This is a genomic window from Streptomyces sp. NPDC002276, assembly GCF_053891435.1.
In genome coordinates this window covers 166,016-278,329 of the sequence record NZ_JBSFCQ010000005.1, presented here as the reverse complement: position 1 = coordinate 278,329, position 112,314 = coordinate 166,016, and the positions used below count along the sequence as shown (strand labels likewise).

Genomic DNA, 112,314 nt, shown 5'->3' with positions numbered 1-112,314 from the left:
ACGGCATCGACATGCAGGAGATCTACCTGGGCCTCAGCCCGCATCCCGATCCGGCCCGCCTGCGCCACCTGCGTTCGTACTCCGAGTCCCGCGGACTGCGGGTCCTCAGCTCCTGGTTCTACGCCGACACACTGGGCCTGGCGGGGCTCTACTCGCCCGAGGCCGCGGTCGCGCACATAGGCCGCTACCTCGCCATCGGGGCGTCCCTCGGCAGCCGCTACATCGTGCTCCAGAACGGCGAACCGGCACCGGGGACCGACCCGTCCACCGCCCGCGACACGCTCCTTCGGGTCTACGAGGGGATCGCGCCGCTGGCCGAACGCGCCGGAGTCGTCATCGGCTTCGAAGCGGCCCGCTCGTTCTCCACGTTCAACTCCCCCCAGGGCGCCCTCGCCCTGGTCAAGGATTTCGGCTCACCGTGGATCACGGTGACCCCGGACTTCGAAGCCTGGCGCCGCCCCACCGACGGAATGCCGATCGTCTACGTCGAGAACCCGGGCGCCACGCAGCAAGAGCCGCTCCCCATCGAGGTGTTCAGGGACTGCCTGCCGTACGCCCCCTTCGTCCACGGCAAGTTCCTTGAGTTCGACGAGAACGGAACCGACCCGAACTACCCGGTCGACGAACTCATGGCGGCCGTCCGTGAGGTCGGGCTGGAGCACGACTTCCTTGTGGAGTACGAGGGTTGGCTCCCCGAGGTGCATCCCGAACGGGACGGCGAGACCGAGGTCCGCAAGGGCGTGGCGCTGCTGCGCTCCCACCTCGGGACCTCGTCGGCCGTTCTGGCGGGAGAGGGAGCGAAGTAATGCGGATCGGTTGTCACGGGCTCGTATGGACGGGTGTCTTCGATGCCAAGGGCATTCGATCGGCGACCGAGAGCACACGGGCCGCGGGCTTCGACCTCATCGAGTACCCGCTCATGTCCCCATCGACTTTCGACGCCCGTGAAGCGAGGCGGGCCCTCGACGACTGTGGCCTGGCAGGGACGGGCTCCCTCGGTCTGGGACCCGAGACGGACGTGGCGAGCGAGGACCTCGCGCGGGTCAGGGCCGGTCGTGATCTGCTCTTCCAAGCGGTCGACCGTGTAGCGGAGTTCGGCGGGAGTCACCTCTGCGGCGTGCTGCAATCGGCGATGCGGAAGTACGGCGCGCCGGCGACTCCCGCGGCCGTCGACAACAGCGCCAAGGTGCTCTCCGAGGTAGTGGACCGGGGACGGGCATCCGGCGTTTCGGTCTCGGTCGAGGTCGTGAACCGATACGAGTCGAACGTCTTCAACACCGGCAGAGGAGCCCTGGAGTACATCGCGCACTCGGGCGCCGATCTGGGGGTTCATCTCGACACGTATCACATGAACATCGAGGAATCGTCGATGTTCGAACCGGTTCTCGACGTCGGCGATCGCCTGCGCTACGTCCACATCGGTGAGAGCCATCGCGGATATCTCGGCACCGGAAGCGTCGACTTCAAGACGTTCTTCCACGCACTGCACCGAACCGCGTACGACGGTCCCGTCGTGTTCGAGTCCTTCTCCTCAGCGGTCGTCGAGCCGACCCTGACGTCCGCGCTGGGTATCTGGCGCAACCTCTGGGACGACGGAGCCGATCTCGGGGCCCACGCCAACTCGTTCATCCGAGGTGCGGTGACCGCCGCCAGGACCATCTCTCTTCATTGAAGGTTCCGGCCGGTACGGGAGGAACACACCACCATGCCGCCGGTCCGCCGAACCGGGCATCCGCGGCGACGCGGGCGCAGCCGTTCGGCCCGACCGGGGGCGGGGCCGGGGATCGGACGGCAGATCGGGTAAGGGCTCCGGCCGCATACTGGACGACATGGCACGCGAGCAGCGGAACGGCGACGGCAGCGGGCTGGGGTTCTTCCTTCGTGCCCGCCGGAGCCGGGTGGCGCCCGAGGACGTCGGCCTGGCCACGGGCGCGGGGCTGCGGCGTACGCCCGGGCTGCGGCGTGAGGAGCTGGCCACGCTGGCCGGGGTCAGCGTCGACTACTACGCGCGCCTGGAGCGGGGTCAGGAGACCAACCCCAGTCCGGCCGTGGTCGATGCCCTCGCTCGTGCCCTCCGGCTGGACGCGCACGAGCATCAGCATCTGCGCGATCTCACCGAGCGCGTCGATCGGAGGCCGGAGCCGGAGCCTTCTGTCACATCCGTGCGTCCCGACATCGAGCTGATGCTGGAGAGCCTGCGCCCCAACCCCGCGTACGTGATCAGCCGCACGATGGACATCCTCGCCGGCAACCCCGCCTCGGTCCGCCTGTTCGCGGGGACGGAGGACTGGCCGGCCGGGCGGCGCAACGCGCTGCGCTACCTCTTCCTGGACCCGCACGCATCGAAGCTGTTCGCGGACTGGGACGAGCAGGTCCGCACCTGCGTCGGCCGTATCCGCGCCCTGGCCGGCACCGCACCCGACACCCCCGGCCTGGCCGCCCTCATCGACGAACTCACCCTGGAAAGCCCGGAGTTCGTGCACCGCTGGACGGACTACGACGTGCAGCCGCACCCGCGCGGCGAGAAGACCTTCCACCACCCGGAGGTCGGCGACCTCACCCTCGGCTACCAGTCCATGCAACTCGACGGCACCCCGGGCCACCGCCTCGTCGTGTTCTTCGCCGAACCCGGCACCCCCGACCACGGGAAACTGCTCCTCCTCGACGGCACGGCCACCGAGCCCGCAGCGCAGCCCGCCGAGGAGAAACAGGACTGACGCCCACCGGTCACGGCCTGGTCAGGGCTTGATCAGGGCTTGATCAGGACCTTCAGTGCCTCGCGGTCGGCCATCGCGCGATACGCGTCGGGGGTGTCGTCCAGTCCGACCGTGCGGTCGAAGACCCGGCCCGGTTCGATCGTGCCCTCCAGGATGTCCGGCAGCAGTTCCTCCATGTAGGCGCGGGCCGGGGCAACACCGCCCGTGATGGTGACGTTCTTCGCGAAGTCCATGAAGCCGAAGGGGATCTCGCCGTACTGCGGCACACCGACCCGGCTGATCGCGCCGCCGGGCCGGACCACGCCGAGGCCCGTCTCGAAGGCCGACAGCGCGCCGACGCACTCCAGTACGGCGTGGGTGCCCATGCCGCCGGTCAACTCCCGTACGCGGGCGATGCCTTCTTCGCCGCGTTCGGCGACGACCTCGGTGGCGCCGAACTCGACCCCCAGGTCGGTGCGGTCCTTGTGCCGCCCCATCAGAATGATCCGCTCGGCACCGAGCCGCCTGGCGGCCAGCACGGCGGACAGCCCGACCGCGCCATCACCGATCACCGTCACGGTCGTACGAGGACCGACGCCCGCCTTGACCGCGCTGTGGTGGCCGGTGCACAGCACGTCGGAGAGGGACAGCAAGGAGGGCAACAGGGCGGAGTCCTCGGCCACCGGCAGCTTGACCAGCGTGCCCTGGGCCTGCGGCACACGGACCACCTCGCCCTGGCCCCCGTCGACACCGTTCGGGCCCCACTGGCCGCCGTGCGGACAGACCGTGTGGAGGCCTTCCTTGCAGAAGACGCAGGTGTTGTCCGCCCACAGGAAGGGCGCGACCACCAGGTCACCGGCCTTCACCCCGGACACCTCGGAGCCGGTCTCCTCGACGACGCCGAGAAACTCGTGCCCCATGCGCCGGCCCTGCTCCGTGACCGGCATGGAGGCGTACGGCCACAGGTCGCTGCCGCAGACACAGGCCAGGACCACCCGGACGATCGCGTCGGTGGGGTTCTGGATCCCCGGGTCCGGGACGTCCTCCACACGGACGTCGCCGGCGCCGTACATCACCGTCGCTCGCATAGGAATCTTTCCGATCTTGCTTGAATCGAGGGGGAGTTGACGGAGCGGTGGCTCCGCAGCCGCCGTGGTGCCCGCCTTGGGTCAGCACCCGGGCGGCCTCCTGTCAGGCGTCGTCCCGGTTTTCGACGATGTCCTTGAGCCGGCTGATCGCGCTCATCGCGCTGGGCCATCCGGCGTAGCAGGCCAGGTGGGTGAGGGCCTCGACCAGTTCGTCGCTCGTGGGGCATTCGGGTCAGAGGTTGATCAGTTGGGTCATCTCCGTTTCGAGGCGGTCACCCGCGGCCGGGGTGAGTCGGTCGAGCTTGTCGAGCTGGTCGGCGGTCAGCTCCACCCCGTCCGCTGCGGTGTTCTCCTCGACGCGGGAGACGCGCTTGGTGCCCGGTATGGGGGCGATGTCGTCGCCCTGCGCCAGCAGCCAGGCCAGGGCCACCTGCGCCGGGGTGGCACCCGCCTCGGCGGCCACCGCCTCGACCTCGTCGACGAGGGCCAGGTTGCGCCGGAGGTTCTCCTCGGTGAAGCGCGGGTTGGTCAGGCGCCGGTCGGTGGCGTCGAACTGGTCGGTGGAGCGGATCTTGCCGGTCAGGAAGCCGCGGCCGATCGGCGCCCACGGGACGAGGCCGATGCCGAGTTCCCGCAGCAGGGGCAGGATCTCCGCCTCGATGTCCCGCGTCCACAGGGAGTACTCCGTCTGTAGTGCGGCGACGGGATGGACGGCGTGGGCGCGGCGGATCGTGCCGGGGCCGGCCTCGGACAGTCCGATGTGGCGGATCTTGCCCTGGGCGACCAGCTCGGCGAGGGCGCCCACCGTTTCCTCGATCGGTGTGTTCGGGTCGACCCGGTGCTGGTAGTACAGGTCGATGTGGTCGGTGCCGAGCCTCCGGAGGGAGCCCTCGACCGCGGCGCGCACGTTCGCCGGACTGCTGTCAGCGGTGCCGCGCACGCCGCCGTCGTCGCCGTCGGCGGTGTGCGAGACCAGGCCGAACTTCGTCGCCAGGACGACCTGGTCCCGGCGGCCCCGGACGGCCCGGCCGACCAGCTCCTCGTTGACGTAGGGCCCGTAGATCTCGGCCGTGTCGATGAGGGTGACGCCCAGATCGAGGGCGCGGTGGACGGTACGGACGGACTCGGCGTCGTCCGTGCCGTGGCCGGTGTAGACGCCGCTCATCCCCATCGCGCCCAGGCCGATCCGGGAAACGTCCAGAGTGCCCAGCCTGATGTGCTTCACGGTTACCGACTCCTTCGCTGGCGGAACGCGACGCTCGCGGACGCTTTCGTGATCCGTTCAGAAACGGAGATCCGCTCCGTGATTCAGTCTGCCCGCCCGCTGCTCCGGGTGGCAGGCCGCGTCGTGCCGGGCAGTGGCGTTCCGTGCTGTGACAGGGCACCCCACGCGGCCGCCGCGCAGGTCACAGGCCCGGCAGACTGGACGGCATGACACGTGAGCAGCAGCAGCCTGCCGGTGGTGGCACCGAGCTGGGGCGATACCTGCGGGCCCGCCGGGCCCAGGTGTCACCCGCCGAGGCGGGCCTGGCCCCCGGCGCCGGACTGCGCCGCACACCGGGGCTGCGCCGCGAAGAACTGGCCACCCTGGCCGGGGTCAGCATCGACTACTACGCCCGGCTGGAGCGCGGCAAGGAGACCCGCCCCAGCCCGTCGGTCGTCGACGCCCTGGCCCGCGTCCTCCTGCTGACCGAGGACGAACACGAGCACCTGCGCACCCTCGCCGTCCGGGCCGCCCGGACGGCGCCCGAACCTCCCGTCGCGCCCAGCAGGACCGTGCGGCCCGCCGTCGCTCCGATGCTGGAGAGCCTTCGTCCCGGCCCCGCGTACGTCGCGAGCCGCACCAATGACCTGCTGGCCTGGAACCCCGGCGGGCTGGCGTTGTTCGCGGGCATCGAGGACTGGCCGGTCAAGCAGCGCAACCTCGCCCGCTACGCCTTCCTCCACCCCGCCGCGCGCGAGCTCTTCGACGACTGGGAGCACACCCTGCGCGGCTGCGTCGCCCGCCTGCGCGCCCTGGCCGGCACCGACCCCGACGCGCCCGACCTGGCCGCGCTCGTCGGTGAACTCCTGCTCAAGAGCCCGGAGTTCGCCCGCCTGTGGGAGCGCTACGAGATCAAGGCGCACGCGTTCGGCCGCAAGACCTACCACCACCCCACCGTCGGGACCTTCACACTCGGCTACCAGGCCATGCAGATGGAGGGCACCCCCGGTCATCGCCTGGTCACCTATCACGCCGCGCCCGGGACCCCCGCCCATGACGCGCTCGTCCTCCTGGACCTCACCGCGCCCAAGCCCGCCGCGCGCGAGACCCGATCGCCCCAAGCCACCGCACCGGACGAATCACCCTCTCCTTCGCCCGAGCAGTGAGGACGTTGCCGCCGCTCAGAAGACACCCGAGCGGCGCACGCCTCGTCTACAGGTGCTTTCCGAAGAACGCGGTGAGCCTGTCGGCGACTTGAGGGACGTACTTGGGGTTCCAGTACAGGTCGATGTGGCTGGCGCCGTCGACGACGAAGAGTTCCTTGGGCTCCTGCGCCCGCTCGATCGCGCCCTGGCTCATGTAGAGCGTGTCGGCCTCGGAGCCGGCGATCAGCAGCAGTGGACGCGGAGAGATCAACTCGATCCCCTCGAACGGGAAGAACGCCATCTGCTGACTGAGGCTGGACAGAGCGAACGTGCCCATGAACCGGGGGTTGGGGTCGATCTCGGAGTAGTACCTGTAGCCCTCCAGGTACATGGCCGGGATGGTGGAGAGGTCGTTCATGTCGAACTTGGGGTTGTCGGCGATCAGGGAGAACATCTCGACCTCCCCGCCGGCCGCCTCACGCGTACGGGCCTGGGCCGAGCGCTTGAGCAGGTCGGTGCGGTACTCCGCCGACTGCGCGCCGAGGGGGCCGACGCCGTCGCGTCGCGCGGAGCCGATGTTGAAGGTGCTCACGCCGGCGACGGCCTTGATCCGCAGCTCCGTCTGCGACACGTTGACCGTGTAGCCGCCGCCCGCGCAGACGCCGAGGGCGCCGATGCGCTCCGGGTCGACGTCCGCGTGGTTGGACAGGAAGTCCACCGCACACCGGATGTCCTCGACCCGCACGGCCGGGAACTCCGAGAAGTGCGGCTCGCCGCCGCTCTCGCCCTGGTACGAGGCGTCGAAGACGAGGGTGACGAAGCCCTGTTCGGCCAGCAGCTTCGCGTAGGTGGTGGGGACCTGCTCCTTGACGGCGCCGAAGGGGTGGGTCACGACGATCGCGGGGTACTTCGTGCCCTGCTCGAAGCCGGTGGGCTTGAACAGGTCGCCGACCACCGTGTTGCCCTTGTTGGTAAAGGTCACTCGGTCCATTTTCAGGTCCTTTTCGTTCCAGGTCTTCTTTGTCGCGCGTGAGGCGGCCGACCGAGCGAGGGGTTCCCGGGCACGCACGCGCCCATGCCCCGGTCCGACCCCAGTCACCCGTACGTCTCCGCGCCTGCCTCGGGGAGACCGACGGACGGCTCGCGACGGGTGCTGCCGGTACGAGAACAGCCTCGTCGCCGCGGCCTGCGAGTGGCAGGCCCCGCTGTGACGTGGAGTGCCGGTCCGTGGTGTGACAGGGCACCCCACATGCCTGCCGCGCAGGTCAGCGGGTGCGCGCGGTGCCGGAAGGGTGGCGTGAGCGCATGGCGCCCGACTCGGCGAAGAACATCGGCACGCGGTGACCGGGCGTGCCCTCCCGTTCCATGGAAGCGGCCATCATCGTGCCGATCTCCTTCGAGGCTTCGACCCTTCGGACGTCACACGAATCGCCGGACAGAACCCGGCCGTATCAGGCGGAGGAACGCTCCACGAGTCTCGGGCTGATCGTCTCGGAGCCGAACTCGGGCTCCTTGCCCGTCAGTCCGGCCACGATCACCTCGGCCCGGCGACGGCTCACCTCGTGCAGGGCAAACGAGACGGTGGTGAGCGGCGGAGCCGCCAGACGGGCGGTAGGAACGTCGTCGACGCCGATGACGGCGAGGTCCGCGGGAGCGGCGAGGCCGTGCTCGCGCATGCCCGCCAGGACCGCTATCGCCGTCTCGTCGTTGAAGGCGCAGACCGCGGTGACGGACCGCGCCGTCCACTCGGTCACCGCTTGGGCCGCGGCGGAGACCTCAAGGTTCGTACTCGCGAAGACGGGCGGGGCCGTCCCAGCCTCGGCACAGGCGGCGGTCACACCTTGCAGGCGGTCCTCCGCCATCGTGCGCAGTCCGCGGTTCGCCGGCATCGCGTAGCCGATACGCCGGTGTCCGCGGCCGATCAGATACTCGGCCTGCATGCGGCCGATCGCCCGCATCGAATGGGAGTCGTCCAGCTGGGACGGGAACACGAACTCGGCTCCCGCGCTGTAGAGGGCCCGGACGGTGTCCGCGTCGAACGACTCGAAGCCGACCACCGCCGAGGCGTTGACGGCGGCGCACACATCCGAAAGCGGTCGCCCCCGCGCTCCCGAAAGGTGGGTGACCAGGGTCAGGCCGTGTTCCACCAGGGCGGCCGCGAGTTCCTCGACGAATCGGCTGGGGCCCGCGCCCATGGGCATGTCCGGGACCGAGAGCAGGACAATCTCACTGCGTCCGGCGGCGAGGGCGCGCGCGGAGGAGTGCGGGTGATATTCGAGAGTCCGGGCCGCTTCGAGGACGCGGCGCCTGGTCTCCTCCGGGATTGTCTGGCCCGGTTTGCGGTTGAGGACGAAACTCACGGTCGTCCGGGAAACGCCGGCGACGCGAGCGACGTCAGCGCTGGTGGCGCGCTTGGCGGGTCGGTCCATGGCCCTCTCGCAACGATCGTGCCGGTCTTGTTGACGTTGCACCATGGTACGTCTGACCTGACGCGCGTTAGTCACGGCGCTGGCGAGGGGGCCACCAACTGGGGACCCGGCCGCTTTCGCCGGGTGACGGTCCGTCCCGCGGACTTGTCGACCGGCACATTTGTTCACCGATTCGTCACCTTTTCTCCACCGCACGCACAGGAACCGCACAGGAGGGGAGTTACGCTCGGCGCGGGGCCGGTTCACGCGCATTTGGCCAGATATGCAGGTTGCCCGAGCGCCGAGCACCCCCGAGGCCAAGGGGAAGGTGAGGGAAACGTGACCGGCGTGATCTCGGAAGCCGGCAACCTGCCCGCGGCCGTCACCAGTTTCGTGGGACGGCGGCGCGACATCGGCCGAGTCCGGAGCCTGCTCGGTTCGGCGCGGCTGCTGACGCTCACGGGCTTGGGGGGCGTGGGCAAGACGCGGCTGGCGATGGAGGTGGCGGCCGCGTCGAGGAAGGCCTTCCCGGACGGAACGTGGCTGGTCGACCTGGCGCCCGTGCGTGATCCTTCGGCGGTGGCCGGCGCCGCGGCGACAGCGGTGGGAGTCGCGGACCTCGGCGCCCGGCCCGTGCTCGACCAACTGGCGGAGCGCATGGCCGGGCGGCGGGCACTGATCGTCCTGGACAACTGTGAGCATCTCGTCGACGCCTGCGCCGAGTTGGCGGACAGCCTGCTTTCGGCCGCGGCCGGGCTGCGCATCCTGGCGACGAGTCGCCAGACGCTGGGCATCGCGGGAGAGCACGTCTTCACCGTGTCGCCGCTGTCCGTTCCCGACGAGGCGGTCGAGCTCCTGCGCGACCGCACCACCGCCGTACGGCCGGAGTTCCGGGTCACCGACGCGAACTCGGCCGCGGTCATCCAGTTGTGCGACGACCTGGACGGACTGCCGCTCGCCATCGAACTCGCCGCTTCCCGGCTCCGCACCCTGACCGTCGAGCAGACGGTGGACCGGCTCAAGGACCGGTTCACTCTCCTCACCGGTGGCAGCCGGACCGCGCGACCGCAGCAGCGCACGTTGCGCGCGCTGGTCGACTGGAGCTACGAACTGTGTTCTCCGGGCGAGCAGTTGCTGTGGAACCGGCTGTCGGTCTTCGTCGGTGGATTCGGCCTCGACGCGGCCGAGCACATCGGCGCCGGAGGTACGGTCGCCCCGCACGAGGTAGTGGACCTGCTCGACCGGCTCGTAGCCCAGTCCGTGGTCCTGACCACCGAACACGAGGGGCTCCCCCGCTACCGGATGCTGGAGACCATCCGCCAGTACGGCCGGGAGCGACTCGTCGAGACCGGCGACGAGCAGCGCGTGTCGCGGCGGCACCGCGACTTCTACCTGGCCCTGGCCACGCGCATCGCCGACAGCTGGTACGGCCCCGGCCAGGAGGAGGCGCTGGCCCGGCTCCGCGCCGAACACCCGAACCTGCTGATGGCACTTGACCGCGCCGACGACCCGCAGGCCACGCTCGAACTGACCGCGGCGCTGCGCTTCCACTGGTGCACCGGCGGTTTCCTCGGCGAAGGACGGAGACGGTTCGACCGGGCGCTCGCCGCCGCGCCGGAACCCACCCTCGCCCGTGCCCGCGCACTCTGGGCGGCGGCATGGGTGGCGCTGCTCCAGGGCGATCACCCGACGGCCGACGGCTGGCTGGCCGAGGGCGGCCGACTGGGCGAGCGGCTGGGCGACGCGGTGGTGAGCGCGCACGTCATGTGTCTGAAGGGCTCATCGGCGTCGTTTCAGGGGCGGGTTCAGGAGGCCATCGAACTGCATGAGCGCGCCGTCGCCGCTCGGGTGGCGGTGGACGGGAGCGCCGAAGCGGTCTTCGTGCTCTTCCAACTGGCCGTCGTTCTGACCCAGTTGAAGGACCCTCGCGCAACGGAGGTCGGCAGGAGGGCAGTTGCGGTCTCGGAAGCCCACGGCGAGCGATGGGGGCGCGCCCACGCACTGTGGGCGCTGGCCTACGCGGCCTGGATCCGCGGCGACCAGGAGTCCGCGCTGCCACTGGCTCTGGAAGGCCTCAGGATCGAGCGGGGCTTCAGCGACTCCCTCAGCGCCGCACTCATGCTGGAGACGCTCGCCTGGATCACCGCGTCCCATGGCGAACACGAGCGCGCGGGTCAACTCCTGGGAGCCGTGCGCGGCTTGTGGCGGGACATCGGCACGGACATCCCCGCGTTCGGTCCGCTGATGGCCGGGCATCACGAACAGTGCGCGGAAAGCGTGAGAGCGGCCCTGGGCCTCGCGGCGTACGAGCGGGCCCTCGCGGCCGGCAGCCGTTACGGCGGCCCTGTCCGGGCCATCGACCACGCCCTGGGTACGGACGCCGCACCGGCGGACGCGACAACGGCCGCCGGTCCGCTGACGCGTCGGGAGCGGGAGGTCGCCGCGCTGGTGGCCAGGGGCATGAGCAATCAGCAGATCGCCGCCGAGCTCGTCCTCTCCTCACGCACGATCGACGGGTACGTCGACAACATCCGGGCCAAGCTCGACTTCCGCTCCCGCGCCCAGATCGCGAGCTGGTGGGCGGCGAACCGCACAGCGAGTTCCTAGAAACCCGTAGAAACACCCTGGTCCGGGGTCGGGCCCGAACGCGATTCTTGTCGGCAGGACGTCACGTCCCCACGACCGAGGGATCCGGTCGGCAGCGACCGCTGCCGGCGGACGGAACGATCCCTCCCTCCTGCTGAGCGCCCGATACAGAGCGGAGCCGGGCGCGCTTCCTCCCTCCCACCACATCACGAGCCCCCGCGGGCTGCCTCGCCCTGCCCTCCGGAAGGTTCCGGCGCGGTCCGCGGGCCTCGAAAGGAAACCATGCGAAGAATCAACGCGGCCGCCCTCGCCGGGGCCTCCCTGGCCCTGGTCGCCGGGCTGGTGACCACCGCCGCGCCGGCCCAGGCCGAGATCACCGACGGCCTGGTGCTGGACTACAAGTTGAACGAGACGTCCGGCACGGTCGTGCACGACTCCTCCGGGCAAGGACACGACGGCACGGTCAACGGCACCGCGGGCTGGACCGGCGCCGACGGACTCGCCTTCAACGGCTCCGACACGTACATCAAGGTGCCGGACGACATCATGTCTGGGCTCGATTCGATCAGCGTCGACTTCGACGTGTGGATCGACCGGACGATGGCCAAGCCCTACTTCCTGTACGGCTTCGGCAACTCCAGCGGCACCAGCGGGAACGGCTACCTGTTCTCCACCGGCAACCAGTTCCGCACCGGCGTCACCACGAGCGACTTCCACTCCGAGCAGCAGACCCGGCCGGGCTCCTCGTACCAGCTGCTGCGCGGCATGTGGAAGCACGTGACGTACACGCAGACCGGCACCACCGGGATCCTGTACGAGAACGGCGTGGAGAAGGCCCGCAACACCAACGTCACGATCACCCCGGGCTCGATCGGCGGCGGTACGACGACCGCGGACTACATCGGCCGCTCGCTGTACGCGAACGACCTGTACTTCAAGGGCCGGATGCGGGACTTCCGCGTCTACGACCGGGCCCTGTCCGACACCGAGGTGCGGACCATCGCCACCGGCGGCGAGGACCAGTGGGCGCAGGCGCAGGCCCTGGCCACCGCCAACGGCGCGCTGACGGCGTACGACGACACCACCGGACCCGTCGTCGTCTTCCCGTCGGACTACACCGGCGACATGGACAACCTGCAACCCCCGGCGGACTGGACCGACGAGTTCGGCCGGACCCCCGCCGCGTGGCCCCACCCCACCACGGTGAAGAGCCAGTTGTTCACCCTCGACCAGGTCAACGCCATCCGGGACGCGGCCTACACGGCCACCCACCCCGACGACGACACCGGCTACCAGCTGGGCGTCCACTACGACGGCGTGCACGACCGGGTCGTGGTGCAGACCGACGCCCCGTCATCGGTAACCGACGCGCTGACCGCCGCCTACCCCGGCCGGCTCGTCATCGAGGCGTACACCGCGCCCGACCTCGCGGCACCGCACTGCACCCCGGAGCAGCGGACGGCGGGCATCATGCCGGCCACGACCGCCGCGTCCACGACGAACGTCGCCGACTCCGCGACGAAGTTGCAGTGGCAGCAGGTCCAGGCGCTCGCCGAGTACAACTGCGCGTTGGCCGCGTTCGACGACAACGCCGTCGGCGCGAAGATCGTTTTCCCGTCGGACCACACCGGCGACATCAACAGCCTCCAGAAGCCGCCGGGTTGGACCTCCGAGTACGGCGACGTACCGACCGACTGGCCCGTGCCCACCACCGCGAAGAGCTCGCTCTTCACGCTCGATCGGATCAACGCCATCGAGGACTGGGTCGTCCAGCAGGTGCCCGACGACACCACCGACTACGGCGTGTACGTCCACTACGACGGCGCACGCGACCGGGTCGTGGCGCAGACCAACGCGCCCTCGTCGGTCACGGATCCGTGGGTGGCCGCCTATCCGGGCGAGCTCGTGATCGACAACGTCTCGTAGCCCGGATTCCCCTCCCCCATCGATCCGCTCACGAAGAGGACTCACACCATGTCCCACTCCGACACGACGGTGGCCCCCGAGCCCGCCGTACCCGACGAGAACGCCGCCACCCCCGGGAAGAGAGCCATGACCAGAGGGATCCTCCGCCGACTCCGTCTGCCGGCCGCCTGCGCGGCACTGGTCGCCGGGGCGGTCCTGCTGTCCGGCCTGTCCGACGGAACCCCGGCCGGGAACGCGACGAGCGGGCAGGCGCACAGCGTCCGCCTCGACTCCCACAACGTCCGTACCGCCGCCAGCGGGACCCCCGTCTTCTACTACAACGGGAACAGGTGGGACTACTTCGGATTCCTCAACGCGATCAAGGAGAATCTGAACGCCTACAACAACACGGTGCCGGGAACGTCGAGCACCGTGAACCACACCCCGCGCTCGGACAGCGGATTCTTCGACGTCATCGTCATCGACTCGCACAACAACGCGCTCCAGATGAAGTTCCGCCGCTCCGACCTGTACCTCGTCGGCTGGTTCACGCAGGCCCACACCTACAACTACATCGGCCCGGCCGGCGAGGCGGGAATCCCGCCCGGCTACACAGGTGCTCCCGCGAACGGGCAGGGCGGCAGCTGGCAGCTCACCAACTCGCCGTCCTACGGCTCGCTGGAGAAGATGGCGGGCACCAATCGCGGCCAGATCTCCTTCAGCGAACCGGCCACGGGAGCCGCCGCCGCGAATCTCCGGTCGGCGGGCCACCGCGAGCTCATGGCGCAGGGCATTCTCTACTTCACCCAGTTCATCTCCGAAGCCGTGCGCTTCCGCGGCATCTCGGACACGATCGGCTGGGACGCGTACGGCGACCGCTCGCAGGACAACCATCTGTACCGCACCCGCATCGACGCGCATTTCCTCGACCAGGAAACCCAGTGGGGACAGGACAGCCAGCGGTTCAACTGGATGCTGTCGGCCAGACAGAACGACAGCTGGAACAACCACTTCCAGGGGTGGTACATGAACACCGCCGGCCGACCCACACGGATCGACATGATCACCGCGGCGGACTACGCCCGCGTACTGGCCATGGCCCTGGGATACCCCGGCAACAGCTGACCGCTGCCGACGACCGTCATCACCTCACCATCGCGAGCAGGCCCGGCCGTGACGGCCGGGCCTGCTCGGCGGACCTCCACCGCCGAGTTCCAGGGCTTCGGTTTCGCCGACGACGTGATCCGCGAGGCGCCGCGCCCGCAGGACGGCGTCCTGGTGGACGTCAGGTCCTGACGGGACGGGTGTCCCGGTCCCGGCGAAAGGGGACGTCTACCGAACCGTCAGCGCGGCGAAGGCCTCGTCCAGTAGGTCGACGAGGTCCAGATGGCCTTCGGACGCCGTCCAGTGGTCGAGCGCGGTGTTGAGGCACTCCAGTGCGGCACCGGCCTTGACCGACAGGGACAGTGGCGTGCGCGCGGGGCCGGGCGGTGCGGTGCGTTCGGCGAGGGCCCGGGCCAGGGCGACGCGCCAGCCGTTCTGTTTCTCCCACTGCCTCGCGCACAGGGCGGGGGTGCCCGCGACGAGCCGGGCGGATGCGAGCGCCGTGACCGGGGACTGCTGGTAGGGCTCGGTCACAGTGTCCAGCGCGCGCCTCAGTGCCGTCCAGTCGTCCTCGTCGGCGGGCCGGGCACGCAGGGCTTCGGCGACCTGGACGCCCTGGGTGTCGATCGCGCCGAGGACAGCGTCCTCCTTCGTGTCGAAGTACCGCAGGAACGTGCTCCGCGACACCCCCGCCGCCGCGGCGAGGTCGCTGACGGTCACGTTGTCGAAGCCGTCGCGGCGGAACAAGTCGAAAGCCACCTGGGCGAGTTCGGCCCGTACGGCGGCCCGCGCGATGTCCCGCGTGGGCGTACGCACTTCTCCCCTCACCTCACCCCGCCTCTCGTGTTCAGCCGTTCCTGGTGAGTACCGCGGTACGTCGGGACCAGGTTCCTTCGACGGCGGCGCCGAGCAGGAACGCGGCGACGTCGGCGCGGGAGATCCTGGGCACGCCGGGGAGACGGTCGAGCCGCTCCAGGTCGATGGCCCGGACCGCCGTGACCGGCTTGTTGGTGAGCAGCACCGGGTAGACGAGTGTCCAGTCCAGGTCCGAGTTGGTGAGGATCCGCTCGCCTGCGGCCTTGTCCGCGAAGGTCGTCCGGCCGCCCTTGTACATGAACCGGAGGATTCCGGAAGCCTTGGCCAGCGAGTCTCCGACGCCGAACGCGGACATGATCAGTACCCGTTTGGTGCCGCTGTCCTGGGCGGCCTGGACGAGCGCCCGCGTGCTGTCGGTGATCAGGTTCGCGGGGTTCTTGGCCTTGCCGATGCCGAGGGTGCTCACCACCGCGTCCACGCCCTTCATGGCCTCGGCCAGCGCGTCGGCGTCGCGGACGTCCCCGGCGACCGCGGTCACCCTCGCCCGGGGGGTGAACCTGGCGGGGTCGCGCACGAACGCGACCACCTCGTGTCCGGCGGCGGTCGCCGCGTCGATGAACAGGCCACCGGTCGTGCCGGAGGCACCGAGGAGGAGGAATCTCATGTCAGTCGTTCCCTTCAGAAGCCTCAACGGGCTTTCGTCCGCTGGTCGGTCGAGGATGTGGTGTCGGTCGAGTCGGCGCCGCCGGTGGCGTCAACGCCCCACCTCGGCCGCGGACTTGGCCTCCGCCCACGCCTTGAGGGGCTGGTTCATCCGCTCGAAGTTCTCCAGCGTCCGGCTGATGACGCCGCTCATCACCGGTATCAGCAGCCCCGAGAAACGCTCGTCCTGGACCACCCGCGTCCCGCCGTCGTACGGCTGGAGGGTGAAGCCGTGGTCACCGCCGAAGAGGCCCGGGACGGGAAGTCCGCCGGCCCAGCGGAGTTCGACGCCCTCCGTCACGGTCGTCACCCGCGCCTTGAAGTTGACCGGTCGTCCCTTGGCGGGCTGCGTCCGGACGGCCAGCGTGGCCCCGACGTAGACCTCGCCCGACAGCGCGCGAATGTACGGATTCCACTCCGGATACCGGGCGAAGTCGGTCAGGACATCCCACACCAGCTCGGGACTCGCGCCGATATGGACGGACGTACTGATCTCTCGCATGCGCCGCTCCTTTCACGAACCTGAAATCCAACTGAGCCATACAATGTCAAGTATGAACCTCAGTGTCAAGTTCGCGCCTTGGGTTCTGCATGGAGGATGAGATGTCATGACGATCGTGTTCCGGGTCCCCGTCGGCGGGGCCGAGCGAGTGGCGTTCGCCTATTCACCGGCGATGGAAGCCGTGCTGAGCCTCCACGTGCTCGTCGAGCCCAGGCACCACCCGGTCCAGCACGGCTGGGTACGGGCGATGCGCGGACTGTCCCCCGCGTTGAAGCGGGAGATCGACGTGTTCGCGTACACGGTGCGCTCGTACTTCCCCGAGTTCCTCTTCCCGCGGCCCACCGGTGGGCTGCCGGACTTCGCGGGCGAACTCGCCGCGTTGCGAACCCTGGATCCGGATCTGGTCCGGCTGGAGTTCGCGGTCCCTCTGCTCACGCCCTGGCCCGGCGACGCCCAGGGCAGGGACCCGCGGATCCTGGACGGGCCGGAGGCCCGGACCCGGCTGCGGGAACTGGCACTGCGGGAGAGCGGCGACGAGGCGCTCGCCGTGATGCTCGTGGACGACCCGCACGCACTGCTGGAGCGGTTCCTCGGCATGCTGGAGCGCTACTGGCGGGAGGCGTTCGAGGACGAATGGGCTCGGATCGAACCCGATCTGGCCGCCGGTGTCAGCGAGGCCGGTCACCAGATCGAACAGCGCGGTCTCTACGGCATGCTCCGCGGCCTGTGGCCAGAGGTGCGCAGCGACCCCCGCACCGAGAGCTTCTGGCTGGAGCGCCCGCACGGCCACGAGGTCCTCATCGGCCCGGACGACACGTTCGTGCTCGCTCCCAGCACCTACGTCTGGCCGCACGTACGCGTCAACTGCGACGGCCCCTGGCCGCTCGGACTCGTCTTCCCCGTCTCGTCCATCGCCAGGGAGGCCCGCCCGAGGATTCCGCCCGCACAACTCGTCGGCATCCTCCGGGCGCTCGCCGACGACACCCGGTTGCGCGCCCTGCGGCTGATCGCCGAACGCCCGCGCAGCACCCAGGAGTTGGCTCCGCTGGTCGGCATCAGCGAGGCGGCTCTGTCCAAACACCTGCGCGTCATGGCCGACGCGGGACTGCTGGAGCGCCGACGCGAGGGCTATTACGTCCTCTACCGGCTCGCTCCCGGGCGACTGGCGGGCCTCGGCCCCAGTCTGGACGACTTCCTGCACAGCGATGAACACAGCGACGAACACCGCCACGGACGCGGCGATTAGCTCTCTGCCTAATAAGTAGTTCGCGGGTGGCAGGGATCCCACAGTGGTGGCATGTCACTGCTGAAGGACCGCGACTTCCTGCTCCTTTTCGCCGGTCAGGGCGTCTCGCGCTTCGGCGACGGTCTGTACACCGCCGCGACCGCCTGGCTGGCCTGGTCCCTGACGAAGGACCCGGCCGCCGTGGCTCTGGTGAGCGTCTCCGCGTTCGCGCCGGCGTTCGTGGCCACGTTCGTCGTCGCTTCCTACGCCGACCGCCACGACCGCCGCAAGCTGATGATCGCCAGCGATCTGGCCCGGCTGGCCGTGGTCGCGGGAGCCGTGGCGCTGTTGTCCTTCGGGCTGCTGAACCTGCCCCTGCTCATGGCGACGACGGCGCTGCTCGCCCTGATCGGCGCCCCGTTCGCGCCGGCCCGCAACGCCATCGTCACGCAACTCGTGCCGGTCGACCGCCTCCAGCAGGCCAACGGGCTGCTACAGGTGGCCTTCAGAGCCGCGTTCTTCATCGGCCCGCTGATGCTCGCGCCTCTGTTGGCCCACGGTTCGCTCCGACTGGTCCTGGTGGTCGACGGACTCACCTTCGTGGTCTCGGCGGGCGCGGTGGCGGCCATCCGCGTGGAACGCCCGACGTGGACCGGCGCTCAGGCGGGGCTGTGGTCCGACCTCGGGGCCGGTCTGAAGGCCGTACGAGCCGCTCCCGATGTGCTGGTGGTCATCGTGACCTTCGTACTCGCGCTCGCCCTGGCCAACGGTTTCCTGACGGTCGGACTGGTCACCGTCGTAGGACAGGGCGGCCGGTACGGCCTGCTGCTGGGGATCTCCGGGGTGGCCGAAGTGATCGGGGCGCTGTTGCTGGCCCGCCTGCCCATCCGCAGGCTCGCGCTCGCGGCGGTGCTCGCCTGGGCCGTGCTCGGAATCTTCCGTGCTCCGCTGGGGGCCGTCACCTCCACCACGGTGGCCGCCGTTCTCCTGGCCGCCACCGGCATGGCTTCGGCGCTCACCGACATCCCACTGATCGCGCTCGTGCAACAGCGGGTTCCGGCCCACCACTTGGCCAAGGCACTGGGCCTGTGGGAGGCCGGGGTCGCCGGCGCCCTGGCGGTCTCGCCCCTCGTGGCCTCGACCGCGATCACCCTGGCCGGCGCGAAGGACGCCTTTCTGCTCTCCGGCGCCGCGCTCGTGATGCTCGCGGTGACCGCGGCCCTCGTCCTCGCGCGCGTCAGCCCGGGGCGGCCGGGAGAGGGGCCACCGTTCGCTGGATGTTCAGCAGATCCCTCGCTCCGGCCAACTCGACCCCGAAGGCGAGGTGTTCGGACTCCAGATCGCCGCCGAACTCATTGCCAAGTCCTGATCCGGGCTGTGGGAGACCGGTGATGCCCGCGGTGAGAGAACGAGGGGCCGCGTCCGACACCTCGACGCAGACGGTCCGCTCGCCGGTGACGGTCACACCCCAGTGCACGGTCCGGGCGCCGTAGCGGGGGCCCGCGTCGAACGCGCCTCCGGGGACACCGACGGTGTTGGTCAGCGTGATGTCCGAGCGCAGGTTCTCGAACGGCATCTGGCGGTGGGAGTCGAAGGTGCCCGTCCGCATCCGGCCGTGCCGGTAGACGTTGCCGCTGGAGAGGCCCTCCAGGTTGAGCCCGTGGAAGTAGGCGCCCGCCACGACCGGGACCGAGAAGTCCTCGATGAGGAAGTTCTCGATGAGGTTGTCGTGGGACTGCACCCGGCAGATGACGAAGTGGTGACTGGCCCGGCCCCGGTTCGAAATGCCCGACAGGGTGCACGACTTGGCGCTGGTCATGGCGAACGCGCAGTCTGCGTTGGCCACTCGGATGTTCGTGGCCCAGCAGTCGTGGACGGCCTGGAAGCAGACTCCGTTGGACCCCGGGTTGAGGTTGTGCGCGGTCTGGGGCAGGAGTGCGTTCTCGATGGTCAGGTTCTCGACACCGCTGTCGTGCACGGTCGGCCCCAAGGACCGCAGCCGGGCGGGGGTCTCCCGGTGAACGGTGATCCGGAGGGGCTGCTCGATCCTGACCGTGCGCGACGTGAGCACCTCCGTCACGACGACCGGCCACTGCCAGGTCCGATAGCCGAGGAGGGCCCGCGCCGCGGTGTCCCAGTCGTACGTCGTCGCACCCGTGACGTCCCCCGCCATCTCCCGCAGCAGGCGGTGGTCGCGGACGTTGTCGACCTCGACGAGCACCATCTCGCCGGGGGTGAGCTGTGAGCTGTCGTCGACGAGGAGTACGTCCGATCCCCGGGCGGCGGGCTCCAGCGAGGTCAACACCGGCCCGGCGAGCCATTGTTCGGTACCGGGCGCGGCGGTCCAGTTCGCGGCCTTCGACTCGGCGAAGCGCTCGCGTGCCACGAAGAACACCTGGCCGCCGGTCCACGACCAGATGCTCTGGGGGCCCGCGTAGGCCCGCCCGATGCTCTGCTCCAGCGGCCGGGAGAAGTACAGGGTGGTCCGGTCGGTGCCCGCGCCGCGCAGCACGACGTGCGAGTCGTGCACGAACAGTGGGTTGTCCAGGACGTAGCGTCCGGCTTCGAGCTTCAGAACGCCTCCGCCGCGTGCTCCCAGCTCGTCAAGTGCCGCTTGCAGCAGGCCACTTACGTCCCCGGACCGGCCCGGCCGGACGCCGAGGGCCGCGGCGGACACCACACGTGCACCGGCGGCGGCGCGGGGCCGACGGGCGCCTCGGCGATGGCCGACCCGCCGCCAGTCACCGAGCAGGGGGTGCGTCGAGGGTGACTGCGCCCAGGCATCGACGGTCTTGGTGACCTCCTGGGGGAGCTTCGCCGCGTGCCAGTTGGGCGGTGTGGCCGCCATGGCCGTAGAGGCGCTTTGGGCCACCGTCACGACGGCCGCCGTAGCGGCGAGGACGGACCGTCGACTGACTCTCGATAACCGACCTTCGGCATCGGAACTCCCTTGAATACGAACGTCGTTGTCTCTTTCTGCTGCCATGTCCGCTCCCTTGGGGACGACTTGAGTGGGGTATCAGTCCACGTGCGGTTTGCCACCGCCGAGTTGTGCCCAACGGGCACGGAGTGCGTGGGCGGATGCCTTGGGACGACGGTCGCGGGTGAAGACGCCCTTCTTGTTGCCGTCGACGCGGTGCACTCCGTGCGAGGTCTGGAAGTCGGCGAAGCTCCAGACGTGTTCGCCGATGACGGCCTCGACGCGGTCGAACGCGCGGTGGTTGGCCTCCAGGAAACCGAGCTGGTACTCCTCGGTCCACGGCGTGTCCCACACGGAGTGCAGCCCGGGCAGGGCGTCGGCGCCGTACTCGGTCATGAGGATGGGCTTGCCGAACTTCGCGACCCAGGCGTGCAGTTCGGCTTCCATGGCGGTCTCGGCGGTGGCGAGGTCGCCGGTCGCGAGGTACCAGCCGTGGTAGCGGTTGAGGCAGACGAGGTCGAAGAGGTCGGCGATGTGGTCGTTCTCGTACGTCGTGAACAGCGAGGCGGTGTAGGCGAGCGGGCGTGACGGGTCGAGTTTCCGGGTGAGTTCGACGAGCGGCTCGAAGTAGTCGCGGGAGCCCTCCTCGTGGGACGCCGGCTCGTTCGAGAGGCACCACATCACCACGCTGGGGTGGTTCTTGTCGCGGGCGATCAGCTCGCGGATCGCCTGGGCGTGGGCGGCGCGGGTCTCGTCGTTGAGCGTGTCGTCCGAGAACGTGGGCCGGTGCGGTCGTCCTCCGGCGAGTCCTCCCTCGACGGCGAGGTTGAGGCCGACAGCGGCGGTCTCGTCGATGACGACGATGCCGTGCCGGTCGGCGAAGTCGAGCACCTCCTCGGCGTACGGATAGTGCGAGGTGCGGAAGGAGTTGGCGCCGATCCACTCCAGGAGCTGGAAGTCGTGCACGAGGTAGGCGTCGTCGTGGCCCTTCCCCCGCACGGGCGCGTCCTCGTGTTTGCCGAAGCCGGTGAAGTAGAAGGGCTCACCGTTGATGAGGAACTTCCCGTCCCCGATCTCGACCGTGCGCACTCCGAACGGTTGCGTGTAGGTGTCGAGGATCCGGTCCCCGTCGGTGATCTCGGCGACGAGACCGTAGAGGTACGCCGCGCCCGGTCGCCACGGTGTCACGGCGTCGATCCGCAGAGTGCCGCTTGGGCCGTCGGCCGACGCCACCTCGGTGCCCGTGGCGTCGAGGACACGGACGCGTACCGACGCCGACTCGCTGGTGTCGACCGAGTAGTCGACGGTTCCGGTCCTGCCGTCGAGCCCCGTGGTGACCGTGATGTCGGCGATGTGCACGGCGGGGACGCTGTGGAGCCACACCGAGCGGGCCAGGCCCGCGTAGTTGTAGAAGTCGTGCAGGTACTTCTGCCGGCGTCGGCCGTCCTGGTCGACGGTGATCGTGCCGGGCGGGATGGTGGTGTCGGTGAGTTCGTTGCTCACCGCGACCGTGAGCCGGAACTCCCCGCCAGGGCTTACGTGTTCGGTGATGTCCGCCTCGAACGGCGTGTAGCCGCCGGTGTGTTGGGCCACGGCGACGTCGTCGACGTACACCGTGCCCTCGTGCGTGGCGGCCTCCAGCCGCAGGACGATCCGCTCCCCCGCCCACCCCCGCGGTACGCGCACCTGGCGCTGGTACCACACCTGACCGACGTGGTCACGGATCGCGGGATCGGTGAACAGGTCGTTGTAGCTGGCGGGTACGGCGGCTTCGAGGGTCGTGTCGAGTGGGCCGGTCCAGGGCCGGGGACCGACGGCGGTGTCCGTGGCGAACCGCCACAGGCCGTCGAGCCGCACGAGTTCGCGGGTGGCGGAGGAGCGGGGCTTCAACATGCGGAATGCCTCCGAGTGCGGGTGGGGCAACGCTCAGTGCGGCTCATCCAACCAACACTTACCAGTTGGTTGGTTTTCACGAGAGAACGTAGGACTCGCGCAGGGCCCCCGGGAAGAGCGCGAACACCCCCGTGATCAGAGCGTTACATTCCGCTCCAGCCGCCCTTCACACAAATTCCGACCGCGTGGTAATGATTGGCAGGACAGTCGCAGCCGGGAGTCACCGGCGGTGAGACCTCCGGGGAAGGTGGGCCGAGCGTGAGTCAGACAGGGGCACGCGGGCCCTACGCGAAGACGGCGACCCGCCGGGCCGACATCGTGCGGGCGGCGCGCGACAGTTTCGCCGAACGCGGTTACGCGAGCGCCTCGTTGCGTGACATCGCGGAGCGGGCCGGGATCACCCACGCCGGGCTCCTCCACCACTTCCGCAGCAAGGACGAACTACTCACCGCCGTACTCGCCCAGCGCGACACCGAGGAGTGGGAGCAGGGCGAGGCGCGGGTCAACGGCCGCCTGGAGGCCATGGCGCCCTATCTCGCCGAACTGCTGCGACACCACCAGACGGCGCCCGAGCTGATGCGCCTGTGGATCGAACTCGCCGCGGCGGCCTCCCGGCCGGACCACCCCGCTCACGACTACTTCGTGGATCGCTTCGAGCGAGGCCGGGCCCAGTTCGCGCAGGGTGCTCATGAGCACCTGGAGGAGGGACCACTCCGGGAGGGCCTGTCCCCGGAAGTCGCGGCCGTGCTCTTCCAGGCCACGCTCAACGGCCTGCAATTGCAGTGGCTGCTCGACCCCGAACTGGACATCGTCCAGCCGCTCGACGCCTTCCTGAATCTGATCTACACCCCGCGCGACACCTGACCGGCACTCGTGAGGAATCCGTATGCCCGCCGCACTGCTCGCCTTCGCACCGCCCTTCCTGCCCGGGCTGTTCCCCCCACCGACGCTCCGCCGACTCCAGGAACTGGTCCGGGTGGACGCCGATCTGGCCGTCATGGACTTCCACGATCCGGCGATGGCCGACCCGCTGGCGGACACGGAGTTCCTGATCACCGGCTGGGGCTGCCCACCCATCGACGAGGACGTCCTGCACAAGGCACCGAAGCTGCGCGCCGTCCTGCACACGGCGGGCAGCGTGCGCGGCATCGTCACGGACGCCTGCTGGGCACGTGGTCTCGCGGTGTCGAGCGCCGCGTCGGCCAATGCCCTGCCGGTGGCGGAGTACACGCTGGCCGCCGTCCTCTTCGCGGGCAAGGACGTGTTCGGCCTGCGCGAGCGCTATCGGACCGACGGTTCCCACCCGCGGTTCGTCGATTTCGCCGGTGACGCCGGACTGGGCAACCACGGTCGCGGTGTCGGGATCATCGGCGCGTCGAGAGTGGGGCGGCGGGTGCTCGAACTACTGCGTCCGTTCGACTTCCGCATTCTGCTGAGCGACCCGTACACGACCGCGGCGGAGGCTCAGGGACTCGGCGCCGAGCTGGTTCCCCTCGACACGCTGCTGCGCGACAGCGACATCGTGAGCGTGCACGCACCGCTCATCCCGGAGACGCGCGGGATGCTGGACCGGCGACGGCTCGCGCTGATCCGGGACGGTGCCACGCTGATCAACACCGCGCGCGGAGCGCTGATCGACCCCGAGGCTCTCACCGAGGAGTTGACGAGCGGTCGCCTGCGCGCGGTGCTGGACGTCAGCGAACCCGAGCCGCTGCCGGCCGACTCGCCGCTGCACCAACTGCCCAACGTCTTCCTCACACCGCATGTCTCAGGATCCGCGGGCAACGAACTCGAACGTCTTGGCCGCACCGCCGTCGAGGAGGTGGCCCGGCTCACCGCCGGGCTACCGCTCGCACATCCGGTGTCGCGTTCCGACCTGGCCCGGATCGCCTGAGGTCCGCTCAGCTCGGCGAGAGTGCGGCGAACGCCTCGTCCAGCAGAGCCACGAGGTCGTGTTCACCGTCGGACGCGGTCCAGTGGTCCAGGGCGATGTTCAGGCAGTCCAGGGCCGCCGCGGTCTTCACCGTCAGCGCCAATGTGACAGTTCTCGGCGGATCGGTACGTTCGGCGAGGGCCTGGGCCAGGGGTGAGCGCCAGCTGTTCTGCTTCTCCAGCTGCCGCGAGCACAGGGCCGGGGTGTCCATGATGAGCCGCGTCGCGGCGAGCGCCTCGACCGGGTCCTGGCCGTACGGCTCGATGAGCGTGTCCAGCGAGCGTCTCAGCGCGGTCCAGTCGTCCTCCTCGGCGGGCCGCGCCCGCAGAGCGTCGGCGAGCATCTCGCCCTGCGCCTCGACGGCGCCGAGGACGGCGTCCTCCTTGGTCCCGAAGTACCTGATGAAGGTACTGCGGGACACTCCGGCGGCTGCCGCCAGATCATCGACGGTCACCCTGTCGAAGCCCTCGCGGCGAATCAGCTGATAGGCCGCCTGCGCCAGCTCCGACCGCACGGCAGCCCGTGCGATGTCTCTCGTCTTCGTACGTGGTCCTCCGGTCACCTCGCGATCGTACCTCTCACTCGGACCTGCCCCGCATCCTTGGCCTATAGTGGCTGGTGTGACACTGAGTTTCATATATAGATGATGAAGTCATCAGTGGCTTTCCACTCCAGGACGGGAGCGACCCCATGAGGGGCATCAGGGGCAAGAGGATCGTGATAGCCGGTGGCGCCACCGGCATCGGTGCCGCCACGGCCGAGCGGCTGGCCGAGGAAGGCGCCTCGGTCGTCGTCGGCGACATCGACCTCACAGCGGCCGAGGCCACCACCAAGGGCATCACCGAGGCGGGCGGAACCGCGATCGCGATCGAGTTCGACCTCGGCGACGAGACGTCGATCCAGGCTCTCGCCTACCGGGCAGCGGTGGAGTTCGGCGGCATCGACGGTCTCCTCAACGTCGGAGCCGACCTCTCGGCCGAGACCATGGACCGCGACACCGACCTCTTGGACATGGACCCGGCGGTATGGCGCCGCACCCACGAGGTGAACCTCCTCGGCTCCGCCCTCACCTGCCGGGCCGTCCTTCCGCATCTGCTCGGGCAGGGCGGCGGAGTCATCGTCAACACGTCCTCCGGCGCGGCCTGGGTCGGCGAGCCCACCCGCCCCGCCTACGCCGCCTCCAAGGCCGGCATCAACGCGCTGACCCGGCACATAGCCTCCCGCTGGGGCAAGGACGGCATTCGCTGCAACGTCCTCGCCCCCGGCATGGTCCTCAGCGAGCAGTTCCTGCGGGCCCTGGACCAGGAGCAGTTGGACCACGCTCTCGAAATCGGCCGAAGCCCCCGCCTGGGCGAGCCCGCGGACCTGGCCGGTGCGGCCGCCTTCCTCTTCTCCGACGACGCGGCCTGGATCAACGGCCAGTCCTGGTCGATCGACGGCGGCGCGAGCCTCCGCGGCTGAGCCCACACCCGCACCCATACATCCGTACACCCGCGAAAGAGAGACACCCATGACGAAGACCCTCGGACTCATCGGCGCCGGCATGATCGGCGGTGCCCTGGCCCGCCTCGCCGTCGCCGCCGGCCTGGACGTCGTACTGAGCAACTCCCGCGGTCCCGAGAGCCTCGCCGACCTGATCGCCGAGCTCGGCCCGCGGGCCCGCGCGGCCACCCCCGCCGAGGCCGCCGAAGCGGGTGACCTGGTCGTCGCGACCATCCCGCTGAGCGCCTACGCCAAGCTTCCCGCCACCGCCCTGGCCGGCCGGACGGTGCTCGACACGATGAACTACTACCCGGACCGCTTCGGCCACATCGCCGAGCTGGACACGAGCGACCTGAGGTCGAGCGAGCTGGTGCAGGGACACCTGGCCGACTCACATGTGGTCAAGGCGTTCAACAACATCGACTTCGCGCGGCTGTTCAGCCTGGCGCGGCCCGCCGGCGCCGACGACCGCAGCGCCCCGCCCATCGCCGGCGACAGCGCGGACGCCAAGGCGGAGGCGACCGCCCTGCTGGACCTGCTCGGCTACGACGCCGTGGACATCGGCACCCTCGCCGACAGCTGGCGCAGCGAGCCGGGCACCCCGGTCTACGTCGAGCCGTACTTCAACGCCAAGCCCACCGAGGGGCTGAGCCAGGAGGAGATGTACGGCTGGTACGTGCGGACACCCGGTACGCCGGTCCCCGCCGACCAGGTGAGGACACTGGCCGACTCGGCCGTCCGCGCGACCCCCGACCAGGCCTGATCGCCACGCCACGCACCAGCACGGCTTACCACGAGTTGCTACGAGGAGACTGACATGCGGCTGGGGATGAACGTCGTCGGGTTCGACGGATCGAACGAATCCAAGGGCCTCGGGGCGGAGTTGGCAGCGGTCGGCGCCGCCGCCGAAGCGGCCGGGGTCGGGTGGATATCGGTGATGGACCACTACTTCCAGATGGACGAGATCGGCGGCCCCGAGAGTCCCATGCTGGAGGCCTACACCACCCTTTCCTTCCTCGCCGCGCACACCTCCACGGTCCAACTCGGCGCGCTGGTAACCGGGGTGACGTACCGTCATCCCGGCCTATTGGCCAAGATCGTCACGACGCTCGACGTCCTGTCCGGCGGCCGGGCCACGCTCGGTATCGGTGCGGCCTGGTACGAGCGCGAACACCTCGGCCTCGGTGTGCCGTTCCCGCCGACGGCCGAACGGTTCGAGCGTCTGGAGGAGACCCTGCGGATCTGCCTCCAGATGTGGGACCCCGAGGCCAACGGGCCCTTCGAGGGCAAGCACTACCGACTCGCCGAGACCCTGAGCGTTCCCGCGCCGGTGAGCACCCCGCACCCCGAGATCATGATCGGCGGCAACGGAGAGAAGAAGACGCTGCGGCTGGTCGCCCAGTACGCGGACGCCTGCAACCTCATCACGTTCGGCCACACCGAGGCCGCGCGGAAGCTCGACGTACTGCGCCGCCACTGCGACAACCTGGGCCGGGACTACGAACGGATCCGCAAGACCGCCGTCTACGGAGGCCCCACCCTCCGCGAGGGCGACCTCGACGCCTTCACCCGGGAGATGGCCCGGTACGCGGCACTCGGCATCGACACCGTGATGGTCTCCCCGCCCGTCACCGAACCGGCCCGCTGGATCGAGGACCACGCCACCCCCGCCGTACACCGGCTCGCCGAACTCGGCTGAGTCCGCGATCCCGGAGCGGAGGACGACCTCGCGCTGCCCACCCACGGAACGTGTCGTACTGCGTTCGCGGTACGGCAGGTGTCCGCAACGGGGCGACGACCAGGGGCCGTTGAAAGGCGACGGTTGAGCCCGAACACCTTTCACCGTCGGAGGAAGCAACATGATCGAGGTCAACAACCTCAGCAAGAGGTACGGCGAGAAGCTCGCGGTCGACGCGCTGAGCTTCTCCGTACGGCCGGGGGTCGTGACCGGCTTCCTCGGTCCCAACGGGGCGGGGAAGTCGACGACCATGCGCATGATCATGGGGCTGGACCGGCCGACGTCGGGCACGGTCACCGTCAACGGGAAACCGCACGTGCGGCACGCGGCACCGCTCCACGAGATCGGCGCGCTGCTGGAGGCCAAGGCCGTCCACCCCGGCCGCTCCGCGTATCACCACCTACGGGCCCTCGCCGCCAGCAACGGCATAGGAACAGAACGGGTGTTGGAGGTCATCGACCTGGTCGGCCTCAAGGATGTCGCGCGCAAGCGGGCCGGGGCCTTCTCCCTCGGTATGGGGCAGCGGCTGGGCATCGCCACGGCGCTCCTCGGGGATCCGAAGACGATCATCCTGGACGAGCCGGTCAACGGCTTGGACCCGGAGGGCGTGCTGTGGATCCGCAACGTCCTCAAGGGACTTGCCGAGCGCGGCCGTACGGTCCTCGTCTCCTCGCACCTGATGAGCGAGATGGCGGTGACGGCCGAGGACCTCATCGTGATCGGACGCGGCCGGCTGCTGTCGGCCGGTCCCATCGCCGACTTCATCGCCCGCTCGTCCAGGCGCAGCGTCCAAGTGCACTCGCCCGAGGCCGCGCGACTGCGGGACGTACTGCTGGGCGACGGCGTGACGGTGAGCAGTGCCGAGGCCGGCGTACTCGACGTGGAGGGTCTTGAGGCGTCCGAGATCGGGGAACGCGCGGCCCGCGCGGGCCTCGTCCTGCACTACCTCGCGCCCAGGGAGGCGTCCCTGGAGGAGGCGTTCATGGAGATCACCCATGACTCCGTCGAGTACCACGCGGGCTCGGCCCAGGCGCCGCTCGCCGCCCAGGGAGGAACGAGCCGATGAGCGCCAACACACTTGCCGGGACCGCGAGTTCGAGGGTCACCCTGCCGCACGTCGTCCGTATGGAGTGGATCAAGTTCTGGTCGCTGCGGTCCACCTTCTACACCCTCTCCATCGCCGCCGTGGTCACCGTGGGCCTCGGCCTGGTGTCCTCCCTCGTGGTGAAGGCGAACGGTGACGGTCCCCGGCTGGAGGACCCGACGTGGAACAGCCTCTACGGCGTCACGATGGCGGCGCTGGCCACGGCGGTGGTCGGGGTGCTCATGGCCACCGGCGAGTACGCCACCGGCACCATCCGCTCCACGCTCTCCGCCGTCCCGGCCCGCCTGCCGGTGCTGTGGGCCAAGGTGACGGTGTTCGCCGCGGGCAGCCTCGCGTTCACGTTCGCCGCGAGCCTCGTGTCGTTCCTGGCCGGTCAGGCGATCCTGGCCTCCCGCGGTCTCCCGGGCGCCTCCTTGGCCGACCCCGGCGCCCTGCGGGCCGTCATCGGTGCGGCCGTCTACCTGACCGGTGCCGGTCTGGTCGGCCTCGCGGTGGGCGTCCTGCTGCGCAACACCGCCGGGTCGATCACGGCCGTGGTCGGTGTGCTGTTCCTGGTGCCGAGCGTGCTGCGGCTGCTGCCCGGGAGCATCAGCGACGCCGTCTTCCCGTATCTGCCGATGAACGCCGCGCAGGCGTTCATCACCGACCAGACCGGCGGCAGCGGTGACGCGCTGGAGCCGTGGGCCGGGCTCGGAGTCTTCGTCTGCTTCCTCGCCGTCCTGCTGACGGGTGCGGCGGCCCTGCTCAAGCGGCGCGATGCCTGACCTGTACGGCGTGGCCGCGTCGCCCGACCGCCTCACGGCACCGGGCGGCGCGGCCACGCCGTACGCCGGGACGGTGAAGCGCGCGGTGGCCCTGCGGAAGGCGATCCGGGCCCACCCGTACCGCTTCGACGCCCTCCTCGCGGCGGCGATCGCCAGTTTCGCGACAGTGCTGAACACGCTGGGCAAGTCGGGGCGAACCCCCTCGGCCGGTGACGCCGTAGCCGCCGGCGTCACTTTCATGCTGCTGCTCACCCGCCGCCGGGCACCGCTCACCGTGCTCGCTCTCGCCCTGCTCGGGGCGGTGACCTCGGTCGTGGCCGGGCCCTCGACCGCGCACCTGCTTGAGTCCACGGCGATGATCGCGCTGTACACCGTCACCGCCGAGGCCCAGCCGCGACGCGCGGCCGTCGCCACCGTCGGCGCGATCGCCGCGCTCTACGTCGCCAACGCCTGGACCGCGGGTTCGGCCGTCAACGGGGAGACCTTCGGGGTGGTCGCCTTCGTCGGGATGACCGCCGCCATCGGTTTCAGCGTGCGCACCTGGCGCGCCTACGTCACCGCCGCCGAGGAACGGGCCACTCGCGCCGAAGCGACGCTGGAGGAGGAGGCCCGCCGCCGGGTCGCCGAGGAACGACTGCGCATCGCCAGGGAGTTGCACGATGTGATCGCCCACCACATCGCCCTGATCAACGTTCAGGCCGGTGTCGCCAGCCACCTCGCGCGCACCCAGCCGGACAAGGTCGAGATCGCCCTCGGCCACATCCACGAGGCGGGCAGCACGGTACTCGACGAGCTGGGCCAACTCCTTTACGTGCTGCGCCGGTCCGACGACGAGCCCCTGCCGACCGAACCTCTCCCGGGCCTGTCCCGCCTCGGCCAGCTCCTCGAATCGTTCGTCGCCGCCGGTCTCGCCGTCCGGCAGCAAGTCGCGGGCGAAGCGCGCCCGTTGCCGCCCGCCACCGACCTGGCCGCGTACCGGATCATCCAGGAAGGACTCACCAACGCCCACAAGCACGGCGGCTCGTCCGGTGCCCAACTCCTCCTGGAATACGGGCCGAACGCGCTGCACATCACCATCCGCAACACGATGCGCGCCGGGCCGACCGGTGGCACCGGCACGGGGCACGGCCTCACCGGCATCCGCGAACGGGCCCAGGCGACGGGTGGCGCCCTGTCCGCAGGTCCCGAGCCCGACGGCACGTTCCGCCTCCGGGTACGGCTCCTGCTGCCCGACCACCCACAGCCCGCGATCTCGGCACCTGCCGCCGAAGGAGTCCCGACATGACCATCCGCGTCCTGGTGGCCGACGACCAACCGGTGATCCGCGCCGGATTCCGCATGCTCATCGAGGCGGAACCCGACCTGGAGGTCATCGGCGAGGCGGGGACCGGCCGCGAGGCCGTCTCCCTGGCCCGCGGTACCTGGGACCACCGCCCGGATGTCGTCCTGATGGACATCCGCATGCCCGACATGGACGGCCTCGAAGCCACCCGGATCATCGCCGCCGCCCCCGAACTCGCCGAGGTGAAGGTCCTGATCCTCACCACCTTCGAGGCCGACGAGTACGTCTTCGAGGCCCTGCGCGGCGGTGCGAGCGGATTCCTCGGCAAGGGAGTCCAGCCGGCCGCCCTGCTCGACGGGATCCGTACCGTGGCGCACGGGGAGCAGCTCCTCTCCCCGAAGGCCACCAGGGCACTCATCGCCCACTACCTGGCCCGCCCCGTCCACGCACCGCGGCCGGTGCCGCTCGGCATGGACCGCCTCACGGATCGGGAGCGCGAGGTCCTCGGCCTGGTCGCCGTAGGCCTGTCCAACGACGACATCGCGAAACAACTCGTCGTGTCGCCGTACACGGCGAAGACACATGTCAACCGGATCATGACCAAGGTGGGAGCACGCGACCGGGCCCAACTGGTCGTCGTCGCTTACCAGTCGGGCTTCGCCGCACTTTAGACCGGGTCCTGCGTGGCGTGCCGGTCGGCTTCTCCGAGGCGGCGCCCACCTGGCACGATGTCATGTGAACGTGACAGCGGCCGGTGGCGTCGCGGCCCGGCCGACGGAGAGAGCACTGCATGAACGACCACACGCAGACCCTCTCGCTGGTCCTGAGCATGATCAGGAGCGAAGCGGGCATGACCCGGCCCGAGCTCGGTCGCCGGAGCGGACTGGGCCGCACGATCATCACGCAACGGGTGGACCACGCGATCAGGGTGGGGCTCGTGGTCGAGGGCGAGTCGGCGCCGTCCACGGGTGGTCGGCCCTCGCGGATCCTGCGGATCGCGCCCGGTCGCGGTGTCGTCCTGGGCGCGGTGTTCGGCGCCGCCCATCTGCACGTCGCGGTGACGGACCTCGACGGGACCGTCATCGCCGACCGGCGCGGGGCGTGGGACATCGAGCGTGGTCCCGAGGCATCCCTGGCCACCCTGGTGGAGGTGTCCGCCCAACTCCTGACCCCGGAGCTGCAAGCCCGGCTGTGGGGGGTGTGCGTGGGCGTGCCCGGTCCGGTCGACTTCGCGCGCGGTGTCCCCGTCCAGCCGCCGATCATGGCCGGCTGGCACGGCTTCCCCCTCCGCGACCGGCTGGAAGCCCGCTACGGCGTGCCGGCCTGGGTCGACAACGACGCCAACCTGATGGCGCTGGGCGCCTGGAGCAGGACACGGGAATCGGCCGGTGACAACGTCCTGCTCGTCAAGGCGAGCACCGGGATCGGCCTGGGCCTGATCTCCGGGGGGCGCCTGCACCGGGGAGCGCGCGGTGCCGCCGGAGACCTCGGGCACACCATCGTCGCCGAGGAGTCCCGCCACCGATGCCGGTGCGGCAAGTTCGGCTGTCTGGAGGCGTACGCGGGCGGGTGGGCGCTGGCCCGGGACGCGCGTTCCGCGGCCCTGGCGGGGCGGAGCGCCTTCCTCGCGGAGCGGCTGGAGCGGCTGGAGCGTCCGGATGGGGCTCTGGCCGTCACCGACGTGCTCGACGGCTGCCGGGCCGGAGACCTGGTGTGCACCGAACTCGTCACCAGGGCAGGCGAGTTGGTGGGTGCCCAACTGGCAACTCTCGTCAGCGTGTTCAATCCGTCGACAGTCTGTCTCGCTGGGACGCTGGCGCGGGCGGGCGACGTGTTCCGCGGCCCCGTCGTGGACGCCGTGGCCCGACGGTCCCTGCCTCTGGCCACGGACCAACTCCACTTCGCCGATGAGGCGTTGGACCGCTCTGACGGAGTCGTCGGAGCGGCCACGCTCGCCACGGACGAACTGCTGCACCCCGACTTGCTCAGCCGGTGGCTCCCGCGGGGCGACCCGCGCGGAGCCCGCGCGCGAGGCGAGAAGATCACCGACCCCGTCCGCCTCGACGCCGCCCCGCCGACGAACTCGGCACGCTGAGCCCGCACTTGTAACTCGTGGCGGGCTCCTCGAACCCCGGAAACGCCTGCGCCATTCCGCTGGCTCCTGGTCGGGTGGCGCCCGGCGACCGAGGCGGCAGCGGCGGTGCCAGGACTCACCGGAAACGCCCTACGCGGACCGCTCCCCCTCCACCGCGCCGACGTCGACCCAGCCGCCACTCCGCGCCGACTCGACGACGGCACGCGCCAGTTCGGCCGCCCGCAGCCCGTCGGCGAACGTCGGCAGACCCGTCACCCGCTCGCCCCGGACCGCCGCGTAGGCCTCGGCGGTGAAGTCCGCGAAGCACTCGTAGTAGCCCTGCGGATGCCCGGCGGGCAGCATGGCCGCGCGCCCGGTGGGAGCGCCGGTCCGGGCGGGGTCGCGCAGCAGCACCTCGTTGGCGTCCCGGCCGCCGATCCAGAGCGACTCGGGGGTCTCCTGGCGGAAGGCGTAACTGGCGTCCGGGCCGTCGAAGGAGAACGACAGCGCGTTCTTGTACCCGGCGGAGGCCTGGCTGACCACCACGGAACCGATGGCCCCGGCGTCGGTTTCGAGCAGTACGACGGCGCCGTCCTCGGTCTCCACGGGACGCGGGGTGCCGTCGGCCGCCGGCCGGGCCGGAACCGCGCGGGCGAAGGACGCGTTCACCCTGGTGATCCGCTGGCCCGTCACGAACTCGGCGAGGTCGCACCAGTGCACGCCGATGTCCCCGAACGCGCGGGTGGCTCCCCCACCGACCGGATCGACACGCCAGTTGGTGGCCTCGGCGTCGGCGAGCCAGTCCTGGAGATAGCTGCCGTGGATCAGCCACGGCGGCCGGTGTCCGGGCCGGGCCAGCCGAGCGCGCGCCTCGCGTACGGAGGCGTAGTACCGGTACACGAACGGCACGGCGGTGACCAGGTCGCGCTCCGCCGCCAGTTCGGTGAGTTCACGTGCGGTGGCGGCATCGGTGGCAAGGGGTTTCTCGCAGACGACGGGGACACCGGCGCCGAGTGCGCTGCGGGCGAACCGGGCGTGCGTAGCGTTGGGTGTGCACACATGCACCATGTCCACCCCGTGGCGGAGAACGTCCTCGACGGAGTCGAAGCCACGGCCGACCCCGAACTCCGCCGCGGCCCGACGCCCCTTCTCCGGCGTCGAGCCGACGATCCCGACCACCTCGGCACCGGCCACCACGGCGGACCGCGCATGGACGGCCCCCATGAAACCTGTGCCCACGACGGCGACGCGGAGCTTGCTCATGGCAGACCTCGACTCTCTGTTCCGGCACGCGATATTGCGTAGATCAATCAAAAGAAGACGATGAACAACCACAGAAGACCCGACTTTTGCTCAGATTAAGCTAAAGTATCTGGAACGCCAAGGAGGCCTCCCATGAACCAGAGCCAGGCACCGGCACGCCAACCGGTCACCCTCTTCACCGGCCAGTGGGCGGACCTGCCGTTCGAGGAGGTGGCGCGGCTGGCGAGCGAGTGGGGATACGACGGCCTGGAGATCGCGGCCTCGGGCGACCACCTGGACCTGGCGCGCGCGGAGGCCGACCCCGATTACCTGATGCACCGTCAGAACACCTTGGAACAGTACGGGTTGAAGGTCTGGGCGATCTCCCACCACCTCGGCGGACAGGCCGTGTGCGACGACCCGATCGACTTCCGCCACCAGGCGATCCTGCGCCCGGAGATCTGGGGCGACGGCGACCAGGAGGGCGTACGGCAGCGTGCGGCCGAGGACATGAAGCGGGCGGCCCGCGTCGCGCGCAGGCTCGGCGCGGACACCGTCGTGGGGTTCACCGGCTCGAAGATCTGGAAGTACGTGGCGATGTTCCCGCCCGTCCCCCAGTCCGTGATCGACGAGGGGTACGAGGACTTCGCGCGGCGCTGGAACCCGATCCTCGACGTGTTCGACGCCGAGGGCGTGCGCTTCGCCTACGAGGTCCACCCGTCCGAGATCGCCTACGACTACTGGACCAGTGAGCGCACCCTCGAAGCGATCGGCCGCCGCCCGGCCTTCGGCTTCAACTGGGACCCCTCGCACATGATCTGGCAGGGCGTCGACCCCGTCGGCTTCATCACGGACTTCGCGGACCGCATCTACCACGTGGACTGCAAGGACACCCGAGTCCGCCCGCCGTACGGCCGTTCCGGCATCCTCGGCTCGCACCTGCCCTGGGGCGACCCGCGCCGACGCTGGGACTTCGTCTCCGTCGGCCACGGCGACATGCCCTGGGAGGACGCGTTCCGCGCCCTGGCCGCGATCGGCTACGAAGGCCCGATCTCGGTCGAATGGGAGGACGCGGGGATGGACCGACTGCACGGGGCGGCCGAGGCCGTCGGCCGGATCCGCGCCGCGCTCTGGCCGCTGCCGCAGGCGGCGTTCGACGCGGCGTTCAGCAATCAATGAGCACGGTCGGCAGACACGAGATCACACCTCACGTCCCTGATCAGCCGTCAGCATGGCAGCCCCTTCCTGCCCGCCCCGCCCCTGAACTGAAGCCGACATCGGCGACAGACGGACCGCTCAGTCGCTCCCGTACGCGCGCAGGAAGGTGTCCACGGCCGTGTCCGCGATGACGCGGAGTTCGGCGGCGGGGACGCGCCGGGTGCCCAGCCGGGAGCGGGCCTCCAAAGGGCCGGTGAGCAGGGCGAGGAAGTGTTCGGCGGCCTGCTCCGGGTCGCACGGGCGCAGGCGGCCGGCGAGCGAGAGGCGGGCCAGCCGGTCGGCGAGCGCCGCGCGGGGACGGTGCGCGGTGCGCTCCTGCACGGTCTCGATCAGGTCGGGGAAGCGCGCCACCTGGGCGTAGGTCAACCAGCGCAGCGCGCGGGCGCGTTCACCGCAGCAGATCCGCAGAAGCCGCTGGGCCAGGTCCGCGAGCGCCATCCGCAGATCACCGTCCGGGGCGCGCTCACGCAACCGCTCGACGACCGCGAGGTTCTCCGCCATCAGGGCGTCGGCCGCTGCCTCGATGGTGTGGCGGAAGAGGGTCTCCTTGTCGTTCAGGTGGTTGTAGACGGTCGGTTTGGCGACGCGCGCCTCCTCCGCGATCTCCTGGACGCACGCCTCTGCGTATCCGCGCCGCGCGAAGACGGCGAACGCGGCGTCCAGAATCGCCTGCCGCTTGTCGACCCGCCCGTGCGAGACGCCTCTGCCACCGCTTGACGCTGTTGAACCCATGGGTTCATTCTAACTTCCTTACTGATGAGGAAGATTTACTAAACCGATCAGTTCAATCAAGGGGCGGGAAATCATGATCGTTCACATGCTGCGCTTCGCCTTCAAGGACGGGACCACCGAGGAGCAGAAGGCCCAAGTGCTCACGCTGATGCGGCGAACGGCGTCCGTCGAGTCGGTCTCGTTCGCCACCGTCGGGCAGAGCCTGGGCGATCCCGCCGACGGCCTCACCCACGCCTACTGCGTGGGCATCGAGGATTTGACGGCGCTGGAGCGGTACATGCACGACCCGGTCCACCTGGCGGGAGATCCCGAGATCATCCCGCACCTGGCCAAGATCTCCATCGGCCCCGACCTTTCCGACGACATGGCCCCAGAGCTGGCCGGCAGGATCATGGCGCTGCACGAGAAGAAGGCCGCCATGTACCCGGAGTGGGCCGCCCAACTCGAACCGCTCCTTGACATATAGGTCGCCGGTCACCGGGACAGCTGTCGGCGCGTGCCGCCGATCGCGTGTGCGGGGTGGACTTCAGGTGTCCGACGCTCATGGTCAGTGCCGACGGACGGAGTACTCACCAGCCCGCGCCCTATCCCTCGGTCTGCTGTGCGGTACCCGGGCGGACCATTCCCGTCTCGTAGGCGATGACGACGAGTTGCGCCCGGTCTCTGGCGCCGAGCTTGGCCATGGCCCGGTTCAGGTGGGTCTTGACGGTCACCGGGGTGACGAAGAGCCGCTCGGCGATGTCCTGGTTGGTCAGGCCCCTCGCCACCAAGCCCATCACCTCGCGCTCCCGTGGCGTCAACGCGGCCAGCCGTTCCGGATCCGTAGGGCCGTACGGAACCGGCTGCGAGAGGAACCGTGCGATCAGTCCCCTGGTCGCGGCGGGCGACAACAACGCCTCCCCCTCCGCGACCAGGCGCACCGCGTCCAGGAGTTGGGCGGGTTCGACACCCTTCCCGAGGAACCCGCTGGCTCCGGCCCGCAGCGCCTCGACGACGAATTCGTCCACCTCGAACGTGGTAAGCACCAAGACCTTCACCCCCGCCAGGTCCTCGTCCTCACCGATCAGCCGGGTGGCTTCGAGGCCGTCGACCTCGGGCATACGGATGTCCATCAGCACGATGTCCGCCCGCTGACTGCGAGCGAGTTCGACCGCTTCCCGGCCGTTGGCCGCCTCCCCCACGACCTCCATGTCCGGCTGGGCCTCGATGAGCAGCCGGAAGGTACCGCGGAGCAGTGCCTGGTCGTCGGCGAGGAGGACACGGATGGTCATCAATAGCCTTTCGGGGAAAGGGCGACGGGGAGCAGGGCGAAGACGCGGAACCCGCCCTCCGGCCGGGGCCCGGCCGTGACGGTGCCGCCGATCGCGGCGGCACGTTCGCGCATGCCCATCAGCCCGTGCCCACTGCCCGCACCGCGCGTCGGGCCGGGGCGGCCGTCGTCCGTCACGGTGATCCGCAGGATCTCCGGCCGGTAATCCAGGGCCACTTGGACGTGCGTGGCCGCCGCGGCGTGCTTGTGCGCGTTGGTGAGCGCCTCCTGGACGATGCGATACGCCGTCAGGTCGGTGGTGGGCGCCACGGCCTCCGGCTCGCCGCACCGCACCACCTCGACAGGCATTCCACTGGTACGGAAGGACTCGACCAGGGCGTCGAGTCCGCTGAGGCTCGGGAGCGGCTGACGGGACTCGGGGGCGTCGTCGGGCTGGCGGAGCAGACCGACCGTGGCACGGAGTTCGTCGAGCGCGGCGCGGCTGTTCTCCGAGATGTGGGCCAGCGCCTTGTACGCCCTGTCAGGATCGCTCCGCATCAGGAACTGGGCCACCCCGGCCTGGGCGTTGACCAGGGTGATGTGGTGCGCCACGACGTCATGCAGTTCGCGCGCTATGCGAACACGTTCCTCGGTGACACGACGGCGGGCCTCTTCCTCCCGCGTTCGTTCGGCCTCCTCGGCACGGGCCACGACCCGGGCAAGGCGAATACGGCGCCTGCGCACGGCGTCTCCAAGGGCGGTGGCGGCGATCCCCAGGTCCAGCCTGGCGAGCGTGTGTCCCGAGATCGCCGACTGCGACGACGCGATCGTGTAGGTGGTGGTGATCGCCGCGGTCACGGCGAGCCCCGCGATCCAGGCGGCTCGGCGCGGAGCGTGGGTCACGTAGGTGTAGAGCGCGACCAGACTCGCGGCCGGAACCAGCCAGTACGACGGCGTGTCCACCAAGTGGGCCAGGTCGATTCCGAGCGTCACGCACAGCACGGCCAGCGGCCAACGGCTGCGGAAGACGAGCGGCGCGCACGCCAGGACCGTCCAGCAGACCCCGTCGGGATGAGGGAGGTGCCAACTGGTCTTGCCCACGGCGTTCGATCCCACGGCGAGCCCCACCAGCATCACCGCCGGGAACGCGTCCCTGACCCGATCATGCCGACTCCACCAGCTCGGCCAGGTGTGTGTCACTCGCACCCCTTCAAGGTACGCAGAGTGTGCCGGTTCGACGTACGCGGCGCGGGCCGGGTGACTGGACCCGGCCCGCGCTGTCGAACGGTCGGCTCTCAGTCCTGGATCCCGGCAGGCTGCGGTTCGCGTCCCGCATTCGGAACGAGGTGGACGGGCTCGTCGGGCGGGCCTTCCACCGACACCCGGGGAAGGGCCCGGTCCAGCCGGCGCGGCAGCCACCAGTTCGTCCGGCCGAACAGATGCATGAGAGCGGGTACGGCGATCATCCGGATGAGCAGAGCGTCGAGGGCGACGGCCACGGCGAGGCTCAGGCCGAATTCGGCGATCACGCGCATCCCGCCGAAGACGAAGGCGCCGAAGACGCAGAACATGATGGCCGCGGCGACCACGATCACCCTGCCGGTCTCGGCCTGGCCGACCCGGACCGCGCGCCGGTTGTCTCCGGTGCGGGCCCATTCCTCACGCATCCGGCTGACCAGGAAGACCTGGTAGTCCATGGACAGCCCGAACATGACGCCGATGATCAGGATCGGTACGAACGACTCGATCGGACCGGCGGAACCGGCTCCCAACAGGCCGCTGCCGAAGCCGTGTTGGAAGACGAGGACGATCGACCCGAAGGCGACACCGATGCTGAGGAGGTTGAGCAGCGCGCCGACGGCCGGGACCAGCAGGCTGCGGAAGGCGATGGTCAGCAGCAGGAAGCCGAGGACGGCGATGACCGCCAGGAACATGGGCAGTTTGCCGACCAGTACCGACGCGAAGTCGTCGTTGCTCGCCGTGGTGCCCCCGATGTAGACGTGCATCGAGGTGCCCTTCTCCAGGGGTGGCACCACGTCCGAGCGCAGATGGTCGATCAGGTCCGACGTCTTGACGGACTGGGGTGAGGTGGTCGGCACCACCTTGATCACGCCGACGTCCTGTCCCTCGCGCATCGGGGCGGCCGAGACACTCGCCACTCCGTCGACCTGGCGAAGCTCCTTGGCCAGGTCGGCCGCGGCTGCCTTGTCCGCGGCGGTGGGCGCCTGGACGGCCAGCACGAGCGGGCCGTTGAAGCCGGGGCCGAAGCCGTCGGCCATCATGTCGTACGCCTGACGGTTCGTCGACGACGTCGGGAGATTGCCGTCGTCGGCCGAGCCCAGGCGCATGGACAGGGTCGGGAACGCGACGGCCGTGACGATCGCCACGGCGAGCAGTCCGAGGATCTTCGGGTGGCTCTGCACCCGCGCGGCCCACCGTCCCCAGAACCCCGTCTCGTCGGCGGCCCGGTGATCGTGCGCGGTCAGCTGCCTGCGCTGCTTACGGCTGAGCACCTTGAGCCCGATGAAGCCGAGCAGCGCCGGCAGCAGCGTGATGGCGGCCAGCACGGTCAGGACGACGGTGATGGCGGCGCCGATGGCCATGCCGTTGAGGATGCCGAGGCGCAGGGTGAACATGCCGAGCAGCGCTACGACCACGGTCAGACCGGCGAAGATCACCGCGCGGCCGGAGGTGTTGAGCGCCTTCGCCGTCGAGTCGCCGACGCTCATGCCGTCCATCAGGTTGTGGCGGTGGCGGTTGACGATGAACAGGGCGTAGTCGATGCCGACCCCGAGGCCGATCAGGGCGCCCAGGGTGAGTGTGGTGTCGGGGAGGGTGACGACATGGCTGAGCAGCATGACGGACAGTGAGGCGGTGCCGACGCCCGCGACGGCCGTGATGATGGGGAGCGCCGCCACCCACACGGCGCGGAAGACCAGCAGCAGGATGACGAACGCCGCGACGATGCCGAGCCCTTCACTGGCCGGGTTCGACGCGGGAGTGACGGAGAACGCCTGGCCGTTCAGCGCTATGTGGAGCGTGCCGGACTCGGCCGCGGTGGCTAGCTTCTCCACCTTCTTACTCTGGTCGTCGCTGCTGCCGTCGGCGAAGGCGACGGTCGCGTAGGCCGTCGTACGGTCCTTGCTGATCTGCTGCTTGCCCGTCGCCGTGTACGGGCTGCTGACGGACACCACGCCCGGCGCGTGCTCGATCCGGTCGAGCGCACTGGTCATGGCCCGCTTCACGGACGCGTCGGTGACGGTGCCGCCGTGCACCTGCCAGACGACGTTTCCGCTCTCGCCCGCCGATTTGCTCGCGCCCTGCTTGAGGAGCGTGATGGCCCTGGCCGAGTCGGTGTTCACCGCCGTCGTGCTGTTGCCGAACTTGGTACCGGCCACGCTGATTCCGGCGACGAGCGCGAACAGCAGCCCCACCCAGGCCAGTAGGACGACGAGCCGGTGCCGATGGCACCAGCTGGCTAGAGCGGACATCAGTGGACCTCCGGAGTTGCGCCACAGGGTCGTGCCGGCGATCTCCGGCATCCTCCTGAATTTCGCAGTTCCGGAATCTCTCGTCGTTGGCCCAGCGCAGACACTTGCGCCTACTGCGCTCGCAGCAGGCACCCAGGACGATCCAGCTCATCCCAGGAAGCTCAACCGCACCTGACGGTTGGCATTGTCCGTGTTGGTGTCGACCAGACAGACCGACTGCCAGGTCCCCAACTCCAGTCGCCCGCCCAGCACCGGCAGCGTCGCGTGCGGCGGTACGAAGGCCGGGAGGACGTGGTCGCGGCCGTGGCCGTGGCTGCCGTGGCGGTGCTGCCAGCGGTCGTCGGCGGGGAGGAGGGTGTGCAGGGCGGCGAGAAGGTCGTCGTCGCTGCCCGCCCCGGTTTCGAGGATCGCGACGCCCGCGGTGGCGTGCGGGACGAAGACGTTGAGGAGGCCGTCACGGCCGGCCGCCACCTCCCGCAGGAAGGCCTCGCAGTCGCGGGTCAGGTCCATGACCCGCTCCCGGGAGCCGGTGGCGACGTGCAGAACTCGGGTGGTGAAGGCAGCTGACATGTTCCCATCCTGACCCATGCGCCGAGTCACCCACCCGCTGCTCGACCGACTGGCCGACCGGCCTGTGATACGAGGGGTCCAGTCAGCGAGACACCATTGACCGTGGCACGCCATCTGACCTAGTTTCGGCCGCATGTTGCGTTCAGTTCTGCTCACCACGCGCGGTCACATCGACCTGCTGCGGGTGGCCTCCGCCGCGTGTTGTCGCGGCTGCTGACGCCTTCTTCCGTCTCACCCCCGCTTCTCCCGCACTCCGTCGCGCCCGCGCACACCGTCGTGACGCGGCGGCGTTGAGGCGTACCCCCTTCCTCACCGGACGCTCTCCCCCACTCCGTGGAGCACCCATGAGCATCAGCCATGCCCCACCCGGCTCCCCCGGGCCCGACATTTCCCGTATATCCACTTCGAAGACCGGCCCGGACGCGCGCTCGGACGACCCCACACCCCTCGAACTCGTCCCCCTCGTCCCGACCTCCTCCCGCCGCACCCGCGTCCCCCGCTGGCTGCGCCGCACCACCGGCCCGCTCGCGCTGCTCGCACTGTGGCAACTCCTCAGCGGCACAGGCGTGTTGACCTCCGACGTGCTCGCCTCGCCCGGGCGGATCGCGCACGTCGGCTGGGATCTGATCGACAGCGGTTCGCTGACCTCGGCCATGGCCACCTCGCTCCAGCGGGTCGCGATCGGGCTGCTGCTTGGCACCGTCATCGGCACCGGACTCGCCCTGGTCTCCGGCCTGTTCAGGATCGGCGAGGACCTGGTCGACGCGCCCGTGCAGATGCTGCGGACCGTGCCCTTCGTGGGGCTGATCCCGCTGTTCATCATCTGGTTTGGCATCGGCGAGGCTCCCAAGGTCGCCATCATCACGCTCGGTGTGACCTTCCCGCTCTATCTCAACGTCTACGCCGGGATCCGGGGCGTGGACAGCCAGTTGATCGAGGCCGGGGAGTCGCTCGGGCTGTCCCGCTGGGGGCTCGTGCGGCATGTGGTGCTGCCGGGCGCGCTGCCCAACGCGATGACCGGGCTGCGCTACTCCCTCGGCATCGCCTGGCTGGCGCTCGTCTTCGCCGAGCAGATCAACGCGGACGCCGGAATCGGCTTCCTCATGGTGCAGGCACGGGACTTCCTACAGACCGACGTGATCGTGGTCTGCCTGATCGTCTACGCCTTCCTCGGCCTGCTGGCCGACTTCGTCGTCCGAACCCTCGAAAGGCTGCTGCTGCAATGGCGACCGACGTTCACGGGCCGGTGACCGCACAGCCGGTCACCTCGCAGCCGGTTACCTCGCAGGCGGTGCGCGTCGAGGGGCTGACCCGCTCCTTCGACGGCCGCCCCGTCATCGACAGGCTTCAACTCGACGTACGGCAGGGCGAGTTCGTGGCACTGCTCGGCCGGAGCGGCTGCGGAAAGTCCACGCTGTTGCGCATCCTCGCCGGGCTCGACCGGGACATCGAGGGCACCGTCCTCGTACCGCGCCGCAAGGCCGTCGCGTTCCAGGCGCCCCGGCTGATGCCGTGGAAGAAGGTGTGGCGCAACGTCCTGCTCGGACTGCCCGGCAAGCCCGAACGGGCCGTGGCGGAGCGGGCGTTGACGGAGGTCGGGCTCGGGGACCACTCCGACGCCTGGCCCAAGACGCTGTCCGGCGGTGAGGCGCAGCGTGCCTCGCTGGCCCGTGCCCTGGTGCGCGAGCCCGATCTGCTGCTGCTCGACGAGCCGTTCGGCGCGCTCGACGCGCTCACCCGCATCAAGGCCCAGCGGCTGGTGGGCGAGTTGTGGCAACGGCGGGGCTGCGCCGTCCTGTTGGTGACCCATGACGTCGAGGAGGCCGTGCTGCTCGCCGACCGGGTCCTGGTGATGGACGACGGCGTCATCGCGCACGAGCACCGCATCGACCTCGACCGGCCGCGCGACATCACCGACCCCCGCTTCGCCGAACTGCGCGCCGGACTCCTGGAACGCCTCGGCGTCGACACCGCCGCCGAAGCCGCCTGAACTCCCCCCACCCATCGCTCACTTGCACAGGAAACGGATCCCCCATGCGACGTCGCCTCGTCCCCGCCGCACTGCTCCTCCCCCTCGCCCTCCTGCTCACCGCCTGCGGTGGCAACTCGTCCGCCAGCACGGGGACCGACACCGACGGCACGGGTTCCGTCACGCTCGACGTCGGTGACCAGAAGGGCGGTTCGGAGGCCATCCTGAGGGCCGCCGGTGAACTCAAGAACCTGGACTACAAAATCAAGTGGTCCACGTTCACCTCCGGCCCGCCGCTCCTCGAAGCGGTCAACGCCAAGGCCGTCGACATCGGCGGCGTCGGCAACACCCCGCCGGTGTTCGCCGCGGGCGCGGGCTCCAAGATCAAGGTGGTGGCCGCCTGGCACGGCAACTCCGAGGGCGAGGCCATCCTCGTGCCGAAGGACTCCAAGCTGACCGGTCCCGAGCAGCTCAAGGGCAAGTCCATCGCCGTGGCGCAGGGTTCCTCCGCGCACTACCAGCTGATCGCCTCCCTCAAGGCGGCCGGGCTCACCTTTAGCGACGTCAAGGTCAAGTACCTCCAGCCGGCCGACGCGCTGGCCGCGTTCACCAGCGGCAAGGTGGACGCCTGGACGGTGTGGGACCCGTACACCTCGCAGGTCCTCGAAGCGAAGCAGGGCCGCATCCTGACGACCGGCCAGGGACTGGTCAACGGCCTCAACTTCCAGGTGGCGGCGCCCTCCGCGCTGGCGGACGGCAAGAAGGCCGCGGCCATCAAGGACTATCTGGAGCGGCTGCGGCGCGCCCAGGACTGGGTCTACGACCACCCCGACGCGTGGGCCAAGGTGTGGGCGAAGGACACCGGGCTGCCGTACGCGGTGGCGCTGGCCTCGGTGAAGCGCACCAACGCCTCCCGGATCGCGGTCGCCGTGGACAAGCCGCTGATCGCCTCGGAGCAGGCGATCGCGGACCAGTTCACCTCGCTGAAGCTGATCCCCTCCAAGGTCGACTTCGCCGACTTCGTCGACACCCGTTTCAACGGCAGCCTGCCGGTCTCGACGACCGCGCCGCGCGTCTACAAGGAGAAGTGACATGACCGTCCGTCTCCACTGGTTCCTGCCGACCGGCGGCGACGGCCGCACGCTCGTCGACCGGCACGCCTACGGGCCCAACCGTGCGGGGGCGGTCCGTGGCGTGCGTCCGCCGGACATCGAGTACCTGGCCCAAATCGCCAAGGCCGCAGAGCAGTTGGGCTTCGAGGCGGTGCTCACGCCGACCGGCACATGGTGCGAGGACGCCTGGCTGACCACCGTGGCGCTCGCGCAGCACACCGAGCGGCTGAAGTTCCTGGTGGCGTTCCGGCCGGGGGTGATCTCGCCGACGCTCGCCGCGCAGATGGCGGCGACCTATCAACGCCTCACGCGCGGGCGGCTGTTGCTCAACGTCGTCACCGGTGGCGACTCGGCCGAGCAGCGGCGGTTCGGCGACCATCTCGACCACGACCGGCGGTACGCCCGTACGGACGAGTTCCTGTCGGTCGTACGAGGGGTGTGGCGGGGCGAGCCGTACGACTTCGACGGTGCCCACTACCAGGTCGAGGGCGGGCTCACCGCGCTGCCGCCCGATCCGGTGCCGCAGGTGTTCTTCGGTGGTTCGTCGGCGGCGGCCGGGCCGGTCGCCGCCCGGCATGCGGACGTGTATCTCACCTGGGGAGAACCGCCCGCGCAGGTCAAGGAGAAGATCGACTGGATTCGCGGGCTCGCCGAGCGCGAGGGGCGGGACGTCCGGTTCGGGGTACGGCTGCACACGATCTCGCGGGACTCGTCGGCCGAGGCGTGGGCGACCGCGAACCGGCTGCTCGACGATCTCGACGCGGACACGATCGCGGCGGCGCAGACCGCGCTCGGGCGCAGTGAGTCGGTGGGCCAGCAGCGGATGCTGGCGCTGCACGGCGGTTCGCGTGCCGATCTGGAGATCCACCCGAACCTGTGGGCGGGGGTCGGTCTCGTCCGGGGCGGCGCGGGCACCGCGCTCGTGGGCAGCCATGCCGAGGTCGCCGATCTGATCGAGGAGTACCACTCGCTGGGCGTCGAGCACTTCGTGCTGTCCGGGTATCCGCATCTGGAGGAGGCGTACTGGTTCGGCGAGGGCGTGATTCCCGAGCTGGCTGCGCGCGGGCTGGTCGAGGGCCCGGCGCGGGCGGGGGTGCCGTTCCTGGTGGGCAGCGGGCGCTGAGCGCGGGCGGACCGCGGGAAGATCCACGGCCTCGGTGCTGTTCGTAGAAGCGTGAACAATACCCGTGAGGTCGGCGTGGTCGTCATAGGCGCCGGGCAGGCAGGGCTGGCCGGCGCCTATCACCTGCGGCGCACCGGTTTCGAGCCGGAGCGCGACTTCGTGGTGCTGGACCACGCGCCCGCGCCGGGCGGCGCCTGGCAGTTCCGGTGGCCGTCACTGACGTACGGCAAGGTGCACGGGATGCACGCGCTGCCGGGCATGGAACTGACCGATGGGGATCCCGACCGGCCGTCCGCCGAGGTGATCGCCGAGTACTTCGCCGCCTACGAGCGCGCCTTCGACCTGCAGGTACGGCGGCCGGTGGATGTGACGGCGGTCCGGGAGGGCGTGGGCGGGCGGCTGCTCGTGGAGACATCGGACGGTACGTGGTCGACGCGCGCGCTGATCAACGCGACCGGCACCTGGGACCGGCCGTTCTGGCCGCGCTATCCGGGCCAGGAGACTTTCCGGGGGCGGCAGTTGCACACCGCTCAGTACCCGGGGCCCGAGGAGTTCGCCGGGCTGCGGGTGGTCGTGGTGGGCGGGGGTGCGTCCGGTACGCAGCATCTGATGGAGCTGGCGCCGTACGCGGCGGCGACGACGTGGGTGACCCGGCGTCCGCCGGTCTTCCGCGAGGGGCCCTTCACCGAGGACGTGGGGCGGGCGGCCGTAGCGTTGGTGGAGGAGCGGGTGCGGCAGGGGCTGCCGCCGAGGAGCGTGGTCTCCGTCACCGGGCTGCCGCTGAACGACGCGATCCGGCAGGCGATCGCGGACGGGGTCCTGGACCGGCAGCCGATGTTCGACCGGATCACACCCGAGGGCGTGGCCTGGGACGACGGCCGGCATGTGGACGCCGATGCCATCCTCTGGGCCACCGGATTCCGGGCGGCGATCGACCACCTGGCACCGCTGAAGCTGCGCGGCCCGGGCGGCGGCATCCGCCTCGACGGCACCCGGGTGGCCGCGGATCCGCGCATCCATCTGGTCGGCTACGGGCCGTCCGCGAGCACCATCGGCGCGAACCGCGCAGGGCGCGCGGCCGTACGGGACATCAGACGGCTGTTGGCCGGGGAGCCGGTCGCGGTCTGAGGTCGTTCCCGGGGGGCTTCGTCTCTACGACTCGTCGGGCGGCGTCGGCCGGGAGGCCGAGCGCCGCCGTGCGTCGTCCCGGGCGGATCACTTCGCGGGCTGCGAACTGCCGCTCTTCTGGGTCGCGTTGAACTCCGCGACATTGCGCTGGTGTTCCTCGTAGGTGGCCGCGAAGCGGGTGTCGCCGGGCTTGACCGTGACGAAGTAGAGCCAGTCGCCCGGGGGCGGGTTGATCGCGGCGCGCATCGCGTCCTCGCCCGGGTTGTCGATCGGGGTGGGCGGCAGACCCATGCGCTGGTAGGAGTTGTAGGGGCTCTCGACCCGGGTGTCGCTCGTGGTCGTCCTCAACGTGGCCCGGTTGAGGGCGTAGTTGATGGTCGAGTCCATCTGGAGCGGCATCCCGCGTTCGAGGCGGTTGAAGATGACCCGGGCCACCTTCCCCATGTCGGCCTTGGAGGCCGCCTCGGCCTGCACGATGCTCGCGATGGTGACGGCCTGGTAGACGTTCATCGCGTTGCGCTGGGCTCCGGCGGCGACCGGTGCTCCGTTGAACTTCTGGCTCGCGGTGTTGACCATGAACGACAGCAGCGACTCCGGTGTGGCCTTCTCCTTCAGCGGATAGGTCGCCGGGAAGAGATAGCCCTCGGGGTTGCCCTCCGCGTCGTTCGGCAGTTTGAGGCCGGCTTTCGGGATGGACTTCTTGGTGGTGCCGGCCGGGAGCGCGAGGGCCTTGTCGACGGCGTCGTAGATCTGGCCCGAGCGCCAGCCCTCCGGGATGACGAGTGACGTGGGGCGCGCGTCCCCTTCGTCCTCCAGGCTGAGCAGCGGCACCGCCACGGCGGTACCGGCCACGACGGCCCCCGTCGCGATGAGGGCGACCCGGCCCCGGCGGGTCAGTCGAATCGTGCTCCGTGGCGGAGTGTTCATCTGCATGCGGGCACGGTAACCCGCATATCGTCACAATCCCGGCATATCTTCAGCTTGTCGGTTTCGGTTCAGCTGGTCGGTTCCAGTTGGGCGTCCCGGCGTACGAGAGCCGCGTACCGCCCGTCCTGTTCGAGCAGTTCTTCGTGCGTACCCCGTTCCACCACATGCCCGGAGTCGAGGACCACGATCTGGTCGGCGCTGCGGATGGTGGACAGGCGGTGGGCGATGGTGAGCGTGGTGCGGTTGGCCGACAGGGCGTCGATGGCGTCCTGGACGGCCGCTTCGGTGCGGTTGTCGAGGGCGCTGGTGGCCTCGTCGAGGATGAGGACCGGCGGGTCGCGCAGGATCGTGCGCGCGATGGCCAGCCGCTGCTTCTCGCCGCCGGAGAACCGGTGGCCGCGCTCGCCGACGACCGTGTCGTACCCGTCGGGCAGGCCCGCGATGTGCTCGTGGATCTGCGCCGCGCGCGCCGCCGCGTGCAACTCCTCGTCGGTGGCGTCCGGCTTCGCGAAGCGGAGGTTGTCGGCGACCGTGGCGTGGAAGAGGTACGTCTCCTGGGAGACGACGCCGACGGCCCGCGCGAGCGTGTCGAAGTCCAGGTCGCGGACGTCGACCCCGTCGAGGGTGACCCGGCCGCCCGTGACGTCGTAGAGCCGGGGCGCGAGATAGCCGAGGGTCGACTTTCCGGCGCCGGTCGGGCCGACGATCGCGAGGCTGTTGCCCGCCGGGACGGTGATGTCGATGCCGTCGAGGATCGCACGGCGCTTGTCGTTGCTGTCGTATCGGAACTCGACGTCCTGGAAGGCGACTTCACCCTTGATGCTGTCCAGGTGGACCGGGTTCTCGCGTTCGGTGATGTCGATCGGGAGGTCGAGGTACTCGAAGATGCGGGCGAAGAGCGCCAGCGAGGTCTGGATCTGGACGCCGGTCGACAGCAGGCTGACGGCCGGGCGGAACAGGCCCTGCTGGAGCGAGACGAAGGCGACGATGGTGCCGATCGAGACGTCCGGGCCGCCTATCTGGAGGGCGATTCCGGCGGTCCAGTAGATGACGGCGGGCATCGCGGCCATGACGATCGAGATGACGGCCATGCGCCAGCGCCCGGCCATGTTCGACCTGATCTCCAGGTCGACCAGGCCCTCGGACTCCTCCGAGAAGGACTGGGTGAGCGAGTCGGAGCGGCCCATGGTGCGGCCGAGCAGGATGCCGCTGACGGACAGCGACTCGGTGACCGTGGCGGCCATCACGGCCATCTGCTTCTGGCGCTGGGTGGCGATCTTCTTGCGTTCGTTGCCGACCCGGCGGCTGATCCACACGAAGACCGGGAGCAGCAGCAGCGAGACGACGGTGAGCCGCCAGTCCAGGGCGATCATCGCGATGATCGTGGCGACCACACTGGTCAGGTTCGAGACCAGGGAGGTGGCCGTGGAGGTGACGGTGGCCTGCATTCCGCCGATGTCGTTGGCTATGCGGGACTGGACCTCGCCGGTGCGGGTCCGGGTGAAGAAGGCGAGCGACATGCGTTGCAGCCGGCCGTACACGGCGGTGCGCAGGTCGTGCATGACGCGCTGGCCGACCGTCGTCGAGATGAGGGTCTGTAGTACGCCGAAGATGCTGGTCAGGACGGCGCTCAGGATCATGCCGAGCGCGAGCAGGCTCAGCAGTCCGGTGCGGCCCTGCGGGATGGCGGTGTCGAGCGTCGCCTTCAGCATGAACGGGGTCGCCACGGTGACCAGGGACGCGGCGCCGACCAGCAGGCCGACGACCGCGAGCCGGGCGCGGTAGGGCTTGAAGAGCTTGAGGATGCGGCGCACCTGCCGGGGTTGGTCGGTCGAGGTGCCGGGGGACGGTGTCCAGTTGATGTCGTCGCGGGGCATGGTCTCCTACGGGATGGTGAGGCGATCAGGACTGGTCGGGCACTCAGAGCTCATGGAGCGATGAGAACTCGTGGAGCATAGCTCATTGTTACCTATACTCACAATGAACCAGGTCCTGATATTGTTCCCGCATGACCACCCCCGATTCCGACGGCCTCCTCGCGGAGCAGCTGCTGCGGCTGACCCGCCGGGTGCACCGCATCCAGAAGCACCATCTGGAGCAGCGCGACCTCGGCATCACCCCGGCCCAGTCCCGGCTGCTGCGCACCCTCGCGCACTTCGGCTCGCCACCGCGCATGGCCGACCTCGCCGAGCGCCTCGAAGTGGTGCCGCGCGCCGTGACGACGCTGGTCGACGGCCTGGAGGCGAGCGGCAAGGTGCGGCGGGTGCCCGACCCGTCCAACCGGCGGGTCATCCGGATCGAGATCACGGACGACGGACGCAAGGCGCTCAGCGAGCTGCGCGGTGCGCGACGGGGCGCCGCGGACGAGATCCTCGCGCCGCTCACGGATGTGGAGCGCGAGGTGCTGCGCACGCTGCTGGACACGCTGGTGGACGGCGCGCCCGGCACCCATGAGGAGCACGGGCGGAGCTGCTGACCACCGGCGGTCGCAGGGGCGTCACTCGGGCCAGTTCGAGTCCTTGATCTTCTCGACGAAGTCGCCGCGCACGAAGCCCGGTACGAAGTGGGCCAGGACGTCCGCCTTGATGTTGCCGAAGGTGGTCTCGGGGCGGTCCTTGATGCCCTCGGTGAAGGCGGCGAGGATCCCGTTCTTGAAGTCCGGGCGGGGATGCGCCGCCACGACGGCCGCACGCTGCTCGTCGGAGACGGCGTCGTAGCCGATGCCCACGACGTCCAGCGATACACCCCGGTTGACCAGGGCGATCTCGGCCGACATGTGCAGCGGGATCTCCTGGGTGGTGTGCAGGGCGATGCTCGTCCAGACCCGGTCGGCCGGTTCACCGCCGATGCCGTGCGCGTGCAGGAACCGGCGGGCCTCGTCGGCGCCGTCGATCTCGAAGCGCTGGTCGGTCCGGCGGAACTTCTCGGTGAGCCCGAGGTCGTGGAACATCGCAGCGACATAGAGCAGTTCGGGGTCGTAGCGGACCCCCTGCTCCCGCCCGCGCAGGGCGCCCCACAGGAACACCCGCCGCGAGTGGTCGAACAGCAGCGGCGACGCGGCCTCGCGCACCAGCTCGGTCGCCTCCCGCGCCAGAGCGGTGTCCGGGATCTCCACGCCTGCGATCACTTCACTCATCGTTCTTCCCTCTCCTCGGCGGCCTGTGCCTCCAGGATCTTCGGCGGCGTACGCTGGGGCCATGTCCTCAGAGCCACGAAAACCACGGATTCGGACATGACAGCGGTCCCGCCCCCTCGGGTCGGTTTCGTCGTCTTCGACGGTGTGACCATGCTCGACGTCAGCGGCCCGGCCGAGGTGCTGCACCAGTCGGGCAAGCTCGGTCATCCCTACGAGGTAGTACTGGTCTCCCCGCGCGGTGGCCCGGTCACCACCGCCAACGGACTGACCCTGACCGGCACGGTGACCGCGGCCGACGCCGGGCCGGTCGACACGGTGGTGGTCGCCGGAGGCGACCTGCTGGCCCAACACCCCACCGAGGAAGGGCTGTTGACCACGACCCGCACCCTCACCGAGGGCGCGGCACGGGTCACGTCCGTGTGCACGGGCGCCTTCGTCCTCGCCGAACTCGGCCTGCTCGACGGCCGTTCGGCCACCACCCACTGGCGGCAGGCCGCGACACTGGCCCGCCGTTACCCCCGGGTGCGCGTCGAACCGGACGCCATCCATGTCCGCGACGGCCGCTTCATCACCTCGGCGGGCATCACCGCCGGCATCGACCTCGCGCTCGCCCTCGTGGAGGACGACCACGGAGCGGCCGTGGCCCGGGACGTCGCCCGCGAGTTGGTGGTCTTCATGCAACGCCCGGGCGGTCAGTCGCAGTTCTCCGCCGCGACCACCACCCCGCCACCGCGCACCGATCCCCTACGGTCACTGATCGCGTCCGTGCTGGCCGACCCCGCCGCCGACCACAGCCTGCCCGCCATGGCGGCGACCGCGGCCGTCAGCACCCGGCACCTGACGCGGCTCTTCCGCACCGAACTCGGGACCACACCGGCCCGTTGGGTGGAACGGGTCCGTCTCGACCGCGCCCAACATCTTCTCCTTGAAGGCCACAGCGTCACTTCGGCGGCACACCACAGCGGGCTCGGCACCGACGAGACCCTCCGACGCGCCTTCGCCCGCCATCTGGACACCACGCCGACGCACTACCGCAGCCGTTTCGCGAGCACGCGCGGACGGTCGTCGACGACATGAGTCACTCGCGGCACTTCACCTCTCCACCGCTGGCAAGCCGTTCAGCAACGCCGTGAGGATGCGCGTGAGTTGGGGCTCGACGTCGACCAACGCGTGCGCCAACTCGGGATGTGTCTCGTAGAGCGTGCGGAGCCCGGTACCGGGGGCGGCCATCTGGAGGAGCGCCCCGGCCATGCTCGTGGCCGTGGCGATCACATCCACGGCGGCGCGCTCGGTGATCGCCAGCAGTCGGCACAACTCGGCCGCCACGGCGGCGACTTCACCGAGTACGACGATCTTGAACGCGTACACGGACTCCAGCGACACATTGCGTTCCAGGTTCAACGGCGCCTGAGCGAGCAGGTCGCAGAAGAACGGCCGCGCGACGAGTGACTGCGCGATGACGCCCGCGATCGCGCCGCGATCCGCGTCGGCGACTTCGGTGTCGTCGGTGGCATGGGCGTCGTCGGTGGCATCGGTGAATTCACTCAGCCGCGCGCGGAGCGCCGCCGACCAGTCCTCCCAACCCTCGGCGGTGAGCGCCAGGAAGATCTGCTCCCGCGTCTCGAAGTACCTCAGCATGGCGGACTTGTGCATGCCCACGGCCGCGGCGATGTCGGTGAGCGTGACCTCGCGCACGCTGCGGTCGGCGCCGAGGGATCGGGCGGCGTCGAGAATCGCCCGTTCGCGCTGCTGCTTGGCAGCGGCACTGCGGGCGCGTTGTGGGCTGGGCGTGCTCATGACGCAGAGCATAGCGCAACCCGGTTGCACTAATAACGAAACAGTGTTTTGCTAGACCCATGACACAGACATGGTTCATCACCGGTTCGTCCCGCGGCTTCGGCCGCAACCTCACCGTCGCCGCCCTGGAGGCCGGCGACCAGGTCGTCGCCACGGCACGCAAGCCGGAGCAGTTGGACGACCTCGTGAAGGAGTACGGCGACCGCGTACTCCCCGTCGCGCTCGACGTCACCGACCGAGCGGCGGCAACGGCGGCTCTCCAGGCGGGAGTCGACCGCTTCGGGGGGATCGACGTGGTCGTGAACAACGCCGGATACGCCAACCTCTCCCCGGTCGAGACGACCCCCGAGGACGACTTCCGCCGCCAGTTCGACACGAACTTCTGGGGCGTCTACAACGTCTCGACGGCGGCGCTCCCGTTCCTCAAGGCACAGGGCGCGGGTACGGTCGTACAGTTCTCGTCGGTCGGCGGCCGGGTCGGCGGAAATCCCGGACTCGGGTCGTACCAGGCGGCGAAGTTCGCGGTCGACGGCTTCACCCGCGTGCTCGCGGCCGAGACCGCGCCGTTCGGCATCAGGTACCTCGTCGTGGAACCGGGCGGTTTCGCGACCGACTGGGCCGGTTCGTCGATGCAGATCCCGGAGGTACCGCCGGAGTACGACGAGACCGTCGGCGCGCTGATCCGTCACTTCGACGGCCCCGTGACCGCCGCGGGCGACCCGAAGCGCGCCGGGGAGATCCTGGTCCGGATCGTCAAGCAGCCGACCCTGCCCTCCCACCTCCTCCTGGGCGCCTTCGCCGTCGAACTCGCGCAGAACTACTCGCGCGACCAGATCGCACAGGCGGCGGCATGGGAGCGGGTGAGCCAGTCGGCCGACTTCGACCAGCCCTACCCGGCGGACCTCGTCGACCACGCATAGAAGAACGGGCCGCGACTCCCCACCCCATGGGTGGACCAGGAGCCGCGACCCGTCACGACAGCTCTCAACTGGCCTCGGCGGCCGACTCCTTGACGAGCTGCGCGGGGATCTCCGCGTCCGCTTCCGCGCCGTTCTCCACGCCATCGTCTTCTACTTCTACTCCTACGACCGTGATCTCGCCGTCGAGGACCTTCTTCGCCCGCTCGATGTCGAGTGCGCCCTCCCAGCGGGAGACCGCGAAGACGGCGACGCAGTTGCCGAGGAGGTTGGTGACGACGCGCATCGAGTCCATGATGCGGTCCACGCCGAGGAGCAGGGCGACCGCGCCGGCCGGGATCGCGCCCAGCGAGGAGGCGGTCGCGGACAGGGCGAGGAAGGCCGAGCCGGGGATGCCGGCCATGCCCTTGCTGGTGAGCATGAGCACCAGGATCACGGTGATCTGCTGGCCGAGGCTGAGGTCGACACCTACGGCCTGGGCGATGAACAGCGTGCCGATGGACAGATAGAGGGAGGCGCCGTCGAGGTTGAAGGAGTAGCCGGTGGGCAGCACCAGGCCCACGGCGTCGTCACGGGCGCCGGCCTTGCGCAGCTTCTGCATCACGCGCGGCATGACGGACTCGGTGGAGGCGGTGCCGAGGGCGAGCAGCATCTCCTCACGGATGTAGCGGAGGAACTTCCAGAGGCTGAGCCCGGTGACCAGCCGTAGCGCGACGGCGAGCAGGGCGACGAAGAGCGCGGCGGCGACGTAGCAGAGGATGATCAACTTGGCGTAGGTCTTGATCACGCCGAGTCCGTACTGGCCGACGAGGACGGCCATCGCGCCGAATACGGCGAGCGGGGCGAGGCGCATGACGAAGCCGACGATCGCGAAGATGATCTCCTGGGCCTGCTCGATCGCGGGCAGCACCTGCGGCACCTTGGTGTTGCCGAGGTGGAGCAGCGCGGCGCCCACCAGGCAGGCCAGGATGAGGACTTGGAGCAGGGAGTTCTCGGCGAAGGCGCCGATGAAACTGGTGGGCAGCGCGTTGACGATGAACTCGGTCGTCGAGGGCAGCGCGGCACCGCCCGTCTTGGCGTCCACCGCCGAGGTGTTCAGGGTGGACGGGTCGACGTGCATCCCGGAGCCGGGCTGGACAACGTTGGCGAGGACCAGGCCGATGATCAGCGCCGCGGTGCTGGCGACCTCGAACCAGATCAGCGCCTTGAGGCCGATCCGGCCGAAGGCCTTGAGGTCACCGGCCTTGGCGATGCCGACGACGACCACACAGAACACGAGCGGCGAGATGATCGTCTTGATGAGCCGGGTGAATCCGTCGCCGAGGGGCTGGAGGTCGGTGGCCACGTCGGGCCACAGCTTTCCGACGAGGATTCCGAGGACGAGCGCGCAGGCGACCTGCGCGAAGAGAGAGGTACGCAATATGCGTGCGACGCGTCGCGGCAGGGACGGGACGGACGGCGGCACGGGCACTCCTTGGGGGGACGGTCGTTCGCGGAAGTCGAGTGGGGTGACTTCTGCGATACGGAAAGCGGCTTCCAAGTGGACACTTTGGAGCCGTCGTTGATCGCCCGGAAAACCTCCGTGTGACAGCCGTGTAAATCACGCACCTGAGTGACGCGTCGCACGCACGACGGCTCAGCAGCCGCTGCGGTCCTCGGTCAGCACCCCCTGCGCGGTCGCCAGCGAACGGTCGTAGCAGCCGCCCGAGCCGTACAGCCGATAGCGCTCGCTCGACGTCCCCACCGCGTGCCGCTGATCACGGGGCACATTGAGCGTGTACGTCGCGTCACCGCTGTAGGTGTCGTCGAGCCGCGACCACCCGGTCCGGCGGCCGTCCCGCGTATCGACTACCGCCGCCCGGTCGCCGAGCGTGAGAACGGTACGCAGTCGGTCGTCCGTCCCGATCGTCGTCGCGCCGTTCATCGTGTACGTCCGATGCGTGGTGGTCGTCCGGGCCGGTCCCCGTCCGTCGACGGTCACCGACTCGTCGTCCGTCCAGGTCGCGTTGAGCCCGTCCATGTTCTCGCCGTCGATCCAGCGGTGCACGGAGGTGTTCGCGAGCTTCCGGTCGACGGTGGTCGCCACCCGTCCGTGCGAGGTGTCGACGTAACCGGCGACGGTCAGCCGATGGCCCGCGTCGGTGTCCACGCGTTCCTCCGAACCGGGCGTGTACGTCGAGGAGTTGGCGAGCTCGCCCGCCCGGTCGAGCGTGAGCTTTCCGGTGACGTGGGCGCGGTGCGCGTCCTGCCAGACGAGCACGTTCACCGGCGCGCTCCAACCGCTCTGCCCCTCGGGCACGCCCACGACGGAGACGTCGACGTGGTGCGGGCGGCCGTCGTTGAGCAGCCCGGCGAAGGGGGTGAGGTCGTATTCGATCGGCTTGACGTCGAAGGCGCGCGGGCCCGGAATGACGTACCAGAGGAAGGGGTCGGACCAGCCGCCGGTCCACACGTTCGGGAACGGGTCGGCGATTCCGGCGAGTTGGCCGTCGACCTTGATCTGCACTTCGCGGTAGGGGCCCTTGTCGGCCTGGCAGGAGTACGGCGCCGAGTCGGGCACCGCGAGATACCAGAACTCCTCGCAGCCGCCGCCGGATCCGGTGGCGTACACCTCGGCGACGATGCGTTCGCTGTTGCGCGGGGTGGTGACGGTCGAGTCGGTGCCGAGGGTGAGGACGCGGTCGGGGGTCTGTGCCGCGGCCGGTCTTCCCTCGTAGAACGTCAGCGTGGCCTTGACGCCGATGACTCCGGTGTAGGTGTCGTCGACGACGTTGCCGATGAGCATCTCGACGTTCTGCGTGCCGCGGAAGGTGGCGCTGTAGCGGGTGACGTCCTTCTCGACGGACCACGCGATGCCGTCGGGCGAGGGCTCCGGTGTCGAGGTGCGCAGGATCTCGACCCCGCCGACATGCAGATAGCCGAGGCGGTCGTACTGGCGGCCCTTGACCGTGCCGTCGAGGCGGAGCACGACCTTGCTCCAGTGGTCGCCGCAGCCCTTGGGCGGTGTGTACGTCCCCTGGTACGGGGTGAAGTCGCGGAACTCGGTGTCGGCGAGGGTGACTTGGCAGGACTTGCCGGCGGGTCTGGCGATGGGTGGGGCGGCGGTCAGTGGGTCGTGCCAGTCGGTGCCGAACTCGGCGGGGACATCGGCCGATTGGGCTTTGATGTCGGCCGATGAGGCCTTGGTATCTGCCGCCCGGGCGGGGCTCACGCCTAGAAGGGTGCTCGCCAGGAGGGTCGCCCCGGCGAGCATGGACATGACTATCCGGCTTCTCATGGGCGGTGTTCTACCCCTTGAGGTCCGCCCTGTCCCCCATCAGCACCACGGGATGCCGCTCCGGGTCGAGCGTGCGCAGCAGGTACTCCATCGCCTCCTTGGGCAGGCTGACGCAGGCCGACGTACCGCTGCCGTGGTCCAGATGCAGCCAGATCCCGCCGCCCTTGTCCTCGCCCTCGGGCTGTTCGGCGTCGTCGGGCGGGGTGCCCGGGACGCGGTTGTAGTCGATGGCGATGACGTAGTCGAAGTCGTGCCAGTACGACTCGTCCCAGTCGCGCGGCGCCGCGTACCCCTCGTCCTGCGTGTACGGCAGGGCGGCGCCCGGGTCGTCGAGCACACCGGCCGCGGCGGTCAGGGTGAACACGCCGACGGGGCTGCGTTCGTCCCCTAGGTGGTGGTCGAGGGTCCAGCCCCTCTTGCCGTTGTGCGCGGGCCAGCTGCGGGTCCGGTTCCAGACGGAGCCGTGCTTCGTCAACAGGACGGCGGTGGAGGTCGGGGAGTCCTTGCCGTCGCCGTAGACCGCCAGGACCTGGCGGGTGTCGGCGGGGATATCGCGGTGGAGCCGGTCGCCGACGTCCGGGATGCGGGTCGGGGCCGGGGCGGCGACTGCTTTTCTCGGGTGGGTCGCCTGTGGTCCCGGTCTCCCCTCGCGGCCGCCGGGGTGTCGTGTGTCCGTGCTTCCGCACGCGGACAGGGTCGTCATCGTCAGGAGGGAACCGAGAGCCGCCATCGCGACCATCGCACGTCGTGTGCCGCCACTCTGCATCGGCCCATGGTCACATCGCGTTCGGTGACATTGCGTGAGGTCACGGACATCTCACCACGGATGGGTGAACGCCGGTTCTGAGCCCCGGCGGGGAAAACCCCTTGCTTCCGACCACGCTACGAGGCGAACCTTTCACGGTTTGTTGCCGCACTCCGCGGTTCCTTCCGCCGCCCCGACCAGAGCCACTGGGACGTCATGCAGATTCAAGACCTTCCGTATCCCGACCCGGGTGTCCCGGACGCCCGCTCGGGGCCCCGATTCCTGTGGTGGCTCGGCCGGAACCAGCTCGGCGGACAGTTCAAGTCGCTCGCCTGGGGACTGCTGCACTTCGTGTCCGTCTGCGCGCTTCCCTTCTGCGTGGGACTCGCCGTCCAGGCCGTGGTCGACCGCTCCGGCGGCCGACTCGCCCTGACCGGTGGGCTGATGGCGCTGTGCGGAGCGGGTATCGCCGTGGGCGACACCTTCCTGCACCGGGCCGCCGTCACCAACTGGATCACGGCCGCCGCCCGCGTCCAGCAGTTGCTGGGCCGTCAGGCCGCCCATCTCGGTTCGGCGCTGACCCGGCGGGTCGCGGCCGGTGAGGTCGTGGCCGTGTCCACGGGCGACGTCGAGAAGATCGGCTGGTTCGTGGAGGCGCTGTCCCGCTTCCTGGCCGCCGCGCTGACCGTCGTCATCGTGTGTGTCGGTCTTTTCGTGTACCAACCGGCACTCGGTGTCGTCGTCGCCGTGGGCATGCCCGTACTGGCGGTCTCCGTGCTGCCGCTGCTGCCCCGTGCCACCCGGCGCGCGGACGTGCAGCGCGAGAAGGCGGGACGCGCCACCGAGCTGGCCTCAGACACGGTCGCCGGACTGCGGGTGCTGCGCGGCATCGGCGGTGAGGAACTGTTCCTCGACCGCTACCGCCGTGCCTCCCAGGAGGTGCGCCACGCGGCCGTGCGCAGCGCCCGGATGTGGTCGCTGATCTCGGCGATCCAGGTGCTGCTGCCTGGTCTGCTGCTGATCGTCGTCGTCTGGCACGGTGTGCACCTGGCCCGCGAGGGCCGGATCACGGTGGGTGAACTGGTCACCGTCTACAGCGCGGTGATGGTCATGTCCTACCCGCTGCGGCACTTCGAGGAGATCGCCATGGCGTACTCCTTCTCCCGCCCCTCGGCCAAGCGTGCGGCGCGCGTGCTGTCCCTGGAGCGGGTCACCGACACCGTGGGAACGCGCGCGGCGGAGGTGCCGACCGGGGATCTGTACGATCCGGCCACCGGTCTGCTCGTGCCGTCCGGCCGGTTCACCGCCGTGGTGTGCGGCGACCCCGACGCGGCCGGGCGGCTGGCCGAACGCCTCGGTGGACACCCCGCGGAGGCAGGCACCTCAGTGCTCCTGGACGGCGTGGCGCTCGACGAACTCCCGCTCGCCTCGGCACGCACCGCCGTCCTGGTCCAGGACAAGGACCCGGTGCTGCTCTCCGGTTCGCTGCGCGAACTGCTCGATGTGCCCTCCTCGGGTGCGGTCGGCGCGGAGGAAGCTCTGGCCGCCGCGCAGTGCGGTGACGTGCTGGTGGCGCTGGCACAGGGTTCACTCGACACCGACGACCCGATGGACGCCCGCATCACCGAACGCGGGCGCTCCCTCTCCGGCGGCCAGCGCCAGCGGCTCGCCCTGGCCCGGTCGCTGATCACCGATCCCGAGGTACTCGTCCTGGACGAGCCGACCTCAGCCGTCGACTCCCACACCGAGGCCCGGATCGCGGACGGTGTACGGAAGTTGCGGGCCGGCCGGACCACGGCGGTGTTCACCTCCTCGCCCCTGCTCCTGGACCACGCGGACCGGGTGGTCCTCGTGCACGAGGACGGGGTCGTGGCGGTCGGCACCCACCGCGAACTGCTCCGCAGCGAGCCCCGGTACCGGGCCGTGGTGACCCGCGAGACGGAGGACGAGGCGGCGCTGAGGAACGCCGTCAACGACGAGGCCGCTCTGCGGAGCACCCTCGACGACCACGATGTCGCGCTGCGCGGCGCACTGGAAGAAATCGAGGAGACCGCATGATCGGCGTGGCGCCCCCGGCGTACGACCCGGCCGCTCCGACCACGGCCAACACCCTGCCGGTCGGCGCCCCCGCGACCGTACGCGCCTACGTGTCCGAACTGTTCCGTCGGCATCGCCGGGCCTTCCTCCTCCTCGTCACGGTGAACACGGTCGCGGTGGTCGCGTCGATGGTGGGCCCTTATCTGCTCGGCGACCTGGTCGAGCGGGTGTCGGACGGAGCGCGGGAACTTCATCTCGGCCTCACCATCGGGCTGTTCGGGATCGCGCTCGCCGTCCAGGCCGTGTTCATCCGGCAGGTGCGGCTGCGCGGCGCGATGCTCGGCGAACGGATGCTGGCCGATCTGCGCGAGGACTTCCTCGTACGGTCGGTCGGACTCCCTCCGGGTGTCCTGGAACGGGCGGGCACCGGCGATCTCCTCTCCCGCATCACCACCGACATCGACCGGCTCGCCAACGCGATGCGCGAGGCCGTACCGCAGCTGGCGATCGGTGTCGTGTGGGCGCTGCTTCTGCTGGGCGGCCTTGTCGTGACCGTGCCGGCGCTGGTGCCCGCCGTACTGATCGCGGTGCCGCTGCTGGTCGTCGGCTGCCGCTGGTACTACAAGCGCGCGCCCGCCGGCTACCGCTCCGAGGCCGCCGGGTACGCCGCCGTGGCCGCGGCCCTCGCCGAGACCGTCGACGCGGGACGCACCGTCGAGGCACACCGCCTCGGCGACCGGCGCATCGCCCTCTCGGAGCGCCGCGTCAAGGAGTGGACGGCCTGGGAGAACTACACGCTCTGGCTGCGGTCGGTGCTCTTCCCCGTCATCAACATCACTCATGTCACGGTGCTCTGTTCGGTCCTCATGCTCGGTGGGGTGTACGTCCTGCACGGCTGGATCGGGGTGGGCGAGCTGACCACGGGCGCCCTGCTCGCGCAGATGCTCGTCGACCCGGTGAACCTGATCCTGCGCTGGTACGACGAGCTCCAGGTCGCCCAGGTCTCGCTTGCCCGGCTGGTCGGTGTCCGGGACATCGAGCCCGATGCCGGGGACATGGCGCTGTCGCCCGAGGGCCGGGACGTGCACGCGGACCGGGTGCACTTCGGCTACCGCGAGGGCGTCGACGTGCTGCGCAAGGTGTCCCTGGAGGTCGCGCCCGGCACCCGGCTGGCCCTGGTCGGCCCCTCGGGCGCGGGCAAGTCCACCCTGGGCAGGCTCCTCGCCGGCATCTACGCGCCCCGGGACGGCCGGATCACCCTCGGCGGCGCCGAACTCTCCCGGATGACCGCCGAACACGTCCGCTCCCATGTGGCTCTCGTCAACCAGGAGCACCACGTCTTCGTGGGCTCCCTGCGCGACAACCTCCTGCTCGCCCGGACGGACGCGCCGGACGCGGAGCTGTGGGCGGCGCTGGGCGCGGTCGACGCGGACGGGTGGGCGCGGGCGCTGGACGACGGCCTCGACACCGAGGTGGGTTCGGGCGGGCTGGCGCTCACCCCGGCCCAGGCCCAGCAGATCGCGCTGGCCCGGCTGGTGCTGGCCGATCCGCACACGCTGGTCCTGGACGAGGCGACCTCGCTCCTGGACCCGCGTGCGGCCCGCCATCTGGAACGGTCCCTGGCCCGCGTTCTCGACGGCCGCACGGTCGTCGCGATCGCCCACCGGTTGCACACCGCCCACGACGCGGACGTCATCGCCGTGGTCGAGAACGGCCGCATCAGCGAGTTGGGCAGCCACGATCAGCTGGTGGCGGCGGAGGGCGCGTACGCGGCGCTCTGGCGGTCGTGGCACGGGTAGCTCCGCCGGTTGAGCGGTGACTGTCCTGCGGGTCAGCTTGAATCCGCGGGCGGATGGGGGCTGGACGCGCTGTTCCCCGCGCTCCTTTCGGGGCGCCTCACCGCACCGGAGACCCCGTGCCGTTGCGCGTGGGGGAAAAGGGGTGGAAGTCTGGGGGACGGCACTGGTTCGGGGAGTGCCCGGGAACCATGTGGTTCGTGCCGGGCTCCGCCTGTGCCCCGCACAGCGGCGGCCCGCCGCCGAGCGCGGTGAGTACGGGCCGGTCCCCACCACCTGGAGGTACCCGTGAACAGCGTCGACGGATGGGGAGACGACGTCTACCAGCCCGACGGATCCGAGGTTCAGGACGACGCGGGCCTGCTCGACGCGGAGGACACGCTCCTGGCCGACGGTGTCGAGGACCCGCTCGACCGCGGCTGGTCCCCACCGGACCGCCCCTGGGCGGTGGAACGCGCCGATGTCACGGCCGCCGAGCGTCAGCACGGTGAGACGCTCGACCAGCGCCTCGCCGAGGAGGTCCCGGATCTCGTGGTGCCCGACGGCGACGGCCTCGGCGACTCCGAGGACACGGACGGCGAACTCCGGGACACCGAGGTCGGTGACCTTCGCTCCGGCCGGCTCGTGGCACCCGACGAAGGGGCGCACGAGGACGAGGAGAGCGGCCTGATCGCCACCGACGTGGGCATCGACGGCGCGGCGGCCTCCGCCGAGGAGGCCGCGATGCACATCGTCGACGAGGACGAGGACTCGCTCTACGGCTGACCTCGCCGTCCCCTGGCCGTCACCCACACGCCCGCCGCAGGAGGAGCAGCCATGCAGCAGGACAAGCAGCCCGACTACCACCCCGTGGTCTTCCGCGACCGCTCCGCCGGATACGCGTTCCTGACCCGGTCCACCGCGACCAGTGACCGGACCATCGACTGGGACGACGGCGAGACCTACCCGGTCGTGGACGTGGAGATCTCCTCGGAGAGCCACCCCTTCTACACCGGCAAGGCCAGGACGGTGGACTCGGAGGGCCGTATCGCCCAGTTCGAGCGGCGCTACGGCGGCGGTACGGGCCAAAGTCTCGGCGAAGCGGGCCAGGGTTCCGGCGGGGCGTGAGCCGCTGCTCGCGTCGACGCCGGAACCGGGATCGGGGCCGGGCCTCAGATCACGTTGAGCGCCGCCGCGCAGCCCACTCCCCCGAGCAGTATGAACACCGGCATCAGCACCTTGAGCTCGATCCAGCTGCCCGCGCGGAACCGCATCACCTTCGGCGGCCCGATCGGGTGCCAGCGCTTGCGGCCCAGCGGGATCGGCCACAGGATCGGGCAGCCGGAGACGGTCAGCGCGTCCCCGATGTCGTGCACCAGCGCGCCCAGCACGACCGGCAGGCCCAGCCAGAGGTACTGGTGCTGGTCCGTGAACAGCCAGTCCGAACCGTTGCCCGGCTTGTCCAGCACTCCGGCCAGGATCCACGCGCTGGTCGCCGCCAGCAGCCAGACCAGGATGTCGCTGCTGGAGCCGCGGGCCGCCCGCCACAGCAGGCCCTCGATGGCCAGCACCATGTGCACGAAGAGGATCGCCAGCACTCCCCAGCGACCGCCCAGGATCGCCACGCCCGCGCTCCCCGCGCCGATCAGGACCGCCCACAGCCAGGTGTGGGTGAGCGTGCGGTGCCCGCCGTTGCGGCGCGGGTCGCCCTGCTTCCTGGTCCCCTTGTAGACGGCGTACGAGAGCTTGTCGACAACCTCGCACACGGTCCGCGAGACGGGTCCGAAGGCCCGGGAGATGGTCGCCGCCTTGTGGTCGAGGTCCGGGGCGAGCGCCGCGCCGGCGCAGATCAGGGCGCCGACCAGGATCACCGGCCAGGGCATCGGATGCCCGGCTGCGGCGGTCGCCGCTCCGACGCCGAGCCAGGCCGCCGCTCCCGACAGTGAGTGTGCTGGTCCCATCATGGCCGTTCCCCGCCCCATTCCTCTTACGCCGCCGGTCAGTTGCTCGGGCGCCCTGACACTCCGTCGGCGACACAGCGTAGCGGTAGCGATCTTCATCTCCGCAGCCGATTCCCCCATCGACCGGGACGCCAGGCAAGATGGGGTCGTGACCCTCATCGACCAGTTGCCGCCGACCGCAGATCCCGACGCCCTCTACGAAGCCTTCGAGTCGTGGGCCCAGGAGCGCGGTCTCACGCTCTACCCCCATCAGGAGGAGGCGCTGATCGAGGTGGTCTCCGGTGCGAACGTGATCGTGTCGACGCCCACCGGCTCCGGCAAGAGCATGATCGCCGCCGGTGCGCACTTCGCCGCGCTGGCCCGGGACGAGGTCACCTTCTACACCGCCCCGATCAAGGCGCTGGTCTCGGAGAAGTTCTTCGAACTGTGCAAGATGTTCGGCACCGAGAACGTCGGCATGCTGACCGGCGACGCGTCCGTGAACTCGGACGCGCCCATCATCTGCTGCACCGCGGAGGTCCTCGCGTCGATCGCGCTGCGCGACGGCAAGCACGCCGACGTCGGCCAGGTCGTCATGGACGAGTTCCACTTCTACGCGGAGGCGGACCGCGGCTGGGCCTGGCAGATCCCGATCCTGGAGCTGCCGCAGGCGCAGTTCATCCTGATGTCGGCCACGCTCGGCGACGTCGCGATGTTCGAGAAGGACCTCACCCGGCGCACCGGGCGCCCCACTTCGGTGGTCCGCTCGGCGGTCCGTCCGGTGCCCCTTTCCTACGAGTACAAGCTGACCCCGCTCACCGAGACGCTGACCGAACTGCTGGAGACCAGGCAGGCGCCGGTCTACATCGTGCACTTCACGCAGGCGCAGGCCGTGGAGCGGGCGCAGGCGCTGATGAGCATCAACATGTCCTCGCGCGAGGAGAAGGACCAGATCGCCGAGCTGATCGGCAACTTCCGCTTCACCACCAAGTTCGGCCGCAATCTCTCGCGTTACGTACGGCACGGCATCGGTGTGCACCACGCCGGCATGCTGCCCAAGTACCGACGCCTGGTGGAAAAGCTCGCGCAGGCGGGCCTGTTGAAGGTCATCTGCGGTACGGACACGCTCGGGGTGGGCGTCAACGTGCCCATCCGCACAGTGCTGTTCACAGCGCTGGCCAAGTACGACGGAATCCGGGTACGTACGCTGCGCGCCCGTGAGTTCCACCAGATCGCGGGCCGCGCTGGCCGCGCGGGTTTCGACACGGCGGGGCTGGTGGTCGCCCAGGCTCCCGAACACGTCGTCGAGAACGAGAAGGCGCTCGCCAAGGCGGGCGACGACCCGAAGAAGCGCCGGAAGGTCGTCCGCAAGAAGGCGCCCGAGGGTTTCGTCGGGTGGACGGAAGGCACCTTCGAGAAGCTCATCACCTCCGAGCCCGAACCGCTCACGTCCCGGTTCCGGGTCACGCACACGATGCTGCTGTCGGTCATCGCCCGTCCGGGCAACGCCTTCGAGGCGATGCGGCATCTCCTGGAGGACAACCACGAGCCGCGCAAGCAGCAGTTGCGGCACATCCGGCGCGCGATCGCGATCTACCGCTCGCTCCTGGACGGCGGCATCGTCGAGAAGCTCGACACCCCTGACGCCGAGGGCCGCATCGTGCGCCTGACGGTCGACCTGCAGCAGGACTTCGCGCTCAACCAGCCGCTGTCGACCTTCGCACTCGCCGCGTTCGAACTGCTGGACCCCGAATCGCCGTCGTACGCGTTGGACATGGTCTCCGTCGTCGAGTCCACGCTGGACGACCCGCGGCAGATCCTCGCCGCCCAGCAGAACAAGGCGCGCGGGGAGGCAGTGGCCGCGATGAAGGCGGACGGCGTCGAGTACGAGGACCGCATGGAGCGCCTCCAGGACGTCAGCTACCCCAAGCCGCTGGAGGAGTTGCTCTTCCACGCGTACAACACGTACCGCAAGAGCCACCCGTGGGTCGGCGACCACCCGCTGTCGCCGAAGTCCGTGATCCGTGACATGTACGAACGGGCCATGTCCTTCACTGAGTTGACCTCGTACTACGAGCTGGCCCGCACCGAGGGCATCGTGCTGCGCTACCTCGCCGGTGCCTTCAAGGCCCTCGATCACACCGTCCCGGACGACCTCAAGTCCGAGGACCTGGAGGATCTGATCGCCTGGCTCGGCGAGATGGTGCGCCAGGTCGACTCCAGTCTGCTGGACGAGTGGGAGCAGCTGGCCAACCCGGCGGAGATGACCGCCGAGGAGGCCCAGGAGAAGGCCGACCAGGTCAAGCCGGTCACCGCGAACTCGCGTGCCTTCCGGGTCCTCGTCCGCAACGCGATGTTCCGCCGGGTCGAGCTGGCCGCCCTCGACCATGTCGCGGAACTGGGCGAGATGGACGCCGAGTCCGGCTGGGACGCGGACGCGTGGGGCGAGGCGATGGACAAGTACTGGGACGAGTACGAGGACCTCGGCACCGGTCCCGACGCCCGCGGGCCCAAGCTGCTGCTCATCGAGGAGGAGTCGCAGCACAGCCTGTGGCGCGTTCGGCAGATTTTCGCCGACCCGAACGGCGATCATGACTGGGGCATCAGCGCGGAGATCGATCTCGCGGCCTCCGACGCGGAGGGCCGTGCGGTCGTCCGTGTCACCGACGTCGGCCAGCTGTGAGCACAGGAGAATCCCACCCATGACGAACCCGGCAGAGCGGCTCGTCGACCTGCTCGACCTGGAGCAGATCGAGGTCAACATCTTCCGTGGCCGCAGCCCGCACGAGTCCCTGCAGCGGGTCTTCGGCGGCCAGGTCGCAGGCCAGGCGCTGGTCGCCGCGGGGCGCACCACGGAGGGCGACCGGCCCGTGCACTCGTTGCACGCGTACTTCCTGCGCCCGGGTCGGCCGGGCGTGCCGATCGTGTACCAGGTCGAGCGGGTACGGGACGGGCGGTCGTTCACCACCCGTCGGGTCACCGCCGTGCAGCAGGGCCGCACGATCTTCAATCTCACCGCCTCCTTCCACAAGCCTGAGCAAGGTCCTTTCGAGCACCAGCTGCCGGCCCGCGAGGTCCCGGACCCGGAGTCCCTGCCGACGGTGTCGGAGGAGGTCCGGGCCCATCTGGGCGTGCTGCCCGAGCAGTTGGAGCGGATGGCACGCCGCCAGCCCTTCGACATCCGGTACGCGGACGGGCTGCGCTGGAGCGCCGAGGAGATCAAGGACGCCGAGCCGCGCAGCGCCGTGTGGATGCGCGCGGTGGGGCCGCTCGGCGACGATCCGCTCGTGCACACCTGCGCGTTGACGTACGCCAGCGACATGACGCTCCTGGACGCCGTCCGGATCCCCGTCGAACCCCTGTGGGGGCCACGGAACTTCGACATGGCGTCGCTGGACCACGCCATGTGGTTCCACCGGCCGTTCCGCGCGGACGAGTGGTTTCTGTACGACCAGGAGTCCCCGATCGCGACGGGCGGACGCGGTCTGGCCCGCGGGCGCATCTACGACCTGGAGGGACGCCTGCTCGTCTCGGTCGTCCAGGAAGGGCTGTTCAGAGCGCTGTGACTGGTGGATGTGCGTGCGCTGCGGCTCACGCGTTTCTGCGGCGCAGCCAACCGAGCATGCCGCGTGATCGCTCGGGTTCCGGCGCCGGCTCGGGCGAGTGCTCGCTCAGGGACGGCGGTTGCTCACTCAGGGACGACGGGGCTCCGGCCGATTCGGAGGCAGGTCGCGGTGCGGGGCGATGGAGGCGTGCCTCGTCCAGTACCTGGGCCAGGTCCGCCCGCAGCCAGCTGATCTCGTCCGGGTGGTCCGCCGTCATGATCCGCTCGGCGAGGTGAGCGGACGGCGAGCCCGGAGCGCCGTGGGCGGGCGGGTCCGGCCGGAACCGGTTCAAGTGGGCACGCTCGTAGGGGTCCTTGACGATCTCGGCCACCTGGACGGGGTCGAGCAAGGCCGACAGGGCGCCCGCGCGTTCCCACAAACCGTCCGCCTCGCGCAGCAGGAATCCCAGATGGCGTCCGCGCCAGTTGCGGGGCCGTAGGTCCAGACCCTCTCGGAGTTGATCGCGCAGGCCTTCGGGCGTACGGCCGTTCAGTAGTGAGGTGTGGTTCTTGTCGGTGGCGAACTGCCGTAGTTCTTCGGCGAGATAGAGCCAGACCACGGCCCTGTAGCGGTTCAGATAGAACCTCACGGGCACCACCAGTCCCAGCCGGGCGAGGCGGGTGAACCGGGCGGAGGTGACTTCCATGAGGGCCGCGCCGCCCGTGGTGCCCACGGTCCTGACGCTCTCCGCGAGCGATTCCGGGAATCCCTCGGCCGAGCGGAGTTGGTCGATCTCGGTGCGGGCGACGCGTCGGCCGCCGCCCCCTTCGTCGGGCACGGTGCGGATGCGTCCGAGATGGACGGCGAGGTCGAACTCGCCTCGTTTGAGGCCCAGTTCCCGTGCCGCGCGACTCGGCGTGCACGAGAGTTCCGATGGTGTGGTGATGGTGTTGCCTGCCATGGTCGATCTCCCCCGTGGAGTCCGATGCTCACGCTGTGTGCGTTCGCGATGGACAAACCGTAGCCGGCTCGGAGAATCTCGTGGCGGGCCTGTGGATAACTTCGCGGGAGCGAGCAAACTCGCAGGTCAGAGGTCTGTAACGGGAGTTCGCTCGGGCTGCCGGGCGTCCACGCCGAGGTGTTCGCCGACACGGTTGACGAGCAGTGTCATCTCGTAGGCGATCTGGCCGATGTCCGCGTCCGCGCCGCTGAGGACGCACAGACAGCTGCCGCTGCCCGCGGCCGTGACGAACAGGACGGCGTCGTCGAACTCGATCATCGTCTGCCGCACCCCGCCGGCGCCGAAGTGGCGTCCCGAGCCCTTGGCCAGGCTGTGCAGTCCGGAAGAGACGGCGGCGAGGTGTTCGGCGTCCTCGCGGCGAAGTCCCGTGCTCGCGCCGGTCACCAGTCCGTCGTTGGAGAGGACCAGAGCATGGCGTACATGCTCGACGCGCTCGGTCAGATCGTCCAGCAGCCAGCTCAGTCCCTGGTTCTGCGCCATGTTCCGGCCTCCCCGAGTCGCGTTCTCCCCCTGGCCGGAGGATCTCCCGTCAGCCTTCACCACGCCCGTCGCCCGGGCAAGGAGGATAGGGACATGGCACAGAACATGACCGACGAGGAGTGGCGAGCATTCGTCTCGCACGGCACGCGCACGGGCAAGCTGTCGACCGTTCGCGCCGATGGGAGCCCACATGTGGCCCCGATCTGGTTCCTGCTCGACGGGGACGACGTGGTGTTCAACACCGCGAAAGGAACGGTAAAAGGGCGCAATCTGGCCCGTGACGGGCGAGTCGCCCTCTGCGTGGACGACGATCGGCCGCCGTTCGACTTCGTGGTGCTGCAGGGGCGCGCCGCATTGTCGGAGGAACCGGGCGAACTCCGATACTGGGCCGCCCGGATCGGGGCTCGGTACATGGGTGAGGAGCGTGCCGAGGAGTTCGGCGCCCGCAATGGAGTGCCGGGCGAACTCCTCGTCCGCGTCACGGTCGAGAAGGTGGTGGCCCTGAAGGGGATTTCGGAGTGAGCGCTCCGGTCAGCCCACCGAGTCGAGCATCCGGGCGGTGTGCATCCGTCCGGCGTACTCGACCAGCCGGATCAGCACCTCCTTCCCCGAGTCGCGGTCCCGGGCGTCACAGAGGACCACCGGTGTTCCGCGGTCGAGGTCGAGAGCGCGGGAGACGTCGTGGGCGCCGTAACTGCGGGCGCCCGTGAAGCAGTTGACGGCCACCACGAACGGGATGTGCCGGTGCTCGAAGTAGTCGACCGCGGGGAAGCAGTCCTCAAGTCGCCGGGTGTCCGCGAGGACCACGGCTCCCAGGGCGCCTTGCGACAGTTCGTCCCACAGGAACCAGAAGCGGTCCTGGCCCGGCGTGCCGAACAGGTAGAGGGAGAGGCCGGACCTGATGGTGATGCGGCCGAAGTCCATGGCGACGGTCGTCGTGACCTTCTGGTCCACGCCGTCGGTGTCGTCCACCAACTGGCCGGCCTCGCTGAGCAGTTCCTCGGTGCGCAGCGGCCTGATCTCACTGACCGCGCCCACCATGGTGGTCTTGCCCACGCCGAATCCGCCGGCGACCAGGATCTTCAACGCCAGGGCGGTCGTGTCGCCGCCTTCGGCATCGGAGTGCTCGGAGACCATCGATCACTTCTCTCGGGAGTACCGGCAACGGTCGACGTCCGTAGGTGTGCATCCTGACAAGTAGAGCCTCGCACTGGGTGATTGGACCGCTATTTGCCCGATGTGACCGTCTCGCACCTGTTCGGTGTCCGGATGGCTGCACAAGTCGTCGTCGTACGCGTTCGAGTGGTGCTGAAGTTTCATCACAGTGCCCGGAGTCCCTCGATCACCTCGCGCAGAATCCGTTCGTCAGGAAGCTGCGCGGGCGGCACCGGACGGCTGACGGTGACACAGCCGACTTCCAACAGGTCGCCCAGGAGCACCCTGACCACCCCCAGGGGAAGGTCGGCTCCGGCGGCCAGTTCGGCGACGGACTGCGTCTCCACGCGGCACAGGTCGATGAGGGCCCGGTGTTCCGGTCCGAGCCCGGTGTCGTCCTCGAAACCGGGCGCGCCCACGTCCAGCGTGACCAGCGCGATCAGGTCGAACCGCACTCCCGTAGGGCCTGGTTTGGTACGTCCGCCCGTCATGGCGTAGGGGCGGACGAGCGGCCCGGCCTCCTGGTCGTACCACTGGCTGCCCGGCTCGTGCGGGACACCGGTCATGTCTTCGGTCATCGGAACGGACCGCCTTCTCGCCTCATCCGGCGGCGGGAGGCCGCGCACCGACGCGCGGCGGCGTGTACAGGTGCTCGCCGACGCGCTTGACCAGCCGTGCCATCTCGTACGCCACCAGGCCTATGTCGGCGGCCACAGCGGTGAGGACGGCGAGGCAGGAGCCGTCCCCGGCCGCCGCCACGAACAGGAAGCCGTCGTCCATCTCCACCATGGTCTGCCGCACTCCGCCGGCGCCGAAGTGCCTTCCGGCGCCCTTGGCGAGGCTGTTGAATCCGGAGGCGACCGCGGCGAGGTGTTCCGCGTCCTCGCGGTCGAGGTCGGTGGAGGCTCCGATGGCGAGGCCGTCGTTGGACAGCACGACCGCGTGCCGTACTTCGCCGACGCGCAGCACCAAGTCGTCCAGCAGCCAGTCGAGTTCACCGGACCGCTGGGCGGCCCTCATACTCGGGTCCTGGATCATGCGGGGTCTCCTTCGCTGCTGTCGCTGCCCGTTGCGGGGCCTGGGGTGGCGCCACGGCCCGGTTTCCTGCCGCCGCCGCGCGTCCAACCTTCGCGGTAGGCCGCCATCCGGTCCCGTACGACTTCCGGACTGCGGTGCTCGTCGCGTGGGGCGGCAGGCGCCCGTTCCCGGTCCGCGGCGGGCTGTTCGCGGAGCTGGGGGGCGAGGCTCGCCTGCCGTACCCGGCGGGGGAGGTCGTCGCCGTCCTCGGGGCCCTCGGTGTCCTCGGTAGGTCGGTGCAGTCGCAAGGTGGTGACTCCAGGGGGCGGGGTGCCGTTCGCCGGCTCCGCCGAGGCCCGGGGCGGGGACGCCAGGGCGGGTCGGTCGGCCGGTGCCGGGACGGACTCCTGGTGCGGGGGCGGGGACGGCACGCGCGCGTACTCGCGTTCCACGGCCCGCTGTCCGTCGTCCACTGCCGCGCGGGGGGAGCGTTCCGCCGCGCCGCCGTGCAGCAGGGCGGTCGGCAGCAGCACGACCGCCGTCGTTCCGCCGTAGGGCGAGGTCCGCAGGTGCACCTTGATGCCGTGGCGTGCGGCGAGCCTGCTGACCACGAAGAGGCCGAGCCGGTCGCTGTCGAAGAGGTCGAGAGCCTCGGACTGCTCGATGCGGCGGTTGGCCTCGGCCAGCGTCTCCGGGCCCATGCCAAGGCCCCGGTCCTCGACCTCGACGGCATACCCGTTGCCGACGGGTTCGCCGGTGACGCGCACGCGCGTGTGCGGCGGCGAGAACTGGGCGGCGTTCTCCACGATCTCGGCGAGCAGGTGCGTGAGGTCGGCGACGGCCGTGCCGAGGACGGAGGCTTCGGGGAGTTGGCGTACCTCCACGCGCGCGTAGTCCTCGACTTCGGACACGGCGGCGCGCGCGACGTTGGTCAGCGAGACCGGCATGCGCCAGGCCCGGCCGGGTGCCGCGCCGGAGAGGATGATCAGGCTCTCGGCGTGCCGTCGCATGCGGGTGGTGAGGTGGTCGAGGCGGAACAGGTCGCTCAGTTCGTTCGGGTCCTCGGAGCGGCGCTCCATGCTGTCCAGAAGGCTGAGTTGACGGTGCACCAGGACCTGGCTGCGGCGGGCGAGGTTGACGAAGACCCCGGAGATGCCGCTGGCGAGTTCCGCGCGTTCCACGGCGGCTCGCAGGGCGGCGCGGTGCACGGTGCCCAGGGCCTCGGCGACCTGCCCGGTCTCGTCCTCCGCGGCCGGTCCGGGCGGAGCCTCCGCCCGGACGTCGATCTCCTCCCCCGCGCGCAGCCTCCGCATGGCCTCGGGGAGTTTGTGGCGGGCGATCGCCAGGGCGTCGTTGCGCAGACTGACCAACTCGACGACGAGACCGCGTCCGATGCGTACCGAGATGACGAGCGAGGCGATGACGGCGGCGAGTCCGAGCAGGACGGCGGCGCCGGCCGGGGTGAGCAGTCCTCGTGCGAACGGATCGGCGCGGTCCGCGACTCCGCTGCCCGCGTCCGCCTCGATCGCGTGCATGCCGTCCCGCACGCGTGCGTGCGCGTCGTTCCAGGTGCTCTCGGGAGCCGAACCGATCGCGCGGGTGGCCGAGTTGGCGGCGAGGACCTTGTCCTCGACCGCGCCGATGACGGTGTAGGAGCCGGTGTCGGCCAGGTTCCGCCAGGCGGTGCGTTCGGAACCTCGCAGATCCGCGGTGGCGGAGTCGGTGAGGGTACGGCGCGTGTCGACGGCGCCGGTGAACAGCCGCAGCCGTTCCCCGTCGAGGCGGCCGTCGAGACGGGCACCGGCGAGCACCACGTCCTCCTGGGACAGCGATTCCGCGGCCCGGGAGAACTCCAGCAGCACGCGCGCGTCGGAGCCGAGGGCCGCGTCCTGGATTCCGGTGAGCGCCCCGCCCACGGCGAAGGCCGACGAGATGGTCCTCGTGTACTGCCCGTACGTCTCGTCCCATCCCGCGCGGTGGGCGAGCACGTCGGCCCGCAGCGAGCGCAGTCGCTCGGCCCCGGTGACGAAGGTCTCCAGGCGCTGGGCCACTCCGGTCGGCAGTTCCTCGCCGTCGGCGACGGTGCTGGTGTCGCCGAGCCGCAGCCGGGCGACGGCCCGGTCCGTGTTCCCGGCCAGCCTCTTCAGGTCACCGCTCGGCTCGGCGCCAGGGTCGGTGGCGTAGCGTACCGCGGCCGACCGCTCGGCCTGCAGCGCGGCGACGGCGTCCGCGACGGGGCTGCGCACCGCCGAGTCCACACGCTGCAACTGCCGTAGCCGGGCCACGTCCTGGGCCGTGCTGACGGTCGCGTACGCCCACAGGGCGAGCAGCGAGACGACCGGCACCATCAGCAGGCAGACGATCTTGGCTCGTACGGTGCGGGGACGCATCCGCCAGCGTCCCGCGCGCGGGGGCACCTCGTCCTGCGGCGCGTCCAAGGGCTCGTCGAAGAGCTCTTCCGCGGGTGGTCCGGCGTGTGCGCGGCGACCGCGCACGGGCGGCGGCGCCTCGGCGCCGGCTCTGGGGGTCCTACGGGGGTTGCGCATGGCCTCCTCGCTCGGGAGTTGTTCGGGCGTGCCGTGGCGGGCTCTGGTCGGTCGGGCCGCTTGTCAGTGGGCGACGCTTTCGACCGGCCGCTCGGCCGAGGCGGTCGCCTCGCGTTCTCCCGTCGTCGGCGACAGTGCGACGAACGCCGAGGTCAGGAACAGGTATGAGCCGAGACCGACGGCGAGGGGGAAGATGAACTGCATCGCCGTGGCCCCGGGCAGGGCCGCGCCGGAGGGAGTGACATGCACGCGCACCGCGAACATCCCGGTGTAGTGCATGCTGGCGACGGCCGCCCCCATGACGAGTGAGGCGACGGTGACCGCGATGGGCGACTTGATGTTGAGGGCCGCCCACAGGGCCGCGGTCGCCGCGACGACGGCGATGACGACGGAGAGCCCGACGAGCATCGGGTCGTAGCTCACGTCGCCGTGCAGTCGCACCGCCGCCATTCCCAGGTAGTGCATGCTCGCGACGCCCAGTCCGGTGGCGAGGCCGCCGAGGAAGAGCGCGCGGCCACGGTCGCGGCCGTAGCCGACCACGAAGACGCCCGCGCAGACGACGACGATGGCGACGACGAGGCTGAGCACGGTCAGGGGCACGTCGTAGCGGATGTCGGTGCCACTGACGCCGAAGCCGAGCATGGCCACGAAGTGCATGGTCCAGATGCCGGTGCCGAGCGCGGAGGCGGCGGTGATGAGCCAGTTGCGGCGCGACCGGCCGGTGGCGCCGAGCGCGCGGACGGTGCAGCGCAGCCCGAGTGCGGAGCCCATGCAGGCCATCACGTATGACAGCACGGGGGTCAGCCAGCCGAAGGTCGCGTGGTCCAGGTGTCCCATGACCAGGGGACGCTAGTAGGGGCATGGGTGCACAAAGGGGGCGCATTTCGAAAGGTGTTGCAATATGACGCAGAGAGGCACCTGAACGATCGCGTCACGCTCGAACGTGTGCGCCGAAGCGTCATCCGTGTCGGTGAGGGATCATGCGGAACATGAACGACGACCACACGCATGTCCGGGAGTTCTTCGGTGCGCGTGCCGCGGACTGGGACAGCCGCTTCCCGGACGACGGCCCCGCCTACGCGGCTGCCGTCGCCGAACTGGCGCTGCGCGTGGGGAACCGTGTGCTCGACGCGGGCTGCGGGACCGGACGCGCACTGCCGCCGCTGCGTGCTGCCGTGGGGCCCTCGGGAGTGGTGGTGGGAGCCGATCTGACCCCGGCCATGCTGGAGGCCGCCGTACGGGCAGGACGCGGCCGTGAAGGGTGTCTGCTGCTCGCCGATGTGGCCGCGTTGCCGTTGCGCTCGGAATCGCTCGATGCCGTGTTCGCGGCGGGCCTGATCGCGCATCTGCCTCAACCGGAGGTGAATCTGCGGGAGTTGGCGCGTGTGGTGCGCCCCGGCGGCACGCTGGCCCTGTTCCATCCGATCGGCCGCGCGGCACTCGCGGCGCGTCAGGGGCGGCAGATCACCGCGGACGACCTGCGCGCGGAGCCCAATCTCCGTCCGCTGCTCGCCGGTTCGGGGTGGCGCATGACGTCGTACGTCGACGAGGACGTGCGCTTCCTGGCGTTGGCCGTGCGCGAGGGCTGAGTCGTATCCCTACGGGAGGGCTGAAGCGCTTCACCGCAACGTCCCCCTGCTGTCGCCGCAACTCCAACTCTATGTTGGGTAGCAGTAGATGGACGGTCGACGACGGAACACCACGCAGGGGGAAGGTGGTCAGCATGTTCGACAGGCCCCGCAAGACCTTCGCCAGAATTCTCGCCTCCACGCGCGCGGAGGCCGGGGACGGGCCCGAACGGCGGGCGCACAACCTCTTCGAGGCCGCGGCCGTCTATGTGTCGGCACGCGCCGAGGACGACCAGGACCGGGTCGACGAGGCTGCGGGCTGGGTGTCGCCGGAGGCGCTGTCCTTCGGGGTGAGCGAGCTGGCGTGCCGGGCCGTGGTCGCCCTCGCCAGGGAGCGCGACGAGTCGCCGCGGACGGTGGCCCGTGCCCTTCTCGGGCTCCCCGCGGCCTGACACTTCGGGTTACTGGTGGTCGTTTCGCCCTGTCCAGACGGAAAACTGCAGCTCCGGGTGTACTTGGGAGTCGTGACAAGCGGCTTGCGCGCACACTAGGGTGCGCGCCGTTGGACGAACGATGGGGAGGCTGGGATGGCCGACACGGATGAAGAGGCCGTCGCCGCCGAGGACGACGCGCTCTATGTGCTCACGGCGGTGCTGCTGACGCCGGCGAAGTTCCCGAGTGTGCTGGGTGACGACTATCCGGAGGCCTGCGCCGCGCTCGGTATGGCGCCGCTCGCCGACGGGTACGGCCTGGTGCTCGGCCAGGACGGCGAAGGGGCGCGGTGGACGGTCGTCATCGACGACGTGTCGCTGGTCGCGGTCGCCATCGCGTCCTGGGACTGCGGCATGGAGTACGACCTGTCGCCGAGCGAGCGCACGGTGGTCGCGGCGCTGCCGGGCTGGCCGCTCGCGGTCGCGGTCGCGGCTCCCAATGTGCCCGCGCCGCACGATCCGGACCCCGACCTCGTGGACCGGCCGCCGCTGGCCCCGCCGGACACCACCACATGGGGCCCGGCGCAGCGGCGGCTGGGTGCCGACGAGATCGCGCTCCAGTGGGCCCTGTGGCGGGAGCAGATCGACGACTCGGCCTTCCCCGTCCAGGGCGAGGCGGGCGAGGCTTCGGAGTCGTCGCCTGGCGACGTCACCTCCGAAGACGCGCCCGAGGCGGACGAGGTCGCTCCGGACGACGGCCAGGAAGGCCCGCGGACGGGCCACAGCGGGGTCCGCAGGGTGCTGACGGAGGCCCGGGCGTATGTGGACGCCCCGCCGCCTCTGGGTCGCGTCAGATCGTCGTTCGCGCCGGGCGAGGCGCGCACGCTGCGTGCCGACGGCCCGGGCTGGTCGATGGTGGCCCGCACCGACGACATCGCGTTCGTCCTGCTCGACGAGGAGCCGGGCGAGGTGCTGCCGGTGGGGCGGGGCCCGGAGTTGCCGGGCCTCCTGGAGGCGCTGGACAAGCTTGCCGTAAGGCCCAGTTGAGCCCTCGGGTGCGTGCGTCAGGTGGTCGGGCGCCGTCCGCGAAGCTGCTGTCGGCAGCCCCACGGACGGCGTTGTGCTGTGCTCTGCTCCCGCGCGCCGGGTGGGAGCGCGGTGGGGCATCGGTGTGTCGGTGTCAGCGGCCGATCTCCTTGCCCGCGACGCGGCGCAGCCGACGCCGCTGCGCGGGATCCAGCGTGAGGTACGCGGCCGCCGGCACTCCCACGACTATCAGGAACGAGACCCACCAGGGCAGCCAGATCAACAGGATCAGTCCGACCGCCACGCCTCCTACAACGACCTTCGTGTTTCTCGACATGTGTCGCCTCCTCCGCGGCCGCGGCCGCTCTCTGATCTGAAAACGGGTCCGCGCTTCCCACAGTTCCGGACCGCGACCCTGAGACATCCCTGAGACGCCTCCCCTACTGGCCCCCGAGGGCCGCCTGTCCCCGAGCCGTCACCTGCTCCGTCGTCACTCCGTCCACTCCGGCCTCAGCGGCTCCCCCACTTCGTGGAGGTGGCGCAGGGCCTGACGGTAGGAGTCGACGAGCCCGGTCTCCACGTAGGGGATACCCACATCCTCGCAGTGTGCGCGCACCAGCGGCTGGGCGAGCCGCAGACTGGGCCGCGGCATGCTCGGGAAGAGGTGGTGCTCGACCTGGTAGTTGAGCCCGCCGAGGAACCAGTCCGTCAGGGGACCGCCCCGGATGTTCCGTGAGGTGAGCACCTGGCGACGGAGATGGCCCCATCGCTCGCCGTTCGGGTCCGGCATCTCCATGCCCTTGTGGTTGGGGGCGAAGGCAAGACCGAGGTGCAGTCCGAACAGGGCCTGGTGCAGAGCGGCGAACGCGAGCGCCTTCCCTGGGGACATCGAGGTCAGCAGCAGCGTGGCGTAGGCCGCGACATGGCTCACCAGGAGCGCGCCTTCGACGGTCCGTTCGCGCCGGGGCTGTCGCCGCAGGTCCTGGAAGCCGTGCACCTTGAGGGCGACACCTTCGAGCAGGGTGAGCGGGAAGAACAACCACGCCTGGTTGCGGGTGAGCCAACGCCGGAACCCGGAACGGTCCTTGGCCTGTTCACCGGTGAACACGAGGATGTCGGCGACGACGTCCGGGTCCTTGTCGATGTGGTTGGGGTTGGCGTGGTGGCGGTTGTGCTTGTCGTTCCACCAGGAGTAGCTCATTCCCAGCAGCAGGTTGCCGTGGATCAGGCCGATCAGGCGGTTGGCGGCCTTGCCACCGGCGATCTGGGAGTGGCCCGCGTCGTGGCCTATGAAGGCCGTCCGGGCGCCGAACACGGCGAGCGGCGGGGCCAGGAGCAGGGTGGCCCAGGAGTCGCCGATCAGGACGATGCCGGTCACGATGCCGGCCAGCGCGAGGGCGTTGGCGGAGACGCAGAAGGCGTACCAGACGCGCCGCCGCTCCAGTAGGCCTCGGCTCCTGACCGTGCGCAGGAGGGGCGCGAACTCACTTCCTGGGAACGCCGCTACGGCATCCCCGGGATCATGCGCGCCGACGACTGCGGTGGTCTGGGACATGTCCGGTCTCCGGCTCTCTCAGGCAACGGGGTGACCTGAGCAAACGTACGAATCGGTGACCGGTCGCGACCATGGCGGCACCCCCCGTGTCCGTACGGGGGTCACCTGGGTCCTCACAGGGGGGTTGACGACACCCCCGGCGACCCGGTCCCAGGAGGAAATCGCGTGCCCGGAGAAGTGCGTCGGAAAGGGCGCCGGAAAAAGGCGATGGCAAGGAGGTCGTCCGCTCCTTGCCACACCCAACGTATAGCGCAGTACGGGGCTTGCGGCAAGGCCCCTGTAGTGCCGCAAAATGGCCGACCGAGGCCCGGACCTGCGGAAACGCGGGGTCCGCGGAACGGCTTCCCTCAGGGCGGCCGACCGGATAACTATCTCTTTGAACAGGTGTTTCGATGACGGACGTGATCGTGGTCGGTGGCGGACCGACCGGCTTGATGCTGGCCTGCGAATTGCGGCTGCACGGCGTGCGCGTGGTCGTTCTGGAGAAGTTGACCGAGCGGACCGGGGAGTCCCGCGGGCAGGGTCTGCACGCGCGCAGTGTCGAGATCATGGACCAGCGCGGTCTTCTCGACCGGTTTCTCGCGGTGAGTGAGAAGTTCGCGGTAGGCGGTCTCTTCGGAGGCATCGTCAAGCCCTGGCCGGACCGGTTGGACACGGGGCACCCCTATGGCGTCGCCACCCCGCAGCCGGTCACCGAGAGGCTGCTCGGCGAGCGTGCCGTCGAACTCGGTGCCGAGATCCGGCGCGGCCGCGAAGTCGTCGGGCTGAGTCAGGACGCGGCCGGGGTGACCGCCGAGTTGGCGGACGGCACGCGCCTGCGCTCGCGCTACCTCGTCGGATGCGACGGCGGCCGCAGCGCGGTACGCAAGTCGCTCGGCGTCGGTTTCCCCGGGGAGCCCGCCACGGTCGAGACGCTGCTGGGCGAGATGGCGGTGACCGAGGATCCGGCCACGATCGCCGCCGTCGTCCAGGAAGTCCGCAAGACCCAACTGCGGTTCGGCCTCAGCCCCGGCGAGAACGGCGTGTACCGCGTCGTGGTGCCCGCTGACGGCGTGGCCGAGGACCGGACGACCCCACCGACCCTGGACGACTTCAAGCGGCAGCTGCGGGCCGTCGCGGGCACCGACTTCGGGGTCCACTCGCCGCGCTGGCTGTCCCGGTTCGGCGACGCCACTCGGCAGGCCGAGCGCTACCGGGTCGACCGGGTTCTGCTGGCCGGCGACGCGGCACACATCCATCCGCCGACCGGCGGTCAGGGGCTCAATCTCGGTGTGCAGGACGCGTTCAACCTCGGCTGGAAACTGGCCGCCGCGGTCAACGGGTGGGCTCCGGAAGGCCTGTTGGACAGCTATCACGTCGAACGGCATCCGGTGGGCGCCCGCGTTCTCGACAACACGCGCGCGCAGATCACGCTCCTGGGGACCGATCCGGGTGCGACCGCACTACGGGTGCTGTTCTCCACGCTGATGGACTTCGAGGAGGTGAACCGGTACGTGACCGAGATGATCACCACGGTCGGTATCCGCTACGACTTCGGCGACGACCATGAACTCGTCGGCCGGCGGATGCGGGACGTGAAGTTGACGCAAGGGCACCTCTACGGGTTGATGCACGGCGGCCGGGGGCTGCTGCTCGACCGGACCGGCAAACTCTCGGTGACCGGGTGGACGGATCGCGTCGACCACGTCGTCGATCTCGGCGAGGAGGCCCAACTGGACGTACCCGCCGCCCTCCTGCGGCCGGACGGCCACGTGGCCTGGGTCGGTGACGATCAGGAGGACCTGCTCGATCGGCTGCCCACGTGGTTCGGTAAGGCGGGCTGAGTGCGGCCCTCGAACCCTCACCTGCCCGACGAGCGGCCGACACCCTGGATTCATCCGGCCGTCGGCCGTGATTCCCCACGAGGACCAACTCTGGCCGCTGTCAACGAATTTGCCCTCAGGAGGCCAGATGTCCCCGCATGCCCCCGCCCGGCGCCGCGTCCGTCGTCCCGTCGTGGCGGGCGTTCCGCTCGCCGTGGCGGTCGCCCTCATGGCGGCCGGTACGGCTTCCGGAGCCCCTTCCGGGAGCGGGGCCGCCCATGTCACCCGCACGGCGACACTGGGCGACATCCCGCTCGGCGCGTTCAGCAACGCGCTGCTGCCCGGATCGGTGGACAACGACCGGGGAGTGGACCTCGGCGGCATCGGCAGCGACATCTACCCGGCCGGCCGCAAGGGCGAGTACTGGACGATCACCGACCGCGGTCCCAACGGTCAGATCAAGGTGAGCGGGACGAAGCGCCGTACGTTCCCGGTGCCCGGTTTCGACCCGGCGATCGTGAAGATCCGTGTCTCCGGGGACACGGTGAAGGTCCTGGACGCCATCCCGATCACCACGTCCTCCGGGAGGGGCGTCACGGGGCTGTCGAACCAGCAGGGACGCGACGAGGCGCCGTACTCCTACGACGCGCAGACGCCGCTGTCGTACAACCCGAACGGGCTGGACACCGAGGGCATCGTGCGGGCCGGGGACGGATCATTCTGGCTCGTCGACGAGTACGGGCCCTCCCTGGTGCATGTCTCCGCGCGCGGGAAGGTGCTCACGCGGTACGTGCCGAAGGGGCTGCGTCTGGCCGGGGCCGACTACCCGGTGGTGGAGGCGCTGCCGGCGGTCCTGCTGCACCGGAAGATCAACCGCGGCTTCGAGGGGCTGGCCCAACTGCCCGGTGGAGACCTGGTGATGGCCCTGCAGAGCCCGCTGTCGCTGCCGGACGGTGACGCCGGGAACGCGTCGCTCAACACCCGTCTGCTGCGCTTCTCCACGAAGAAGAAGGCAGTCACGGCAGAGTACGCGTACCGCTTCGACCCGGTGAACGTGGTCGACCCCAGCGAGGACGACACCTCCGAACTGAAGATCTCCTCGGTGGTCGCCGTGGGCGACGACCGGCTCCTGGTCGAGGAGCGCACCGACAAGGCCGCCCGGCTCCAACTCGTGAAGCTGGAGCGGAAGTCGAACATCCTGGGCGGTCGCTACGACGACGACACGACATCCCCGTCGCTGGAGCAGCTCGACGACCCCGCCGCCGCGGGCGTCCCGGTGCTGGCCAAGAAGCTGGTCGTGGACCTGGGGACCGTTGCCGGGGTGCCGCAGAAGATCGAGGGCATCGCGCGCGTGGACCACGACACGCTCGCCCTGATCAATGACAACGACTTCGGGATGACGGACGGCGCGGGCGCGTTCGACGCACAGGGGCGACTGGTCGACAGCGGTATCGAGACGACCCTGGTGTACCTGAAGCTCCCCCACGGCATCTAGGAGGCGTCGGCTCCTGAGGGAACTAGCCGAGCAGGGACGGGAGCAGCGACTGGATGTCGCTCGGGATCTCGCTCGGCAGTTCCGAGGGGAGTTTCGAGGGAAGCGCCGTCGGGAGCTTGGTCGGCAGGCTGGTGGGGAGTTTCGTCGGGAGGCTCAGGGACGGGCTCTTGCTCGAACTGCTCTCCGCCGGCTGCTTCTTGTCCGGTGAGTCGTGTCCCCCGAAGACCATCAGCGCGACGGCGACGACGGCTCCTGCCGCCACGATCACGGTGAGCAGGACGAACAGCGGTCGGGGGCGCCTGCGGGGCGGCGGTTCGTAGTCTCCGTAGCCCCCTCCCGATCCGTGCCCGAAGTCTCCGGGAGGCGGTCCGAAGCCGCCTCCTTGAGGCGGGGTGGCGTCCGGTGGCCCGGGCGGTCGCGGCGGTACGGGCGGCATGGCCATACCGTCAAGAGTCGCCTCGTGGAGGTCATGGCGCGACCCCCGCGCGGTGGTTGATACGGACTCATGCCATGGATCGCATGATTCCGGAGCATTCCGTGCGGGGGTCGGTCACAAAGAGGACCTCACGACAACCGAGGGCGAACTCACGAGCGCCGACGGGCTCGCGAGTGACGCACGCGTGCGTGCCGTCAGCCGCGTGCTCCCAGGAGGTGGTCCATGGCGAGCTGGTCGAGCTGCTCGAAGGCCATCCCGCGCTTGGCGGCGGCCTCCACGTCGAAGTCCTCGAACGCCGAACGGTCCGCGAGCAGCGCCTTGAGGCCGTCGGCCGCGGTCCGCTGCGCCAGCTCGTCCAGACGCGAGGCGCGCAGCGCCTCCTGGACCACCGGGTCGGCGCGGAAGGCGGCCGAACGCTCCTTCAGGATCAGGTAGTTGCGCATGCAGCCGGCCGCGGACGCCCACACGCCGTCGAGGTCCTCGGTGCGCGGCGGCTTGAAGTCGAAGTGCTTCGGGCCGGCGTAACCGGCGCTCTCCAGGAGGTCGACCAGCCAGAAGGCGGCACGCAGGTCGCCGTTGCCGAAGCGCAGGTCCTGGTCGTACTTGATGCCGGACTGGCCGTTGAGGTCGATGTGGAAGAGCTTGCCCGCCCACAGGGCCTGGGCGATGCCGTGCGGGAAGTTGAGCCCGGCCATCTGCTCGTGGCCGACCTCGGGGTTGACGCCGTAGAGCTCGGGGCGCTCCAGGCGCTCAATGAACGCGAGGGCGTGGCCGACGGTGGGGAGCAGGATGTCGCCGCGGGGCTCGTTCGGCTTGGGCTCGATGGCGAACTTCAGGTTGTAGCCCTGTTCGGTGACGTACTCGCCGAGGAGGTCGAAGGCCTCCTTCATGCGGTCGAGCGCGACCCGTACGTCCTTGGCGGCGCCGGACTCGGCACCCTCGCGGCCGCCCCAGGCGACGTAGGTCTCGGCGCCCAGCTCGGCGGCGAGGTCGATGTTGCGGATCGTCTTGCGCAGCGCGTAGCGGCGCACGTCGCGGTCGTTCGCGGTGAACGCGCCGTCCTTGAAGACCGGGTGCGTGAAGAGGTTGGTGGTCGCCATCGGCACCTTCATGCCGGTCGCGTCGAGGGCCTCGCGGAAGCGCTTGATGTGCGCCTCGCGCTCGGTGTCCGAGGACCCGAAGGGGATCAGGTCGTCGTCGTGGAAGGTCACACCGTGGGCGCCGAGCTCGGACAGGCGCTGCACCGTCTCGACCGGGTCGAGGGCGCGGCGGGTGGCGTCGCCGAACGGGTCCCTTCCCTGCCAGCCGACGGTCCACAGGCCGAAGGTGAACCTGTCCTCGGGGGTGGGCTGGTAGTTCATGACGCGGCTCCTTGTTGCTTCGCTCCGACTATTTCGTCATGGCGGTTTACAAATTAGTATGCCGGAGCGTCCCTGGGAAGGGACAATGTGTCTCCGGGCGGAGACACATGCCGCACACAAGGGAGAAACCCGATGTCAGCAGCCGAGGGTCCGCTCGTCGTCGGCGTGGATTCGTCCACGCAGTCCACCAAGGCACTGGTCGTCGACGTGTCCACCGGCCGGATCGTCGCGAGTGGCCAGGCGCCGCACTCCGTCTCCTCGGGGGCGGGCCGGGAGAGCGACCCCCGGCAGTGGTGGGACGCCCTGTGCGAGGCCCTGCGCCAGTGCGGGGACGCGGCCCACGAAGCGGCGGCGGTGTCGATCGGCGGCCAGCAGCACGGCCTGGTCACCCTGGACGCCCAGGGCGAGCCGGTGCGCCCGGCCATGCTCTGGAACGACGTGCGGTCGGCGCCGCAGGCCACTCGTCTGATCGAGGAACTGGGCGGTCCGAAGGCCTGGGCGGAGCGCACCGGCAGCGTTCCCGGAGCGTCCTTCACGGTCACCAAGTGGGCCTGGCTCGCCGAGCACGAGCCGGAGTCGGTGCGGGCCACGGCGGCCGTTCGTCTCCCCCACGACTACCTCACCGAACGGCTCACCGGCCAGGGCACCACCGACCGCGGCGACGCCTCCGGCACCGGCTGGTGGGCCTCGGGGACCGAGTCGTACGACGAGGAGATCCTCCGGCATGTCGGGCTCGACCCTGCGCTGCTGCCCCGGGTGGTACGACCGGGCGAGGTGGCGGGGACCGTGCGGGACTGCCACGATCTGCCGTTCTCCAAGGGCACTCTCGTCGCCCCCGGAACCGGCGACAACGCGGCTGCCGCGCTGGGCCTCGGGCTCCGCCCCGGCGTGCCCGTGCTCAGCCTCGGCACCTCGGGCACGGTGTACGCGGTGTCGAAGCACCGCCCCGCCGACCCGTCCGGCACGGTCGCGGGCTTCGCCGACGCGCACGGCGACTGGCTGCCCCTGGCCTGCACCCTGAACTGCACCCTCGCCGTGGACCGGATCGCGGCCCTGCTCGGCCTGGACCGGGAGGCCGTGGAACCCGGCACGTCGGTCACGCTGCTCCCGTACCTGGACGGCGAGCGCACCCCGAACCTCCCCAACGCCTCGGGCCTCCTGCACGGCCTGCGTCACGACACCACCGGCGGCCAGCTCCTCCAGGCCGCCTACGACGGTGCCGTACACGCGCTGCTGGGCGCACTCGACCTGGTCCTCGACGAGGACGCGGACCGCACCACGCCGCTGCTGCTGATCGGCGGGGGCGCGCGCGGCACGGCCTGGCAGGAGACGGTACGGCGGCTGTCGGGGCGTCCCGTCCAGGTGCCCGAGGCGAAGGAACTGGTCGCACTGGGTGCCGCCGCACAGGCCGCGGGCCTGCTGACCGGCGAGGACCCGGCCGCGGTCGCCCGGCGCTGGAACACGACCGCCGGGCCGGTGCTGGACGCCGTGGAGCGTGACGAGGCGACGTTCGCCAGGATCTCCGGGGTACTCTCCGACGCGGCTCCGCTGCTCGAACGCGACCCGAGCGGCCGTTGACGCACACCGATCGAGAACTACCGATCGAGGACTGAGGGAGGCATGACCGCACCGCTGCACGAGGCACACCCCGCCGGGCCCGGGCGTGCCCTGCCCGACACCCAGCAGGGCATGCGCCGCCGCAACCTCGCCCGGGTGATGCACACGGTGAGCGCCGAGGGCCCCCTCTCCCGTGCGGCCGTCGCCTCGCGCATCGGGCTGACCCGTGCGGCGGTGTCGACACTCGTGGACGAGCTGATCCGGTCGGGCCTCCTCGAAGAGCTGGGCCCCGAGCGGCCCGGCCGGGTGGGCCGCCCCGGATCGGCACTCGCCGTCAGCGGGCGCGGTCCTGCCGGGATCGGCGCGGAGGTCGGGGTCGACCATCTCGCGGTCTGCGCCGTCGATCTGCGCGGCGAGATACGGGCCCGGGCGGTGCGGCACGGTGTGAACCGCGGCCGTTCCCCCGAGCCGGTACTCGCCGAACTCACCGCGCTGGTACGGCAGGTCGTGGCCGAAGCGGACGCGGAGGGCCTGTGGCCCGCCGGGCTCGCGGTCGCCGTGCCCGGTCTGGTGGCCCGCGACGGTCGTACGGTCGTCCGCGCCCCGAACCTCGACTGGCACGACACCGATCTCGGCGCCCTGCTGCCCGCCGAACTCCCGCCCACTGTGGACAACGAGGCCAACTTCGGCGGGCTCGCCGAACTCTGGCTGGGCGAGACCACCCCGCGCGACTTCCTGCATGTCTCGGCCGAGATCGGTATCGGCGCGGCGATCGTGGTGGACGGCGGGCTGCTGCGCGGAACTCGGGGATTCGCGGGCGAGTTGGGGCATGTACCGGTGCGTCCGGACGGGCCGGAGTGCGCGTGCGGTGGGCGCGGGTGTCTCGAACAGTACGCGGGCGAGGAGGCGGTGCTGCGCGCCGCCGGCCTTGAGCCCGGCGCGGACCGGGTCGGTCTGCTGGCCACCCGCGCCGCCGACGGCGACGAGGCGGTACGACGTGCCCTGCACGACGCGGGTACGGCGCTCGGCATCGCGCTGACCGGCGCGGTCAACCTGCTCGATCCGCAACTGGTGATGCTGGGCGGCGCCCTGTCCGGGCTCGCGCCCTGGCTACTGCCTTCGCTGGAGGCCGAGTTGGCGCGCCGCACGGCGGGCCCGGCCTGTCCGGTGTCGGTGTCGCGGCTGGGTCCCGAGGGTCCGCTGCTGGGGGCCGCGCACTCGGTGGTGCGGGCCGTGCTCGACGATCCGGCGGCGGTGGCCGAACGAGCTCACCGAGCCGACCGAGCTGTGGACAACGTGGCCGAACAGGCCTGAAACACAACGGACTTCACTCGGCCTTCGCTCGTTCGGGTGACCGGGTTTTCCACAGCTCCGCCGTCGTCCACGGAAGCACACGACGCCCTACTGCCCAACCCGCAAGCGCCGTACCGTGATTCACGCGAGGCGCAGCCGTCGTGATGTCAGAACGGCGGACAGGTGAGGGTGGACAGGGGGGATTCACGTGTCGGGGGCGACAGTTCAGGGCCTGCGGCGGGATGCCGTCGGGCTGCGCGAGGTCCTTTTCCAGAGCGTCACGGCCATGGCGCCGGCCGCTGCGGTAGCCGCGTCGATCCCGTCGGGCGCGGCCTTCGCGGGCGGCAGTCTGCCGCTGTCGGTGCTGATCGCGCTGGTGGCCTGCTTGTTCACCGCGTCCTGCGTGGCGGAGCTGGCCCGGGAGTTGCCCGCCGCCGGTTCGGTCGCCACATACGCGGCGCAAGGACTGCACCCGACCGTCGGCTTCCTGGTCGGCTGGGGCTATGTCTTCGTGGAGGCACTGGTCCCACCGCTGCTGCTCCTCCAACTCGGCTTCACCACGGCGGGCACCCTGCACCAGGAGTGGTCCTCGTATCCGGAGAGCCTGTGGTGGCCGTGGGCGCTCGCGGGCGCGGCGATCATCGCGGCGGCGGGCTGGTTCGGAGCGCGCGCCTCCGCCCGCTTCGGCACGGTCCTCGGGGTCTTCGAGATCCTCGTCTTCCTGGTGTTCGCCGTGTGGCTGATCGGCAAGGCCGGCAGCGCCAACACCCTGTCGGTGTTCGGTACTTCGCATACGGCCAAGGGCTACTCGGGGCTCGGCGGGGTCTTCGCCGGTTCGGTCTACACGGTGCTCGCGTTCGCCGGATTCGAGGCGGCCGCACCGCTCGCCGAGGAGACCCGGGACCCGCGCCGGACGATGCACCGCGCGGTGCTCGGCGCCGCCCTCGGTATCGGCCTCTTCTACGTGCTGACCACGTATGCGATGACGGTGTACTTCGGCCCGGACCGCTTCGCCGGATTCGGTGCCTCCGGAGCCGCGTCCTGGGAGGGGGTGGCCCGCGCGTCGTTCGGACTGTTCTGGGTCCTGGTGTTCCTGGCCGTGGTCAACTCGACCATCGCCAATGCCAACGCGTGCGCCACCGTCTCGACGCGCACCGCCTTCGCCCTGGCCCGGATCCGGGTACTCCCCCGCGTCCTCGCGACGCTGCACCCCCGCCACCGCTCCCCCGTCGTCGGAATCGCCGTGCAGACCGTCGTCGCGGTGGGCGCCGTACTGGGTCTCGGCCTCGGCTACGACCCGGTGACCGCGTTCCTCCTGCTGGCCACGGTGATCGTCACGGTCGTCATCGGCGTCTACATCGTCGTGAACCTGGCCTGTGCGGGCTACTTCCTGCGCCGCAGACGCGAGTTGCTCAAGCCGGTACGGCACCTGCTGATGCCCCTCCTCGGGATCGTGGCGTTCGTCCCGGCCCTGCTCACCGCCGCAGGCCTCCCGGTCTTCGACTTCGTCACCGAGCTGACCACTCCCGTCTCCTACGCCGGACCGGTCGTCGGCGTCTGGATGGCGGCAGGCGTCGCCGTGCTGCTGGTTCTGCTGCGGCGTCACCCCGAGCGAATAGCCGAGACCGCCCGTGTCCATCTCGACGAAACCGCCGCCGGCGGTCCTCCTCAGAACGGAGCAGTACAGCCATGAACGACCCCCGGATCCTGACGGTGCGGCCCGAACCGGGCGAGTACGCCTGGACGTTCGGCGGTGCGCCGCCCATGGCGCGCATCGCGCCCGGCACGGTCCTAGACCTGTACACGGAGGATTGCTTCGCCGGGCGGGTGCGGTCCGAGAAGGACCTGGTGTCCGAGGTGTGCGAGTTCCCGTTCCTCAACCCGCAGACCGGCCCCTTCCATGTGGAGGGCGCGGAGCCGGGCGACACCGTCGCCGTGCACTTCGTGTCGATCGAACCGGCCCGCGACTGGGCCGCCTCGACCACGGTCCCCCTCTTCGGCGCGCTCACGTCGACGCACACCACGGCGACACTTCAGCCGCCGCTTCCGGAGACCGTCTGGATCTGGCAGTTGGACCGCACCCGCCGTACGGCGTTGTTCCGCGCGCGGGACAGCGACATCGAGATCGAGCTGCCCATGGACCCGATGCACGGCACGGTGGGCGTGGCCCCCGCCAACCTGGAGGTGCGGTCGGCGCTGGTGCCCGACGCGCACGGCGGGAACATGGACACGCCCGAGATGCGGGCCGGAGTCACCTGCTACCTCGGGGTCAACGTCGAGGGCGCGCTCCTGAGCCTCGGTGACGGGCACGCCCGGCAGGGCGAGGGCGAGACCTGTGGTGTCGCGGTCGAGTGCGCGATGAACACCGTGGTGATCGTGGAGCTGCTCAAGGGCGTCGCGACTCCCTGGCCGCGCATCGAGTCGGACACGCACATCATCTCGACGGGTTCGGCACGCCCGTTGGAGGACGCGTTCCGCATCTCGCAGCTCGACCTGGTGCACTGGCTCGTGCGGGACTACGGGTTCAGTGAACTGGACGCCTACCAATTCGCGACCCAGGCGGTCGAATCGCCGTTGGCCAACGTGTGCGACACCAACTACACCTGCGTCGCCAAGATCCGCAAAGAGTGGCTGCCCGCGCGCGAGACTCACCGAGGGCTGCACGCGCGGTTGCGTGAGACCGCGGCGGCCCTCCGCCACTGAACCGAAAGGCGACCCGACCATGGAACGGGCAACACCGCTCCCGAGCAGGCGATGGCTCCTGAAGGGCGCCGCACTCGCCGCCGTCCCCTACGCGTTACTCCCCGCCCCACAGGCCGACGCACAGCCGCAGGCCGTCGACTACCCGTCGGCCGAGTGGCAGCCGGCGACCTCCTCCAACTACACGGCGTCCAGCCGCCCCAGCAGCTATCCCGTCGACTACGTGGTCATCCATGTCACCCAGGAGACGTACTCCTCGACGCTGTCCATCTTCCAGAACCCGAAGAAGAAGGTGTCCGCGCACTACCTCGTACGGTCGGCCGACGGGCATGTCGCGCAGTGCGTCCGGGAGGCCAACATCGCCTGGCACGCGGGAAACTGGGACTACAACACCCGCAGCATCGGTATCGAGCACGAGGGCTGGGTGGATCAACCCGCGTACTTCACCGACGCGCTCTACGAGCAGTCGGCCAGGCTCACGGCGGCGATCTGCGCGAAGTACGGGCTCCCCAAGGACCGGTCCCACATCATCGGGCACTACGAGGTGCCGGGCACCGACCACACCGATCCGGGGCCGAACTGGGACTGGACTCGCTATATAAGGCTGGTCACTTCGGTCTGACAGGGCCGGTCACTTCGGTCTGATCCGCACCGGGCCGGAGTCCGATCCGGGGCTCCTCCACGCCTGATCCGACCGGGATGTGCCGCGTTCGGACCGGCCCGGTCGAAACGGTTGTCCGTACCCTTCCCCGGAGTGACGATGTCCGCAGGCGTTTCCCCGCCGTATCGCGGGCGTGTCACCGCTGTATCGCGGTACTCGCGACGCCGTATCGCCTTCCTGGGAGGCCGAGTTGACCGATCCATGGGTGGCCCTGGAGCCGGGGGCCGACCCTGCCGAGCGGGTGCGGGTGCTGCGCCGGGCGCACGAGACGTTCGCCGTGGCGGGCACGGTGCCGCCGCCGGTGCGCGCGGTGGTGGCGGATTCCTGGCGGCGTTCGGCACGTGCCGGTGTCGGTCCCGAGGGCACGGCGAACGTGGAGCTCACGGACGGCGACCTGGGCGTCTATCGCGCACAGCATCCGCTGGCGCGGGTGATGCCGCTGATCCGGGAGCTAATGGGCACGTTCGCCGCGGACGGCGAGCATCTGCTCGCGGTGTGCGACGCGCAGGGCAGGCTGTTGTGGGTCGAGGGGCATCCGGCGACCCGGCGGAAGGCCGGCCGGATGAACTTCGTGCCGGGTGCGCGCTGGGCGGAGAGCGCGGTCGGCACGAACGCGCCGGGTACGGCCGTCGCCGTGGACCGGCCGGTGCAGGTGTTCGCTGCCGAGCACTTCATCCGGCGGGTGCAGCCGTGGACGTGTGCGGCGGCTCCGGTGCACGATCCGCGCACCGGGCGGGTCCTCGGTGCCGTGGACATCACCGGTGGGGACGGTCTGGCGCATCCGCACAGCCTGGGCTTCGTGCAGGCGGTGGCGCGCGCCGCCGAGTCCCAGTTGGCGCTGCTCGCCCCGGAGCAGACGTCGGTGGACGGACCCGAGCTGTCCGCGCTCGGTCGGGACGAGGCCCAACTGTGCTTCGACGGGCGGAAGATGAGGCTGAGTCGTCGGCACAGCGAGATCCTGGTGCTGCTGGCCCGGCATCCCGAGGGACTGACCGGCGACGAGTTGCTGTGCGCGCTGTACGAGGACGAGTCGGTGCCGCCGGTGACGCTGCGGGCCGAACTGGCCCGGCTGCGCAGGCTGTTGGGACCGGGTCTGCTCGCCTCGCGTCCCTACCGGCTCACGTTGCCGGTCGAGTCCGATGTGGCGATCGTCGAACGGCGACTGGAAGGAGGTGCGGTGACGGGAGCCGCGACGGCGTACACAGGTCCGTTGCTGCCGGGTTCGCAGGCCCCGGCGGTGGTACGGCTCAGGGCCCGCCTCGCGGACGGCCTCCGCACGGCGTTGATCGCCCGCCGCGACCCCGACCTGCTGGCCGACTGGGCACACGCGCCGTGGGGCGAGGACGACCTCGACGTATGGCGGGCGCTGGCGGCGATACGTCCGACGGCACAGGTGCGCTCCCGACTCGCGGCCCTGGAGTCGGAGTTGGCGGCACCGGGAATGTGGTCCCGCGGGACCAACCGCTGAGGTACCTCACGGGAGGCGCCGCAACGTACATGCAACGTCCCGCTCCCTAGCCTCGCGCCGAGAGCTGCCCAACGGCGGGCAGCGCTGCTCCGGGAGGCACATCAGCATGACCCGTTACGCGGCACCCGGCACCGAGGGCGCGATCGTCTCCTACCAGGCGCGCTACGACCACTTCATCGGCGGCGAGTACGTGCCGCCGGCTCGCGGGCAGTACTTCGAGAACCCGTCCCCGGTGAACGGGCAGCCGTTCACGGAGATCGCGCGCGGTACCGCGGAGGACGTGGAGCGGGCGTTGGACGCGGCGCACGCCGCCGCGCCGGGCTGGGGGCGCTCCTCGGTGACCGAGCGTTCCGACATCCTGCTCAAGATCGCCGACCGGATGGAGGCGAACCTGGAGACGCTCGCGGTCGCGGAGAGCTGGGAGAACGGCAAGCCGATCCGCGAGACCCTCGCCGCCGACATCCCGCTCGCCATCGACCACTTCCGCTACTTCGCGGGGGCGATCCGGGCGCAGGAGGGTTCGCTGGGCGAGGTCGACGACGACACGGTGGCGTACCACTTCCACGAGCCGCTCGGGGTCGTGGCGCAGATCATCCCGTGGAACTTCCCCATCCTGATGGCGACTTGGAAGCTGGCCCCGGCGCTCGCGGCGGGCAACGCGGTCGTCATCAAACCGGCCGAGCAGACCCCCGCGTCCATCCACTACTGGATGAGCCTGATCGCGGACCTGTTGCCGCCGGGTGTGGTGAACATCGTCAACGGCTTCGGCGTCGAGGCGGGCAAGCCGCTCGCGTCCAGCCCCCGCGTGGCGAAGGTCGCCTTCACCGGCGAGACCACCACGGGGCGGTTGATCATGCAGTACGCCTCCGAGAACATCAAGCCGGTCACGCTGGAACTGGGCGGCAAGTCGCCGAACATCTTCTTCGACGACGTGTCGTCGGCGAACGACGACTTCCTCGACAAGGCGCTCGAAGGCTTCACGATGTTCGCGCTCAACCAGGGCGAGGTGTGCACCTGCCCGTCCCGAGCGCTCGTCCAGCGCGGCCACTACTCCGACTTCCTCCAGGCGGCCGTCGCCCGCACGGAGTTGATCAAGCCGGGTCACCCGCTCGACACCGACACGATGATCGGCGCCCAGGCCTCCAACGACCAGCTGGAGAAGATCCTCTCCTACCTGGACATCGGCCGGCAGGAGGGCGCGAAGATCCTCACCGGCGGCGAACGCCTCGACTACGACGGCGAGTTGAAGGGCGGCTACTACGTCCAGCCGACGATCTTCGAGGGCGACAACCGGATGCGGATCTTCCAGGAGGAGATCTTCGGGCCGGTGGTCTCGGTGACGTCGTTCGACGACTTCGACGACGCGATCAAGGTCGCGAACGACACGCTGTACGGTCTCGGCGCCGGTGTGTGGACCCGGGACATCAACACGGCGTACCGCGCGGGCCGGGCGATCCAGGCGGGCCGGGTGTGGACGAACTGCTACCACGCGTACCCGGCGCACGCGGCGTTCGGCGGCTACAAGCAGTCCGGCATCGGCCGTGAGAACCACAAGATGATGCTGGAGCACTACCAGCAGACGAAGAACCTGCTGGTGAGCTACTCACCGAAGAAGCTCGGCTTCTTCTAGGCCCGGAAGAAAGGGTGCCCGACCGGGGAGAACTCCCGTCAGGCACCCTTTTCCCCAACCGATCAAGCAGCGAGGAGGAATCTCCCTCTAATCCCGTTTCCTCCCGCCGCTGTCCAACCTCTGCCCAGCCGCTCCGGAGCATTTCCGGACCGGATCCGGGACAAGCAGTCTCCATCCGGCACCGTTGGTTCCTCCCAAGTGAACCTGCCCTGCCGCTACAACTTCACCGCCTCGACCCCCGCCACCGGAGACCGGAGCGATGGCCGCACAACGTCCGAGACCATGATTCGCACCGGTCACCAAAGCAATCTCATCGATCGTCATGAACCGTTCCTCCAGCACACCCTGTTCAAGCGGTTCGCCACCAAAGCGGTCCTCTTCGAGGTCATCGGATCGTCATCGCCGAACTGGGACGGGTGCAGTCCAGCTCGGCGAACCGCCCTACTGCACCTCCGTTCAGTACTGCTTGGAGACCGGGCGACACCGTGCACGTCTCCGCGACGGGCCTCACCGCCCGCCGCCGGAGACCTCAACGTGCTGGGCCACGAGGCCAAGGGCAGCGAGGGGGGGGACGCCACCCTGCCGTCCCGGCCGACAAGGCCGACGCCGTGCGCGCCGCGTACCTGGAGAACCGCTCCATCGCCGCCCTCACACCGGCGTCGAGGCAGACATCCCTGCCCCGGAGTTGCTGGGCACCCTCGACAGGCCGGGCAAGGTCGCCGACTTCCTTCGCTCGGCAGGCCTGGAGCCTGCCGAGGGGGCCGAGCGGGCCGCGCTCGAAGCGAGGGCGACCGTACAGCGAGGCCAGGGCACACCCTGCGCGTGACCGCCGTCCCCGCCGCGCACCGTCAGCTCCTCGACCGCTGCCAGTCGCTCGACGGCGGCCAGGGTGTCCCGGCTGTTACGGCTGTTACGGCCCAGCGCGAGGCCCGTCGCGAGTACGAGAACCGCGTCAGCACACTCGCACGGATCGGACCATGATCGTTCTCGGCGCCAACGGCTGTACCGATGGCGCCGACTCGAACATCGGCAAGAGGACTGGAGCGCTGCTGCTCTACTACGAGGCGAACCGTGGGAGTTCACCGTTTTCGTCAGGCCGGCCAAGGTCGCGGCGGTGAGTGTCAGCAGCGCCGGTTTCTCCGACCTGGGCTACCGGCGGGAGGTGGAGAAGCTACAGGGCAAGACGGGACTTCCGGCGCTCGGCCCGTGCCGGGAAGGCACGGGCCGACCGGTGGAGATCCTGCGTGAACATCAATACGAAAGCGCTCAGAGGCTGGTGTGAGAAAGTGTGCCGACCTGCTCCCCGCCGTCCGAGCCTCTGGCGGCCACCGGTGACACCGGAAACGATCGGTGGTGTCACTGCTGCCCGGCGCGGTGACGGCCGGGCAGCAGCCGTCATGCCGCTCGGTTGTGCCGAACCGCGTAGACCGCGGCCTGGGTCCGATCGGACACGTTGAGCCGGGCGAAGATCGCTTGCATGTGGTTCTTGACGGTCTTCTCCGTGATACCTAATGCCCGAGCTATGTGGCGGTTCGTCATGCCATCGGTCAGCAGGGCGAGAACCTCAAGCTGGCGCGGTGTCAGGGCACTGGAGGGAGATTTCGCTCCGGCCGGTTCACCGCCGCGATCAGTCGTCGCCCTCCCCTGCGGAGCGCGGGTGGTCCGAACTTCTACTCGTCGCGGACGCGGGCGCATCGGCGTCGAGTCCTGAGTGACGGGGATATCCGTCTGCTGGTCGGTCAGAGAGTGTTCGCGGTCGCTATTTTGGGCAGCCATCCGTGTCTCCTTGCCCCGTGGTCGAATGGACAGTCCCGCGCCCAGGCTGCTCCGATAGGAGCCCCCCAGGCCCGGTAGTAACCACGCCGACTGTATCGAGATCGAACTCGGGAAAGGGCGATAGCTGTCAAGATTTTGATGCAGGTTGGCCCGAGATTCTTTGAGTCAGTGCTCTTTCTGGTCGCGGCTGGGCGCGTTGATCCAGGCGCCGGTGGGCAGTGCGGCGGGTTCGGGGTGGCGTTTGTAGACGACGGTCAGGACCTCGGCGTGGACGGTGTTGACGGCGTCGGTGTGTCCGTGGTGGACGTCGTGCGGAGTGTGCCAGGTCATCCCGGAAGCCGGTGTGCGGTGTTGCACGAGTTGAAGAAGGTGCGTCAGAATGCACAGGCGTGTTCGATGGTGTCGAAGCGGCCCGGGAAGTCGGGCCGGAATTCAGTGTCTTGAAATGCACTTCGCTGTACGGGTTGTCGTTCTGGGTCCGCGATCGTGAGTGGCTTTTCGTGACGCCGAGGCAGTCGAGCGGGAACGCCACCGGATTGGAGGCTATCGAGGTGCCGTTGTCGGCGTTGATGGTCAGCGTGTTGCAGTCGATGTACTGCTTTTGATCGTGTCGGCAAGGAGTTTCTCGGCCAGAACTCCGCTCTCGCGGTCGGCCAGGAGCCGACCTGCGACGTAGCGCGAGTAAATGTTGATGATCACGTAGACGTGGCGGTACGACCACTTCGCCGTGCTCGCACGGGAACCCGACCCGTTACATGGTCGACACCGACGCGACACAGGCGCCCTCGTCGAGTAGTTCGCGGTAGACGGTCGCCGGGGCCTTGTCGACGTGGTCCGGATGGTTCAGCGGCGACCGCGGCGTGGCGCGTTCGGCCAGGGTCAACACCCGCGGCTGCGGCTTGGGTTCGCGCGGCGTGGGCAGTGGCAGCGAGGTTTGGCGGTGTCGGCGGTAGTGGCCGGCCTGCGGCCGTCACACATGGAGTCGGCTCGCTCCCGCGGCTCGGGCTGCCGGTCGCGAGTTGCCCCGGCAGCACTGATAGTTCTCCCCGCACCCCGCACCTCAACCACCGCCCGAACCTTCGCCAGGTCGGCCTGCCAACGCTCGTTCTCCCGGCCCGGCCGGACCGTCTCGCGCTCTCACGGACCGGCCGACGGCCGCCCGACCGGCCCGACCGGCCCGACCGGCCCGACCAGAGCCTCACGAACCCCCGTGTCACGCCGGGAGCGCCACGCCGCGATCAGCGACGTGCGGAGGCCCTCGCGGCACAGAAGCAGGCACGCCCTACCTGCCTTGTTGAGCGACTCGTGCTCCTGCGGGATCCGGGCTTCACAGGCGGCCGAGAACGCAGCGCCCCGCGTCTTCCGCTGCCTCCCATCGCGCCCGTCCCGGAGTCCGTGCCACGGCTCGGCCGCCAGCACGTCGACGGCAAAACCCCTGCTCATGGAGGTGTCGACGGAGCGGCGAAGCTCAGCCACAGCCAGCGATGGGCCTTAAGACCTATGTACGGCCGACTTGGCGATCTGACAATCTTCCGGTGGTTGCAATCCACCACTTAAGAGGGCTGCGGAGTCCTGAACGGCCCCTGGTGGTTGGGTTTTTTACCTCCCCGCACTGGTGCGTTTGGTTCAGACACACGTCGGGGGCCGGGTGCGCACCGCGCAGCCAGATTGCGGCAATGTGGCCGCCCGCACGGCCGACGTTGTCGTCGGAACCTCCAGAAACTACAGCGAAAGAGGGAGCAGTGACGATCGAACTGCAGCCGCCGGTGGACGACCCGATCGTTGTCGATGATTTAGAGCGCCTCTCGTTCCGAGTGGACCGCCGCGCCTACACCGACGACGACCTGGCCGCACGGGAGATGGCCATGATCTTCGATCGCTGCTGGCTGTACCTCGGGCACGAATCGGAGGTGCCCGAGCCGGGCTCCTACGTGGCACGCGATGTCGGCGGGCGCCCGGTGGTCATGTCGCGCGGGTCCGACGGCGTGATCCGGGTGTTCGCCAACAGTTGCACTCACCGTGGGGCTCTGATCTGCTCGCAGTCGGCCGGGCAGGCCAAGTCGTTCCGGTGCCCCTATCACGACTGGACGTTCTCCAACAAGGGCGACCTGGTCGGGGTTCCGATCCCGGACGGGTACGGGCCGAACTTCCGGAAGACGGACTTCGGCCTGGCGCAGCACCGCAGTGACAGTTACCGCGGTTTCGTCTTCGTCACCTTCGATCCGGAGCAGCCGCGCTCCTTGCCTGAGTACCTGGCGGGAGCCACGGAGTACCTCGATCTGATCGACGACCAGTCCGAGGTCGGGATGGAGGTGATCCAGGGCGCGCAACTCCACGGGGCTCAGGCCAACTGGAAGCTCATGATGGAGAACAGCGTCGACATCTACCACTTCCGGGCATTGCACAAACGTTACGTCAGCTACATGCAGTCGCTCGGGTCGGTGCCACCGCGACGACGAGGTGGCTTCGGCCGCTCCCTCGGCCTGGGGCACGGAGCCAACGAGCTGCCGCCGGCCGCGGCCCGCCCGCTCGCCCACTGGACGCCGATGTTCGGTCCCGAGGTCCGGCCGCGCATCGAGGCGACCGCCGCACGTTTCGTCGACCGGTTCGGCGCCGAGCGCGCCGAACGGATCACCGGCACCAATCGCGCGTTGCTGATCTTCCCCAACTTGTTGATCATCGACGCGATCGCGATCACGGTTCGCAAGATCGACCCGGTCGGCGCCGACCGGATGGCCATCACCTCGGTTGCGCTGGCTCCCAAGGACGAAGATCCGGACATCCGGGAACTCCGCAAGAGTCACTACCTGACGTTCCTCGGTCCCGCCGGCTTCGCCACTCCCGACGACATCGAGATCGTCGAGTCGTGCCAGCGAGGCTATCTGAACCGCACGGTGCGCTACTCGGATCTGTCCCGCGGCATGAACAAGGAGATCCCCGAGACGACCGACGAGCTTCCCGCCCGCGAGTTCTGGCGGCAGTGGGACCGGCTGATGCACGGCGACGACGGTCACTTCGAGGTCGCTCACCAGGCCGAGTTGCAAGGGGCGGAAAAGCGATGACCAGCGAACTCATAGTCGACGACGGAGCCCAGGTGAGGCTGTCGCACCGGGTGAGCCAGTTCCTCTTCCGCGAGGCTCGACTGCTCGACGAGTGGCGTCTGACCGAGTGGTACGACGAGATGCTGACCGACGACATCCGCTACGTGGTGCCGGCCACCGACGTCCGCGGCGAGTCGGCCGACGCGCTCGGGCTCATCGACGACGATGCTGCCCGGCTTCGCCAGCGGATCGAACAGATCCTCAATGGTGAGGTGTGGTGCGAGGACCCTCGGTCGCGGACGAATCGCATGATCAGCAACGTGGAGATCCTGACCGACCAGGGCAGCTACCTTGAGGTGGCGGCAAACGTTGTCGCCTACCGCTTCGGGCACGGGCGCTCCGACGCCTACGTCGGAAAATATCGGTTCGAACTCGTCCCCGCGGGCGAGTCGTTCCGGATCCGGAGGCGGGTCGTGGTGCTCGACCACGAGACGCTCTACGAGCACGGCAAGCTCAGCATCGTCCTGTGATGGGCCGCTGACAGCGGCAGGCCCGGGCGGCTGCCCAACCGTCGCCGCCTCGGCCAAGCCCGGTCTCTCTCGCTGGGTCCACGTCCTCAGTGCCGTCGGCGGCCGTGTCATGCCGGGGCTGGGACCGGTCGTCCCGGTGCTCCCGGTGTACGCGGCGTCGTCCGGGGCTTGACCCGCCCGGATCGGAGCGCTCGTCGCCTGTTCGCGTCGATGCGAATCGTCGGACCGGTCGTCCTGGGGATCACCGCCGAGAGGGTGGGTGTTCCGGCCGCCTTCGGCAGGGAACCCGGGCTGGTCCTCGTCTTCGTGACGTCGTGACGTTGACAACCGTTCGCCCCAATATGGAGGAATCGCTCGATGAACCAGCAGTCTGCCCGGCGCGAGCGGGGTGAAGCGATCTTCAAGGAGGTCTTCGGCCGCGAACCGCGCCCGGGTTCCCTCCCTGAGTTCCTGCAGATCACCGTCGACCACTTGTTCGGTGAGATCTGGGCCCGCCCGCACCTGAGCATCGAGGAGCGCGAACTGGTCGCACTGACCGCGGTCGCGCTGGCACGGACCGACTGGGAGTTACGGGGTCACATCGGTGCCGCCCTGCACCTCGGGATGTCGCGAGAGAAGGTCGTCGAAGTCATCATCCAGCTCGCCTACTACGGCGGCTGGCCGGTCGCCAACAACGGACTGCGCGTCGCCCAAGAGGTCTTCGCCGAGTTGGACAACGTTAGCGGGAAGGACGCGGACCATGACCAGTGAGACGACTGCTCTCGACCCGGCGGAGAAGGTCGACCTGTGGCGTCAGCGGTACTTCGAGGCGCAGGCGGCCGCGGAAGAGTTCGTCCTGGGCGAGCACGGCGAAGAAGGCCTGGCCGGATGGGTCGACGCGAACTCCCGCATCACCGCGGAGCTGCTGCGAGCGCAACGGCCCGACGGGGTGTCGGCCACCGATCACTTCATGACCCGGCTGCAACGTCAGCTCCTGCTGTACGACTCGGAAGTGTCCACCGAGCCTGAGGCCTCGGGCACCGTCCTGCGCAACGTCGACTGCGGGATCCTCCGGTACCGCAAGCAGGCCGCCCGCGCCGGCGTCGTCCTGACGTTCAAGTCACCGTGCACGTACTGCCAGGACCTCAACACCGCCATCGCCACCCGCTACGTGGAACCGGACGTCAAGGTGTCGTGCGATCAGGCGGGCGACGGGTGCACCTGGCGCGCGGAGCCTTCGCACGCTCCAGGGGAGGACGCGGCGGCCGGGTCACCGCACGGCGAACGAGTCGCTGACTGAACGGACGACAGCACGGGTTCCCGCCAGTCGGCCCAGAGGGGCGTTCAGCGATTCCACCCACTCGGACATCTCTTCGCGACTTCGCCGGACCCCCGACCGAAACGTCTCCCAGCACTTCTCGCACCCGTGTATCGGAGTGATTAGTCATGCCTTTGTCGATGATCGACAAAATGATCCTGCTAAATCTGACGGCTTTCCCGCGCCCCCTCAACGTGGCGCAGTTCTACCCGGCGCTCTCAACGTACAGCGTTGAGCAGCCCTTCTCGCTTGGCGATTTTCAGGACGCAGTCAGCTACTTCGTCGACGAGAACCCGCTCTTCTCGAAGTGCCATGTGATCGAGCGGCAGTTCGAAAGTCCGGAAGAATTCCCGATCTCGTCCTTTCAGGGGATCGTGCTCGACGAGTATCCCCATTACTACGACGGCTTCCTGCTGATGTCCGTCACGTACAAGTCGGACCCCAACATCCAGGGGATCTTCACAGCCTTCCCCATGTCGATGCAGGACGGCTACCGGTGCTTCCGCTTCCACCAGGCGCTGATGAGCACCATGAAGTCGGGCAAGGACCAGTTCCGCAATGCGGAGGCGATAGCGGAGCTTCAACTGCAGACCGCCGACCTGGTTCAGTATCTCCCTGAGCGGAAGCCGTCCGTCGATGAGAACGACACGGTGCGAATCATGCCCTGGGAGCTTCGAGAGACCGTCGAGCCGGCCCTGAAGATCGGTTCACATCTCGACATGGTCAAGGCGGAATTCCTCAAGAGGTCCAGCGGGAACCTTCTCGTGATGAAGAACGCCTCGTACGCCTCAAGCCTTCTCTTCGGAAATCATCTCATGTTCCTGTTCGTTCCGGGCGAGGTGGTTGCTCGATCCAGTGGTATCGAGATCCGCGACTACTACAAAGCGCTGGCGGCCGAAGAGGAGAAAGCCATTGCGCAGCTGGAGACGCCAGAGGAAGTTGCGAGCGTCGGCAAGGCTGTGCTGCCGGGGATAGCCACGCACCCCCGCCGATTTGGCGTCAACAACTACGGCGACGTCTCGCGATACGACGGGTCCGACTTCTCTCCGGAAAAGGGAACCCTCGTGAAATATCAGTGGCACATGCCGTACATCGTCTCGCGCGGAGCGGCCGAGGAAGGGTCGGGAATGCACATGACGATCACCATCAACGGCAAGGCGTTTGGTTTCCTGACCGAGCGGCGGTAGGAAACCGAATCGCGTTTGACGGGTAAGAATGGCGTTGAGCGGACAAGGGAAGGTCCCGCCAGATGAAGATCGTTGCGTTGTCTTGCACGCAGAGGCGTCTCCCGTCGCTGACAGACGCGTTGCTTGAGGCGGCGATTGCCGGCGTCGTCCAGGAGGTCGGCGACGCGGTGATCCAGCCGATCCGGTTGATCGACTATCGCATCGCGATGTGCGAGGGCGAGGACACGTGCCTTGACCCCGAGGTGGGCCGGTGCACGATCGACGACGACTTCGAGCGCGTCGTCGACCTGGCCGAGGGTGCGGAGGCGATGCTGCTCGCCATGCCGGTGTACGCCGGGAACGTACCCTCGGTGTTGAAGATATTCCAGGAACGCCTGAAGAGCTATATGAATGCCACGCACCGCCCCTTCGGCAACATGAAAGTGGCGACGATCGTGCATTCGCGTACGATGCTGACCGAGCCCGCACTGGCATCGTTGTTCCCGTGGTACCTGCGGCTACGGAACAAGAACGTGGCTTCGGTGTGCGTCAGCCAGAACGAGCATCAGGACCTGACCCGCACCGCGGCCCCCGACCTGTGTGTGGCCTTGGGCCGCCAGCTCGGCATGACCCTCGACGTCAGCCGGTCGTCGGCCCACAACCGCGCGGCACTGCCGTTGGTTCAGTCACCGCCTCGACCGCGGTGCGGTGACGCGGTCCCGTCCTTTCCTGGAGCGTGAGCAGATTCCGCGTGCCAGGGGCATCCGTTGCCCGCCTGTTAGCACGACACCGTGACGTCCGGTAGTTCCACCCTGAATCGGTGCTCAGTCAGGGCGGTAAGACCATTTTCATCGATCTGGTGCGCGACCTCCTACTCACCCGAGTAGTTGTTCGCCTTTGGCCTTCCACAACAGGCTAGCTGCCGGTTGGCCATCGGCGGAATGTCTGCAAATTTGGGCGACGAGCTTCCAAACGGGGGATCAAATCCGTGACCACGCCTTTCACCCTCACACCGTTATTTGAAGACGATTTAACTTCGGATCCGGAGCGCGAAGGGCAATGGATTCGCACTCTGCCGGCCCAGCAGCAACCGCGGTGGAAAGACGACTCTCTGGCTGAGCGGCTCAGCAACTCGCTCAGTGACCTCCCCGGCCTGGTGACCTGGGACGAGGTACGCCATCTGCGGCTGCTCCTCGCCGAGGTCGCGGCCGGCGGACTGCAGATCCTCCAGGCGGGCGACTGCGCCGAGGACCCCGCGGACTGCGTTCCCGAGGTGCTCAGCCGCAAGGTCGGCATGCTCGACGCGCTGGCCGGGGCGATGCAGGCCCAAACCGGCCTGCCCGTGGTGCGGGTGGGTCGGATCGCGGGTCAGTTCGCCAAGCCCCGCTCCTCCGACCTGGAGCGGCACGGAGAGCTTGAACTACCGGCGTTCCGCGGCCACTTGGTCAACGACCCGAAGCCCGATCCGCAGCTGCGCCAGCCGGATCCGGCGCGCCTGCTCACCGGCTACCGGGCCGCTCACGCCGGAACGGAATTCCTGCGCCGCCTCGGCGGCACCTGGGGTCTGCCGACCGCGGCACCCGTGTGGACGAGTCACGAGGCCCTCGTGCTGGACTACGAGCTGCCGTTGCTGCGTCGTGGCCAGCGAGGCCTGCTGCTGTCCTCGACACACTGGCCATGGATCGGGGACCGCACCCGCCAGCTGGACGGTGCGCATGTGCAGCTGCTGGCCCGTGTCCAGAATCCGGTGGCCTGCAAGGTCGGTCCGACGACGACACCCGCCGAGCTGACTCAACTCTGTTCGGTCCTGGACCCGACTCGTGCGCCCGGCCGACTGACGCTCATCTCCCGGATGGGCGCGGATCGGGTCGCGGAGTGGCTGCCACCGTTGATGGCCGCTGTCCGTGAAGCGGGGCATCCGGTCATCTGGCTGTGCGATCCGATGCACGGCAACACTCAGCGCGGCCCCTTGGGCCGCAAGACCCGCCTGCTGACCAGCATCAAGCGCGAAATGGAGCTCTTCCAGGAGGTGGCCGCCGCGGAGCAGGTGGTCGCAGGAGGGCTGCACCTGGAAGCCACACCGGAGAACGTCGGTGAATGTGTGGCGGACGAGTCACGTCTCGACGACCTCCTCGACCCGCTGTGCTACACCACGCTCTGCGACCCGCGCCTCAACATCGACCAGGCCGTGGCAGTCGTGTCGGCCTGGCGTCGTTGAGCGAGGCGCCCACCGTCCACAGCACGACGACCGGCCGCCGGACACCTTTCGCGCTTGAGGCGGTTCTTCACCGCGGCGGCGAGTTCGCGGGCGGTCAGGTTGGCCAGGCTGTCTTTCATCTGGGCCGCCTGGCCAACCTCTCGGCCCACCCGGAGCCGCCCGTAGCACCGGTGCCGGGTCGGGCCCGCGCCGCCCGGTACCCGCTGCCCGACCGGTCGGCTCAGTCGGCCTGCGGGACCCGCGCCGTCACCGAGGAGTGCGGGCCGTAGAGCCGCTCGCTGTCCGCCAGCACCCGCGCCCGCATCGCCGACGCACCCGCTCCGTCCCCCGCGTCGTGCAGTATCCGGGCCATCCGGCCGCGCACCTCCAGGGCGAACTCCGGCTCCCGGTCGGCGAGTCGGGCCAGCAGGTACTGGTACTCGGCCAGGGCGCCCGCCCGGTCGCCGAGTTCCTCCAGGCAGAGTCCCATCTCGCCCTGCCAGCGCGCCAGTTGGGGCTCGTCGGGCGCGGCCTGCTCGGTCAGCAGCCGCAACTGGCCGAGTGCGGCGTCGAACTGACGGTCCGCCAGCAGGGTGGCCGCGTACTGCTTGCGCAGCATCTGCACCACGGGCGAGCCGGGGCCGTGCAGTTCGGCGGCCACCGCAAGGCCGTGCCCCAGCACCGGGACCGCCTGGGTGATCCGCCCCTGGTCCAGCAGCTCCCTGGCCTCCCGGACGGCCGCGGCGACCTCCGCCCGGTCCCCCGGGGCCTGGGGCGCCGCCGGACGGGACCGCCGCTGCGGGTGCCAGGGCGCGTACGGGCGGCGGAACGGGCGGGTGGGGTCCATCGGCGCCCCCGGCCCGTCGTCGTGCCGCCCGTCCGGCGCGGGCAGCAGCGGCGCCAGCGCCCGGTGCACCTCGGCCGCGTCGGCCGGACGGTCCCCGGGGTCCTTGGCGAGCAGCCGCAGCACCAGTTCCTCCAGCGGCTCGGGCACCTCGGGACGCAGTCGGCGCAGCGGCAGGGGCGGCTCGTACACGTGGCGGTGCAGCATCCCGAGCGGCGTGGTGGCCGGGAACGGCACGTTGCCGCTGAGCAGTTCGTGCAGGATCACGCCGAGCGCGTACAGGTCGGCGCCCGGCCCGACCTCGCCGCCCACCGCCTGCTCGGGCGCCATGTAGGCGGGGCTGCCGATCGGCGAGCCGGTCAGGGTGAGCCGGGTGGTGTCCGCGTCCAGCACGGTGGCCACCCCGAGGTCGAGGACCACCAGGGTGCCGTCCCCGCGGACCATGATGTTGCGCGGCTTCAGGTCCCGGTGCACCGCGGGCAGCGCGTGCACGGCGGCCAGCACCGGGCAGAGCTGCGCGGCCACCGCGACCGCCCACGGCCACGGATAGGGGTCGTGCTCGGCCAGGTGGTCGGCCAGGTCGGCGCCCTGGACGTACTGCATGACCAGGTAGAGGTCCTCGCCGTCGCTCCCCGCGTCGTGCACGGTCACCAGGCCCGGGTGGTCGACCCGGGCGGTGACCCGGCACTCGCGGACGAACCGGCGCCGGACCTCCTGGAACTCCGCGGCCCCGTTCACCCGGTCCGGGCGCAGCAGCTTGACGGCCACCTGGCGGTCCAGGTTCCGGTCCTGCGCCGTCCACACCTGGCCCATCCCGCCGCGTCCGACCAGGGTGGCCAACTCGTAGCGGCCGGCCAGCAGTCGGCCGGTCACCGGCGGTCCTCCCGCTCCAGGTAGGCGCTCAGCTCGTCCAGGCCCGCCCGCACCTCACCGATCCGGTCGGGCTGGCCCGGGGCGGGCTGGAACCCGGGCGGCACGGCGGGCGGTTGCTCGGCCCGCGGCGGAGCCTGGACCGGCGGGTACTGGACCGGGAGGGGTGCCGCACGACCGGTGCGGGCGCGTACCCGGGCATCGGTGGGTGCGGGTGGGTACGACGGCGGCGGGGCCGTCGCCGGGCGCGGTCCCAGCTCGACCGCCAGGTAGTAGGCCGGCACCGCCAGCGCCGTTCCGAGCAGCAGCACGATCCCCGCCGTGGTGTGGGGGCCGTCGTCCGGCCCGGCCAGCGCGAGTCCGCCCACGCCCGTCGCCCCGGCGGCGACGAACGCCAGCCAGTTCCGCAACCGACGGCGCTCGACCGCGAGCCAGAGCAGCGCCACCCAGGCCAGCATGCCCAGGCTCAGCAGCGGCACCAGCACCAGCACGATCCGCAGCAGCACCCGCCACACGCGGACGCCGGGCCGCTTCGACGGCGCGGTCGGGTACATGGGCCAGCTCCTGTCGACGGGATCCGCGGGTCAGCCTACCGACGGGTCCTCAAATGGTCCGGCGGGGCCCGGATTCAGTGCGGCCGGACCGTCCCGTCGGTCAGGCCGTCGTAGAGCCCCCGCACCAGTTGGTCGCCCAGCCGGGCCGCGAGCCGCGACGCCTCCTCGAAGGCGGCCACCGCGCGGAACCGCTCGCCGTACCGGTGCTGCTCGGCCAGCGGCAGCCGGGGCACCTGCAACCGGCGCACGTCGATCCGGGTCGCGGTGGTGGTGAAGCTGCTGGCCTGCCGGCTGTTGGCGCTGCCGCGCAGGAAACCGGCCAGGAACCACGGGTCCAGGGTGTCCGGGTCCGGACGCAGCAGGTACACGTTGCGGCCCAGCGCCGCGCCGGCGGTGGCCTCGTCGACCACCCGGGTCACGGTGCCGCGGCCGAGCACCGGGAGTACCACGTCCCCCGCCCGCAGCAGCACCGGCTCCTCCTCCGCGCCCTCGGGAAGCTGCCCGGAGGGTGCGGTACCGGCCGCCAGATCGTGCTCGGTCAGCACCGGCGGGCCGCCCGCCGGGCCCGCTCCGCTCCCGCCCGTGCGCATCAACAGCGCGCCCGCCCGGGCCAGTTCGCCCACGCTGGTCATCGGCCAGTGCGCCGCTCCGCCCGGCGCCCCGGTCAGCGGGGCCAGCTCCACGGTGCGGCGCAGCGCGCCGGTCAGCTCCTCGCGGACCTCGGCCAGGACGGCCCCGTCGGCGGCCGCGCGCGAGGGCAGGTGACGGGCCGGGGTGACGTCCACGTCGTCGTCCAGCAGGTCCACCAGCGCGACGGTGCTGCTGACGCCGGGCCGGTCGGGATGCTCGCCGTCCCGGTCGAAGGCCCGCCAGTCCGCCAGCACCGTGCCGCGCAGCTCCTGCCGGCCGATCCGCTCGCGGTCTGCGACGTCCACCACCAGCAGCCGCTGCGGCTGCGGCGCGTCGGCCACCGGTCGGCGCAGCACCCAGAGGTGCAGCGGGATGCCGTACGGCGGGGCGCTGCCGGCCGGCAGGGCGACCACCGCCCGCAGCGCGCCGCGCCGCAGCAGGTCCGCGCGGATCCGCCGGCCGGAGCGGCGTGAGGCGGCGGCGGGCGGCATCAGCAGTACGGCGCAGCCGTTCTCCTTCAGGTGTGCCAGGGCGTGCTGCACCCAGGCCAGTTCGGACTCGGTGCGCGGCGGCAGGCCGTACTCCCACCGGGTGTCGTAGGCCAACTCCTCGTTCCCCCAGGACCGTTCGTTGAACGGCGGGTGGCAGAGCACGGCGTCGGCGCGCAGCTCCGGGTGCGCGTCGGCGCGCAGGCTGTCGCCCGCCCGGACGTCCACCGGGCCGTCGGCGCGCAGTGCCAGCCGCACCGCGGTCAGCGCCGCGAGATCCGGGTCCAGCTCCTGGCCGGCCACCGTCGCGGCGGGCCCGGCCGCGCCCAGCAGCGCACCGAATCCGCAGGCCGGGTCCAGCACCAGCTCGGCCGGGCCGGCGAGTTCGGCCATCAGCTCGGCGAGCGGGGCCGGGGTGAGTGTGTACTGGCGCGGACCGGCCTCCAGGTGGCGCCCCATCAGGAACTCGAAGGCCTGACGGTCGCCCAGCTCCTTCGCCAACTCCCTTGCGCCGATGACGAGTTCCCGCCGTTCGGGGTCGGTGTCGCCGCGCCCGAGCAGCGCGGTGCCGACCGCCAGCAGGGCGGCGGCCGCACCCTCCCGGTCGCCCTCCACCTGCTGCCAGACCCGCTCGCTGAGCGGTACCTGGCCCAGTTTGCCCTGCCCGCGCAGCCACTGCTCGACCTCGGCCAGGTCGAAGGCCGGACTGGTGTCGGTGCCACCCACCGGCTTGGGGAAGTCGGCGTGCCGCCGCCGCCAGTTGCTCACCGCGGCCCGGCCGACCCCGGCCAGCCGCGCGATCCCGGCGGCCGTGACCTCCGTCCTGCTCTCCTGCTCGGTCACTGGGCGGACCTCTCCACGCTGGAACGACTCTCCGCGCGATCCTACAACCCACCTCACGCCACGATCGCGTGTTGACGCAGTTCACACGTCATGGTCTGATTATCGCGCCGATCACCCGTCATCCCGTCTCGAAAGGCGCACGCACCGTCATGCCCCAGACGCTCCGCCGGACCGCCCTGCTCGCCTGCGGCGCCGCCGCGCTCCTCGGTCTCACCGCCTGCTCCTCCGGCACCCCGGCCGCCGCACCGGCCTCCACCCCTGGTTCCGCGACGCCCTCCGCACCCGCCCTGCCGACCGGCACCAAGCTCAACTCGCTGCTGCTGCCCGGCACCGCGTTCCCGACCGGCTTCAAGGCCGACCCCGACGGCTCCCGGAACACCGGCGACGACTACAACCCGACCGAGGCCCCGTCCGCCGTCCCCTCCCCGCACGCCTGCGACCTGCTGAACACCTCCGCCTGGGTCACCGCCTCCGGGGTCAGCGCCGCCTCGTTCGCGCAGAACGACTACGTGGACGCCTCGCAGGACATGATCGCCCAGGAACTCGACGCCTACCGGGGCGACGACGCCAAGGCCGCCATGTCCGCCCTCACCAAGGCCCTGACCGCCTGCCACAGCTTCACCGTCGCCCAGGACGGCCAGAAGTACCCGGTCACGATCACCGTCAAGCCGCTTCCCGGCCTGGGCGACGAGGCCCTCCGGGCCACCCTCACCTCCCCCTCCTTCACCGGCGGCACCACGATGGTCGCCACCCGCACGGGCTCGTACCTCGCCGCCACGTACGACAGCTCGCAGAGCACCTCGGGCAGCGCCGCCGTCACCTTCGCCAAGACCCTCGGCAAGGCCCTCCCGCCGACCTCCTGAGCCCAGTCCCTCCCGGCGCCGGGCGGCAGTCGACGCCGCGCCACGCACAAGGCCGCCGGCCCGGGATCCCTCCCGGGCCGGCGGCCTTCCTCTTGAACTCCGACGTCCGCCCCCGCACTGACTCAGACCAGCCGCCACCGACGGTTCCAGGTCACAAGACCGCCGGCCGGGCGCTCGACCGTCCCGCCGACCCGCGCCACCACCACGGAGTCCGACTCCCGCCACACCTGGTCGCCCTGATCGAGGAACAGCGGCTCCGCCAGCTCGAACACGTGGCACCCCGGATCGAACGCGATGTGGTCGAGCAGGAGCATCCGGGGTGCCGTCACGCGTTCGCCGTACAGTCGCATGCCCTCATGATGGCGCGACCGGGGCCGTACGCGACCGCTTCCGCGGGGCCGCCGGCCGGCACGCGCGAAGGTGCCCTCCCGCCGGGCTGACGGGGGCTCGGGAACCTCGTCGGCACAGGCCTTCCCCGGCCGCGCCCCGCCGCCGACCACGAATTCGAGCTGATCGTCGGTGCTGAACCGGTCACCGGGTACCGACGCGACGAGTTCCTCGCCCTCCCCGCTGGACACCCCGATCACCGCGACAGGCTCCGCCGTGTCCTCGGCAGTCCTGACCGTGGCGCCACCCGCCGGTCATCAGGCTCGTGCCCTCGGTCATCACCCGGGCGCAGCCGGAGAGCCGGTTGCGGTGAACGCGGGCTGGTCGCGGACCGTCACCACCTTGAACGGGCCGACGCCGATAGTCGTAGCGTCGCCGTGCGCGGGCGGTGAGCGCAGGAATCCCCGCCGGTCGCGCGGGGCCTACACAGCGTGACCCACGACGGGGAGGCCGTCGGGCGCCACCGGAATATCCTCACCGGGATCCGCGGTGGTCCTCTTGCCCGCAAGCGAGTTGGGCTTGCGATCCTCCCAGGTGCGTCAAGTGGCATTCCGGCCCATTTGAAAAACGGGCCGATAGCGAATGATCGAGTATTTTACTGAGGCGATACAAATGAGGCGCCCTTCGCGATAGCTCAGACTATCGGCATGATTGCGACGGGGGCGTGACTCCAGCGTGATTGAAGCGTGACGCCGCTGGTAGTCCCCACTTTCAGGGCGCCAAACCCCCCGGTGACGATTGCCGACCAAAGATCGCAAACGGAACTCCAAACATCACGCGGCCACTCATGGCGGAACCACAGATGGGTCTTGACGGCCACCATCGAAATAATGATTCAATATCATCGTGCGTCCGGAACCTAGCTGCTTCACGGGTTCCGGTTGTCGAGAACTGCTACTCGAACGGGGGCGTAAGTGCAGTTCGCAATCCTTGGGTCGGCGACCGTGCGTTCTACGAGCGGCGACCCCCTGGCAATTATGAGACCCCGCCAGCGGAGCACGCTGGGCATCCTCTTACTGAATAGCGAACGCCGGGTGAGCAAGGAATATCTCGCCGACGCGTTGTGGGGAGCCGACCTGCCCAGCGATCCGGGCGGCGCGCTCCGGAGCAACCTCTACGGCCTGCGCAAGGCGACGCCGATCAAGGGCCGGCTACAGACCGGCCGCGACGGCTACGGCCTCGCCCTGCACGAGGGCGACGTGCTGGACCTGCACCGCTTCCGGGGCCTGGCCCAGCAGGCGCGGACGGCCCAGCTGCTGGGCGACGTCGACGCCGCGGCCCGGCTGTTCCAGCGCGCCCTGGACACCTGGGGCGACCCGCCGCTGGCCGACATCCCGGCCACGCCGATCATGCAGCCGCTCATCTCGGAACTGCTCGAACACCGTGACGCCGTCCAGGAGTCGCTGGTGGACGCCCGGCTGGCCCTCGGTCAGCACCACGAACTGCTGCCGTTCCTGATGTCGCTCACCACCGCGCAGCCGCTGCGGGAGCGCCGGTGGGAGCAGCTCATCCTCGCCCTGTACCGGTGCGGCAGGCGGGCGGAGGCGCTGGACACCTTCACCCGGGCGCGCCGGCTCCTCGTCGAGGACTACGGCATCGACCCCGGGGGCGCACTGCAACACCTTCAGCAGCTGGTCCTGGCGGACGACCCGCTGGAGGCCCTGACCCTGCCCGTCCCGCCCCAGCGGATCCACGCCGACACCGTGCGCGAACCGCGCCCGCAGCGCCCCGAGTTACCCCGGCCGCTGGTCGCTGTCCCCCACCAACTCCCGGCCGAGCCACGGAACTTCATCGGGCGTGAGGCCGAGCTCAGGATGCTCACCGAGGTGGCGGACGGGATGTCGCCGGTCGGCTCCTCCCCGGTGGTCTCCGTGCTGTGCGGCCCCCCGGGGATCGGCAAGACGGCCTTCGCCCTCCACCTCGCCCACCGGATCGCGGACCGCTTCCCCGACGGGCAGCTGTACATCGACCTGGGCGCCTTCGGCCCGGCGACCGACCCGGTCGGCATCCAGCAGGCGGTCCGGTCCGTCCTCGCCCCGCTGATCCGGCTGCCGGCGCCGGACACGATGAGCCCGGCCGCCTACGCCAACCTGTACCGGACCACCCTCGCGCAGCGACGCATGCTCATCCTGATCGACAACGCGTACGACAGCGCGCAGGTGCAGCCGCTGATCCCGGCGGGCCCGCAGTGCATGGTCATCATCACCAGCCGCCGCAAACTCACCGGCCTGGTGACCTCGCACGGCGCCCGGCTGACCACCCTGGACCTGCCCTCCCGGGCCGAGGCGACGGCCCTCCTCGCGAGCCGACTGGCCGCCGGCGACCTCGCCGTGGACAGCGCCACCCTCGCCGAGGTGACCGAGGCGTGCGCGCGGCTGCCCCTGGCGCTGGTGATCGCGGCCACGCGGGCGATCGGCAGGCCCATGGTCCCGCTGCGCCACCTGGCCGACGAACTGCGCAGCGAGCGGAACCGGCTGAACGTGCTGCGCGGCGACCGGGCCTCGGGCGACATCCGGGCCGCCTTCTCGTGGTCCTACCGGCGCCTGACCTGCTCCGAGGCAGGCATGTTCCGCGTCCTCGGCGCGCACCGGGTGCGCGAGATCACCGCCGCCGAGGCGGGCCGACTGGCCGAGGTGCCGGCCCCGGCGGCGATGCAGGCCCTCACCGGACTCGCCCACGCGCACCTGATCCGGGAGTACGCCCCCAGGCGGTTCCGCTTCGACGACCTGGTGGGCGCCTACGCGGCCGAGAAGGCGCAGGAGGAAAAGGACTGACCACCCGGGTGGAGGCCGTGAGCAGAGGAACGAGGAGGAAGACTTGAACAGGCGATCGCTGGCCGGGCTCCGGGCCCGCGCGGTGGTGGACCGGCGCTTCATGGGGAGCGACGTCGCCCTCCACCGCACCAGGGGCGGCGTCCTGCGGGTCGTGCACGCCCACTGCCCCCACCGCGAGCACCTGGTGCGCCCGTTCCACCGGTTCGCCTTCGACGTCGAGGGGTCCTGCGTCAGGGCACCGGGCGGCACCCCGCCCCGGGCGGCGCTGCTGCCCGCCGACCGGATCGCGCCCGCCGCCACCTGGAGCATCGAGCTGGCGGCGGTGGTCAACGCGCCCCCGGCCGGACCGTGGCGGACGCAAACACGTGTGACCGTCATGTCGGACGCCGGCTCGCGCCCGGACGCCACCTCGCGCCCGGACTCCCCCCTGCCCCGGAAGCCCGCCGCCCCGTCGCTGTCCGCCGTGGCGGGACAGGCGCTCATGCGGACCGTGATCCACCACATGGTCCAGGACGCCCGGATCCGGAACGGGAACCGGAACCTGAACCGGAAGCGGTGCCTGCCCGACCCCGCGCTCACCTCCGAGGAGGGCGCAATCGGCCCGTACCGCGGCCGGGTGGGGCAGTTCTACCCCCTGGAGGCACCGGCCGACCGGACCTGACCAGCGGCCGACCGGGCCCGTCCGCGTCGACCCTCGATTCGTGCACGGCGCACCCCATCTCTCCATGAAAGCTCAAGGGACACCTATGCCCAGGTTCACCAGCCTCATCGTCGGAACCAGTTCCCGCATCGGCCGCGAGACGGCCCATTCCTCGGCGCCGACCACATACGACTTCGTCGGCCCGGATCGTCGAATTCACCGGAACGTGCCCAGAGGAGGAGGCTTCGATGAATGACAGGCCGTTCCATGTCCTGCTCGGCCCGGACGGTGCCGGCAAGTCCTCGGTGATGGCGGAGATTGCGCACCGGCTGCCGACATGGCGGACGCTTTCCACGGACGACGCATTCGTCGGGCCTGAGCACGGGCTTGTCACTCGGCTACGGCACGACGTGGTCGGGGAAATCCTGCCGAATCTCGGAACGGCGTACTCCGCGGATTTCATGGCCGGTCTCCTCCAGACGGCCGTGATCCATCTGAAGGACGAGATCCAGCGTCAGGACGACGACGTTCCCGTGCTGGTGGACTCCTACTACTACAAGATCCTCGCGAAGTGCCGGCTGGCCGGGGTCGAGGAGAACCCCATGTACGCCTGGTGGCGCTCGTTCCCGCAGCCGTGCGCCGTGGTGTACATGGACGTCTCGCCCAGGTCCGCGTGGCGGCGTTCGGGCAATGGAGCGCGGCTCAACGCCCTGGAGTACTTCGGTGAGTTCCCCGAACGGCCGGGTTTTGAGGATTACCAGGAGAACCTTCGCAAACTGATGTTGGAAGAGGTAAGGGAATTGCCAGTGACGATCATCGAGGAACAGCCCAGTGTGGCCCGCGCGGCCGACGCGGTGATGGAGGTGCTCACTTCGTGACCGCACGTATGGGCTGGGCAGACCCCGGGCATCTGGACCTCTACCGGCAGCGGGTGTTCGCCGAACGCGCTCGGCTCGGTGGGGCGCTCACCGAGATGCGAGGACAGCAGCAGCGTGTTCTCGCCGACCTCGTCGACTTCAACTCAGGAACCGAGTTCGGCAAACGGTACGGCTTCGACCGAATACATGACATCGACGACTTGCGCAAAGCCGTTCCCATTCAGGATTACGCCGCCCACGCGCCGTTGATCGAGCGCACGGCGGCGGGTGAGCCGAACCTGCTGACCGCCGACCGGCCGGTCGTGTACTTCACCAGCAGCGGCAGTACCGGCGACCACAAGAAGATCCCCGTCACCCCGCGGTTCATGAGCACCACCTTCTTCCCCTTCTACTACGCGGCCTGGGCGCCCCTGATCGAGAACTTTCCCGACGTCGGACAGCGGCCCGACGCGGTTCTCAACCTCAAGCACGACCCGCTCTCCGCGCCGCCCACGACGGCCGGCGGGCAGCCTCATGTCGGCGCCAGCCAGGTCGACTTCGGTGAGAAGTTCGGTGAGCCGCTCTCGGCCGAACTCGGCACCGCGGCCCCCTGGGCCACGCTCCCGGTGGACATCGCGCCCGGCGACCATCTGGAGAAGATGTACTTGAGACTGCGGCTGGCGGTGCAGAGCGATGTGCGCTGCCTGATCGGGATCAACCCGGCCATGATCGCGGCCGTCCCGTATCAGCTCAATCTGTGGTGGGACCGGATCGTCCGGGACGTGCGGGACGGCACCCTGGGGGGCGTTCCGTACGGCAGCCCCGATCCGCACCGGGCGGCCGAACTGGAAGG

At 70.0% G+C, this 112,314-nt stretch carries 106 protein-coding genes (2 of these 106 only partly in view); 65 read left to right on the top strand and 41 right to left on the bottom strand.

Annotated features, from left to right (window positions below):
• The 3 genes from ACWIHT_RS15890 to ACWIHT_RS15880 all read left to right on the top strand — a co-directional run.
• Nucleotides 1-806 carry the 3' portion of a sugar phosphate isomerase/epimerase family protein gene (locus tag ACWIHT_RS15890; protein ID WP_456168485.1) on the top strand. 106 nt of this gene lie to the left of the window's left edge, so only the last 806 of its 912 coding nucleotides appear in the window; the start codon falls outside the window, past its left edge; the stop codon is at nucleotides 804-806.
• The gene (locus ACWIHT_RS15885; protein ID WP_456168483.1) at nucleotides 806-1,672 is read left to right on the top strand and encodes a sugar phosphate isomerase/epimerase family protein; all 867 of its coding nucleotides are present in this window, start codon (nucleotides 806-808) and stop codon (nucleotides 1,670-1,672) included. Before ACWIHT_RS15890 ends, ACWIHT_RS15885 begins: the two co-directional genes overlap by 1 nt.
• Before the next feature lie 157 nt (nucleotides 1,673-1,829).
• Entirely contained in the window at nucleotides 1,830-2,717 is an 888-nt protein-coding gene (locus ACWIHT_RS15880) for a helix-turn-helix transcriptional regulator (RefSeq protein ID WP_456168481.1), read from the top strand.
• Between the two features lie 32 nt (nucleotides 2,718-2,749).
• On the opposite strand, the gene ACWIHT_RS15875 is transcribed toward ACWIHT_RS15880, so the two are convergent.
• Nucleotides 2,750-3,784, bottom strand: coding sequence for a zinc-binding dehydrogenase (locus tag ACWIHT_RS15875; protein WP_456168479.1), 1,035 nt, complete (start codon nucleotides 3,782-3,784; stop codon nucleotides 2,750-2,752).
• Between the two features lie 232 nt (nucleotides 3,785-4,016).
• Nucleotides 4,017-5,009, bottom strand: coding sequence for an aldo/keto reductase (locus ACWIHT_RS15870; RefSeq protein WP_456168477.1), 993 nt, complete (start codon nucleotides 5,007-5,009; stop codon nucleotides 4,017-4,019).
• 206 nt (nucleotides 5,010-5,215) lie between these two features.
• Here ACWIHT_RS15870 and ACWIHT_RS15865 point away from each other — a divergent pair, with 206 nt between their 5' ends.
• Entirely contained in the window at nucleotides 5,216-6,154 is a 939-nt protein-coding gene (locus ACWIHT_RS15865) for a helix-turn-helix transcriptional regulator (protein ID WP_456168475.1), read from the top strand.
• A 46-nt stretch (nucleotides 6,155-6,200) separates the two neighbouring features.
• On the opposite strand, the gene ACWIHT_RS15860 is transcribed toward ACWIHT_RS15865, so the two are convergent.
• Complete coding sequence (locus ACWIHT_RS15860) at nucleotides 6,201-7,124, bottom strand: alpha/beta hydrolase (RefSeq protein ID WP_456168473.1); 924 nt, start codon at nucleotides 7,122-7,124, stop codon at nucleotides 6,201-6,203.
• A 460-nt stretch (nucleotides 7,125-7,584) separates the two neighbouring features.
• On the bottom strand, nucleotides 7,585-8,562 hold the full coding sequence (locus tag ACWIHT_RS15855; RefSeq protein ID WP_456168471.1) for a LacI family DNA-binding transcriptional regulator: 978 nt from the start codon (nucleotides 8,560-8,562) through the stop codon (nucleotides 7,585-7,587).
• Between the two features lie 318 nt (nucleotides 8,563-8,880).
• Between ACWIHT_RS15855 and ACWIHT_RS15850 the strand changes: the two genes are divergently transcribed.
• The 4 genes from ACWIHT_RS15850 (at nucleotide 8,881) to ACWIHT_RS15835 (ending at nucleotide 14,328) form a co-directional block, all read left to right on the top strand.
• Nucleotides 8,881-11,148, top strand: a complete 2,268-nt coding sequence (locus tag ACWIHT_RS15850) for an ATP-binding protein (protein WP_456168469.1) — start codon at nucleotides 8,881-8,883, stop codon at nucleotides 11,146-11,148.
• Between the two features lie 261 nt (nucleotides 11,149-11,409).
• Nucleotides 11,410-13,053: a LamG domain-containing protein gene (locus tag ACWIHT_RS15845; protein ID WP_456168467.1), complete on the top strand. Its 1,644-nt coding sequence runs from the start codon at nucleotides 11,410-11,412 to the stop codon at nucleotides 13,051-13,053.
• A gap of 48 nt (nucleotides 13,054-13,101) precedes the next feature.
• Complete coding sequence (locus tag ACWIHT_RS15840; RefSeq protein ID WP_456168465.1) at nucleotides 13,102-14,157, top strand: ribosome-inactivating family protein; 1,056 nt, start codon at nucleotides 13,102-13,104, stop codon at nucleotides 14,155-14,157.
• A gap of 48 nt (nucleotides 14,158-14,205) precedes the next feature.
• Nucleotides 14,206-14,328: a hypothetical protein gene (locus tag ACWIHT_RS15835; protein WP_456168463.1), complete on the top strand. Its 123-nt coding sequence runs from the start codon at nucleotides 14,206-14,208 to the stop codon at nucleotides 14,326-14,328.
• 36 nt (nucleotides 14,329-14,364) lie between these two features.
• Here the strand turns inward: ACWIHT_RS15835 and ACWIHT_RS15830 are convergent, their stop codons facing one another.
• The 3 genes from ACWIHT_RS15830 to ACWIHT_RS15820 all read right to left on the bottom strand — a co-directional run bounded on the left by ACWIHT_RS15830 (nucleotide 14,365) and on the right by ACWIHT_RS15820 (nucleotide 16,156).
• Entirely contained in the window at nucleotides 14,365-14,952 is a 588-nt protein-coding gene (locus tag ACWIHT_RS15830) for a TetR family transcriptional regulator (protein WP_456168461.1), read from the bottom strand.
• A 31-nt stretch (nucleotides 14,953-14,983) separates the two neighbouring features.
• A complete protein-coding gene (locus tag ACWIHT_RS15825) occupies nucleotides 14,984-15,616 on the bottom strand; it encodes an NAD(P)-dependent oxidoreductase (RefSeq protein ID WP_456168459.1) in 633 nt (210 codons plus the stop codon).
• 90 nt (nucleotides 15,617-15,706) lie between these two features.
• Complete coding sequence (locus ACWIHT_RS15820; protein WP_456168457.1) at nucleotides 15,707-16,156, bottom strand: SRPBCC family protein; 450 nt, start codon at nucleotides 16,154-16,156, stop codon at nucleotides 15,707-15,709.
• A gap of 106 nt (nucleotides 16,157-16,262) precedes the next feature.
• Here ACWIHT_RS15820 and ACWIHT_RS15815 point away from each other — a divergent pair, with 106 nt between their 5' ends.
• Together ACWIHT_RS15815 and ACWIHT_RS15810 are read left to right on the top strand one after the other, a co-directional pair.
• The gene (locus ACWIHT_RS15815; protein WP_456168455.1) at nucleotides 16,263-17,402 is read left to right on the top strand and encodes a DUF5937 family protein; all 1,140 of its coding nucleotides are present in this window, start codon (nucleotides 16,263-16,265) and stop codon (nucleotides 17,400-17,402) included.
• 51 nt (nucleotides 17,403-17,453) lie between these two features.
• Nucleotides 17,454-18,773: an MFS transporter gene (locus ACWIHT_RS15810; protein WP_456168453.1), complete on the top strand. Its 1,320-nt coding sequence runs from the start codon at nucleotides 17,454-17,456 to the stop codon at nucleotides 18,771-18,773.
• 1,627 nt (nucleotides 18,774-20,400) lie between these two features.
• Here ACWIHT_RS15810 and uidA read toward each other — a convergent pair.
• Nucleotides 20,401-22,194, bottom strand: a complete 1,794-nt coding sequence (gene uidA, locus ACWIHT_RS15805) for a beta-glucuronidase (RefSeq protein ID WP_456168451.1) — start codon at nucleotides 22,192-22,194, stop codon at nucleotides 20,401-20,403.
• A gap of 258 nt (nucleotides 22,195-22,452) precedes the next feature.
• On the opposite strand from uidA, the gene ACWIHT_RS15800 reads away from it, so the two are divergent.
• Nucleotides 22,453-23,058 carry a TetR/AcrR family transcriptional regulator gene (locus ACWIHT_RS15800; RefSeq protein WP_456168449.1) on the top strand — a complete coding sequence of 202 codons (606 nt, stop codon included), beginning with the start codon at nucleotides 22,453-22,455 and terminating at the stop codon, nucleotides 23,056-23,058.
• 22 nt (nucleotides 23,059-23,080) lie between these two features.
• Nucleotides 23,081-24,088, top strand: coding sequence for a hydroxyacid dehydrogenase (locus tag ACWIHT_RS15795; protein WP_456168447.1), 1,008 nt, complete (start codon nucleotides 23,081-23,083; stop codon nucleotides 24,086-24,088).
• Nucleotides 24,089-24,095: 7 nt separating this feature from the next.
• On the opposite strand, the gene ACWIHT_RS15790 is transcribed toward ACWIHT_RS15795, so the two are convergent.
• Complete coding sequence (locus ACWIHT_RS15790) at nucleotides 24,096-24,689, bottom strand: TetR family transcriptional regulator (RefSeq protein ID WP_456168445.1); 594 nt, start codon at nucleotides 24,687-24,689, stop codon at nucleotides 24,096-24,098.
• Nucleotides 24,690-24,817: 128 nt separating this feature from the next.
• On the opposite strand from ACWIHT_RS15790, the gene ACWIHT_RS15785 reads away from it, so the two are divergent.
• The 8 genes from ACWIHT_RS15785 to ACWIHT_RS15750 all read left to right on the top strand — a co-directional run bounded on the left by ACWIHT_RS15785 (nucleotide 24,818) and on the right by ACWIHT_RS15750 (nucleotide 32,593).
• Nucleotides 24,818-25,588: an SDR family NAD(P)-dependent oxidoreductase gene (locus ACWIHT_RS15785; protein WP_456168443.1), complete on the top strand. Its 771-nt coding sequence runs from the start codon at nucleotides 24,818-24,820 to the stop codon at nucleotides 25,586-25,588.
• 49 nt (nucleotides 25,589-25,637) lie between these two features.
• Nucleotides 25,638-26,372, top strand: coding sequence for an NADPH-dependent F420 reductase (locus tag ACWIHT_RS15780; protein ID WP_456168441.1), 735 nt, complete (start codon nucleotides 25,638-25,640; stop codon nucleotides 26,370-26,372).
• Between the two features lie 54 nt (nucleotides 26,373-26,426).
• The gene (locus tag ACWIHT_RS15775) at nucleotides 26,427-27,308 is read left to right on the top strand and encodes an LLM class F420-dependent oxidoreductase (RefSeq protein ID WP_456168439.1); all 882 of its coding nucleotides are present in this window, start codon (nucleotides 26,427-26,429) and stop codon (nucleotides 27,306-27,308) included.
• 160 nt (nucleotides 27,309-27,468) lie between these two features.
• Nucleotides 27,469-28,413, top strand: coding sequence for an ABC transporter ATP-binding protein (locus tag ACWIHT_RS15770; protein WP_456168437.1), 945 nt, complete (start codon nucleotides 27,469-27,471; stop codon nucleotides 28,411-28,413).
• Nucleotides 28,410-29,216, top strand: a complete 807-nt coding sequence (locus ACWIHT_RS15765; protein WP_456168435.1) for an ABC transporter permease — start codon at nucleotides 28,410-28,412, stop codon at nucleotides 29,214-29,216. The genes ACWIHT_RS15770 and ACWIHT_RS15765 overlap by 4 nt, the downstream gene beginning before the upstream one ends.
• Complete coding sequence (locus ACWIHT_RS15760) at nucleotides 29,209-30,501, top strand: sensor histidine kinase (protein ID WP_456168433.1); 1,293 nt, start codon at nucleotides 29,209-29,211, stop codon at nucleotides 30,499-30,501. Before ACWIHT_RS15765 ends, ACWIHT_RS15760 begins: the two co-directional genes overlap by 8 nt.
• Nucleotides 30,498-31,169 (top strand): response regulator, encoded by a 672-nt coding sequence (locus ACWIHT_RS15755; protein WP_456168431.1) that lies wholly within the window; start codon nucleotides 30,498-30,500, stop codon nucleotides 31,167-31,169. Before ACWIHT_RS15760 ends, ACWIHT_RS15755 begins: the two co-directional genes overlap by 4 nt.
• A 119-nt stretch (nucleotides 31,170-31,288) precedes the next feature.
• Nucleotides 31,289-32,593 (top strand): ROK family protein, encoded by a 1,305-nt coding sequence (locus ACWIHT_RS15750; RefSeq protein ID WP_456168429.1) that lies wholly within the window; start codon nucleotides 31,289-31,291, stop codon nucleotides 32,591-32,593.
• Between the two features lie 129 nt (nucleotides 32,594-32,722).
• Here ACWIHT_RS15750 and ACWIHT_RS15745 read toward each other — a convergent pair whose 3' ends face one another.
• Complete coding sequence (locus ACWIHT_RS15745) at nucleotides 32,723-33,835, bottom strand: Gfo/Idh/MocA family protein (RefSeq protein ID WP_456168427.1); 1,113 nt, start codon at nucleotides 33,833-33,835, stop codon at nucleotides 32,723-32,725.
• A 132-nt stretch (nucleotides 33,836-33,967) separates the two neighbouring features.
• Between ACWIHT_RS15745 and ACWIHT_RS15740 the strand changes: the two genes are divergently transcribed.
• A complete protein-coding gene (locus tag ACWIHT_RS15740) occupies nucleotides 33,968-34,993 on the top strand; it encodes a sugar phosphate isomerase/epimerase family protein (RefSeq protein ID WP_456168425.1) in 1,026 nt (341 codons plus the stop codon).
• Nucleotides 34,994-35,110: 117 nt separating this feature from the next.
• Here the strand turns inward: ACWIHT_RS15740 and ACWIHT_RS15735 are convergent, their stop codons facing one another.
• The gene (locus ACWIHT_RS15735; protein WP_456168423.1) at nucleotides 35,111-35,764 is read right to left on the bottom strand and encodes a TetR/AcrR family transcriptional regulator; all 654 of its coding nucleotides are present in this window, start codon (nucleotides 35,762-35,764) and stop codon (nucleotides 35,111-35,113) included.
• A 73-nt stretch (nucleotides 35,765-35,837) separates the two neighbouring features.
• Between ACWIHT_RS15735 and ACWIHT_RS15730 the strand changes: the two genes are divergently transcribed.
• Entirely contained in the window at nucleotides 35,838-36,230 is a 393-nt protein-coding gene (locus ACWIHT_RS15730; RefSeq protein WP_456168421.1) for a Dabb family protein, read from the top strand.
• A gap of 118 nt (nucleotides 36,231-36,348) precedes the next feature.
• Here ACWIHT_RS15730 and ACWIHT_RS15725 read toward each other — a convergent pair whose 3' ends face one another.
• The 4 genes from ACWIHT_RS15725 to ACWIHT_RS15710 all read right to left on the bottom strand — a co-directional run bounded on the left by ACWIHT_RS15725 (nucleotide 36,349) and on the right by ACWIHT_RS15710 (nucleotide 41,074).
• Nucleotides 36,349-37,035, bottom strand: coding sequence for a response regulator (locus ACWIHT_RS15725; protein ID WP_456168419.1), 687 nt, complete (start codon nucleotides 37,033-37,035; stop codon nucleotides 36,349-36,351).
• Complete coding sequence (locus tag ACWIHT_RS15720; protein WP_456168417.1) at nucleotides 37,035-38,213, bottom strand: sensor histidine kinase; 1,179 nt, start codon at nucleotides 38,211-38,213, stop codon at nucleotides 37,035-37,037. Before ACWIHT_RS15720 ends, ACWIHT_RS15725 begins: the two co-directional genes overlap by 1 nt.
• A gap of 95 nt (nucleotides 38,214-38,308) precedes the next feature.
• Nucleotides 38,309-40,555, bottom strand: a complete 2,247-nt coding sequence (locus ACWIHT_RS15715; RefSeq protein WP_456168415.1) for an MMPL family transporter — start codon at nucleotides 40,553-40,555, stop codon at nucleotides 38,309-38,311.
• Nucleotides 40,556-40,651: 96 nt separating this feature from the next.
• A complete protein-coding gene (locus tag ACWIHT_RS15710) occupies nucleotides 40,652-41,074 on the bottom strand; it encodes a secondary thiamine-phosphate synthase enzyme YjbQ (protein ID WP_456168413.1) in 423 nt (140 codons plus the stop codon).
• Between the two features lie 133 nt (nucleotides 41,075-41,207).
• On the opposite strand from ACWIHT_RS15710, the gene ACWIHT_RS15705 reads away from it, so the two are divergent.
• The 6 genes from ACWIHT_RS15705 (at nucleotide 41,208) to ACWIHT_RS15680 (ending at nucleotide 46,406) form a co-directional block, all read left to right on the top strand.
• Complete coding sequence (locus ACWIHT_RS15705) at nucleotides 41,208-41,291, top strand: putative leader peptide (RefSeq protein WP_315986669.1); 84 nt, start codon at nucleotides 41,208-41,210, stop codon at nucleotides 41,289-41,291.
• A gap of 127 nt (nucleotides 41,292-41,418) precedes the next feature.
• Nucleotides 41,419-42,324, top strand: a complete 906-nt coding sequence (locus tag ACWIHT_RS15700) for an ABC transporter permease (protein WP_456168411.1) — start codon at nucleotides 41,419-41,421, stop codon at nucleotides 42,322-42,324.
• Entirely contained in the window at nucleotides 42,297-43,064 is a 768-nt protein-coding gene (locus ACWIHT_RS15695; RefSeq protein ID WP_456168409.1) for an ABC transporter ATP-binding protein, read from the top strand. Before ACWIHT_RS15700 ends, ACWIHT_RS15695 begins: the two co-directional genes overlap by 28 nt.
• Nucleotides 43,065-43,108: 44 nt before the next feature.
• On the top strand, nucleotides 43,109-44,134 hold the full coding sequence (locus ACWIHT_RS15690) for an ABC transporter substrate-binding protein (protein WP_456168407.1): 1,026 nt from the start codon (nucleotides 43,109-43,111) through the stop codon (nucleotides 44,132-44,134).
• Nucleotide 44,135: 1 nt separating this feature from the next.
• Entirely contained in the window at nucleotides 44,136-45,278 is a 1,143-nt protein-coding gene (locus ACWIHT_RS15685; RefSeq protein ID WP_456168405.1) for an LLM class flavin-dependent oxidoreductase, read from the top strand.
• Between the two features lie 51 nt (nucleotides 45,279-45,329).
• Complete coding sequence (locus ACWIHT_RS15680; RefSeq protein WP_456168403.1) at nucleotides 45,330-46,406, top strand: NAD(P)-binding domain-containing protein; 1,077 nt, start codon at nucleotides 45,330-45,332, stop codon at nucleotides 46,404-46,406.
• A gap of 87 nt (nucleotides 46,407-46,493) precedes the next feature.
• Here the strand turns inward: ACWIHT_RS15680 and mltG are convergent, their stop codons facing one another.
• Together mltG and ACWIHT_RS15670 are read right to left on the bottom strand one after the other, a co-directional pair.
• Nucleotides 46,494-47,339 carry an endolytic transglycosylase MltG gene (mltG, locus tag ACWIHT_RS15675; RefSeq protein ID WP_456168401.1) on the bottom strand — a complete coding sequence of 282 codons (846 nt, stop codon included), beginning with the start codon at nucleotides 47,337-47,339 and terminating at the stop codon, nucleotides 46,494-46,496.
• A 62-nt stretch (nucleotides 47,340-47,401) separates the two neighbouring features.
• Nucleotides 47,402-49,210, bottom strand: a complete 1,809-nt coding sequence (locus ACWIHT_RS15670; RefSeq protein ID WP_456168399.1) for an ABC transporter ATP-binding protein — start codon at nucleotides 49,208-49,210, stop codon at nucleotides 47,402-47,404.
• A gap of 131 nt (nucleotides 49,211-49,341) precedes the next feature.
• Between ACWIHT_RS15670 and ACWIHT_RS15665 the strand changes: the two genes are divergently transcribed.
• Nucleotides 49,342-49,809, top strand: a complete 468-nt coding sequence (locus ACWIHT_RS15665; protein WP_456168397.1) for a MarR family winged helix-turn-helix transcriptional regulator — start codon at nucleotides 49,342-49,344, stop codon at nucleotides 49,807-49,809.
• A 21-nt stretch (nucleotides 49,810-49,830) separates the two neighbouring features.
• Here ACWIHT_RS15665 and ACWIHT_RS15660 read toward each other — a convergent pair whose 3' ends face one another.
• On the bottom strand, nucleotides 49,831-50,469 hold the full coding sequence (locus ACWIHT_RS15660) for an HD domain-containing protein (RefSeq protein ID WP_456168395.1): 639 nt from the start codon (nucleotides 50,467-50,469) through the stop codon (nucleotides 49,831-49,833).
• 96 nt (nucleotides 50,470-50,565) lie between these two features.
• Here ACWIHT_RS15660 and ACWIHT_RS15655 point away from each other — a divergent pair, with 96 nt between their 5' ends.
• Complete coding sequence (locus ACWIHT_RS15655) at nucleotides 50,566-51,546, top strand: GlxA family transcriptional regulator (RefSeq protein ID WP_456168393.1); 981 nt, start codon at nucleotides 50,566-50,568, stop codon at nucleotides 51,544-51,546.
• A gap of 15 nt (nucleotides 51,547-51,561) precedes the next feature.
• Here ACWIHT_RS15655 and ACWIHT_RS15650 read toward each other — a convergent pair whose 3' ends face one another.
• Nucleotides 51,562-52,266 (bottom strand): TetR family transcriptional regulator, encoded by a 705-nt coding sequence (locus ACWIHT_RS15650; RefSeq protein WP_456168391.1) that lies wholly within the window; start codon nucleotides 52,264-52,266, stop codon nucleotides 51,562-51,564.
• Nucleotides 52,267-52,325: 59 nt separating this feature from the next.
• Between ACWIHT_RS15650 and ACWIHT_RS15645 the strand changes: the two genes are divergently transcribed.
• Nucleotides 52,326-53,186, top strand: coding sequence for an SDR family NAD(P)-dependent oxidoreductase (locus tag ACWIHT_RS15645; protein ID WP_456168389.1), 861 nt, complete (start codon nucleotides 52,326-52,328; stop codon nucleotides 53,184-53,186).
• A 64-nt stretch (nucleotides 53,187-53,250) separates the two neighbouring features.
• On the opposite strand, the gene ACWIHT_RS15640 is transcribed toward ACWIHT_RS15645, so the two are convergent.
• The 3 genes from ACWIHT_RS15640 to ACWIHT_RS15630 form a co-directional block, all read right to left on the bottom strand.
• On the bottom strand, nucleotides 53,251-54,648 hold the full coding sequence (locus tag ACWIHT_RS15640) for a cation:dicarboxylate symporter family transporter (RefSeq protein WP_456168387.1): 1,398 nt from the start codon (nucleotides 54,646-54,648) through the stop codon (nucleotides 53,251-53,253).
• 171 nt (nucleotides 54,649-54,819) lie between these two features.
• A complete protein-coding gene (locus tag ACWIHT_RS15635) occupies nucleotides 54,820-56,460 on the bottom strand; it encodes a peptide-N4-asparagine amidase (RefSeq protein WP_456168385.1) in 1,641 nt (546 codons plus the stop codon).
• A gap of 10 nt (nucleotides 56,461-56,470) precedes the next feature.
• A complete protein-coding gene (locus tag ACWIHT_RS15630) occupies nucleotides 56,471-57,199 on the bottom strand; it encodes a L,D-transpeptidase family protein (protein WP_456168839.1) in 729 nt (242 codons plus the stop codon).
• Between the two features lie 222 nt (nucleotides 57,200-57,421).
• Here ACWIHT_RS15630 and ACWIHT_RS15625 point away from each other — a divergent pair, with 222 nt between their 5' ends.
• The 4 genes from ACWIHT_RS15625 to ACWIHT_RS15610 all read left to right on the top strand — a co-directional run bounded on the left by ACWIHT_RS15625 (nucleotide 57,422) and on the right by ACWIHT_RS15610 (nucleotide 62,145).
• Nucleotides 57,422-59,263 (top strand): ABC transporter ATP-binding protein, encoded by a 1,842-nt coding sequence (locus ACWIHT_RS15625; RefSeq protein WP_456168383.1) that lies wholly within the window; start codon nucleotides 57,422-57,424, stop codon nucleotides 59,261-59,263.
• Nucleotides 59,260-61,041, top strand: coding sequence for an ABC transporter ATP-binding protein (locus ACWIHT_RS15620; RefSeq protein ID WP_456168381.1), 1,782 nt, complete (start codon nucleotides 59,260-59,262; stop codon nucleotides 61,039-61,041). Before ACWIHT_RS15625 ends, ACWIHT_RS15620 begins: the two co-directional genes overlap by 4 nt.
• 285 nt (nucleotides 61,042-61,326) lie before the next feature.
• The gene (locus ACWIHT_RS15615; protein ID WP_200708992.1) at nucleotides 61,327-61,803 is read left to right on the top strand and encodes a DUF5709 domain-containing protein; all 477 of its coding nucleotides are present in this window, start codon (nucleotides 61,327-61,329) and stop codon (nucleotides 61,801-61,803) included.
• A gap of 51 nt (nucleotides 61,804-61,854) precedes the next feature.
• Entirely contained in the window at nucleotides 61,855-62,145 is a 291-nt protein-coding gene (locus ACWIHT_RS15610; protein ID WP_456168379.1) for a type B 50S ribosomal protein L31, read from the top strand.
• A gap of 44 nt (nucleotides 62,146-62,189) precedes the next feature.
• On the opposite strand, the gene ACWIHT_RS15605 is transcribed toward ACWIHT_RS15610, so the two are convergent.
• Complete coding sequence (locus ACWIHT_RS15605; RefSeq protein WP_456168377.1) at nucleotides 62,190-62,981, bottom strand: metal-dependent hydrolase; 792 nt, start codon at nucleotides 62,979-62,981, stop codon at nucleotides 62,190-62,192.
• A 145-nt stretch (nucleotides 62,982-63,126) separates the two neighbouring features.
• On the opposite strand from ACWIHT_RS15605, the gene ACWIHT_RS15600 reads away from it, so the two are divergent.
• Nucleotides 63,127-65,640, top strand: a complete 2,514-nt coding sequence (locus ACWIHT_RS15600; RefSeq protein WP_456168375.1) for a DUF3516 domain-containing protein — start codon at nucleotides 63,127-63,129, stop codon at nucleotides 65,638-65,640.
• Between the two features lie 19 nt (nucleotides 65,641-65,659).
• On the top strand, nucleotides 65,660-66,523 hold the full coding sequence (locus ACWIHT_RS15595; RefSeq protein ID WP_399120799.1) for an acyl-CoA thioesterase: 864 nt from the start codon (nucleotides 65,660-65,662) through the stop codon (nucleotides 66,521-66,523).
• A gap of 25 nt (nucleotides 66,524-66,548) precedes the next feature.
• Here ACWIHT_RS15595 and ACWIHT_RS15590 read toward each other — a convergent pair whose 3' ends face one another.
• Both ACWIHT_RS15590 and ACWIHT_RS15585 read right to left on the bottom strand, forming a co-directional pair.
• Complete coding sequence (locus ACWIHT_RS15590; protein ID WP_456168373.1) at nucleotides 66,549-67,463, bottom strand: DUF6397 family protein; 915 nt, start codon at nucleotides 67,461-67,463, stop codon at nucleotides 66,549-66,551.
• Between the two features lie 126 nt (nucleotides 67,464-67,589).
• On the bottom strand, nucleotides 67,590-68,003 hold the full coding sequence (locus ACWIHT_RS15585; protein ID WP_019062680.1) for a roadblock/LC7 domain-containing protein: 414 nt from the start codon (nucleotides 68,001-68,003) through the stop codon (nucleotides 67,590-67,592).
• A gap of 93 nt (nucleotides 68,004-68,096) precedes the next feature.
• On the opposite strand from ACWIHT_RS15585, the gene ACWIHT_RS15580 reads away from it, so the two are divergent.
• Complete coding sequence (locus ACWIHT_RS15580; protein WP_200708986.1) at nucleotides 68,097-68,525, top strand: PPOX class F420-dependent oxidoreductase; 429 nt, start codon at nucleotides 68,097-68,099, stop codon at nucleotides 68,523-68,525.
• 9 nt (nucleotides 68,526-68,534) lie between these two features.
• On the opposite strand, the gene ACWIHT_RS15575 is transcribed toward ACWIHT_RS15580, so the two are convergent.
• From ACWIHT_RS15575 to ACWIHT_RS15555, 5 genes are all read right to left on the bottom strand, one after another.
• Nucleotides 68,535-69,140, bottom strand: coding sequence for a GTP-binding protein (locus tag ACWIHT_RS15575; protein ID WP_450513158.1), 606 nt, complete (start codon nucleotides 69,138-69,140; stop codon nucleotides 68,535-68,537).
• Between the two features lie 182 nt (nucleotides 69,141-69,322).
• Complete coding sequence (locus ACWIHT_RS15570) at nucleotides 69,323-69,736, bottom strand: DUF742 domain-containing protein (protein WP_456168370.1); 414 nt, start codon at nucleotides 69,734-69,736, stop codon at nucleotides 69,323-69,325.
• A 22-nt stretch (nucleotides 69,737-69,758) separates the two neighbouring features.
• A complete protein-coding gene (locus ACWIHT_RS15565) occupies nucleotides 69,759-70,196 on the bottom strand; it encodes a roadblock/LC7 domain-containing protein (RefSeq protein ID WP_456168368.1) in 438 nt (145 codons plus the stop codon).
• Nucleotides 70,193-72,721: a sensor histidine kinase gene (locus ACWIHT_RS15560; RefSeq protein WP_456168366.1), complete on the bottom strand. Its 2,529-nt coding sequence runs from the start codon at nucleotides 72,719-72,721 to the stop codon at nucleotides 70,193-70,195. The genes ACWIHT_RS15565 and ACWIHT_RS15560 overlap by 4 nt, the downstream gene beginning before the upstream one ends.
• Nucleotides 72,722-72,784: 63 nt before the next feature.
• Complete coding sequence (locus tag ACWIHT_RS15555) at nucleotides 72,785-73,558, bottom strand: MHYT domain-containing protein (protein ID WP_456168364.1); 774 nt, start codon at nucleotides 73,556-73,558, stop codon at nucleotides 72,785-72,787.
• A gap of 152 nt (nucleotides 73,559-73,710) precedes the next feature.
• On the opposite strand from ACWIHT_RS15555, the gene ACWIHT_RS15550 reads away from it, so the two are divergent.
• The 3 genes from ACWIHT_RS15550 to ACWIHT_RS15540 all read left to right on the top strand — a co-directional run bounded on the left by ACWIHT_RS15550 (nucleotide 73,711) and on the right by ACWIHT_RS15540 (nucleotide 75,767).
• Nucleotides 73,711-74,310: a class I SAM-dependent methyltransferase gene (locus ACWIHT_RS15550; RefSeq protein ID WP_456168362.1), complete on the top strand. Its 600-nt coding sequence runs from the start codon at nucleotides 73,711-73,713 to the stop codon at nucleotides 74,308-74,310.
• Nucleotides 74,311-74,444: 134 nt separating this feature from the next.
• Nucleotides 74,445-74,741 (top strand): hypothetical protein, encoded by a 297-nt coding sequence (locus ACWIHT_RS15545; RefSeq protein WP_456168360.1) that lies wholly within the window; start codon nucleotides 74,445-74,447, stop codon nucleotides 74,739-74,741.
• Nucleotides 74,742-74,876: 135 nt separating this feature from the next.
• Nucleotides 74,877-75,767, top strand: a complete 891-nt coding sequence (locus tag ACWIHT_RS15540; RefSeq protein WP_456168358.1) for a hypothetical protein — start codon at nucleotides 74,877-74,879, stop codon at nucleotides 75,765-75,767.
• A gap of 133 nt (nucleotides 75,768-75,900) precedes the next feature.
• Here the strand turns inward: ACWIHT_RS15540 and ACWIHT_RS15535 are convergent, their stop codons facing one another.
• Entirely contained in the window at nucleotides 75,901-76,083 is a 183-nt protein-coding gene (locus ACWIHT_RS15535; RefSeq protein WP_456168356.1) for a hypothetical protein, read from the bottom strand.
• Nucleotides 76,084-76,236: 153 nt separating this feature from the next.
• Nucleotides 76,237-77,301: a fatty acid desaturase family protein gene (locus ACWIHT_RS15530; protein ID WP_456168354.1), complete on the bottom strand. Its 1,065-nt coding sequence runs from the start codon at nucleotides 77,299-77,301 to the stop codon at nucleotides 76,237-76,239.
• 392 nt (nucleotides 77,302-77,693) lie between these two features.
• On the opposite strand from ACWIHT_RS15530, the gene rox reads away from it, so the two are divergent.
• The gene (gene rox / locus ACWIHT_RS15525) at nucleotides 77,694-79,124 is read left to right on the top strand and encodes a rifampin monooxygenase (protein WP_456168352.1); all 1,431 of its coding nucleotides are present in this window, start codon (nucleotides 77,694-77,696) and stop codon (nucleotides 79,122-79,124) included.
• 127 nt (nucleotides 79,125-79,251) lie between these two features.
• Nucleotides 79,252-80,598 (top strand): esterase-like activity of phytase family protein, encoded by a 1,347-nt coding sequence (locus tag ACWIHT_RS15520; protein ID WP_456168350.1) that lies wholly within the window; start codon nucleotides 79,252-79,254, stop codon nucleotides 80,596-80,598.
• Nucleotides 80,599-80,620: 22 nt separating this feature from the next.
• Here the strand turns inward: ACWIHT_RS15520 and ACWIHT_RS15515 are convergent, their stop codons facing one another.
• A complete protein-coding gene (locus ACWIHT_RS15515; RefSeq protein ID WP_456168348.1) occupies nucleotides 80,621-81,040 on the bottom strand; it encodes a hypothetical protein in 420 nt (139 codons plus the stop codon).
• A 188-nt stretch (nucleotides 81,041-81,228) separates the two neighbouring features.
• On the bottom strand, nucleotides 81,229-82,395 hold the full coding sequence (xylA, locus tag ACWIHT_RS15510) for a xylose isomerase (protein WP_456168346.1): 1,167 nt from the start codon (nucleotides 82,393-82,395) through the stop codon (nucleotides 81,229-81,231).
• A 132-nt stretch (nucleotides 82,396-82,527) separates the two neighbouring features.
• On the opposite strand from xylA, the gene xylB reads away from it, so the two are divergent.
• From xylB to ACWIHT_RS15465, 9 genes are all read left to right on the top strand, one after another.
• Complete coding sequence (gene xylB, locus ACWIHT_RS15505; RefSeq protein ID WP_456168344.1) at nucleotides 82,528-83,973, top strand: xylulokinase; 1,446 nt, start codon at nucleotides 82,528-82,530, stop codon at nucleotides 83,971-83,973.
• Between the two features lie 42 nt (nucleotides 83,974-84,015).
• Complete coding sequence (locus tag ACWIHT_RS15500; RefSeq protein ID WP_456168342.1) at nucleotides 84,016-85,266, top strand: ROK family protein; 1,251 nt, start codon at nucleotides 84,016-84,018, stop codon at nucleotides 85,264-85,266.
• Nucleotides 85,267-85,453: 187 nt separating this feature from the next.
• Nucleotides 85,454-86,938: an APC family permease gene (locus tag ACWIHT_RS15495; protein WP_456168340.1), complete on the top strand. Its 1,485-nt coding sequence runs from the start codon at nucleotides 85,454-85,456 to the stop codon at nucleotides 86,936-86,938.
• The gene (locus ACWIHT_RS15490) at nucleotides 86,935-87,948 is read left to right on the top strand and encodes an acetamidase/formamidase family protein (protein ID WP_456168338.1); all 1,014 of its coding nucleotides are present in this window, start codon (nucleotides 86,935-86,937) and stop codon (nucleotides 87,946-87,948) included. The genes ACWIHT_RS15495 and ACWIHT_RS15490 overlap by 4 nt, the downstream gene beginning before the upstream one ends.
• 19 nt (nucleotides 87,949-87,967) lie before the next feature.
• Complete coding sequence (locus tag ACWIHT_RS15485; protein WP_456168337.1) at nucleotides 87,968-88,567, top strand: N-acetylmuramoyl-L-alanine amidase; 600 nt, start codon at nucleotides 87,968-87,970, stop codon at nucleotides 88,565-88,567.
• A gap of 229 nt (nucleotides 88,568-88,796) precedes the next feature.
• Nucleotides 88,797-90,074, top strand: coding sequence for a GAF domain-containing protein (locus ACWIHT_RS15480; RefSeq protein WP_456168335.1), 1,278 nt, complete (start codon nucleotides 88,797-88,799; stop codon nucleotides 90,072-90,074).
• Between the two features lie 106 nt (nucleotides 90,075-90,180).
• Nucleotides 90,181-91,704, top strand: coding sequence for an acetaldehyde dehydrogenase ExaC (exaC, locus tag ACWIHT_RS15475; RefSeq protein ID WP_456168333.1), 1,524 nt, complete (start codon nucleotides 90,181-90,183; stop codon nucleotides 91,702-91,704).
• Nucleotides 91,705-92,526: 822 nt separating this feature from the next.
• Entirely contained in the window at nucleotides 92,527-92,685 is a 159-nt protein-coding gene (locus ACWIHT_RS15470) for a hypothetical protein (RefSeq protein WP_456168331.1), read from the top strand.
• 133 nt (nucleotides 92,686-92,818) lie between these two features.
• Nucleotides 92,819-92,986, top strand: a complete 168-nt coding sequence (locus ACWIHT_RS15465) for a hypothetical protein (RefSeq protein WP_456168329.1) — start codon at nucleotides 92,819-92,821, stop codon at nucleotides 92,984-92,986.
• A 113-nt stretch (nucleotides 92,987-93,099) separates the two neighbouring features.
• On the opposite strand, the gene ACWIHT_RS15460 is transcribed toward ACWIHT_RS15465, so the two are convergent.
• Both ACWIHT_RS15460 and ACWIHT_RS15455 read right to left on the bottom strand, forming a co-directional pair.
• Entirely contained in the window at nucleotides 93,100-93,480 is a 381-nt protein-coding gene (locus ACWIHT_RS15460; RefSeq protein WP_456168327.1) for a response regulator transcription factor, read from the bottom strand.
• Nucleotides 93,481-93,645: 165 nt separating this feature from the next.
• Entirely contained in the window at nucleotides 93,646-93,810 is a 165-nt protein-coding gene (locus tag ACWIHT_RS15455) for a hypothetical protein (protein ID WP_456168325.1), read from the bottom strand.
• Nucleotides 93,811-93,869: 59 nt separating this feature from the next.
• Here ACWIHT_RS15455 and ACWIHT_RS15450 point away from each other — a divergent pair, with 59 nt between their 5' ends.
• A complete protein-coding gene (locus ACWIHT_RS15450) occupies nucleotides 93,870-94,085 on the top strand; it encodes a hypothetical protein (RefSeq protein ID WP_456168323.1) in 216 nt (71 codons plus the stop codon).
• Nucleotides 94,086-94,231: 146 nt separating this feature from the next.
• Here the strand turns inward: ACWIHT_RS15450 and ACWIHT_RS15445 are convergent, their stop codons facing one another.
• A complete protein-coding gene (locus ACWIHT_RS15445) occupies nucleotides 94,232-94,363 on the bottom strand; it encodes a hypothetical protein (protein WP_456168321.1) in 132 nt (43 codons plus the stop codon).
• 859 nt (nucleotides 94,364-95,222) lie between these two features.
• Between ACWIHT_RS15445 and ACWIHT_RS15440 the strand changes: the two genes are divergently transcribed.
• The 7 genes from ACWIHT_RS15440 (at nucleotide 95,223) to ACWIHT_RS15410 (ending at nucleotide 101,732) form a co-directional block, all read left to right on the top strand.
• Nucleotides 95,223-96,542 (top strand): aromatic ring-hydroxylating oxygenase subunit alpha, encoded by a 1,320-nt coding sequence (locus tag ACWIHT_RS15440; RefSeq protein WP_456168319.1) that lies wholly within the window; start codon nucleotides 95,223-95,225, stop codon nucleotides 96,540-96,542.
• Nucleotides 96,539-97,051: an aromatic-ring-hydroxylating dioxygenase subunit beta gene (locus ACWIHT_RS15435; RefSeq protein WP_456168317.1), complete on the top strand. Its 513-nt coding sequence runs from the start codon at nucleotides 96,539-96,541 to the stop codon at nucleotides 97,049-97,051. Before ACWIHT_RS15440 ends, ACWIHT_RS15435 begins: the two co-directional genes overlap by 4 nt.
• Before the next feature lie 357 nt (nucleotides 97,052-97,408).
• The gene (locus ACWIHT_RS15430; protein ID WP_456168315.1) at nucleotides 97,409-97,801 is read left to right on the top strand and encodes a carboxymuconolactone decarboxylase family protein; all 393 of its coding nucleotides are present in this window, start codon (nucleotides 97,409-97,411) and stop codon (nucleotides 97,799-97,801) included.
• Nucleotides 97,791-98,330, top strand: coding sequence for a hypothetical protein (locus ACWIHT_RS15425; RefSeq protein ID WP_456168313.1), 540 nt, complete (start codon nucleotides 97,791-97,793; stop codon nucleotides 98,328-98,330). Before ACWIHT_RS15430 ends, ACWIHT_RS15425 begins: the two co-directional genes overlap by 11 nt.
• Nucleotides 98,331-98,488: 158 nt before the next feature.
• Nucleotides 98,489-99,535 (top strand): hypothetical protein, encoded by a 1,047-nt coding sequence (locus ACWIHT_RS15420; RefSeq protein WP_456168311.1) that lies wholly within the window; start codon nucleotides 98,489-98,491, stop codon nucleotides 99,533-99,535.
• Between the two features lie 62 nt (nucleotides 99,536-99,597).
• Nucleotides 99,598-100,254: a flavodoxin family protein gene (locus ACWIHT_RS15415; protein ID WP_456168309.1), complete on the top strand. Its 657-nt coding sequence runs from the start codon at nucleotides 99,598-99,600 to the stop codon at nucleotides 100,252-100,254.
• 323 nt (nucleotides 100,255-100,577) lie between these two features.
• Entirely contained in the window at nucleotides 100,578-101,732 is a 1,155-nt protein-coding gene (locus ACWIHT_RS15410) for a 3-deoxy-7-phosphoheptulonate synthase (RefSeq protein WP_456168837.1), read from the top strand.
• A 220-nt stretch (nucleotides 101,733-101,952) separates the two neighbouring features.
• Here ACWIHT_RS15410 and ACWIHT_RS15405 read toward each other — a convergent pair whose 3' ends face one another.
• The 3 genes from ACWIHT_RS15405 to ACWIHT_RS15395 form a co-directional block, all read right to left on the bottom strand.
• A complete protein-coding gene (locus ACWIHT_RS15405) occupies nucleotides 101,953-103,428 on the bottom strand; it encodes a protein kinase domain-containing protein (protein WP_456168307.1) in 1,476 nt (491 codons plus the stop codon).
• On the bottom strand, nucleotides 103,425-103,979 hold the full coding sequence (locus tag ACWIHT_RS15400) for a hypothetical protein (RefSeq protein WP_456168305.1): 555 nt from the start codon (nucleotides 103,977-103,979) through the stop codon (nucleotides 103,425-103,427). The genes ACWIHT_RS15405 and ACWIHT_RS15400 overlap by 4 nt, the downstream gene beginning before the upstream one ends.
• A 74-nt stretch (nucleotides 103,980-104,053) precedes the next feature.
• Nucleotides 104,054-105,940, bottom strand: a complete 1,887-nt coding sequence (locus tag ACWIHT_RS15395; protein ID WP_456168303.1) for an N-6 DNA methylase — start codon at nucleotides 105,938-105,940, stop codon at nucleotides 104,054-104,056.
• 149 nt (nucleotides 105,941-106,089) lie between these two features.
• Here ACWIHT_RS15395 and ACWIHT_RS15390 point away from each other — a divergent pair, with 149 nt between their 5' ends.
• The gene (locus tag ACWIHT_RS15390; RefSeq protein ID WP_456168301.1) at nucleotides 106,090-106,803 is read left to right on the top strand and encodes a hypothetical protein; all 714 of its coding nucleotides are present in this window, start codon (nucleotides 106,090-106,092) and stop codon (nucleotides 106,801-106,803) included.
• 122 nt (nucleotides 106,804-106,925) lie between these two features.
• Here the strand turns inward: ACWIHT_RS15390 and ACWIHT_RS15385 are convergent, their stop codons facing one another.
• Nucleotides 106,926-107,153, bottom strand: coding sequence for a hypothetical protein (locus ACWIHT_RS15385; protein WP_456168299.1), 228 nt, complete (start codon nucleotides 107,151-107,153; stop codon nucleotides 106,926-106,928).
• Nucleotides 107,154-108,224: 1,071 nt separating this feature from the next.
• Here ACWIHT_RS15385 and ACWIHT_RS15380 point away from each other — a divergent pair.
• The 4 genes from ACWIHT_RS15380 to ACWIHT_RS15365 all read left to right on the top strand — a co-directional run.
• Nucleotides 108,225-109,964 (top strand): BTAD domain-containing putative transcriptional regulator, encoded by a 1,740-nt coding sequence (locus tag ACWIHT_RS15380; RefSeq protein ID WP_456168297.1) that lies wholly within the window; start codon nucleotides 108,225-108,227, stop codon nucleotides 109,962-109,964.
• Between the two features lie 43 nt (nucleotides 109,965-110,007).
• Nucleotides 110,008-110,625: a Rieske 2Fe-2S domain-containing protein gene (locus tag ACWIHT_RS15375; protein WP_456168295.1), complete on the top strand. Its 618-nt coding sequence runs from the start codon at nucleotides 110,008-110,010 to the stop codon at nucleotides 110,623-110,625.
• A 227-nt stretch (nucleotides 110,626-110,852) separates the two neighbouring features.
• On the top strand, nucleotides 110,853-111,482 hold the full coding sequence (locus ACWIHT_RS15370) for a hypothetical protein (RefSeq protein WP_456168293.1): 630 nt from the start codon (nucleotides 110,853-110,855) through the stop codon (nucleotides 111,480-111,482).
• On the top strand, nucleotides 111,479-112,314 hold the start of the coding sequence (locus ACWIHT_RS15365) for a GH3 auxin-responsive promoter family protein (protein ID WP_456168291.1). The gene runs 844 nt beyond the window's last position; the window shows 836 of its 1,680 coding nt (coding positions 1-836); it begins with the start codon at nucleotides 111,479-111,481; its stop codon lies off the right edge, out of view. The genes ACWIHT_RS15370 and ACWIHT_RS15365 overlap by 4 nt, the downstream gene beginning before the upstream one ends.

Coding starts and splice junctions, on each gene's coding strand:
- xylA (WP_456168346.1), bottom strand. CDS start 82,395: ATGAACTACCAGCCCACCCCCGAGGACAGGTTCACCTTCGGCCTGTGG.
- ACWIHT_RS15650 (WP_456168391.1), bottom strand. CDS start 52,266: ATGAGCACGCCCAGCCCACAACGCGCCCGCAGTGCCGCTGCCAAGCAG.
- ACWIHT_RS15725 (WP_456168419.1), bottom strand. CDS start 37,035: ATGACCATCCGTGTCCTCCTCGCCGACGACCAGGCACTGCTCCGCGGT.
- ACWIHT_RS15635 (WP_456168385.1), bottom strand. CDS start 56,460: ATGAGAAGCCGGATAGTCATGTCCATGCTCGCCGGGGCGACCCTCCTG.
- ACWIHT_RS15400 (WP_456168305.1), bottom strand. CDS start 103,979: ATGTACCCGACCGCGCCGTCGAAGCGGCCCGGCGTCCGCGTGTGGCGG.
- ACWIHT_RS15705 (WP_315986669.1), top strand. CDS start 41,208: ATGTTGCGTTCAGTTCTGCTCACCACGCGCGGTCACATCGACCTGCTG.
- ACWIHT_RS15845 (WP_456168467.1), top strand. CDS start 11,410: ATGCGAAGAATCAACGCGGCCGCCCTCGCCGGGGCCTCCCTGGCCCTG.
- ACWIHT_RS15565 (WP_456168368.1), bottom strand. CDS start 70,196: ATGATCCAGGACCCGAGTATGAGGGCCGCCCAGCGGTCCGGTGAACTC.
- ACWIHT_RS15585 (WP_019062680.1), bottom strand. CDS start 68,003: ATGGCGCAGAACCAGGGACTGAGCTGGCTGCTGGACGATCTGACCGAG.
- ACWIHT_RS15875 (WP_456168479.1), bottom strand. CDS start 3,784: ATGCGAGCGACGGTGATGTACGGCGCCGGCGACGTCCGTGTGGAGGAC.
- ACWIHT_RS15865 (WP_456168475.1), top strand. CDS start 5,216: ATGACACGTGAGCAGCAGCAGCCTGCCGGTGGTGGCACCGAGCTGGGG.
- ACWIHT_RS15550 (WP_456168362.1), top strand. CDS start 73,711: ATGAACGACGACCACACGCATGTCCGGGAGTTCTTCGGTGCGCGTGCC.
- ACWIHT_RS15435 (WP_456168317.1), top strand. CDS start 96,539: ATGACCAGCGAACTCATAGTCGACGACGGAGCCCAGGTGAGGCTGTCG.
- ACWIHT_RS15745 (WP_456168427.1), bottom strand. CDS start 33,835: ATGAGCAAGCTCCGCGTCGCCGTCGTGGGCACAGGTTTCATGGGGGCC.
- ACWIHT_RS15685 (WP_456168405.1), top strand. CDS start 44,136: ATGACCGTCCGTCTCCACTGGTTCCTGCCGACCGGCGGCGACGGCCGC.
- ACWIHT_RS15605 (WP_456168377.1), bottom strand. CDS start 62,981: ATGATGGGACCAGCACACTCACTGTCGGGAGCGGCGGCCTGGCTCGGC.
- ACWIHT_RS15425 (WP_456168313.1), top strand. CDS start 97,791: ATGACCAGTGAGACGACTGCTCTCGACCCGGCGGAGAAGGTCGACCTG.
- ACWIHT_RS15455 (WP_456168325.1), bottom strand. CDS start 93,810: ATGACCTGGCACACTCCGCACGACGTCCACCACGGACACACCGACGCC.
- ACWIHT_RS15560 (WP_456168366.1), bottom strand. CDS start 72,721: ATGCGCAACCCCCGTAGGACCCCCAGAGCCGGCGCCGAGGCGCCGCCG.
- ACWIHT_RS15490 (WP_456168338.1), top strand. CDS start 86,935: ATGAACGACCCCCGGATCCTGACGGTGCGGCCCGAACCGGGCGAGTAC.
- ACWIHT_RS15575 (WP_450513158.1), bottom strand. CDS start 69,140: ATGGTCTCCGAGCACTCCGATGCCGAAGGCGGCGACACGACCGCCCTG.
- ACWIHT_RS15485 (WP_456168337.1), top strand. CDS start 87,968: ATGGAACGGGCAACACCGCTCCCGAGCAGGCGATGGCTCCTGAAGGGC.
- uidA (WP_456168451.1), bottom strand. CDS start 22,194: ATGTTGAAGCCCCGCTCCTCCGCCACCCGCGAACTCGTGCGGCTCGAC.
- ACWIHT_RS15665 (WP_456168397.1), top strand. CDS start 49,342: ATGACCACCCCCGATTCCGACGGCCTCCTCGCGGAGCAGCTGCTGCGG.
- ACWIHT_RS15370 (WP_456168293.1), top strand. CDS start 110,853: ATGAATGACAGGCCGTTCCATGTCCTGCTCGGCCCGGACGGTGCCGGC.
- ACWIHT_RS15815 (WP_456168455.1), top strand. CDS start 16,263: ATGACGATCGTGTTCCGGGTCCCCGTCGGCGGGGCCGAGCGAGTGGCG.
- ACWIHT_RS15795 (WP_456168447.1), top strand. CDS start 23,081: ATGCCCGCCGCACTGCTCGCCTTCGCACCGCCCTTCCTGCCCGGGCTG.
- ACWIHT_RS15695 (WP_456168409.1), top strand. CDS start 42,297: ATGGCGACCGACGTTCACGGGCCGGTGACCGCACAGCCGGTCACCTCG.
- ACWIHT_RS15670 (WP_456168399.1), bottom strand. CDS start 49,210: ATGCCCCGCGACGACATCAACTGGACACCGTCCCCCGGCACCTCGACC.
- ACWIHT_RS15430 (WP_456168315.1), top strand. CDS start 97,409: ATGAACCAGCAGTCTGCCCGGCGCGAGCGGGGTGAAGCGATCTTCAAG.
- ACWIHT_RS15690 (WP_456168407.1), top strand. CDS start 43,109: ATGCGACGTCGCCTCGTCCCCGCCGCACTGCTCCTCCCCCTCGCCCTC.
- ACWIHT_RS15855 (WP_456168471.1), bottom strand. CDS start 8,562: ATGGACCGACCCGCCAAGCGCGCCACCAGCGCTGACGTCGCTCGCGTC.
- xylB (WP_456168344.1), top strand. CDS start 82,528: ATGTCAGCAGCCGAGGGTCCGCTCGTCGTCGGCGTGGATTCGTCCACG.
- mltG (WP_456168401.1), bottom strand. CDS start 47,339: ATGCAGATGAACACTCCGCCACGGAGCACGATTCGACTGACCCGCCGG.
- ACWIHT_RS15785 (WP_456168443.1), top strand. CDS start 24,818: ATGAGGGGCATCAGGGGCAAGAGGATCGTGATAGCCGGTGGCGCCACC.
- ACWIHT_RS15780 (WP_456168441.1), top strand. CDS start 25,638: ATGACGAAGACCCTCGGACTCATCGGCGCCGGCATGATCGGCGGTGCC.
- ACWIHT_RS15610 (WP_456168379.1), top strand. CDS start 61,855: ATGCAGCAGGACAAGCAGCCCGACTACCACCCCGTGGTCTTCCGCGAC.
- ACWIHT_RS15530 (WP_456168354.1), bottom strand. CDS start 77,301: ATGTCCCAGACCACCGCAGTCGTCGGCGCGCATGATCCCGGGGATGCC.
- ACWIHT_RS15630 (WP_456168839.1), bottom strand. CDS start 57,199: ATGGTCGCGATGGCGGCTCTCGGTTCCCTCCTGACGATGACGACCCTG.
- ACWIHT_RS15595 (WP_399120799.1), top strand. CDS start 65,660: ATGACGAACCCGGCAGAGCGGCTCGTCGACCTGCTCGACCTGGAGCAG.
- ACWIHT_RS15820 (WP_456168457.1), bottom strand. CDS start 16,156: ATGCGAGAGATCAGTACGTCCGTCCATATCGGCGCGAGTCCCGAGCTG.
- ACWIHT_RS15740 (WP_456168425.1), top strand. CDS start 33,968: ATGAACCAGAGCCAGGCACCGGCACGCCAACCGGTCACCCTCTTCACC.
- exaC (WP_456168333.1), top strand. CDS start 90,181: ATGACCCGTTACGCGGCACCCGGCACCGAGGGCGCGATCGTCTCCTAC.
- ACWIHT_RS15810 (WP_456168453.1), top strand. CDS start 17,454: ATGTCACTGCTGAAGGACCGCGACTTCCTGCTCCTTTTCGCCGGTCAG.
- ACWIHT_RS15885 (WP_456168483.1), top strand. CDS start 806: ATGCGGATCGGTTGTCACGGGCTCGTATGGACGGGTGTCTTCGATGCC.
- ACWIHT_RS15555 (WP_456168364.1), bottom strand. CDS start 73,558: ATGGGACACCTGGACCACGCGACCTTCGGCTGGCTGACCCCCGTGCTG.
- ACWIHT_RS15860 (WP_456168473.1), bottom strand. CDS start 7,124: ATGGACCGAGTGACCTTTACCAACAAGGGCAACACGGTGGTCGGCGAC.
- ACWIHT_RS15760 (WP_456168433.1), top strand. CDS start 29,209: ATGCCTGACCTGTACGGCGTGGCCGCGTCGCCCGACCGCCTCACGGCA.
- ACWIHT_RS15540 (WP_456168358.1), top strand. CDS start 74,877: ATGGCCGACACGGATGAAGAGGCCGTCGCCGCCGAGGACGACGCGCTC.
- ACWIHT_RS15770 (WP_456168437.1), top strand. CDS start 27,469: ATGATCGAGGTCAACAACCTCAGCAAGAGGTACGGCGAGAAGCTCGCG.
- ACWIHT_RS15655 (WP_456168393.1), top strand. CDS start 50,566: ATGACAGCGGTCCCGCCCCCTCGGGTCGGTTTCGTCGTCTTCGACGGT.
- ACWIHT_RS15515 (WP_456168348.1), bottom strand. CDS start 81,040: ATGGCCATGCCGCCCGTACCGCCGCGACCGCCCGGGCCACCGGACGCC.
- ACWIHT_RS15715 (WP_456168415.1), bottom strand. CDS start 40,555: ATGCCGGAGATCGCCGGCACGACCCTGTGGCGCAACTCCGGAGGTCCA.
- ACWIHT_RS15625 (WP_456168383.1), top strand. CDS start 57,422: ATGCAGATTCAAGACCTTCCGTATCCCGACCCGGGTGTCCCGGACGCC.
- ACWIHT_RS15460 (WP_456168327.1), bottom strand. CDS start 93,480: ATGGCTGCCCAAAATAGCGACCGCGAACACTCTCTGACCGACCAGCAG.
- ACWIHT_RS15645 (WP_456168389.1), top strand. CDS start 52,326: ATGACACAGACATGGTTCATCACCGGTTCGTCCCGCGGCTTCGGCCGC.
- ACWIHT_RS15755 (WP_456168431.1), top strand. CDS start 30,498: ATGACCATCCGCGTCCTGGTGGCCGACGACCAACCGGTGATCCGCGCC.
- ACWIHT_RS15570 (WP_456168370.1), bottom strand. CDS start 69,736: ATGACCGAAGACATGACCGGTGTCCCGCACGAGCCGGGCAGCCAGTGG.
- ACWIHT_RS15620 (WP_456168381.1), top strand. CDS start 59,260: ATGATCGGCGTGGCGCCCCCGGCGTACGACCCGGCCGCTCCGACCACG.
- ACWIHT_RS15415 (WP_456168309.1), top strand. CDS start 99,598: ATGAAGATCGTTGCGTTGTCTTGCACGCAGAGGCGTCTCCCGTCGCTG.
- ACWIHT_RS15390 (WP_456168301.1), top strand. CDS start 106,090: ATGCCCCAGACGCTCCGCCGGACCGCCCTGCTCGCCTGCGGCGCCGCC.
- ACWIHT_RS15535 (WP_456168356.1), bottom strand. CDS start 76,083: ATGTCGAGAAACACGAAGGTCGTTGTAGGAGGCGTGGCGGTCGGACTG.
- ACWIHT_RS15385 (WP_456168299.1), bottom strand. CDS start 107,153: ATGCGACTGTACGGCGAACGCGTGACGGCACCCCGGATGCTCCTGCTC.
- ACWIHT_RS15500 (WP_456168342.1), top strand. CDS start 84,016: ATGACCGCACCGCTGCACGAGGCACACCCCGCCGGGCCCGGGCGTGCC.
- ACWIHT_RS15775 (WP_456168439.1), top strand. CDS start 26,427: ATGCGGCTGGGGATGAACGTCGTCGGGTTCGACGGATCGAACGAATCC.
- ACWIHT_RS15545 (WP_456168360.1), top strand. CDS start 74,445: ATGTTCGACAGGCCCCGCAAGACCTTCGCCAGAATTCTCGCCTCCACG.
- ACWIHT_RS15580 (WP_200708986.1), top strand. CDS start 68,097: ATGGCACAGAACATGACCGACGAGGAGTGGCGAGCATTCGTCTCGCAC.
- ACWIHT_RS15700 (WP_456168411.1), top strand. CDS start 41,419: ATGAGCATCAGCCATGCCCCACCCGGCTCCCCCGGGCCCGACATTTCC.
- ACWIHT_RS15750 (WP_456168429.1), top strand. CDS start 31,289: ATGAACGACCACACGCAGACCCTCTCGCTGGTCCTGAGCATGATCAGG.
- ACWIHT_RS15765 (WP_456168435.1), top strand. CDS start 28,410: ATGAGCGCCAACACACTTGCCGGGACCGCGAGTTCGAGGGTCACCCTG.
- ACWIHT_RS15840 (WP_456168465.1), top strand. CDS start 13,102: ATGTCCCACTCCGACACGACGGTGGCCCCCGAGCCCGCCGTACCCGAC.
- ACWIHT_RS15880 (WP_456168481.1), top strand. CDS start 1,830: ATGGCACGCGAGCAGCGGAACGGCGACGGCAGCGGGCTGGGGTTCTTC.
- ACWIHT_RS15730 (WP_456168421.1), top strand. CDS start 35,838: ATGATCGTTCACATGCTGCGCTTCGCCTTCAAGGACGGGACCACCGAG.
- ACWIHT_RS15735 (WP_456168423.1), bottom strand. CDS start 35,764: ATGGGTTCAACAGCGTCAAGCGGTGGCAGAGGCGTCTCGCACGGGCGG.
- ACWIHT_RS15590 (WP_456168373.1), bottom strand. CDS start 67,463: ATGGCAGGCAACACCATCACCACACCATCGGAACTCTCGTGCACGCCG.
- ACWIHT_RS15710 (WP_456168413.1), bottom strand. CDS start 41,074: ATGTCAGCTGCCTTCACCACCCGAGTTCTGCACGTCGCCACCGGCTCC.
- ACWIHT_RS15520 (WP_456168350.1), top strand. CDS start 79,252: ATGTCCCCGCATGCCCCCGCCCGGCGCCGCGTCCGTCGTCCCGTCGTG.
- ACWIHT_RS15420 (WP_456168311.1), top strand. CDS start 98,489: ATGATCGACAAAATGATCCTGCTAAATCTGACGGCTTTCCCGCGCCCC.
- rox (WP_456168352.1), top strand. CDS start 77,694: ATGACGGACGTGATCGTGGTCGGTGGCGGACCGACCGGCTTGATGCTG.
- ACWIHT_RS15825 (WP_456168459.1), bottom strand. CDS start 15,616: ATGAGATTCCTCCTCCTCGGTGCCTCCGGCACGACCGGTGGCCTGTTC.
- ACWIHT_RS15660 (WP_456168395.1), bottom strand. CDS start 50,469: ATGAGTGAAGTGATCGCAGGCGTGGAGATCCCGGACACCGCTCTGGCG.